This window comes from Pseudomonas promysalinigenes (assembly GCF_014269025.2).
GTDB classification, from domain to species: domain Bacteria; phylum Pseudomonadota; class Gammaproteobacteria; order Pseudomonadales; family Pseudomonadaceae; genus Aquipseudomonas; species Aquipseudomonas promysalinigenes.
In genome coordinates this window covers 4372501-4485718 of record NZ_CP077094.1, presented here as the reverse complement: position 1 = coordinate 4485718, position 113218 = coordinate 4372501, and the positions used below count along the sequence as shown (strand labels likewise).

Annotated in this window: 102 protein-coding genes and 2 pseudogenes (1 of these 104 cut by a window edge); 36 read left to right on the top strand and 68 right to left on the bottom strand. The window is 62.1% G+C overall.

Annotated elements, in window-relative coordinates:
* Positions 1–199, top strand: the end of a protein-coding gene (gene dnaB, locus HU725_RS20380) for a replicative DNA helicase (RefSeq protein WP_060477967.1). It extends 1199 nt beyond the left edge of the window; 199 of the gene's 1398 nt are visible here — the last part of the coding sequence; its start codon lies beyond the left edge, outside the window; the stop codon is at positions 197–199.
* Between the two features lie 107 nt (positions 200–306).
* On the top strand, positions 307–2610 hold the full coding sequence (locus tag HU725_RS20375; protein WP_186476390.1) for a YgiQ family radical SAM protein: 2304 nt from the start codon (positions 307–309) through the stop codon (positions 2608–2610).
* 114 nt (positions 2611–2724) lie between these two features.
* On the opposite strand, the gene HU725_RS20370 is transcribed toward HU725_RS20375, so the two are convergent.
* Positions 2725–3312, bottom strand: coding sequence for a cytokinin riboside 5'-monophosphate phosphoribohydrolase (locus HU725_RS20370; protein WP_186476391.1), 588 nt, complete (start codon positions 3310–3312; stop codon positions 2725–2727).
* 346 nt (positions 3313–3658) lie between these two features.
* Here HU725_RS20370 and azu point away from each other — a divergent pair, with 346 nt between their 5' ends.
* Entirely contained in the window at positions 3659–4105 is a 447-nt protein-coding gene (gene azu, locus HU725_RS20365) for an azurin (protein WP_186476469.1), read from the top strand.
* A gap of 44 nt (positions 4106–4149) precedes the next feature.
* Here azu and nadE read toward each other — a convergent pair whose 3' ends face one another.
* Complete coding sequence (nadE, locus tag HU725_RS20360; RefSeq protein WP_060477939.1) at positions 4150–4977, bottom strand: NAD(+) synthase; 828 nt, start codon at positions 4975–4977, stop codon at positions 4150–4152.
* Between the two features lie 3 nt (positions 4978–4980).
* Positions 4981–6186: a nicotinate phosphoribosyltransferase gene (pncB, locus tag HU725_RS20355; protein WP_186476392.1), complete on the bottom strand. Its 1206-nt coding sequence runs from the start codon at positions 6184–6186 to the stop codon at positions 4981–4983.
* Between the two features lie 467 nt (positions 6187–6653).
* Here pncB and HU725_RS20350 point away from each other — a divergent pair, with 467 nt between their 5' ends.
* The 6 genes from HU725_RS20350 (at position 6654) to HU725_RS20325 (ending at position 13111) form a co-directional block, all read left to right on the top strand.
* Entirely contained in the window at positions 6654–7790 is a 1137-nt protein-coding gene (locus HU725_RS20350; protein WP_060477937.1) for a branched-chain amino acid ABC transporter substrate-binding protein, read from the top strand.
* A gap of 154 nt (positions 7791–7944) precedes the next feature.
* Positions 7945–8859 carry an ABC transporter permease subunit gene (locus HU725_RS20345; protein ID WP_060477936.1) on the top strand — a complete coding sequence of 305 codons (915 nt, stop codon included), beginning with the start codon at positions 7945–7947 and terminating at the stop codon, positions 8857–8859.
* A 2-nt stretch (positions 8860–8861) separates the two neighbouring features.
* On the top strand, positions 8862–10163 hold the full coding sequence (livM, locus tag HU725_RS20340) for a high-affinity branched-chain amino acid ABC transporter permease LivM (protein WP_060477935.1): 1302 nt from the start codon (positions 8862–8864) through the stop codon (positions 10161–10163).
* Positions 10160–11035: an ATP-binding cassette domain-containing protein gene (locus tag HU725_RS20335; protein ID WP_186476393.1), complete on the top strand. Its 876-nt coding sequence runs from the start codon at positions 10160–10162 to the stop codon at positions 11033–11035. The genes livM and HU725_RS20335 overlap by 4 nt, the downstream gene beginning before the upstream one ends.
* Positions 11032–11748, top strand: coding sequence for an ABC transporter ATP-binding protein (locus HU725_RS20330; RefSeq protein ID WP_060477933.1), 717 nt, complete (start codon positions 11032–11034; stop codon positions 11746–11748). Before HU725_RS20335 ends, HU725_RS20330 begins: the two co-directional genes overlap by 4 nt.
* A 595-nt stretch (positions 11749–12343) precedes the next feature.
* Complete coding sequence (locus tag HU725_RS20325) at positions 12344–13111, top strand: SDR family oxidoreductase (RefSeq protein ID WP_060477932.1); 768 nt, start codon at positions 12344–12346, stop codon at positions 13109–13111.
* Between the two features lie 5 nt (positions 13112–13116).
* On the opposite strand, the gene HU725_RS20320 is transcribed toward HU725_RS20325, so the two are convergent.
* From HU725_RS20320 to HU725_RS20305, 4 genes are all read right to left on the bottom strand, one after another.
* Positions 13117–13371 carry a hypothetical protein gene (locus HU725_RS20320; protein WP_060477931.1) on the bottom strand — a complete coding sequence of 85 codons (255 nt, stop codon included), beginning with the start codon at positions 13369–13371 and terminating at the stop codon, positions 13117–13119.
* A 73-nt stretch (positions 13372–13444) separates the two neighbouring features.
* Positions 13445–14542 carry an AGE family epimerase/isomerase gene (locus tag HU725_RS20315; protein ID WP_225915500.1) on the bottom strand — a complete coding sequence of 366 codons (1098 nt, stop codon included), beginning with the start codon at positions 14540–14542 and terminating at the stop codon, positions 13445–13447.
* 43 nt (positions 14543–14585) lie between these two features.
* Positions 14586–15221, bottom strand: a complete 636-nt coding sequence (locus HU725_RS20310) for a TetR family transcriptional regulator (RefSeq protein ID WP_186476395.1) — start codon at positions 15219–15221, stop codon at positions 14586–14588.
* Positions 15222–15343: 122 nt separating this feature from the next.
* Complete coding sequence (locus HU725_RS20305; protein ID WP_186476396.1) at positions 15344–15751, bottom strand: phage infection protein; 408 nt, start codon at positions 15749–15751, stop codon at positions 15344–15346.
* Positions 15752–16088: 337 nt separating this feature from the next.
* Between HU725_RS20305 and HU725_RS20300 the strand changes: the two genes are divergently transcribed.
* Positions 16089–18155: an AsmA family protein gene (locus HU725_RS20300; protein WP_186476397.1), complete on the top strand. Its 2067-nt coding sequence runs from the start codon at positions 16089–16091 to the stop codon at positions 18153–18155.
* 267 nt (positions 18156–18422) lie between these two features.
* Here the strand turns inward: HU725_RS20300 and HU725_RS20295 are convergent, their stop codons facing one another.
* Positions 18423–18953, bottom strand: coding sequence for a ferritin-like domain-containing protein (locus HU725_RS20295; protein ID WP_186476398.1), 531 nt, complete (start codon positions 18951–18953; stop codon positions 18423–18425).
* Between the two features lie 48 nt (positions 18954–19001).
* Positions 19002–19343, bottom strand: coding sequence for an osmotically-inducible lipoprotein OsmE (gene osmE, locus HU725_RS20290; protein ID WP_060477925.1), 342 nt, complete (start codon positions 19341–19343; stop codon positions 19002–19004).
* A 124-nt stretch (positions 19344–19467) separates the two neighbouring features.
* Here osmE and HU725_RS20285 point away from each other — a divergent pair, with 124 nt between their 5' ends.
* The 3 genes from HU725_RS20285 to HU725_RS20275 all read left to right on the top strand — a co-directional run bounded on the left by HU725_RS20285 (position 19468) and on the right by HU725_RS20275 (position 21824).
* On the top strand, positions 19468–20358 hold the full coding sequence (locus tag HU725_RS20285) for an esterase/lipase family protein (RefSeq protein WP_186476399.1): 891 nt from the start codon (positions 19468–19470) through the stop codon (positions 20356–20358).
* A gap of 100 nt (positions 20359–20458) precedes the next feature.
* The gene (locus HU725_RS20280; protein ID WP_186476400.1) at positions 20459–20746 is read left to right on the top strand and encodes a PsiF family protein; all 288 of its coding nucleotides are present in this window, start codon (positions 20459–20461) and stop codon (positions 20744–20746) included.
* Positions 20747–20816: 70 nt separating this feature from the next.
* Positions 20817–21824, top strand: coding sequence for an AI-2E family transporter (locus HU725_RS20275; protein WP_060477922.1), 1008 nt, complete (start codon positions 20817–20819; stop codon positions 21822–21824).
* A gap of 36 nt (positions 21825–21860) precedes the next feature.
* Here HU725_RS20275 and HU725_RS20270 read toward each other — a convergent pair whose 3' ends face one another.
* Positions 21861–23132 carry an Hsp70 family protein gene (locus HU725_RS20270; protein WP_186476401.1) on the bottom strand — a complete coding sequence of 424 codons (1272 nt, stop codon included), beginning with the start codon at positions 23130–23132 and terminating at the stop codon, positions 21861–21863.
* A gap of 163 nt (positions 23133–23295) precedes the next feature.
* Here HU725_RS20270 and cbpA point away from each other — a divergent pair, with 163 nt between their 5' ends.
* From cbpA to HU725_RS20255, 3 genes are all read left to right on the top strand, one after another.
* Positions 23296–24264: a curved DNA-binding protein gene (cbpA, locus tag HU725_RS20265; protein ID WP_186476402.1), complete on the top strand. Its 969-nt coding sequence runs from the start codon at positions 23296–23298 to the stop codon at positions 24262–24264.
* A 2-nt stretch (positions 24265–24266) separates the two neighbouring features.
* Positions 24267–24572 (top strand): chaperone modulator CbpM, encoded by a 306-nt coding sequence (locus HU725_RS20260; protein WP_060477919.1) that lies wholly within the window; start codon positions 24267–24269, stop codon positions 24570–24572.
* An 86-nt stretch (positions 24573–24658) separates the two neighbouring features.
* Positions 24659–24991 carry a thioredoxin domain-containing protein gene (locus HU725_RS20255; protein WP_060477918.1) on the top strand — a complete coding sequence of 111 codons (333 nt, stop codon included), beginning with the start codon at positions 24659–24661 and terminating at the stop codon, positions 24989–24991.
* Positions 24992–24995: 4 nt separating this feature from the next.
* Here HU725_RS20255 and HU725_RS20250 read toward each other — a convergent pair whose 3' ends face one another.
* The 5 genes from HU725_RS20250 to urtB all read right to left on the bottom strand — a co-directional run bounded on the left by HU725_RS20250 (position 24996) and on the right by urtB (position 29793).
* Entirely contained in the window at positions 24996–25514 is a 519-nt protein-coding gene (locus HU725_RS20250) for a GNAT family N-acetyltransferase (protein WP_186476403.1), read from the bottom strand.
* Positions 25515–25545: 31 nt separating this feature from the next.
* A complete protein-coding gene (urtE, locus tag HU725_RS20245) occupies positions 25546–26244 on the bottom strand; it encodes an urea ABC transporter ATP-binding subunit UrtE (RefSeq protein ID WP_060477916.1) in 699 nt (232 codons plus the stop codon).
* Positions 26245–26366: 122 nt separating this feature from the next.
* Complete coding sequence (gene urtD, locus HU725_RS20240; protein WP_186476404.1) at positions 26367–27224, bottom strand: urea ABC transporter ATP-binding protein UrtD; 858 nt, start codon at positions 27222–27224, stop codon at positions 26367–26369.
* Positions 27221–28300 carry an urea ABC transporter permease subunit UrtC gene (gene urtC / locus HU725_RS20235; RefSeq protein WP_060477915.1) on the bottom strand — a complete coding sequence of 360 codons (1080 nt, stop codon included), beginning with the start codon at positions 28298–28300 and terminating at the stop codon, positions 27221–27223. The genes urtD and urtC overlap by 4 nt, the downstream gene beginning before the upstream one ends.
* Positions 28300–29793, bottom strand: a complete 1494-nt coding sequence (urtB, locus tag HU725_RS20230) for an urea ABC transporter permease subunit UrtB (RefSeq protein ID WP_186476405.1) — start codon at positions 29791–29793, stop codon at positions 28300–28302. The genes urtC and urtB overlap by 1 nt, the downstream gene beginning before the upstream one ends.
* Here urtB and HU725_RS22995 point away from each other — a divergent pair.
* A complete protein-coding gene (locus tag HU725_RS22995; protein WP_261744227.1) occupies positions 29792–29917 on the top strand; it encodes a hypothetical protein in 126 nt (41 codons plus the stop codon). The genes urtB and HU725_RS22995 overlap by 2 nt on opposite strands.
* 13 nt (positions 29918–29930) lie before the next feature.
* On the opposite strand, the gene urtA is transcribed toward HU725_RS22995, so the two are convergent.
* Positions 29931–31196: an urea ABC transporter substrate-binding protein gene (gene urtA / locus HU725_RS20225; RefSeq protein WP_186476406.1), complete on the bottom strand. Its 1266-nt coding sequence runs from the start codon at positions 31194–31196 to the stop codon at positions 29931–29933.
* A 320-nt stretch (positions 31197–31516) separates the two neighbouring features.
* Here urtA and HU725_RS20220 point away from each other — a divergent pair, with 320 nt between their 5' ends.
* Positions 31517–32962, top strand: coding sequence for a hypothetical protein (locus HU725_RS20220; protein ID WP_186476407.1), 1446 nt, complete (start codon positions 31517–31519; stop codon positions 32960–32962).
* 96 nt (positions 32963–33058) lie between these two features.
* Here the strand turns inward: HU725_RS20220 and cycA are convergent, their stop codons facing one another.
* The 12 genes and pseudogenes from cycA to cbiE all read right to left on the bottom strand — a co-directional run bounded on the left by cycA (position 33059) and on the right by cbiE (position 44549).
* On the bottom strand, positions 33059–34465 hold the full coding sequence (gene cycA, locus HU725_RS20215) for a D-serine/D-alanine/glycine transporter (protein ID WP_186476408.1): 1407 nt from the start codon (positions 34463–34465) through the stop codon (positions 33059–33061).
* A gap of 166 nt (positions 34466–34631) precedes the next feature.
* Positions 34632–35999: a PepSY-associated TM helix domain-containing protein gene (locus HU725_RS20210; protein ID WP_186476409.1), complete on the bottom strand. Its 1368-nt coding sequence runs from the start codon at positions 35997–35999 to the stop codon at positions 34632–34634.
* 58 nt (positions 36000–36057) lie between these two features.
* Entirely contained in the window at positions 36058–38115 is a 2058-nt protein-coding gene (locus tag HU725_RS20205; protein ID WP_186476410.1) for a TonB-dependent copper receptor, read from the bottom strand.
* Between the two features lie 66 nt (positions 38116–38181).
* Entirely contained in the window at positions 38182–38613 is a 432-nt protein-coding gene (locus HU725_RS20200; protein WP_186476411.1) for a DUF2946 domain-containing protein, read from the bottom strand.
* Positions 38614–38638: 25 nt separating this feature from the next.
* A complete protein-coding gene (locus HU725_RS20195) occupies positions 38639–39118 on the bottom strand; it encodes a copper chaperone PCu(A)C (protein WP_186476412.1) in 480 nt (159 codons plus the stop codon).
* A gap of 46 nt (positions 39119–39164) precedes the next feature.
* Positions 39165–39554 carry a DUF2946 domain-containing protein gene (locus tag HU725_RS20190; protein ID WP_186476413.1) on the bottom strand — a complete coding sequence of 130 codons (390 nt, stop codon included), beginning with the start codon at positions 39552–39554 and terminating at the stop codon, positions 39165–39167.
* A 112-nt stretch (positions 39555–39666) separates the two neighbouring features.
* Positions 39667–40521, bottom strand: coding sequence for an SPFH domain-containing protein (locus HU725_RS20185; RefSeq protein ID WP_060477907.1), 855 nt, complete (start codon positions 40519–40521; stop codon positions 39667–39669).
* 27 nt (positions 40522–40548) lie between these two features.
* Entirely contained in the window at positions 40549–40986 is a 438-nt protein-coding gene (locus tag HU725_RS20180) for an NfeD family protein (RefSeq protein ID WP_060477906.1), read from the bottom strand.
* A 122-nt stretch (positions 40987–41108) separates the two neighbouring features.
* Positions 41109–41405 (bottom strand): annotated as a pseudogene (gene vapC / locus HU725_RS20175) (tRNA(fMet)-specific endonuclease VapC); the annotation flags it as partial.
* Positions 41406–41519: 114 nt separating this feature from the next.
* On the bottom strand, positions 41520–42254 hold the full coding sequence (locus HU725_RS20170; protein WP_186476414.1) for a cobalt-precorrin-6A reductase: 735 nt from the start codon (positions 42252–42254) through the stop codon (positions 41520–41522).
* Positions 42251–43345 carry a cobalt-precorrin-5B (C(1))-methyltransferase gene (locus tag HU725_RS20165; protein ID WP_186476415.1) on the bottom strand — a complete coding sequence of 365 codons (1095 nt, stop codon included), beginning with the start codon at positions 43343–43345 and terminating at the stop codon, positions 42251–42253. The genes HU725_RS20170 and HU725_RS20165 overlap by 4 nt, the downstream gene beginning before the upstream one ends.
* Positions 43338–44549, bottom strand: coding sequence for a precorrin-6y C5,15-methyltransferase (decarboxylating) subunit CbiE (gene cbiE / locus HU725_RS20160; protein WP_186476416.1), 1212 nt, complete (start codon positions 44547–44549; stop codon positions 43338–43340). Before cbiE ends, HU725_RS20165 begins: the two co-directional genes overlap by 8 nt.
* Before the next feature lie 210 nt (positions 44550–44759).
* Between cbiE and cobG the strand changes: the two genes are divergently transcribed.
* The 4 genes from cobG to cobJ are packed head-to-tail and all read left to right on the top strand — an operon-like array spanning position 44760 to position 49135.
* A complete protein-coding gene (gene cobG / locus HU725_RS20155) occupies positions 44760–46091 on the top strand; it encodes a precorrin-3B synthase (RefSeq protein WP_186476417.1) in 1332 nt (443 codons plus the stop codon).
* Positions 46084–46710 (top strand): precorrin-8X methylmutase, encoded by a 627-nt coding sequence (locus tag HU725_RS20150; RefSeq protein ID WP_060477899.1) that lies wholly within the window; start codon positions 46084–46086, stop codon positions 46708–46710. Before cobG ends, HU725_RS20150 begins: the two co-directional genes overlap by 8 nt.
* On the top strand, positions 46707–47441 hold the full coding sequence (locus HU725_RS20145; RefSeq protein WP_060477898.1) for a precorrin-2 C(20)-methyltransferase: 735 nt from the start codon (positions 46707–46709) through the stop codon (positions 47439–47441). The genes HU725_RS20150 and HU725_RS20145 overlap by 4 nt, the downstream gene beginning before the upstream one ends.
* The gene (gene cobJ / locus HU725_RS20140) at positions 47429–49135 is read left to right on the top strand and encodes a precorrin-3B C(17)-methyltransferase (RefSeq protein ID WP_186476418.1); all 1707 of its coding nucleotides are present in this window, start codon (positions 47429–47431) and stop codon (positions 49133–49135) included. The genes HU725_RS20145 and cobJ overlap by 13 nt, the downstream gene beginning before the upstream one ends.
* A 9-nt stretch (positions 49136–49144) precedes the next feature.
* Here cobJ and HU725_RS20135 read toward each other — a convergent pair whose 3' ends face one another.
* The 13 genes from HU725_RS20135 to HU725_RS20075 form a co-directional block, all read right to left on the bottom strand.
* Positions 49145–49741 (bottom strand): MarC family protein, encoded by a 597-nt coding sequence (locus HU725_RS20135; protein WP_060477896.1) that lies wholly within the window; start codon positions 49739–49741, stop codon positions 49145–49147.
* A 51-nt stretch (positions 49742–49792) separates the two neighbouring features.
* Positions 49793–52561, bottom strand: a complete 2769-nt coding sequence (locus HU725_RS20130; RefSeq protein ID WP_186476419.1) for a hybrid sensor histidine kinase/response regulator — start codon at positions 52559–52561, stop codon at positions 49793–49795.
* A 144-nt stretch (positions 52562–52705) separates the two neighbouring features.
* Positions 52706–54001 carry a phosphoribosylamine--glycine ligase gene (gene purD / locus HU725_RS20125; RefSeq protein ID WP_186476420.1) on the bottom strand — a complete coding sequence of 432 codons (1296 nt, stop codon included), beginning with the start codon at positions 53999–54001 and terminating at the stop codon, positions 52706–52708.
* A gap of 182 nt (positions 54002–54183) precedes the next feature.
* Complete coding sequence (purH, locus tag HU725_RS20120; protein ID WP_186476421.1) at positions 54184–55791, bottom strand: bifunctional phosphoribosylaminoimidazolecarboxamide formyltransferase/IMP cyclohydrolase; 1608 nt, start codon at positions 55789–55791, stop codon at positions 54184–54186.
* 80 nt (positions 55792–55871) lie between these two features.
* Positions 55872–56192, bottom strand: coding sequence for a DNA-binding transcriptional regulator Fis (fis, locus tag HU725_RS20115; protein WP_008093076.1), 321 nt, complete (start codon positions 56190–56192; stop codon positions 55872–55874).
* On the bottom strand, positions 56189–57202 hold the full coding sequence (gene dusB / locus HU725_RS20110; RefSeq protein WP_186476422.1) for a tRNA dihydrouridine synthase DusB: 1014 nt from the start codon (positions 57200–57202) through the stop codon (positions 56189–56191). The genes fis and dusB overlap by 4 nt, the downstream gene beginning before the upstream one ends.
* 206 nt (positions 57203–57408) lie before the next feature.
* Entirely contained in the window at positions 57409–58701 is a 1293-nt protein-coding gene (locus tag HU725_RS20105; protein ID WP_186476423.1) for a DUF3426 domain-containing protein, read from the bottom strand.
* Positions 58702–58743: 42 nt separating this feature from the next.
* Entirely contained in the window at positions 58744–59622 is an 879-nt protein-coding gene (gene prmA, locus HU725_RS20100; protein ID WP_186476424.1) for a 50S ribosomal protein L11 methyltransferase, read from the bottom strand.
* 143 nt (positions 59623–59765) lie between these two features.
* Positions 59766–60827, bottom strand: coding sequence for a 2,3-butanediol dehydrogenase (locus HU725_RS20095; RefSeq protein ID WP_225915552.1), 1062 nt, complete (start codon positions 60825–60827; stop codon positions 59766–59768).
* Positions 60828–60882: 55 nt separating this feature from the next.
* A complete protein-coding gene (locus tag HU725_RS20090) occupies positions 60883–61989 on the bottom strand; it encodes an acetoin dehydrogenase dihydrolipoyllysine-residue acetyltransferase subunit (protein WP_186476425.1) in 1107 nt (368 codons plus the stop codon).
* Complete coding sequence (locus tag HU725_RS20085; RefSeq protein ID WP_186476426.1) at positions 61986–63008, bottom strand: alpha-ketoacid dehydrogenase subunit beta; 1023 nt, start codon at positions 63006–63008, stop codon at positions 61986–61988. Before HU725_RS20085 ends, HU725_RS20090 begins: the two co-directional genes overlap by 4 nt.
* 32 nt (positions 63009–63040) lie before the next feature.
* Positions 63041–64018 carry a thiamine pyrophosphate-dependent dehydrogenase E1 component subunit alpha gene (locus tag HU725_RS20080; RefSeq protein ID WP_186476427.1) on the bottom strand — a complete coding sequence of 326 codons (978 nt, stop codon included), beginning with the start codon at positions 64016–64018 and terminating at the stop codon, positions 63041–63043.
* 22 nt (positions 64019–64040) lie between these two features.
* Positions 64041–65096, bottom strand: coding sequence for an ATP-NAD kinase family protein (locus HU725_RS20075; RefSeq protein ID WP_186476428.1), 1056 nt, complete (start codon positions 65094–65096; stop codon positions 64041–64043).
* A 279-nt stretch (positions 65097–65375) separates the two neighbouring features.
* Between HU725_RS20075 and HU725_RS20070 the strand changes: the two genes are divergently transcribed.
* The gene (locus HU725_RS20070; RefSeq protein ID WP_186476429.1) at positions 65376–67229 is read left to right on the top strand and encodes a sigma-54-dependent Fis family transcriptional regulator; all 1854 of its coding nucleotides are present in this window, start codon (positions 65376–65378) and stop codon (positions 67227–67229) included.
* 348 nt (positions 67230–67577) lie between these two features.
* Here HU725_RS20070 and accC read toward each other — a convergent pair whose 3' ends face one another.
* From accC to HU725_RS20040, 6 genes are all read right to left on the bottom strand, one after another.
* Positions 67578–68933: an acetyl-CoA carboxylase biotin carboxylase subunit gene (gene accC / locus HU725_RS20065; protein ID WP_009685761.1), complete on the bottom strand. Its 1356-nt coding sequence runs from the start codon at positions 68931–68933 to the stop codon at positions 67578–67580.
* 17 nt (positions 68934–68950) lie between these two features.
* Positions 68951–69412 carry an acetyl-CoA carboxylase biotin carboxyl carrier protein gene (accB, locus tag HU725_RS20060; protein WP_060480536.1) on the bottom strand — a complete coding sequence of 154 codons (462 nt, stop codon included), beginning with the start codon at positions 69410–69412 and terminating at the stop codon, positions 68951–68953.
* Between the two features lie 101 nt (positions 69413–69513).
* Positions 69514–69966, bottom strand: coding sequence for a type II 3-dehydroquinate dehydratase (gene aroQ / locus HU725_RS20055; protein WP_027920816.1), 453 nt, complete (start codon positions 69964–69966; stop codon positions 69514–69516).
* A 179-nt stretch (positions 69967–70145) separates the two neighbouring features.
* A complete protein-coding gene (locus HU725_RS20050; RefSeq protein WP_186476430.1) occupies positions 70146–71921 on the bottom strand; it encodes a protein-disulfide reductase DsbD in 1776 nt (591 codons plus the stop codon).
* 182 nt (positions 71922–72103) lie between these two features.
* Positions 72104–72883: a methyl-accepting chemotaxis protein gene (locus HU725_RS23230; RefSeq protein ID WP_437180337.1), complete on the bottom strand. Its 780-nt coding sequence runs from the start codon at positions 72881–72883 to the stop codon at positions 72104–72106.
* A gap of 1280 nt (positions 72884–74163) precedes the next feature.
* Positions 74164–75543: a diguanylate cyclase gene (locus HU725_RS20040; protein WP_186476431.1), complete on the bottom strand. Its 1380-nt coding sequence runs from the start codon at positions 75541–75543 to the stop codon at positions 74164–74166.
* Between the two features lie 246 nt (positions 75544–75789).
* Here HU725_RS20040 and HU725_RS20035 point away from each other — a divergent pair, with 246 nt between their 5' ends.
* The 4 genes from HU725_RS20035 to speA all read left to right on the top strand — a co-directional run bounded on the left by HU725_RS20035 (position 75790) and on the right by speA (position 80095).
* On the top strand, positions 75790–76857 hold the full coding sequence (locus HU725_RS20035) for a DUF2333 family protein (protein ID WP_060480532.1): 1068 nt from the start codon (positions 75790–75792) through the stop codon (positions 76855–76857).
* 2 nt (positions 76858–76859) lie between these two features.
* Positions 76860–77396, top strand: a complete 537-nt coding sequence (locus tag HU725_RS20030) for an NUDIX hydrolase (RefSeq protein WP_186476432.1) — start codon at positions 76860–76862, stop codon at positions 77394–77396.
* Positions 77397–77658: 262 nt separating this feature from the next.
* The gene (locus HU725_RS20025; protein ID WP_060480530.1) at positions 77659–78030 is read left to right on the top strand and encodes a translation initiation factor Sui1; all 372 of its coding nucleotides are present in this window, start codon (positions 77659–77661) and stop codon (positions 78028–78030) included.
* A gap of 151 nt (positions 78031–78181) precedes the next feature.
* Positions 78182–80095 carry an arginine decarboxylase gene (speA, locus tag HU725_RS20020; RefSeq protein WP_060480529.1) on the top strand — a complete coding sequence of 638 codons (1914 nt, stop codon included), beginning with the start codon at positions 78182–78184 and terminating at the stop codon, positions 80093–80095.
* 42 nt (positions 80096–80137) lie between these two features.
* Here speA and HU725_RS20015 read toward each other — a convergent pair whose 3' ends face one another.
* A complete protein-coding gene (locus tag HU725_RS20015; protein ID WP_186476433.1) occupies positions 80138–81475 on the bottom strand; it encodes an MATE family efflux transporter in 1338 nt (445 codons plus the stop codon).
* A gap of 155 nt (positions 81476–81630) precedes the next feature.
* On the opposite strand from HU725_RS20015, the gene HU725_RS20010 reads away from it, so the two are divergent.
* Positions 81631–86532, top strand: coding sequence for an alpha-2-macroglobulin family protein (locus tag HU725_RS20010; RefSeq protein ID WP_186476434.1), 4902 nt, complete (start codon positions 81631–81633; stop codon positions 86530–86532).
* 58 nt (positions 86533–86590) lie between these two features.
* Here HU725_RS20010 and HU725_RS20005 read toward each other — a convergent pair whose 3' ends face one another.
* Positions 86591–86884, bottom strand: coding sequence for a hypothetical protein (locus tag HU725_RS20005; protein ID WP_054913171.1), 294 nt, complete (start codon positions 86882–86884; stop codon positions 86591–86593).
* 77 nt (positions 86885–86961) lie between these two features.
* Here HU725_RS20005 and pbpC point away from each other — a divergent pair, with 77 nt between their 5' ends.
* Positions 86962–89316, top strand: coding sequence for a peptidoglycan glycosyltransferase PbpC (gene pbpC, locus HU725_RS20000; RefSeq protein ID WP_186476435.1), 2355 nt, complete (start codon positions 86962–86964; stop codon positions 89314–89316).
* A 6-nt stretch (positions 89317–89322) separates the two neighbouring features.
* On the opposite strand, the gene HU725_RS19995 is transcribed toward pbpC, so the two are convergent.
* The 8 genes from HU725_RS19995 to HU725_RS19960 all read right to left on the bottom strand — a co-directional run bounded on the left by HU725_RS19995 (position 89323) and on the right by HU725_RS19960 (position 95392).
* Entirely contained in the window at positions 89323–90114 is a 792-nt protein-coding gene (locus HU725_RS19995; protein ID WP_186476436.1) for a response regulator transcription factor, read from the bottom strand.
* Positions 90115–90222: 108 nt separating this feature from the next.
* Positions 90223–90693 (bottom strand): A24 family peptidase, encoded by a 471-nt coding sequence (locus HU725_RS19990; protein ID WP_186476437.1) that lies wholly within the window; start codon positions 90691–90693, stop codon positions 90223–90225.
* A 130-nt stretch (positions 90694–90823) separates the two neighbouring features.
* Complete coding sequence (locus HU725_RS19985; RefSeq protein ID WP_186476438.1) at positions 90824–91393, bottom strand: DUF4136 domain-containing protein; 570 nt, start codon at positions 91391–91393, stop codon at positions 90824–90826.
* 19 nt (positions 91394–91412) lie between these two features.
* Positions 91413–92045: a DUF4136 domain-containing protein gene (locus HU725_RS19980; RefSeq protein WP_186476439.1), complete on the bottom strand. Its 633-nt coding sequence runs from the start codon at positions 92043–92045 to the stop codon at positions 91413–91415.
* A gap of 23 nt (positions 92046–92068) precedes the next feature.
* Entirely contained in the window at positions 92069–92818 is a 750-nt protein-coding gene (locus tag HU725_RS19975; protein ID WP_186476440.1) for a methyltransferase domain-containing protein, read from the bottom strand.
* Positions 92815–93120: a MazG-like family protein gene (locus tag HU725_RS19970; protein WP_186476441.1), complete on the bottom strand. Its 306-nt coding sequence runs from the start codon at positions 93118–93120 to the stop codon at positions 92815–92817. Before HU725_RS19970 ends, HU725_RS19975 begins: the two co-directional genes overlap by 4 nt.
* Positions 93121–93185: 65 nt before the next feature.
* Positions 93186–94037 (bottom strand): MaoC family dehydratase, encoded by an 852-nt coding sequence (locus HU725_RS19965; RefSeq protein WP_186476442.1) that lies wholly within the window; start codon positions 94035–94037, stop codon positions 93186–93188.
* A 2-nt stretch (positions 94038–94039) separates the two neighbouring features.
* Entirely contained in the window at positions 94040–95392 is a 1353-nt protein-coding gene (locus tag HU725_RS19960; protein WP_060479737.1) for a 3-oxoacyl-ACP reductase, read from the bottom strand.
* 118 nt (positions 95393–95510) lie between these two features.
* Here HU725_RS19960 and HU725_RS19955 point away from each other — a divergent pair, with 118 nt between their 5' ends.
* Positions 95511–96788, top strand: a complete 1278-nt coding sequence (locus HU725_RS19955) for an acetyl-CoA C-acetyltransferase (protein WP_186476443.1) — start codon at positions 95511–95513, stop codon at positions 96786–96788.
* A 52-nt stretch (positions 96789–96840) separates the two neighbouring features.
* Positions 96841–97620 carry an AraC family transcriptional regulator gene (locus HU725_RS19950; protein WP_186476444.1) on the top strand — a complete coding sequence of 260 codons (780 nt, stop codon included), beginning with the start codon at positions 96841–96843 and terminating at the stop codon, positions 97618–97620.
* Positions 97621–97678: 58 nt separating this feature from the next.
* Here HU725_RS19950 and HU725_RS23225 read toward each other — a convergent pair whose 3' ends face one another.
* The 5 genes and pseudogenes from HU725_RS23225 to HU725_RS19930 form a co-directional block, all read right to left on the bottom strand.
* A complete protein-coding gene (locus tag HU725_RS23225) occupies positions 97679–98407 on the bottom strand; it encodes a methyl-accepting chemotaxis protein (RefSeq protein WP_371326788.1) in 729 nt (242 codons plus the stop codon).
* Between the two features lie 129 nt (positions 98408–98536).
* Positions 98537–99466, bottom strand: a pseudogene (locus HU725_RS23220) (cache domain-containing sensor histidine kinase); the annotation flags it as partial.
* Between the two features lie 359 nt (positions 99467–99825).
* Positions 99826–100230, bottom strand: a complete 405-nt coding sequence (gene cueR, locus HU725_RS19940; RefSeq protein ID WP_186476445.1) for a Cu(I)-responsive transcriptional regulator — start codon at positions 100228–100230, stop codon at positions 99826–99828.
* On the bottom strand, positions 100227–102440 hold the full coding sequence (locus HU725_RS19935; RefSeq protein ID WP_225915499.1) for a heavy metal translocating P-type ATPase: 2214 nt from the start codon (positions 102438–102440) through the stop codon (positions 100227–100229). Before HU725_RS19935 ends, cueR begins: the two co-directional genes overlap by 4 nt.
* A gap of 56 nt (positions 102441–102496) precedes the next feature.
* Entirely contained in the window at positions 102497–102883 is a 387-nt protein-coding gene (locus HU725_RS19930; RefSeq protein ID WP_060479732.1) for a hypothetical protein, read from the bottom strand.
* A 145-nt stretch (positions 102884–103028) separates the two neighbouring features.
* On the opposite strand from HU725_RS19930, the gene HU725_RS19925 reads away from it, so the two are divergent.
* Positions 103029–103226 carry a heavy-metal-associated domain-containing protein gene (locus HU725_RS19925; protein WP_186476446.1) on the top strand — a complete coding sequence of 66 codons (198 nt, stop codon included), beginning with the start codon at positions 103029–103031 and terminating at the stop codon, positions 103224–103226.
* Positions 103227–103301: 75 nt separating this feature from the next.
* A complete protein-coding gene (locus HU725_RS19920; RefSeq protein WP_186476447.1) occupies positions 103302–104483 on the top strand; it encodes a multidrug effflux MFS transporter in 1182 nt (393 codons plus the stop codon).
* On the opposite strand, the gene HU725_RS22945 is transcribed toward HU725_RS19920, so the two are convergent.
* Entirely contained in the window at positions 104434–104631 is a 198-nt protein-coding gene (locus HU725_RS22945; protein WP_081016688.1) for a hypothetical protein, read from the bottom strand. The genes HU725_RS19920 and HU725_RS22945 overlap by 50 nt on opposite strands.
* A 464-nt stretch (positions 104632–105095) precedes the next feature.
* Between HU725_RS22945 and HU725_RS19915 the strand changes: the two genes are divergently transcribed.
* Complete coding sequence (locus tag HU725_RS19915; RefSeq protein ID WP_186476448.1) at positions 105096–105803, top strand: ArsR/SmtB family transcription factor; 708 nt, start codon at positions 105096–105098, stop codon at positions 105801–105803.
* A 5-nt stretch (positions 105804–105808) separates the two neighbouring features.
* Here the strand turns inward: HU725_RS19915 and HU725_RS19910 are convergent, their stop codons facing one another.
* From HU725_RS19910 to HU725_RS19890, 5 genes are all read right to left on the bottom strand, one after another.
* Positions 105809–106756, bottom strand: coding sequence for an adenosine deaminase (locus HU725_RS19910; RefSeq protein WP_186476449.1), 948 nt, complete (start codon positions 106754–106756; stop codon positions 105809–105811).
* A gap of 84 nt (positions 106757–106840) precedes the next feature.
* Positions 106841–107527 (bottom strand): SDR family oxidoreductase, encoded by a 687-nt coding sequence (locus HU725_RS19905; protein ID WP_186476450.1) that lies wholly within the window; start codon positions 107525–107527, stop codon positions 106841–106843.
* A 353-nt stretch (positions 107528–107880) separates the two neighbouring features.
* On the bottom strand, positions 107881–108465 hold the full coding sequence (locus tag HU725_RS19900) for an IMPACT family protein (RefSeq protein ID WP_186476451.1): 585 nt from the start codon (positions 108463–108465) through the stop codon (positions 107881–107883).
* A gap of 9 nt (positions 108466–108474) precedes the next feature.
* Positions 108475–109137 (bottom strand): TetR/AcrR family transcriptional regulator, encoded by a 663-nt coding sequence (locus HU725_RS19895; RefSeq protein ID WP_060479726.1) that lies wholly within the window; start codon positions 109135–109137, stop codon positions 108475–108477.
* A gap of 90 nt (positions 109138–109227) precedes the next feature.
* Positions 109228–110145 (bottom strand): LysR family transcriptional regulator, encoded by a 918-nt coding sequence (locus HU725_RS19890; RefSeq protein WP_060479725.1) that lies wholly within the window; start codon positions 110143–110145, stop codon positions 109228–109230.
* 119 nt (positions 110146–110264) lie between these two features.
* On the opposite strand from HU725_RS19890, the gene aptA reads away from it, so the two are divergent.
* Both aptA and HU725_RS19880 read left to right on the top strand, forming a co-directional pair.
* Positions 110265–111611: an omega-aminotransferase AptA gene (gene aptA / locus HU725_RS19885; protein WP_060479724.1), complete on the top strand. Its 1347-nt coding sequence runs from the start codon at positions 110265–110267 to the stop codon at positions 111609–111611.
* Between the two features lie 73 nt (positions 111612–111684).
* Positions 111685–113178 (top strand): CoA-acylating methylmalonate-semialdehyde dehydrogenase, encoded by a 1494-nt coding sequence (locus tag HU725_RS19880; RefSeq protein WP_186476452.1) that lies wholly within the window; start codon positions 111685–111687, stop codon positions 113176–113178.
* The last annotated feature ends 40 nt before the right edge of the window (positions 113179–113218 follow it).

Genomic DNA, 113218 nt, shown 5'->3' with positions numbered 1-113218 from the left:
GCAGGACGCCGACGTGATCATGTTCGTCTACCGCGACGAGGTGTACCACCCCGAAACCGAACACAAGGGCGTGGCGGAAATCATCATCGGCAAGCAGCGTAACGGCCCCATCGGCTTCGTGCGCCTGGCGTTCATCGGCAAGTACACCCGCTTCGAGAACCTTGCGCCGGGCATGTACAACTTCGACGACGACGAATAAGCCACTGGGCTGAACCCATGAATCCGACAACCACCGTCGGATTTGGTCAAAATTTGTGCTATATTCCGCGCCCGCGATTTCCCTGCACACCAGAACCGGTCACTGACATGCAAGCAGCCAAACCACTCTACGACTATCCCAAGTACTGGGCCGAATGCTTCGGGCCAGCACCTTTCCTGCCAATGAGCAGGGAGGAGATGGATCTGCTCGGCTGGGATTCCTGCGACATCATCATCGTGACCGGTGATGCCTACGTCGACCACCCGTCGTTCGGCATGGCCATCATTGGGCGCCTGCTGGAGGCCCAGGGCTTTCGCGTGGGCATCATCGCCCAGCCCAATTGGCAATCCAAAGACGACTTCATGAAGCTAGGCGAGCCGAACCTGTTCTTCGGGGTGGCCGCCGGCAACATGGATTCGATGATCAACCGCTACACCGCGGACAAAAAGGTTCGTTCCGACGACGCCTACACCCCCGGTGGCCTTGCCGGTAGCCGCCCGGATCGGGCTAGCCTGGTGTATAGCCAACGCTGCAAGGAAGCCTACAAGCATGTGCCGATCGTGCTCGGCGGCATCGAGGCTTCGCTGCGCCGCATTGCCCACTATGACTATTGGCAAGACAAGGTTCGCCACTCGATTCTGATCGACGCCAGCGCCGACATCCTGCTGTTCGGCAACGCTGAGCGCGCGGTCGTCGAAGTGGCCCAGCGCCTGTCCAATGGCGAGAAGATCGAAACCATCACCGACGTGCGCGGCACCGCATTCGTGCGCCGCGATACACCGCAAGGCTGGTTCGAGATCGACTCGACCCGTATCGATCGCCCAGGGCGCGTTGACAAGATCATCAACCCCTACGTGAACACCCAGGACACCCAAGCCTGTGCCATCGAGCAGGCCAAGGGCGAGCAGGACGACCCGAACGAAGCCAAGGTCGTACAAATTCTCGACAGCCCCAGCGTGACCCGAGAGAAGTCGGTAATTCGCCTGCCGTCGTTCGAGAAGGTGCGTAATGACCCGGTACTCTACGCCCACGCCAACCGCGTGCTGCACCTGGAGACCAACCCGGGTAATGCCCGCGCCCTGGTGCAGAAGCACGGCGAAGTGGATGTGTGGTTCAACCCGCCACCCATTCCGATGAGCACCGAAGAGATGGACTACGTGTTCGGCATGCCTTACGCGCGAGTGCCACACCCGGCCTACGGCAAGCAGCGCATCCCGGCTTACGAGATGATCCGCTTCTCGGTCAACATCATGCGCGGCTGCTTCGGTGGCTGCACCTTCTGTTCGATTACCGAGCATGAAGGCCGCATCATCCAGAACCGCTCCCACGAGTCGATCCTCAACGAGATCGAGGAGATGCGCGACAAGGTGCCGGGCTTCACCGGCGTGGTCTCCGACCTTGGCGGGCCAACCGCCAACATGTACCGCATCGCCTGCAAGAGCCACGACATCGAGAAGCACTGCCGTAAGCCATCGTGCGTGTTCCCGGGCATCTGTGAAAACCTCAACACCGACCACAGCTCGCTGATCGAGCTGTACCGCAAGGCCCGTGCCTTGCCGGGGGTGAAGAAGATCCTGATCGCTTCGGGCCTGCGTTACGACCTGGCCGTGGAGTCGCCGGAGTACGTCAAGGAACTGGTCACCCACCATGTTGGCGGTTACCTGAAGATTGCCCCGGAGCACACCGAGCGTGGTCCGTTGGACAAGATGATGAAGCCGGGCATCGGCACCTATGACCGCTTCAAGCGTATGTTCGAGAAGTTCTCCAAAGAGGCGGGCAAGGAGCAGTACCTGATCCCGTACTTCATCGCAGCGCACCCAGGCACTACCAATGAAGACATGATGAACCTGGCCCTGTGGCTCAAGGGCAATGGCTTCCGCGCCGATCAGGTGCAGGCGTTCTATCCGTCGCCGATGGCGTCTGCCACGGCCATGTACCACTCGGGCAAGAACCCGCTGCGCAAGGTCACTTACAAGAGCGAAGGCGTCGAGATCGTCAAGAGCGATGAGCAACGCCGCCTGCACAAGGCGTTTTTGCGCTATCACGACCCCAAGGGTTGGCCGATGCTGCGTGAGGCGCTGCAGCGCATGGGCCGTGCCGACTTGATCGGCCCGGGCAAGCACCAGCTGATCCCGCTGCACCAGCCGCAGACCGATAGCTACCAGAGCGCGCGCCGCAAGAACTCTACCCCAGCTGGCAGCCACAAGGTGGGCAAGGACCAGAAGATCCTGACCCAGCACACTGGCCTGCCGCCGCGTGGTAGCGATGGCAGCAAGCCGTGGGACAAGCGCGAGAAAGCCAAGGCCGAGGCGTTTGCCCGTAACCAGCAAGCGGCCAAGGAGCGCAAAGAAGCGGCCAAGGGTGGTGGCGGCAAGGGTAAGAAGCCACGGCAACCCGTGATACCACGCTAAGCTCCCAGGTGCTCCACAGAGCCTCCTGAGAGCGGCGGACCTGTTTTGCGGTTACGGCTTCTTCGTGGCTGAAGCCGCTTCAGCAGGGGCAAGTAGCCAGGATCGCCGTCGCGATCAATCTGGCTGCTTGTCGACCCACTTCGGCACTACGGGCGACTCGAAATGCGTCATGGCGTCCAGCAGTTGATCTGCTTGCTGCGCCAGCAGCAACATTGCCCGATGCGCAGGCCGCACGAAGCCTTCTTCGACGATGTGGTCGAGGAACCCGCCGAGCTTTTCATAGAAGCCGTTCACATCGAGCAGCCCCAGCGGCTTGGCGTGGTAGCCCAATTGCCCCCAGGTCCATACCTCGAACAGCTCCTCCAGTGTGCCCAAGCCACCCGGCAGAGCTATGAAGGCGTCGCTCAATTCAGCCATGCGCGCCTTGCGGGCGTGCATGCCGTCGACCACTTCCAATCGGCTCAGGCCTTTGTGGCCAATTTCAGCATTCATCAGGCTTTCGGGAATGATCCCGATCACTTCGCCACCGGCCGCCATGGCTGCATCAGCCACTGTACCCATCAAGCCTACCGCGCCACCGCCATAGACCAATGTCATGCCTCGCCGGGCAATCGCCTGGCCCAGTGCCACAGCGGCTTCACGGTAGGCGGGGTTGGTGCCGATGCTGGCACCACAGAAAACACAAATGGAACGTAAGGACATCCTGCTTCTCCAGTCAGATGGCCACAGGGTAATGCCAATGGTCCGATCCCTCCAATTGTGGATCTACTCCGGCCGCGAGAATTCGCAACTGGCCCCTGTGGCGCCCTGGGCGTAGGCGGCGAGCAAGCTGTTCATGAAACTTGAGAGGGACATAGCGATGGCTCCTAATTCAAATGTTGTCCCATCGTCTATTAAAAGTGCATGATGTGCCCTTAGATTGGTTGTATACAATCCATTGAACAATTCTACTGGCTGGCCACTTGACATGCCCTTGACCCACATCATGCAGGGCTGAAAGGGTTCAGGCAGTATCGCAATTGATAAAACCCTGCCAAGGAGATTCATGATGTTTGCGAAAGCTGTAGCGGTATCCCTGCTGACCCTCGCCAGCGCTTCTGTCTTCGCCGCCGAGTGCTCGGTGACCGTTGACTCGACCGACCAGATGTCGTTCAACACCAAGGACATCGTCGTCGATAAAAGCTGCAAAGAATTCACCGTCACCCTGACCCACTCCGGTAACCTGCCGAAGAACGTCATGGGGCACAACGTGGTGATCAGCAAGGAAGCTGACATGCAGGCAATCGCAACCGACGGTCTGTCCGCCGGGATCGAGAAAAGCTACCTCAAAGACGGTGATGAGCGAGTCATCGCCCACACCAAGATCATCGGTGCAGGCGAGACCGACAAGCTTACGTTCGATGTGTCCAAGCTTGCAGCTGATCAGAAGTACGGCTTCTTCTGCTCGTTCCCTGGCCACATCTCGATGATGAAAGGCACTGTAACGCTCAAGTAAGCGCGCAGATAAGGCCGGGGCCGCCATGCGGCCCCGGTTGTTTTTCACGGGGCGAACGGCAGTTCGCGCTTGTGCTGGGTCTTGCGGTAGGTGGCGACGATGATGTCGAACGCGGCCTGATCCACCGGCAGCCCATGCAGGAAGTCATCGATCTGCTGGTAGGTCACGCCATGGGAAGCCTCGTCGGGTTTACCGGGTTCGAGATCTTCGAGATCGGCCGTCGGCACCTTCTCCACCAGCGCCTCTGGCGCACCAAAGCTGCGCGCGATCGCTCGCACCTGGTTTTTCACCAAGCCGCTCAACGGCGCGAGGTCACAGGCGCCATCACCGAATTTGGTAAAGAAGCCCATCACCGCCTCGGCGGCATGGTCGGTACCGATCACCAGGCCTGCGCGGGCTCCAGCGATGGTGTACTGGGCCACCATGCGCGTGCGAGCCTTCACGTTGCCGACCACGAAGTCCACCAGGCTCGGTGAGCCATTCTTCAGCTCCACCACTTCTGCGGCGAGGGCTTTGACTGCAGGTGCGATGTCGACGGTGTGCACCTCATCGGCCTTGATCAGCTCCAGGCAGGCTTGGGCGTCATGCTCGTCATGCTGCACGTGGTAGGGCAGGCGCACTGCGATGAAGGTGTAGGCCTTGTCCCCGGTTTCTGCGCGCAGTTCGTTGATCGCGCGTTGGGCGAGCAGGGCTGCGGTCAATGAGTCGACCCCCCCACTAATGCCCAGCACCAAGGTCTTGAGCCGGGCATTGGCCAGGCAGTCCTTGATGAACGCCACGCGGCGGGCGACTTCGGCCTCGAGCGCAGCGGCATCGGCGAACGGCGGCTGCACTTTCAGCGCCTGGGCAATTTCTTGCTGAACCGCTTGCATGGGTTACTCCTTGCTGTGGACGTTGAAAACATGACGCATGTAAGCGACGAAGTTCTCGTCGCGGCACTGGGTCTTGGCGGCTTCGTCGGAGATTTTGGCAACCGGCGAGCCGTTGCAGTCGGTCATTTTAAGCACGATGTTCATCGGCGCCACCCCTGGGATGTCACAGGTCAGGTTGGTGCCTATGCCGAAACTGACATTGATGCGCCCGCGCAGCGCACGGAAAATTTCCAGCGAGCGGGTGAGGTTGAGGCCATCAGAGAACACCAGGGTTTTGGTCATTGGGTCTATACCCAGCTTCTGGTAGTGGACGATGGCTTTTTCCGCCCAGGCCAGCGGCTCACCAGAGTCATGGCGCAGGCCGTCGAACAGCTTGGCGAAGTACAAGTCGAAGTCGTTGAGAAAGGCATCCATGGTGATGCAATCGGTCAGTGCGATACCAAGCAGCCCACGGTACTCGCGGACCCAGCAATCCAACGCGGCAATCTGGCTATCGATCAGGCGCGGGCCGAGCTGTTGGTGGGCCATTATCCATTCATGGGCCATGGTGCCCAGCGGTTTGATATCCAGCTTCCATGCCAGGTCCACATTGCTGGTACCAACGAAGCGGCCAGGGAATTCATCGCGCAATACCCGCACCACCTCTTCTTGAACACGGCTGGAAAAGCGCCGGCGCGTGCCGAAATCAGCCACTTGCAGGCTTGCCAGCTCGTCGTCATTGGCATTGGCGCGCAGCCAGTCGAACTTGCGATAGAGCTGGTCCCGGGCTTCGGCCAGGCGCATGCGCGGGTGCAGGTGGCGGTTGCGCACTTCGCTGATGATGGCCAGTAGCGGTACTTCGAAAAGAATCACGTGCAGCCATGGGCCTTTGAGCCGCAGGGCCAATTGATCGTTCTCGATGCCAACGTGCACATAGCGCAGGTTGAACCGGAACAGGCGCAGAAAGCGTAGGAAGTCTGGCTTGAGGAAGCTGATGCGTTCGAGAAAACCCAGTTGGCCATCATCGAGCGTCAGGTCGCTTAGCAGTTCGAGCTGGTGGCGGATGTCAGCCAGGTAGGGGCGTAGATCCTCACCGTTGCGGCAGCGAAACTCCCACTCCACATCAGCATCCGGGTAGTTATGTAGCACGCCCTGCATCATGGTGAGCTTGTAGAAATCAGTGTCGAGCAGGTTGTGCACGATGCGCTCGGCGAATGCGCTCTCGCTCATCAAGGTGACTCCAGAAGCGGCGAATGCTGCACATTGTGCCAGTCTTTTGCCCGCCGTAGTGTCTGCGCCGGCCTTTATGGATGAGGCCCAAGTCGCCTTAAGTGCCTTTACTGCCAAACCAGGCGAGGTTTTCGTGCACAGGCGAGCCTTGAAACGGTGCTGGCTGTAGCACTTGCGCACCAGCGGTGTGCACTTCGGTGACGTCTACTGTTACAGCATGGTTGCACGTTAACACTTGGCATGGTTGCAATGATGGCACTGTTTGGTTGCGCCTTGTCTTTACGTGTGGTGGCGCCTTTGGCGTCGCAGACGGTTGCACGCTCAATAAAGAGACGCCCATCGGTCGCTCGCAGGCGACCTTGACCCTGTGATTTCCCGGAATACAAAACCGATGGCACGGCGCTTGCTCGGAGCAACAGGCTGAGAAGTTGTAGTGCCAACCAAAAAAACTCTAGGAGCACCGCCTCATGTCGCAGACGTTTTACAAGAAAGGTTTCCTGGCTCTGGCCGTCGCTACGGCACTGGGTGTTTCTTCGTATGTTCAGGCCGACGTCAAGATCGGCGTCGCGGGCCCCATGACCGGGGCTAACGCAGCGTTTGGCGAGCAGTACATGAAAGGCGCGCAGGCAGCGGCCGACAAGATCAATGCCGCTGGTGGCGTGAATGGCGAGAAGATCGTGCTGGTCAAAGGCGATGACGCCTGCGAGCCCAAGCAGGCCGTAGCCGTGGCCAACCGCTTGGTCGACCAGGACAAGGTGATCGGCGTAGTAGGGCACTTCTGTTCCTCGAACACCATCCCCGCTTCTGAGGTCTATGACGAAGCCGGCGTGATCGCCATCACCCCAGGCTCCACCAACCCACAGGTCACCGAGCGCGGTCTTGGCGCCATGTTCCGCATGTGCGGCCGTGACGATCAGCAGGGCATCGTCGCCGGTGATTACATCGTCGACGTACTCAAAGGCAAGAAAGTCGCCGTGCTGCACGACAAGGACACCTACGGCCAAGGCCTGGCCGATGCCACCAAGGCGCAGCTTGAGAAACGCGGCGTCAAGCCGGTGCTGTACGAAGGCCTGACCCGTGGCGAGAAAGACTTCAGCGCCGTGGTCACCAAGATCCGTGCTGCCGGTGCCGACGTGGTCTACTTCGGTGGCCTGCACCCTGAAGCCGGCCCGCTGGTGCGTCAACTGCGCGAGCAGGGTCTGAAGGACGTCAAGTTCATGTCCGATGATGGCATCGTCACCGACGAATTGGTGTCCACCGCCGGTGGTGCTCAGTACGTCGATGGCGTGTACATGACCTTCGGCGCCGACCCGCGCCTGCTGCCTGACAGCAAGGCTGTGGTGGAAGAGTTCCGCAAAGCAGGTACCGAGCCTGAAGGCTACACCCTCTACGCTTACGCCTCGCTGCAGGCGCTGGCCGCTGCGTTCAACGGTGCCAAGTCGAACAAAGGCGAAGACGCTGCCAAGTGGCTCAAGGCCAACCCAGTGCAAACCGTCATGGGCCAGAAGAAGTGGGATGAAAAGGGCGACCTGACCGTCTCCGATTACGTGGTCTACCAGTGGGATGCTCAAGGCAAGTACCACCAGCTGGAAAAACAAAAATAATAACGGCAGCCGGCCCGGACGCCCGTCCGGGCCATTGCCCCTGCGGTACCTGTCCTTATTCGGAGGCCTGCATCGTGCTGCGCTGCCAAGGCTGCCTCATCGGTAGCTCGTGGGCATCTGCGCGCGTGCAGCCTCGCTCAGGTGAGATTGCGTTATGGATGGTATTTTCCTGCAGCAACTGGTCAATGGCCTGACCCTAGGGTCGGTCTATGGCCTGATCGCCATCGGCTACACAATGGTCTATGGCATTATCGGCATGATCAACTTCGCGCACGGCGAGGTGTACATGATCTCCGCGTACCTCGCGGCGATCAGCCTGGCATTGCTGGCGTACTTCGGTATCGAATCGTTTCCTCTGCTGATGCTGGGCACGTTGTTGTTCACCATCGTCGTCACGGGCGTCTATGGCTTCACCATCGAGCGCATCGCCTACAAACCCCTGCGTAACTCCACCCGGCTGGCACCGCTGATCAGTGCCATCGGCATTTCGTTGATCCTGCAGAACTACGCGCAGATCAGCCAGGGCGCCCGCCAGCAAGGCGTGCCGACCCTGCTCGAAGGTGCCATGCGCATCGAGGTCGGCACCGGCTTCGTGCAACTGACCTACACCAAGATCTTCATCCTGGTAGCGGCGTTCCTTGGCATGGGGCTGCTGACCTACGTGATCAAGTACACCAAGCTCGGCCGCATGTGCCGCGCCACCCAGCAAGACCGCAAGATGGCCTCGATCCTTGGCATCAACACCGATCGGGTAATTTCCTATGTATTCGTCATCGGTGCGGTGATGGCGGCCCTTGCTGGCGTGTTGATCACCCTGAACTACGGCACCTTCGACTTCTACGCCGGCTTCATCATCGGTATCAAGGCCTTCACCGCCGCGGTATTGGGCGGCATCGGGTCGCTGCCTGGCGCCATGCTCGGCGGGATCATCCTGGGGATTTCCGAGTCGCTGTTCTCTGGCCTGATCAACTCCGATTACAAGGATGTGTTCAGTTTCTCCCTGCTGGTGATGATCCTTATCTTCCGCCCGCAAGGCCTGCTGGGCCGCCCGCTCGTGGCTAAGGTGTGAACATGTCGATTGCCAAAATTGCCTCTGCCTCCGAAACCAAAGGTTTCGATATCAAACGCAGCCTGCTCGAAACCATCGTCGCCGGTTTGCTGGCGCTGATCGTGTTCGGCCCGATCGTCGGCGTGGTGCTCGACGGTTACTCCTTCAATGCCGAGCCTCGCCGGGTAGCGTGGCTGGTTGGCGGGGTGATGCTCGGGCGCTTTCTGCTCAGCCTTTACGTCCAAACCGCTGCCGGTCGGCGTATGCTGGCAGGCTTCGAGAGCGGTGGTTCGGGCGTGCATGTGCGCGAGCCGGGCTACACCTCGCGGCTGCGCTACATCATCCCGGCGCTGGTGGTGATTGCCATCATCTTCCCGGTGTTCGCCAACAAATACCTGCTGACTGTGGTCATCCTCGGCCTGATCTACGTGTTGCTGGGCCTTGGCCTGAACATCGTGGTCGGCCTGGCCGGTTTGCTCGACCTTGGCTATGTGGCGTTCTATGCCATTGGTGCCTACGGTCTGGCGCTGGGTTACCAGTACCTGGGCCTGGGTTTCTGGAGCGTGCTACCGCTGGCGGCCATCGCTGCGGCGCTGGCCGGGTGCATTCTCGGCTTCCCGGTATTGCGAATGCACGGGGACTACCTGGCCATTGTGACGCTGGGCTTTGGCGAGATCATTCGCCTGGTACTGAACAACTGGTTGTCCTTCACCGGTGGCCCGAACGGTATGCCCGCGCCAGCGCCGACCTTCTTCGGCCTGGAGTTCGGCCGCAGGGCCAAGGATGGCGGTGTGCCGATCCACGAATTCCTTGGCATCGATTACAACGCCAACCTCAAGTTCGTGTTCATCTACGCCGTGTTGTTCCTGGTGGTGCTGGCGGTGCTTTACATCAAACACCGGCTCACCCGCATGCCGGTCGGCCGCGCTTGGGAGGCGCTGCGCGAAGACGAGATCGCCTGCCGCTCGATGGGCCTGAACCACGTGCTGGTGAAACTCTCGGCCTTCACCCTCGGTGCTTCTACTGCGGGCCTGGCAGGGGTGTTCTTCGCTACCTACCAAGGTTTCGTCAACCCGTCGTCTTTCACCTTCTTCGAGTCGGCGCTGATTCTTGCCATCGTTGTGCTTGGCGGCATGGGCTCGACCGTCGGCGTGGTGATCGCGGCGTTCGTGCTGACCGTTGCGCCAGAGCTGCTGCGCAGCTTCTCGGAATACCGCGTGCTGCTGTTTGGCGTGCTGATGGTGCTGATGATGATCTGGCGACCGCGAGGCTTGATCCGCATCAGCCGCAGCGGCGTGACCCCACGTAAAGGAGTGGCGCCATGAGCGACGAAATCATTCTCTCGGTCGATAACCTGATGATGCAGTTCGGTGGCATCAAGGCGCTCAGCGATGTCAGCCTGAAGGTCAAACGCAATCAGATCTTCGCTTTGATTGGCCCCAACGGTGCCGGCAAGACCACGGTGTTCAACTGCTTGACCGGTTTTTACAAGGCCAGTGGCGGGCGCATCGAGCTCAACGTGCGCGGCAGCCACACCAATGTCATCCAGTTGCTCGGCGAACGCTTCCAGGCCGCGGACTTCCTATCCCCAGCGCGCTTTGCCAGCCGCCTGTATTACAAGATGTTCGGCGGTACCCACCTGGTCAACCGTGCAGGCCTGGCGCGTACCTTCCAGAACATCCGGCTGTTCAAGGAAATGTCGGTGGTGGAAAACCTGTTGGTCGCCCAGCACATGTGGGTAAACCGCAACCTGCTGGCTGGGGTGCTCAATACCAAGGCATACCGCAAGGCCGAGAGCGATGCTCTGGATCATGCGTTTTACTGGCTGGAGGTGGTCGACCTGGTCGACTGCGCCAATCGCCTGGCTGGCGAGTTGTCCTATGGCCAGCAGCGCCGCCTGGAAATTGCCCGGGCCATGTGCACACGGCCGAAGATCATCTGCCTGGACGAACCGGCCGCCGGCCTCAACCCCCAGGAAACCGAAGCCCTGAGCGGCATGATCCGGGTGTTGCGTGACCAGCACGACATCACCGTGGTGCTGATCGAACACGATATGGGCATGGTGATGAGCATTTCCGACCATATTGTCGTGCTCGACCACGGCAATGTGATCGCCGAAGGCGCACCGCAGGAAATCCGCCACAACCCAACGGTGATCGCCGCCTACCTGGGTGCTGACGAAGAGGAGCTGGTATGACTGCACCCATTCTCGAACTCAAAGACCTGGACGTGTTCTACGGCCCCATCCAGGCCCTCAAGAAAGTTTCGATGCATATCAACGAGGGGGAGACGGTGAGCCTGATCGGGGCCAATGGCGCCGGCAAGTCGACATTGCTGATGTCGATCTTCGGGCAGCCCCGGGCAGCTTCGGGGCAGATCGTCTACCGTGGCACCGACATCACCCGCAAGACCTCGCACTACATCGCATCCAACGGCATCGCCCAGTCGCCGGAAGGGCGCCGTGTGTTCCCGGACATGACGGTCGAAGAAAACCTGATGATGGGCACCATCCCCATCGGCGACAAACATGCAGCCGAGGATATGCAGCGCATGTTCGAACTGTTTCCACGTTTGAAGGAGCGGCGTAACCAGCGTGCAATGACCATGTCTGGTGGCGAACAACAAATGCTCGCCATCGCCCGGGCGTTGATGAGCCGGCCGAAGCTATTGCTGCTGGATGAGCCGTCACTGGGGCTGGCGCCGATCGTGGTCAAGCAGATCTTCGCTACCCTGCGCGAGCTAGCCAAGACTGGCATGACCATTTTCCTGGTAGAGCAGAACGCCAACCACGCCCTGAAGCTGTCGGATCGAGCCTATGTGATGGTCAACGGGCAAATCCGCATGAGCGGCACGGGCCAGGAGCTGCTGGTAAACGAAGAGGTGCGCAACGCCTACCTCGGCGGCCACTGAGCCGCGCAAGATGGGCTGCGGTAGCAGCCCTGTTGCGATGTGGACAACTTGTCGCATGGATCTTGCCGACGATGCCGATCGCTGCATCCCAACCCCGTTTCCACAGGCTTGATGTTTTCCACGGATAATGTGGAACCGCCTGTGGAAAACATGGTGGCATCACGCTCAAGCCCTCTTGATCCGTGGCTTACAAGCTTCTGATCATAATTTGATCAGGCGCTGTTTTGGCATGGATTTGCAGGGCTTTTACAAGACACCGGCTACTTGCATCAGCGCTTGATTGCTTGTGGATAAGTCTGTGGGAAAGCCTTGGACAGACGGCTGTAGGCGGCATGGATGAAAGCTTTAAGCCATCACCTTGAAAGCAATCTCCAGATCTGGCCCGCAATTCACCGGGCCCGCCTGAGGTAACTTGCCCCCAATCAATGGGGAAAGCCCTGTGGATAACATGCGTATAGCTGGCTCCGGGCCTGCTGACACAAGGGTTTCGTGCACATGACCAAAAAATGACCAGTAGCTCTGCCGGCTTGCTGCCTGCACCTGGCGCGGGCATGCTGCGAAGCTGTCGATGACAATCTACCGTGAGGAACAGAGCATGACGTCCACCGTATTCATCACTGGCGCCACTTCCGGCTTTGGCGAGGCCACCGCCCGTCGCTTCGCTGAAGCTGGTTGGCAGCTGGTGCTCACCGGGCGCCGCAAGGAGCGCTTGGATGCCCTGTGCGCCGAACTTTCGGCCAAAACCCAAGTGCATGGTCTGGTGCTGGATGTACGTGACCGCAAGGCCATGGAGCAGGCCATCGCCGGCCTGCCGGCCGGCTTCGACAAATTGCGTGGTTTGGTCAATAACGCCGGGCTGGCGCTTGGCGTGGATGCAGCGCAGAACTGCAGCCTGGATGACTGGGACACCATGGTCGATACCAACATCAAAGGCCTGATGTACACCACACGCCTGCTGCTGCCGCGCCTGATTGCCCATGGCCGCGGGGCGTCGATCCTCAATGTGGGCTCGGTGGCGGGCAATTACCCGTATCCAGGCAGCAATGTGTACGGTGGCACCAAGGCCTTCGTCGGCCAGTTCTCCTTAAGCCTGCGCTGCGACCTGCGCGGCACTGGTGTGCGGGTGAGCAACATCGAACCTGGCCTGTGCGAAAGCGAATTCTCGCTGGTGCGCCATGGCGGCGATCAGGCCAAATACGATGCGACCTACGCCGGCGCAGAGCCCATCCAGCCGCAGGACATAGCCGAGACCATTTTCTGGATTCTCAACCAGCCTGCGCACATCAACATCAATAGCCTCGAGTTGATGCCAGTGCGTCAGGACTTCGCTGGGCTGTCGATCGATCGCTCAGCGAAAGCCTGAGCCGGCTACTTGGGGATCATTTTCAGATACGTGGATTTGGAATCGATCAAGCCAAGTGTCTGCAGCACATCGTTGACGGCATCATGCATCCCGAGGTCCTCTCGGGTCGCGGTGCCGTCCACCACGCGGCGAAGGCTGAGCAAAAAGCTCAGCTTGCCGAAGGCAATGTGATCGAGGTCGGCCTTCTGTTTGTCGAATATCTGCTTCGCGGCCCCATTGATCTGGGCTTCGAGGAAGTCTTTGAACGCTGATCTTTCCATGATGGGCACCTCGTTGATGGAGGTTCCAACCTAGCAGCGCCATGACGCGGCCGAAACTGGCAAAAATGCTAGGTCAGCCAGCGCTGAGAAGGCCGCTCAGACAAGTCGCCAGATGGTAGGGCGTGGTCGACGGCATATCATGCCGGCTCACCACGCCTTCACCGTTACGGCACTCATACCAGCCCCGAGCATGCAGAAACTGCTGCTCCATCGCCTTCAGCTGAACCAGCAGTTTTGCCTGATGCTCAGGGCGCAGCGCCAGTGCCCGCAGGTATTCGGCCTGGGCCCAGATCCGTTGGGTCGCATCCAGCACGTTGCCATCCACATCGAGCATGGCCAGTACGGCGGCGTTGTTTACCCCGCAAAGCTCGGCATAGCCGAAGGCCCGCAACAAGGAGGCATGCAACGGCGTGCCGTGTAGCAATGACGAAGTTTCCAGCAGGTAGAACCATTCGAACTGATGGCCTGGCTCGAACCAGTTATCCACAGACCCCAGCGGTTTTTCCAGCATCAGGCCATGCTGTGGCTCGATGAAGTGCTCCTGCAATGCCTGGCACAATTGCAGCAACGCCTGCTGAACCTGCGCGTCCTCGCGCACGGCCAGCACTTGCAGAAAAGCTTCGGCCAGGTGCATCTGCGGGTTCTGCAATGGGCCGCTGCCAAGATCTGCCCAATCTTCGCCAAGGCTGGCTTCGTATAGGCCGTCGTCCCGGGCAAATTGCTGACCCACCACTTCCAGCGCGGCGTTGAGGGTGGCTTCGACCAGCCCGTCACCGACCTTGCCCCAGTAATGGGCGCAGGCGAAGACGATGAAAGCGTGGGTGTAGAGGTCCTTGCGCCGGTCCAGTGGCTTGCCCTGGGCGTCGATGCTGTAAAACCAGCCGCCATGTTCGGGGTCGTGAAAGTGCTTTTGCAACGAGCGCAGCAGTGCCGCTGCTCGCTCGGCCGCGCCGGGTTGCTCGATGCGGCTGCTGAACAGGTATAACTGCCGAGCACAGGCCATGGCGCGGTAGCGCTGCACCGGCAGTGGCCGATGTTCGGCGTCGAGCGCCTCGTAGGGCAGGGCCATCTCGGCATTCCAGCCAGGGCCTTGCCACAGCGGCACGATGCAGTCGGCAAAATGCTGGTTGAATCGGGCCAATTCAGGCAGGGCAGGAAGGGGGCTGGGCATGTTGGCGCTCATCACTTTCGGGCAGGGCGCCATGGTAGCAGAACTAGGGATGCGGGTTGCTCAGCCCTTGCCAGTGGCGTGCGCCCACGAAGATGAAGCGCAATTGCTGAGTGATTTTCTCCTGGGCGCTCAGCGACTGTGGATAACCTGGCTGCGGGTTATCGATCAGCTCCGGCAGGGTCGCGAACACGGTTTTGACCACCAGGTCGGCCATCACCGCCAGCGCGGCGTTGTCCAGGTGCTGCCAGCGCGGCATTCGCGCAAGGTCCGTGGCCAAGTCGTCACTGATGTTCTGGCGCAGGCAGGCGATGGCCTGACGGACGGCGTGCGAGCCACCGTACTGCTCACGGGCCAGAAACAGAAACTGCGCGCGGTGGGCGTTGACCACGTCGAGGAAGATGCGCACGGATGCATCGGTGATACCGCCCAGTTCGAATTCGTTATGCCGCACCAGGCGGATGGTCTGGCGGAACGTGGCGTCGATCTCGGCGACCAGTGCCAGGCCCAGCGCGTCCATGTCGCAGAAGTGCCGATAAAAACCGGTAGGGACGATGCCCGCAGCCTTGGCCACTTCGCGCAGGCTAACGCTGCCAAAGCCCCGGCCACTCTCCATCAGCTGGCAAGCAGCATCCAGCAGGGCCTGGCGGGTCTGTAGCTTCTGTTCGGCGCGCGGCAGCATTGGGCTGGTTTCTGTGAAGGTGAGGCTGGGCACTCTAGATAAAAAAACGAAGCCCGGTCAATGGACCGGGCTGGGAGGGGAGCAAACGGTGTGACAGCGGTTGTTGTTTTCGGTCATGGTGATCAGCTCACGTGGCTGATGGCAACCAGACGATCGGAACCACCCTCAGCCATGCGGCCGCTACGCTCGATCAGACGGTCGGAGCCACCTTCGGCAACCCGGCCACTGCGCTCGATCAGACGGTCAGAGCCACCTTCGGCAACCCGGCCACTGCGCTCGATCAGACGGTCAGAGCCACCTTCGGCAACTCGGCCGCTACGCTCGATCAGACGGTCAGAGCCACCTTCGGCAACTCGGCCACTGCGCTCGATCAGGCGGTCGGAGCCACCTTCGGCGACGGTTTTGAGCGGTTGGGCAATTTCTGCGGCGCTGGAGCGCGACTCGGCAGTCAGGTGCTGGTCTGCAGCAGGAAGGGCGAACGCGTTGGCAGCAAGTATGGACAGGGTCAGGGTCAGCAGAGTGCGTTTCATGATTCGGTGCTCTTCTCGGGGGCTAGAAAGTGGGTACGAAGCCAATGCTACGCTCGGTGACGCCAGAGAGAAGTTCATACGGGTAATGGTAACAATCGATGCGATTGATAGCGGATGCGATGGCTCTATTGCGGCAGTTTCCGGGTGTGAAACGAGCGCTTGCCAGTACCGGAAGAGGTAACAGTGGGGGATGGCCGACGCCAAAAGCTGGGCACGAAAGCTGAAAAAACTCGCTAGCATGGACAGGCCGATTAAACCCGACGGGTTTTCATCAGTCCGAAATAATGAATGCCATCGCTACGCCTGCTTTGTGCCTTGCCATCAGGAGACTCACGCAATGACGCGCCCCGCCAGAATCATCGTCTGGACCCTTTCCACTCTGCTGACCCTGTTGGCGATCCTGGTGATCATCATTGCCACCTTCGACTGGAACCGCGTCAAGCCACTGATCAACGAAAAAGTGTCCGAAGCGCTGCATCGGCCATTCGCGATCAACGGCAACCTCGCTGTGCATTGGCGTACCGAACCGGACCAGGGAGGCTGGCGAGCCTGGGTGCCATGGCCGCACTTCATCGCAGAAGACCTGACCTTGGGCAACCCCGACTGGCTCAAGGAGCCCCAGATGGTTGGGCTTGAGCGGGTGGAATTTCGTCTGGCGCCATTGCCGCTGTTGTACCAGCAGATCAGCATCCCGCGCATCGACCTCACCAAGCCCAATGCGAGCCTTACGCGCCTGGCCGATGGCCGCGCCAATTGGACGTTTGACTTCGGGCCCAAAGACGAAGACCAAACACCGTCCAAATGGGAGTTGGATATCGGTGCCATTGGCTTTGACCAAGGCAACGTCAGCTTCGACGATCAGACGTTGAAAACCAGCATGAAGGTGCAGATCGATCCGCTCGGCAAACCGATCCCCTTCAGTGAGATCGTCGGCAAGGCCAACGCTGAGAAGGCGGGCGGGGCTCAAGACTATGCATTTGGTCTCAAAGCTCAAGGTCGCTACAAGGGCCAGCCAGTATCAGGCACCGGCAAAATCGGCGGGCTGCTCGCCTTGCAGGATGCCAGCCAGCCATTCCCGCTGCAGGCCGACGTGCGTATCGCCGATACCCACGTCGTGTTGGCTGGCACCCTGACTGATCCTCGCAATCTTGGCGCTCTGGACCTGCGTCTGCGTTTGTCTGGGGCCAGCCTGGGCAATCTGTATCCATTGACCGGGGTAACGTTGCCCGATACGCCGGCTTACTCCACCGATGGTCGGCTTAGCGTCAACCTGCACGCACCTGAAGGTGCCAATTTCAACTACCAGAATTTCAACGGCAAAATCGGCAACAGTGACATCCATGGCGACCTGAGCTTCGTCGCCAGCAAGCCGCGGCCGAAGCTGGCCGGCAAGCTGGTGTCCAATCAACTGTTGTTCAAGGACCTGGCGCCGCTGATCGGTGCCGATTCCAATGCCGAGCAGAAGGCACGCGGCGGTGCGAGCAAGCAACCCGCCGACAAGGTGCTGCCTGTGGAGGAGTTCCGCACCGAGCGCTGGGGCGCCATGGATGCCGACGTAAGCTTCGCCGGCAAGCGCATCGTGCACAGTGAACAGCTGCCATTGAGCGACTTGTCGGCCCACGTAATCCTCGAAGATGGGCTGCTGCGCCTTGAACCGCTGCGCTTTGGCGTGGCGGGAGGGAACCTGGCAGCCAACATCCGCCTGGACGGCCGAAACGTGCCGCTCCAAGGCCACGCTCAACTCACGGCCCGCGGTTTCAAACTCAAGCAGCTGTTCCCAACCTTTGCACCGATGCAAACCAGCTTCGGCGAGCTCAACGGCGATGCCGACATCACTGGCCGCGGCAATTCGGTGGCTGCCTTGCTGGGCACGGCCAATGGCAACCTTCGCATGCTGATCAACGATGGCGCCATCAGCCGCAGCCTGATGGAGATCGCCGGGCTTAATGTCGGTAACTACGTGGTTGGCAAGCTGTTCGGCGACGAGGACGTGCAGATCAACTGCGCCGCAGCGGACGTTGACATCAAGGACGGCTTGGCAAGCACGCGTCTGTTCATCTTCGATACCGAGAACGCGATCATCTATGTCAATGGGACGGCCAACTTCGCCACTGAGCAGTTGGACTTGAAGATCAATCCGGAGTCCAAGGGCGTGCGGTTGTTCTCGCTGCGCTCGCCGCTGTATGTACGCGGGGCCTTCGCCAAGCCAAGTGCTGGGGTCCAGGCAGTGCCGCTGGCATTGCGAGGTGCGGGGATGGTAGCGCTGGGTGTGGTAGCGGGCCCTGCTGCAGGGTTGCTGGCGTTGGTAGCGCCTAGTAGCGGCGATGAGCCCAACCAATGCACGCCATTGCTGCAGCAAATGAGAGCTGGCAAAGCGCCTGCTGCGGTGAAGGCGAAAAAATAAAGGGCGCAGTGCCCTGATGCCAGTGAGGTTCGCCTGTCAGGGCTGCTTTGCAGCCTTTCGCGGTAAATCCGCTGCGACTGGTTTGTTTGTGGAGTCACTTTACGCGCAATGTATGTGAGGGTGTTCTGACTGCGCTTGCCGCTGTATACGCTGTAGCTGCGGCAAACTAAAGCCGGCACGAGGCCGGCTTAGGGAAGGGCAGATTGGGGCTGTGCGCCAATGCTATTGGGGCTGCAAAACAGCCCCAATAGCAAGCTGGAAACTCAATTACAGCCCTTCGAGCAGATCGGACATGTCGTCCGCGTGCTCTTCTTCCTGGGCCAGAATGTCCTCGAACAGGCGGCGAGTGGTTGGGTCTTTATCGCCGATGTACTGGATGATTTCGCGGTAGCTATCGATGGCGATACGCTCCGCCACCAAGTCTTCCAGCACCATTTCCTTCAGCGTGCTGCCTTCGACGTACTGGGCATGGGAATTCTTGCTCAGGTTGTCCGGATTGAAGTCCGGCTCGCCACCAAGTTGCACGATGCGCTCGGCCAGTTTGTCGGCATGCTCGGCTTCTTGAGTGGCATGCTCGAGGAACTCGCTCGCCGCAACACTGGCTTTGATGCCGCTAGCCATGAAGTAGTGGCGCTTGTAGCGCAGGACACATACCAATTCGGTAGCCAGCGACTCATTCAGCAAGCGCAGGACTTCCTGACGGTCGGCGTCGTAACCCTCAGTCACTGCACCTTGTTCGACGTGCTCGCGAGCACGTTTGCGCAAGGTTTGTACATCGGTCAGTTCAACATTGCTCATGATGCTCTCCAATCAGCTGAAAACGGATGGTCTGGATAGGCGTAAGGCTCAGGCGCCGTTGGCGGCCTTGCGGTCTTCTTCTCGTTGTTTGCAGGTTTTGAAGCCCTTGGCATCGACGTGGCCGGTGGCATCGAAGCGCACGTAGTACGGCTGTTGGTGGCCGTCACGGTTAAGAATGTAGTCGTTGCAGGTGCCACCGTTTGGCAGGTCGATGACATTCGACGGGCTGCCGCCAATGGCGATAACTTTCTGCATGGTCATACCGTTCTCCACCTGCTTGACCAGCGGCTCGTTTCGGTAAGTCACGTAGTCCACAGGGTTTTCCGGGCGGTTGCTGCACGCTGCCAGCGTGGCGCTGGCCAGAAGTATAGCCAGGGTCTGTTTGTACATAGGTCCCGCTCCTTGCTAAGGGTCTGTTTGGTTTGGAACCTCGCGGCGCGCCGGGAGTTCGATTGCGATGGTCATTCAAGCTTCTGTAGTGTTGGCGAGATCGTCTAGGCAGAGGGGCCATGCAATGGCGCAGGATCTGGCAACGCGGTACCCACTGGTGTTGGTGCCAGGCATGCTCGGTTTCGTCCGCGTGCTGCTTTACCCCTACTGGTTCGGCATCGTCCGGGCGCTGCGCAACGGGGGCGCCCAGGTATTTGCCGTGCAGGTTTCGCCATTGCACTCCAGCGAGGTGCGCGGTGAACAACTGCTGGCAATCATCGAGGACATCTGCCGGCGCACCGGAGCGGCCAAGGTCAACCTCATCGGCCACAGCCAAGGGGCGCTGAGTGCACGTTACGCCGCTGCCCGCCGCCCTGACCGAGTGGCTTCGGTCACTTCCGTGGCTGGCCCTAACCATGGCTCGGAGCTGGCTGACCACCTGGAGCGCACAGCCCCCGGAGATTCGCCCCAAGGCCGCGTTCTCAAGGCCATCTTGCATGGCTTGGCGATTATGCTGGTATGGCTGGAAACGGGCTGGCGCCGTCAGCCACTGCCAATAGACGTGCACGCTTCCCATCAATCGCTGACCAGCGCCGGCGTGGCGCTGTTCAATCAGGCCTATCCTCAAGGGCTGCCCGAAACGTGGGGCGGGGAGGGCGCCTACGAAGTCAACGGCGTGCGCTACTACTCCTGGTCCGGCACCTTGCAGCCCGGCCTGACTGACAAAGGCCGCAACCGGTTTGACGGCAGCAACCGTTTCTGCCGCCTGTTCGCACGCAGTTTCGTCAAGGAAAAAGGCCATTGCGACGGCATGGTCGGGCGTTTCAGCTCGCACCTGGGGCAGGTGATTGGCGATGACTTTCCCCTCGACCACCTGGATATCGTCAACCATTCGCTGGGCGCCGTTGGTAAGGGCGCCGAACCACTAAGGTTGTTCACTGAGCACGCGGCGCGGCTCAAGGCTGCCGGGCTTTAGTGGCCGCCTGGCCTGAAGCCTGCGCGGATGCGTGTAAAAATTCTTGTCTACACTCAGGCCCATGTCCGTGCATCGGGCGCGGAGACAAGGAGACCTCTCCATGAAATTGCTGCACATGCCACTGCTGGCGTTGGCGCTTCTGTTCAGCGCGCAAGGCTTTGCCGCCAACACGGCGCAACAGGAAAAAATGAAAACGTGCAACGCCGACGCCACCGCCAAATCACTCAAGGGTGATGAGCGCAAAGCGTTCATGAGCACCTGCCTGAAAAAAGACATGCCTCAGACCCAGCAGCAGAAGATGAAAACCTGCAATGCCGACGCTACCAGTCAAGCGTTGAAGGGGGATGCGCGCAAAGCGTTCATGAGCGACTGCTTAAAGAAGAAGTGACCTGCGCCTATGCCTATGTCGTGAAGGCTGGCAGACTGCGGGCATTCCCGCCGTCTGCCTTCGAGGCTGTATGACTTTCACCCCCCGTCAGATCACCCTGGCAAGCCTGGTCATCGTCATGGCCGGGCTGCTATTGGCCTTGCCCCTGAAATTACTGCCCAGCCTGCTGGCCGGGCTGCTGGTGTTCGAGTTGGTCAACATGCTCACCCCACGGCTGCAGCCGCTGATCGCCGGGCAGCGTGCGCGCTGGCTGGCGGTGGCGCTGCTCGGCACATTGGTGGTCAGTGCACTGACCCTGTTGATCGCCGGCGCCTTCAGTTTTCTGTTGCACGAAGCCGAGAACCCTGGCGCATCGCTGGACAAGTTCATGGTGCTGGTCGAGCGCGCCCGCAGCCAGTTACCACCGTTCATCGAGGCCTACCTGCCGGCCAGTGCGGCGGAGTTCAAGGTGGCCATCGGCGACTGGATCAAGAGCCACCTGAGCGACCTGCAACTGGTGGGCAAGGGCATGGCGCACATGTTCGTGACGCTTTTGATCGGCATGATCCTGGGGGCAATCATCGCCTTGCAGCGCATCCCTGACATCTCACGGCGCAAGCCTCTGGCCGCGGCGTTGTTCGAGCGTTTGAGCCTGCTGGTGCAGGCATTTCGCAACATTGTCTTCGCGCAGATCAAGATTTCGCTGCTCAACACCACCTTCACCGGCATCTTCCTCGCCGTGGTGCTGCCATTGTTCGGCGTACACTTGCCGCTGACCAAGACGCTGATCGTGCTGACCTTCCTGCTGGGGTTGCTGCCGGTAATCGGCAACCTGATGTCCAACACCCTGATCACCATCGTCGGCATGTCGCTGTCGATCTGGGTGGCGGCTGCTGCGCTGGGTTATCTGATCGTGATCCACAAGGTCGAATACTTCCTCAACGCCAAGATCGTCGGTGGCCAGATCAGGGCCAAGGCATGGGAACTGCTGCTGGCGATGCTGGTGTTCGAGGCAGCGTTCGGCTTACCTGGTGTGGTAGCGGGCCCGGTGTATTACGCGTACCTGAAAAGTGAGTTGAGGCGGGCCGAGCTGGTTTGATCGAAGGCTGGGGCCGCTTGGCGGCCCCCCTTGCAATCAGGCCGCTCCGTAGCGCTTGCGTGCCTCGATCGCCAGGCCGCTACCGATACTGCCGAAGATGTTGCCTTCCACGTGCTGCGCATTGGGCAGCATGGCTGCCACGCTGTTGCGCAAGGCTGGGATCCCGCTTGAGCCGCCTGTGAAGAATACTGTGTCGACCTGGCTGGCATTCACCCCGGCCTTGGCCAGCAACTCGGTCACGCTGCCGCGCACGCGTTCTAGCAGCCCCTCGATGGCCTCCTCGAACAGCGCTCGGGTCAGGTCCACACCCAGTTCGCGTTCCACGCGGCTGAGGTCGATGCGGCGGCTGAGCTGTTCGGTCAGCTCGATCTTGCTGGTTTCCACCTCCATTGCCAGCCAGTGCCCAGCTCGCTCTTCGATCAGCTTGAACAGGCGATCGATGCCCAAGGTGTCCTCGATGTCATAACGCATGCTGCCCAGTGCCAGCTGCGATTTCTGCGAGTACAGGGCATTGATGGTGTGCCAGGTGGCCAGGTTCAGGTGGTAGCTGGTGGGCATCAGGGCGCCGCTTTTCATCCGGCTGCCGTAGCCGAACAGCGGCATTACGCCCTGCAGGCTCAACTGCTTGTCGAAGTCGGTGCCGCCAATGTGCACACCACCGGTGGCGAGAATATCGCTCTGACGCTCGGCCACCAGGTGCCGTTCGGGTGACAGGCGGATGAGGGTAAAGTCGGACGTACCGCCGCCGATATCGACAATCAGCACCAGCTCTTCACGGCTGATGCCGGACTCGTAGTCGAACGCTGCGGCAATCGGTTCGTACTGGAACGATACGTCCTTGAAGCCGATCTTGCGGGCGACCTCTGCCAGGGTGTCTTCGGCCTCCTGGTCGGCAGCCGGGTCTTCGTCGACGAAGAATACCGGGCGGCCCAGTACCACTTGGTCGAATTCACGACCGGCGGCGGCTTCGGCGCGCTTTTTCAGTTCGCCGATGAACATGCCCAGCAGGTCCTTGAACGGCAGCGCGCTGCCCAGCACGCTGGTGTCATGCTTGATGAGCTTGGAGCCCAGCAGGCTTTTGAGCGAGCGCATCAGGCGGCCTTCGTAGCCCTCCAGGTACTCGTGCAGCGCCAGGCGGCCATACACGGGGCGACGTTCCTCGATATTGAAGAACACCACCGATGGCAGGGTGATCTTGCCATCTTCCAGGGCGATCAGCGTTTCGACGCCTGGGCGGTGCCAGCCGACCGTGGAGTTGGAGGTGCCAAAGTCGATACCCAGCGCGCGGGCCGGCGATACGTCAGACATGGGAAAAAGCTTCCGGAGGCAAAACGGCCGCGCAGTTTATGCCAGTTGGCTACAGAATCAAGACCGATCGTCTGCCTTGAAGCAACCCCAAGCGAACCTTGAAAGGCTATGCTTGACCCCTATCTACAGCTGCAATACGAAAATTCACATTGGTGATCCAACGATGGACTTCAAAGACTATTACAAGATACTCGGCGTAGAGCCCACGGCGGACGAGAAGGCGATCAAGGCCGCTTACCGCAAGCTGGCGCGCAAGTATCACCCTGACGTCAGCAAGGAGCGTGACGCCGAGGATAAATTCAAAGAGGCCAACGAGGCCTACGAGGTGTTGGGCGACGCGCAGAAACGCGCCGAATTCGATGAAATCCGCAAGTATGGCGGCCAGCATGGCCGGCCGTTCCAGGCGCCGCCTGGGTGGCAGAGCCGCGGTGGTGATGGCGGGCCTGGCGGGGGCTTCGAAAGCGGCGACTTCTCCGACTTCTTCAGTTCGATCTTCGGTGCTCGCGGCGGTAACCCGTTCGGTGGCGGCGGCCGGCAACAACAACGCAGTGCCGGCAGGCGAGGGCAGGACGTGGAATTGGAACTGGCGATCTTCCTGGAAGAAACCCTGAGCAAGGAATCCAAGCAGATCAGCTTCCAGGTTCCACAAACCAATGCGGCCGGCCAACGCACCGGGTTCACCACCAAGACCCTGAACGTGAAGATCCCGGCCGGGGTCACCGATGGCGAGCGTATTCGCCTCAAAGGCCAGGGGGCGCCGGGCGTTGGTGGCGGTGCCAATGGCGACCTGTTCCTGACCGTGCGCATGGCGCCGCACCCGCTGTTCGATGTCGAAGGCCACGACCTGATCATCACCGTGCCGCTGGCACCGTGGGAGGCAGCCTTGGGCACCAAGGTGGCCGTGCCGACCCTGACCGGCAAGATCAACCTGACCATTCGCCCCGACAGCCAGAGCGGCCAGCGCCTGCGCGTGCCGGGCATGGGCCTGGCCAACAAGAACGGTGAGCGTGGCAACCTTTACGCTCAGCTCAAAGTGGTGATGCCACCGGCTTCAGACCCTGCAACCCGTGAACTGTGGACCCAGCTTTCCGAGAAGGCTGCGTTCGACCCGAGGACACAATGGAGTAAGTGATCATGAGCAGCACCCTGATCGTTCAACTGGACATGCGTACCTTGTGTCAGGAAGCCGATATCACGGCTGACTACGTGATCGAAATCGTCGAGCACGGCATTGTCGAGCCCTCCGGGCAAACCCCGGAAGACTGGTTGTTCGACGATCAGGCGCCGCTGTTGGCCAGGCGTGCAGCGAAGCTGCATCGGGAGCTGGAACTGGAGTGGGAAGGCGTAGCGCTGGCGTTGGAGCTGCTGCAGGAAGTGCAGCAACTGCGTAGCGAGAACACAATGCTCAGGCAGCGGTTGGGGCGTTTCGTGCAGGGTTGACCTGTTAATTCTGCCAGTAGACGAGCCCCGGCCCGACTCCATATTTTGAACGCGTCGTGTTTAATCCTTCCAAGAGGGCTTTACAGATGAGCGTTCAAGTTGCTGGTACCCAGCAAGATTATCGAGCGGCTATCAATCGCAAAGGGATCGTTGTAGTCGAGGTCTTTCGCGAGGGTAGCTCGGCGAGCAGGGCGGTGACCGAGTATGTTGAAAAGTGGGCCGTCGAGGAGCAGAAAGTCGCATTTCTGCGAGTGCCGCTGGCGCTGGTGAAGGACGATCCCACAACATTCAACCACGTCGCCAGTGCACCCACTATTTGCTATTTCAAGGATGGCAAGTGTGTGCTTGAGGTATTAGGCAACTATTCCACCAGCAACTGGTTCAAGGACAAACTGCGCGACGTTGACGCCCAGGCTTAAGCATTCAGGTCGTAGGCTGGCTATCATCTTGGAGCATCAGCTGCATGAACGTCAGATCCAGCCAGCGGCCAAACTTCACCCCGACCTGAGGCATCTGCCCGGTCACCACGAAGCCCAGCCGCTCATGCATGCGCACCGAGGCAGCATTGCCGCTTTCGATGGCGGCAACCATCACATGCTTGCCACATGCCCGCGCCCGCTCGATCAGGGTGGCCATCAGCGCCGGGCCCAGGCCTTTCCCGCGTTGGTCACCACGGATGTACACCGAGTGTTCCACGGTCAGGCGAAACCCTTCGAACGGGCGCCAGTCGCCAAATGATGCGTACCCCAGCACCCCGGTCTGATCCACGGCCACCAGTATCGGGTAACCTTGCTGACCCCTTGCTTCGAACCACGCCTGTCGGTTGCCCAGGTCTACCGGGGTTTCGTTCCAGATCGCCGTGGTGTTGCGCACGGCATCGTTGTAGATGTCGAGGATGCCCGGCACATCGGTGAACAGGGCGTCGCGTATGTGGTAACTCATGGCAGCGTCTCGCAAAGTCGATGGCTGCAGATTAAATGGTTACCAGCCCGCGCACACCTTCGGCCTGCATGTTTTCACCTCGCCCGCGCTGGATGATCTCGCCGCGGGCCATGACCAGGTATTGGTCGGCCAGCGCTTCGGCGAAGTCGTAGAATTGCTCGACCAGCAGGATCGCCATATCGCCACGTTCTGCCAGGCGCCGGATCACCGCGCCGATTTCCTTGATCACCGAGGGTTGGATGCCTTCGGTCGGCTCATCGAGGATCAGCAAGCGGGGCCGGCTGGCCAGTGCCCGGCCGATGGCAAGTTGTTGCTGCTGGCCACCGGACAGGTCGCCCCCACGGCGTTGTTTCATCTGTTCCAGCACCGGGAACAGCTCATAGATGAACGCGGGCACTTCTCGCGCTGCACGGGCCGGGAAACGCGATAGGCCCATCAGCAGGTTTTCCTCGACCGTCAGGCGCGGGAAAATCTCGCGGCCCTGGGGCACATAGGCGATACCTGCGTGGACGCGTTGCTGAGGCTTGAGTGTGGTGATCGGTTTGCCTTCCCACTCGACGCTGCCCTCGCGGGCCGGCACCAAGCCCATCAGGCAGCGCAACAAAGTGGTCTTGCCCACGCCATTGCGCCCGAGCAAGCAGGTGACTTCACCGACCTTGGCTTCGAAGGACAGGCCGCGCAGGATGTGGCTGCCGCCGTAGTACTGGTGCAGGGTGTCGATTTTCAGCATGTGCAACTCCAGGGAAATCTGCTTTGCCTGTAGCGGCCCCTTCGCGGCCAAAGCCGCTCCCCCATGTTGCAGCTCATCTCAAGGCCTTGGGGAGCGGGTTCACCCGCGAAGGGGCCTGGTGTCTAACGGCCCAGGTACACCTCGACCACCCGCTCATCCGCCTGCACCTGCTCCAGCGAGCCCTGCGCAAGCACGCTGCCCTGGTGCAGCACGGTCACATGGTCGGCAATGCTGCCGACGAAGCCCATGTCGTGCTCCACCACCATCAGCGAATGCTTGCCGGCCAGGCCCTTGAACAGCTCGGCGGTGAATTCGGTTTCGGCATCGGTCATACCCGCCACTGGCTCGTCGAGCAGCAGTAGTTGCGGCTCCTGCACCAGCAGCATGCCGATCTCCAGGAACTGCTTCTGTCCGTGCGAGAGCAGGCCGGCTTGGCGCTGGGCCAAGGGCAGCAGGCGCAGTGTCGTCAGCACTTGCTCGATGCGTTGACGCTGTTCATCACAAAGGCGCGCGGTCAGGCTGGCCCATACCGATTTGTCGGTCTTCAAGGCCAGCTCGAGGTTCTCGAACACCGTCAATGCTTCGAACACCGTGGGCTTCTGGAATTTGCGGCCGATACCTGCCTGGGCGATCTGGTATTCACTCATGCGGGTCAAATCGAGGGTATCGCCAAAGAAGGCGCTGCCGGTGTCGGGCCGGGTCTTGCCGGTGATCACGTCCATCATCGTGGTCTTGCCGGCGCCGTTGGGGCCAATGATGCAGCGCAGCTCGCCCACACCGATGTACAGGTTCAGGGCATTGAGGGCTTTGAAACCGTCGAAGCTGACACTGATGTCCTCAAGGCTCAGCACCGTGCCATGACGGGTATCGAGCCCGGTCTTGCGGGTTTGGCCCAGGCCTATCGCCTCGCGGCCGCTGCCAAGTTGGTCGAAAACCGGTTCGAGCATGAATTCGGGGTGTACCGGGGGCACGCCTCTCATGGCTGGCTCCTTTTTTTCAGCAGGCCGACTACGCCTTTAGGCAGGTACAACGTGACCAGGATGAACAACGCCCCGAGAAAGAACAGCCAGAACTCTGGGAATGCCACGGTGAACCAGCTCTTCATGCCATTGACCAGGCCGGCGCCCAGCAGTGGGCCGATCAAGGTGCCACGCCCGCCCAGGGCTACCCATACGGCGGCCTCGATGGAGTTGGTCGGTGACATCTCGCTGGGGTTGATGATGCCCACCTGCGGCACGTACAACGCGCCTGCCAAGCCGCACAACACGGCGCTGAGCACCCACACCAGCAGTTTGAAACCGCGCGGGTCGTAGCCACAGAACATCAGGCGGTTTTCTGCATCGCGCACGGCGGTGAGCAGACGGCCGAACTTGCTTTGAGTCAGGCGCCAGCACAGGTACAGGCTGGCCAACAACAGGCCGACGGTGCACAGGAACAGCACCGCGCGAGTGCCTTGTGCGGCGATGTCGTAGCCAAGGATCGTTCGAAAGCTAGTGAAGCCGTTGTTGCCGCCAAAGCCTGTCTCATTGCGAAAGAACAACAGCATCCCGGCGAAGGTCAGGGCCTGGGTCATGATCGAGAAGTACACGCCCTTGATCCGCGAGCGGAAGGCGAACCAGCCGAACACCAGGGCCAGCAGGCCGGGCGCCAGCACCACCAGGCACAAGGCCCAGGCGAAATGCTCGGTGCCCACCCAGTACCAGGGCAGTTCGCTCCAGGACAGGAACGTCATGAACCCCGGCAGCCCATCACCGGCCGCCTGGCGCATCAAGTACATGCCCATGGCGTAGCCGCCGAGGGCGAAGAACAGGCCATGGCCCAGCGATAGTAGCCCGGCGTAACCCCATACCAAGTCCAGCGCCAGGGCGACGATGGCGTAGCACAGGATCTTGCCGACCAACGTCAGGATGTAGGCTGAAACGTGCAGTGGATGATCAGCCGGCAGCAGCGACAGCAACGCCAGGGCCACCAGCAGCGGCACGACGACCGCCCCAATGGCCAGTGACAAGCGTGGGCCAGCTTTTTGCGAAGCGGTGACAAGCAGTGGCTGGTTCATCAGTCGATTACCCGTCCCTTGAGGGCGAACAAGCCTTGCGGGCGCTTCTGAATGAACAGAATGATCAACGCAAGGATGAGGATCTTGCCGAGTACCGCACCGATCTGCGGTTCCAGCAGCTTGTTGGCGATACCCAAGCCAAATGCGGCCCAAAGGCTGCCGGCCAGTTGCCCGACGCCACCGAGTACCACGACCAGGAACGAGTCGATGATGTAGCTCTGGCCCAGGTCCGGGCCGACATTGCCCACCTGGCTCAGCGCCACACCACCCAGCCCGGCGATGCCAGAGCCCAGGCCGAAGGCGAGCATATCGACCCGGCCGGTGGAGACGCCGCAGCAGGCTGCCATGTTGCGGTTCTGGGTCACGGCGCGCACGTTCAGGCCCAGCCGTGTGCGGTTGAGCAGCAGCCAGGTAAGCAGCACCACTGCCAGGGCGAAGCCGATGATCACCAAGCGGTTGTAGGGCAGTACCAGGTTGGGCAGCAGCTGGACGCCGCCGGAGAGCCACGCTGGGTTGCTGACCTCGACGTTCTGCGCACCGAACAGCAGGCGAATGGCCTGGATCAGAATCAGGCTGATGCCCCAGGTTGCCAGCAGGGTCTCCAGTGGGCGGCCATACAGGTGGCGAATCACCGTGCGCTCCAGGGCCATGCCGACCCCGGCGCTGACCGCGAAGGCTACCGGCAAGGCGATCAATGGATAGAACTCGATGGCGCCAGGGGCATAGCGCTGCAGCAACACCTGGACCATGTAGGTGCTGTAGGCGCCCAGCATCAGCATCTCGCCATGGGCCATGTTGATCACCCCAAGCAAACCGAAGGTGATCGCCAGGCCCAGTGCTGCCAGTAGCAGGATCGAACCCAACGACAGGCCACTGAAGGCTTGGCCCAGCAGCTCGCCTATCAGCAGCTTGCGCTTGACTTGGGCCAGGCTGGTTTCGGCAGCGGTGCGCACCCCAGGGTCGCTTTCGGCATCCGCTTGCAGCAAGGCTTCGAGGCGGGTACGCGCCAACGGGTCGCCGGTCTCGCCAAGCAGGCGTACGGCAGCCAAGCGCACCGCTGGCTCACTGGCGCCCAGTTGCAGGTTGGCTAAAGCCAGGCCAAGGGCCGCATGCACCGCGGCATCCGGCTCACTGGCAAAGCGCCGGTCGAGGAAAGCCATCTGTGCCGGCTGCGCACTCTTTTGCAGCTGCTGAGCGGCGGCCAGCCGGGTGGCGCTGCTCTGGCCGAGCAGTTGGTGGCTGGCCAGCGCATTGTCGATCAGGCCGCGCAGGCGGTTGTTCAGGCGCACCTTGCGCGTGTCATCGGGCCCGATGCGGCCCTGGCGAAGGTTTTCCAGCAACGGCAAACGCGCTGCATCGGGTTGTGCCGCCCAGCTTTCCAGCAGCCGGGCCTGCTCGGCGGGCTTGGCGGACAGGAAAAATTCGCCCTCGCTGGCCTGAGTGGCCAAGGGTAATAGCAAGAGCAAAAGCACAGTGAACAGGAGTCTGAGCATGCGAGCAATCCTGGCTATCGACGGTGGATTCTTCGTGGGTGAACCCACGCCCACAGGTAAGAAGCAAGGGCTGAACCCTGAAACGTCCCTGTGGCAGCGGGCTTACCTGCGAATGGGCCGCTAGGCGGCCCCGCGCATCAGTTGCCTTTCACAGCGTAATCAGGGCGCTTGTCGTTGCCCGGAATGAACGGGCTCCATGGCTGTGCCCGCAGTGGTTGCTCGGTCTCCCAGACCACGCTGAACTGCCCGTCATCCTGGATCTCGCCGATCATCACCGGCTTGTGCAGGTGGTGGTTGGTCTTGTCCATGGTCAGGGTGAAGCCCGACGGCGCCTTGAAGGTCTGCCCGGCCAACGCCTCGCGTACCTTGTCGACATCGGTCGACTTAGCTTTTTCAGCAGCCTGGGCCCACATATGGATGCCCACGTAAGTGGCTTCCATCGGGTCGTTGGTTACCGCTTTGTCGGCGCCGGGCAGGCCTTTGGCCTTGGCGTAGGCTTTCCAGTCGGCGACGAACTTCTGATTGACAGGGTTATCCACCGACTCGAAGTAGTTCCAGGCTGCCAGATGCCCAACCAGCGGTTTTGTGTCGATGCCTCGCAGCTCTTCTTCACCAACCGAGAACGCCACCACCGGCACATCGGTGGCCTTCAGGCCCTGGTTGGCCAGCTCTTTGTAGAACGGCACGTTGGAGTCGCCGTTGACCGTGGAGATCACTGCCGTCTTGCCGCCTGCGGAGAACTTCTTGATGTTGGCGACGATGGTCTGGTAATCGGCGTGGCCGAACGGGGTGTAAACCTCTTCGATGTCCTTGTCGGCCACGCCCTTGCTGTGCAGGAAGGCGCGCAGGATCTTGTTGGTGGTGCGCGGGTAGACGTAGTCGGTGCCCAGCAGGAAGAAGCGCTTGGCGCTGCCGCCGTCTTCGCTCATCAGGTACTCGACCGCTGGAATGGCCTGCTGGTTGGGCGCTGCCCCGGTGTAGAACACGTTCGGCGACATCTCTTCGCCTTCGTACTGCACGGGGTAGAACAACAGGCCGTTGAGCTCCTCGAACACCGGCAGCACGGACTTGCGCGAGACCGAGGTCCAGCAGCCGAACACCACCGCGACCTTATCCTGGGTCAGCAGTTGGCGACTCTTCTCAGCGAACAGTGGCCAGTTGGAGGCCGGGTCGACCACCACCGGCTCCAACATCTTGCCGTTCACACCACCCTTGGCATTGATCTGGTCGATGGTCATCAACGCCATGTCCTTGAGCGAGGTTTCAGAAATCGCCATGGTCCCGGACAGCGAATGCAGGATGCCGACCTTGATGGTCTCGGCGGCCTGGATACTCCAGCTCAAGCCCATCGCCGCAATCGATGCGCTGAGGGTGAATGCCTTGATCAGACTGCGACGCTTCATGTGCTCTCTCCGCTAGGTTTCTTATGTGTTGGGCAAGCGGGAAGGGGCTTTGCAAGGGGTGTGCCGAGTGGCGGAAGTTGCATGGCAGACGGGTTGTGCGAGGTGGTGGGGCGTTTTGGCGGCCCAGCATGGTGCCTGCTGCAATCGTTCGCACAATAGTGGGGCTTGCTGCCTGAAGAGTTGTACCCGCGAACTATCTAAGCTAAATGCAGCATGAGTTTGTCGCGACGGATAGACCTGACATTTTTGCCAGTAGCCAATGGGTATAGCAGCCTCCTATCGTGTTACGCACAATCCCTTCAATACAAGGAGTGGGCGCAATGGGTAGGCCATCGGTAATTCTCACAGCGGTATCCATTGTTGCGGCGGCGGGTTGCGCACAGTATGTACAAAGCGCTGAGTCGTCTCTGAGTGGTGTTGTAGCTAGCGCAATCGATGCGCAGACATTAGGTGATCATGTCTTCACCCGCGTTAACCTGGAGCAGACTACTCAGGGTTACCTGATCGAGAGTGGCAACCTTTCTATTGCAGGTGAGAAGGTTGATGGATCGCTTGTGGCAGTCAAAGGCCTCGATGGCGCCGTGACGGCCATTGTCGACCGGCCTGGCAAGCGCGGTATCTTACTTATTGATAAAGCCGGCAAGCAGCGTTTTTTACCTGAGTCTGCTTATGATTATTTGAAGTCTGATACTGTGGTGGGCGCGGTGGTTCCGCACACCGATGTAAAGACGCCCAGTAATAATGACGTTATAGATGTGGTGACGCAGTTTTCTGTAAAAGCGGTAACAGTGCTTTTGAGTGATCCTGTCGCATTTTCACTCGCGCAGCTGGAGACGGCTAATCTGGGCTTGCGTAATTCAGAGGTGGAAGGGGTTCGTTTGAATTTGGCAGGTATTCGTTTCAGCCCGAATGATTACCCTGTCGATGGCCCTGGCCTCAACGACTTGAGGGACGAAGTGCGCCCTTTACGTGGCCTTTATCACAATGACATTTTCGTGGGTTACTCCGATAATGCACCTTATGCGGGTATGGCGTACGCGCCAGGAGATGTAAGTATCAACGGGATTCATTATCCGCTTGCTTTCCGGCACGAAGTTGGGCACAACGCAGGCGGTGATCACTGCAACGACGCCGGTAAAGATAACTACAAATTCGGCTACGACAACGGCTCGGGAAGCAATACATTCCTATGCGGTAACAACGTTCCTTATTACTCCAACACCCGTGTGCGTATTGACGGCAAACCGTTAGGTGACGCGCGCACGGCGGATATGGCCAGGCTCTGGCGGGAGCAGTCGGGAAGAATGAGTGGGTATCAACCTGCGTTCGATGGGTATCGCTTGGTCTATGCCGACTTCCAGTCAGCCGATCTGCTTATAGACACCACTGGGTCTGGCAGGACGCACATAGGTGTTGTCGCGCTGTCAAACGATGAAGGGCCGACTACCCTGGTTGATGGTGGTGAGGGTGAAACTCTGCTCACGGCGACTTTGAAAGACGCCGAAGGTCGCGAACATGCGGTGAAGTTCCGGGCAACCCGGCAAGTGATTGGCTGTACAGCGAGCACTTTCATGAATAGTTATAGGCTCTGTGGTAACGATGATGCAGGATCGATCACGCTGAAACTTCACCGTATTTACAAGGACAATGGCTCACTGCCCAGAGGTGTGTACAACGGCACCTTGCAGCTGAAGGTACTGGATCATGATGATCCAACTTGGTCGAGGGACATTCTGGTCAGCTTGGCTGTGAACAAGCTTCTTTAACTTGAGTCACTCACCTGTTGTGCGAAGGCGCTTTAGCGCCTTGCACCAATAGGTGAGTGAGTTATGTTGCGTAAGGGCAGCAAGTACCCGGCTTGATCAGCCGTTACGCACCGTGCTACGAGGGGAGCGTTTGCCACGAAGGAACTGGTAAGTCACCGCCAGCAACAGGAACCATAACGGCGTGACCACCAACGCCGAGCGGGTATCGGCCTCCAGGCTCAGCAGCACCAGAATGAATGCGAAGAACGCCAGGCACACGTAGCACATCAAGCGCCCGCCCGGCATCTTGTAGGTCGAGGCCTGGTGCAGCGCGTCGCGATGCTTGCGGTACTTCAGATACGACAGCAGGATCAGCGTCCAGACGAACATGAACAGCACCGCTGACACCGTGGTCACCAAGGTGAACGCCTCGATCACATTCGGCACCAGGTAGATCAGCACCGCGCCCAGCAACAGGCAGATGCAGGAGAAGTAAAGGCCGTTAGCTGGCACCGAGCGGCTTGAAAGTTTCTCGAATGCCTTTGGCGCATCGCCTTCCTGGGACAAACCGTAGAGCATGCGGCTGGTGGAGAACACGCCGCTGTTGGCCGAGGAGGCGGCCGAGGTCAGTACCACGAAATTGATGATGCTCGCCGCCGCGGGCAGGCCGGCCAACACGAACAGCTCCACGAACGGGCTCTTGCCCGGCACCACGTCGCGCCATGGGGTTACCGCCATGATCGCGACCAGTGCCAGCACGTAGAACACGATGATTCGCACCGGGATCGAGTTGATCGCCCGTGGCAGGGTGCGCTCAGGGTTCTTCGCTTCAGCAGCCGTGGTGCCTACCAATTCGATGCCGACGAAGGCGAACACGGCGATCTGGAAGCCTGCGAAGAAGCCCATCAGGCCATTGGGGAACATGCCGCCGTCGTTCCACAGGTTGGCCAGTTGTGCTGTGCGCCCGCTTGGCGAAGTGAACCCGGTAATGACCATGTACAGGCCGGTAGCCACAAGGCCGAGAATGGCGACGATCTTGATCAGGGCGAACCAGAACTCCAGTTCGCCAAACATTTTCACCGTCACCAGGTTCAGCGACAGCAGCACGGCGACGCAGGTCAGCGCCGGTATCCACTGCGGCAGGTCGGGGAACCAGAATTGCGTGTAGGCGGCGATGGCCACCACGTCGGCGATGCCGGTCACCACCCAGCAGAACCAATAGGTCCAGCCGGTGAAATAGCCGGCCCAAGGGCCGAGCAGGTCGGCGGAGAAGTCGATGAACGATTTGTAGTTGAGGTTCGACAGCAGCAGTTCGCCCATGGCGCGCATGACGAAGAACAGCATGAAGCCGATGATCATGTAGACGAAAATGATCGACGGCCCGGCCAGGCTGATGGTCTTGCCCGAACCCATGAACAGGCCAGTACCGATGGCGCCGCCGATGGCGATCAGTTGAATGTGTCGATTGGTCAGGTTGCGCTGCAGATGCTGGTCATCTGGCGTGGTTGGTGAGGTTTGCGTCATCAAGCGGCATTCCCTTGGAAGGACAGTCTTCTTGTCAGAGGTAGCCGGCTAGGCTAACACGCTCGTGCCAGATTGGTGCGCGACAGATCGACTCGACTTTTGCGTAGCAGGCATGCCTGCTGTACTGGCCTGTTCGCGGGTGAACCCACGAACAGGCCGGACTGCCTCAGGCGCTGACCAGCGCTCGGCGGCGCTTCACCGCCAGGCTGTCCAACACCCACATCACCATCATTGACACGCCCACCAGGGGGAACATCACCCCCAGCACCAGCATTACCCCCACCGCCGCTTTCCAGCGCGGCAGGTCATGGCGCAGCGGCGGTACGCCCAGCCCACCCTGTGGCCGGCGCTTCCACCACATCACCAATCCGCTCACCGAGCCCAGCAGGATCATCAGGCAAACCAGCAGGATGATGACCTGGTTCAGCGGCCCGAACATCTTGCCTTCGTGCAGCATCACGCCCAGTTCGGTAGCTCGGGCTACCGGGCTATAGTCGTGCCAGCGCACATCGGCCAAAACCTTGCCGGTGTACTGGTCCACATGCAGGGTGGCGTCGTTGCGCGGGTCGTCGGCGAATACGGCGATCGTATACACCCCCTGCGCCGTGGTCGGCGCGGTGATGCTGTAGCCCGGCGTTACCTGGCGTGCCGTGGCGATGTCCTGCACTTGCTGCAGGCTCACCTGGGGTGCAGCCGGTCCACTGTCCATCATGTGATGCCCGGCATGTTCGGCATGGGCGCCGGACTGCGGCATCGGCGTGTTTTCCATCGCCCACGGCACGGTCTGGCGGTGCGCGCTGTTCAGCTCGCGGGCCTGTTGGTCGGATTTGGGCACGTCATTCCACATGGCTGCCGGGAAGCGATTCCACAGGTCGGCGTACTGTTTGCCCCACAGGCCGGTCCAGGTCATGCCGCTGATCAGCATCAGCAACAACAGGGCGGAGCCCCAGAACCCCGTGACCGCATGCAGGTCACGCCAGAACAGACGGCCCTTGGCAGCCAGGCGTGGCCATAGCACGCCTGCGCCACTGCGCCCGCGGGGCCACCACAAGTACAGCCCCGACACCACCAGCACGATGCCCCAGCCAGCGGCCAGCTCCACCAGGCGGTCACCGACCGTACCGACCATCAGCTCGCCGTGCAGGGCGCGGGCGATGGCTTGCAGGTTCTGCTTGGCGTCCTGTTCGCCCAGGAGCTTGCCGCTGTAGGGGTCGATGAACACGTTCAGCTCTCGGCCTGCATCGTGTACCACGAACTGAGCGCTGCGCTTGGCATCGATCGGCGGCAGGTACTGGCCGACATGGCCATTGGGGTAGGCTTGGCGGACTTCGGCAAGCAAAGCGTCGGCGCTTTGTTGGTGGTGGCCCTGTTCGACCACCATCAGGTCACGGTACATCAGCGGGTCCAGCTGCGGCTTGAACAGGTAGATGATCCCGGTGATCGCCAGCAGAATCATGAAGGGGGCCACGAACAGCCCTGCATAAAAATGCCATCGCCAGGCCAGGTTGTAGAAAGTGATGCGCGTTCCTCTCATGGGAACCTCCTGTTTGACCAGCATGTGGGCGCAACCGATGCTGCGCCCGTCGTTGTTGTCAGAAGCTGAAATCGACCTTGGTCCAGAAGGTCCTGCCCGGCTCGTTGACCGGCTGTGGGTCACTGGCCGGGTAGCCAAACCCGGCATTCCCGGCCAGGTTCAGATGCTCGGCGTAGGTTTTGTCGAACAGATTGTCGACCCCCGCGCTGAGCTTGAGGTTGTGATTGACCTTGTAGGCGCCGTTGAGCGAGAACACGCCGAAGCCTGCGCTTTTGTCGTAGTCCTTGCCTACCACGTTGCCCTGGTTCTGGGCGATGCGGTTCTGCGCCGCCGCCAGGCGCCACAAGGCACCGGCGCTCCAGCTGTCGCGGCTGTAGGTCAGCCCCAGGCGACTTTCCAGCGGCGGCATTTGCGGCAATGCCTTGCCGTCGCTGCTGTTCTTGCCCCAGGCATAGGCCACAGTGGCATCGGCCTTCCAGCGATCACTGAGTTTGTAGGCCGCGCCCAGCTCGCCGCCCATGATGCGGGCGTCGACATTCTGCGCCTGGGTGCTGCTCATGCCCATCATCGCGCTGCGGTAGTCGAACAGGATGTAGTCACGAATCTGGCCGACGTAGCCCGATGCCCAGGCTTCCAGGCGCTCGCCGCGGTACTGGATACCGAAGTCGAGCTGGGTGGTCTTCTCTGGCTTGATGCTGTCGAAGGCATTGACCGCGCCTGCCGGGCCTTGATCGGGAGAGAACAGCTCCCAATAGTCGGGGAAGCGCTGGGCGTGGCCCAGGCCAATGTACGTGGTCGCCGCCAGGGCTGCCAGGTCATGCTCATAGCGCACGAAGCCACTGGGCAAGGTATCGGCACGGGTGTTGCCGTTGGTGGCGCTGTCGTCACGAAAGTCCCGCGCCGTGGCACGGTCCAGGCGGGCGCCGGTGATCAGCCGATCGTCACCGGTGGCGTACCAGGTCAGCTCGGCAAAGGCACCGTAATTGTGGAAGTCGGCGTCCTTGGTCCATGGCTCGCTCCTGTAGGTGTCGACACCCATGGCGCTGCGCGCACGGTGCTCATTGGTCTGCGCGTCGATGCCGCTGATCAGCTGCACGTCAGCCCAGCGCCAGGTGGCCTTGATACGTGCGCCCAAGGTGCGGCGATCCACTGCAGCGGCCATGGGGCCTGCCATCATGCCGGTACCTGAGGGGGTACGCAGGCTGTAGTTGTCCATCACATGGTCGGCGTAGTTGTAGTAGACCTGCGCCTCGACCTTGTCGAGCACCTCGCCGATGTTGGACTTCTCAAAGCGCAGGCCCAGGCTTTCGCGCTTGAATTGCGCGCCGTCCATGCCCCGCCCGGCATAACGCGCCTCGCCGTCACCCTTACCGGCGGTGAGTTCGAGCAAGGTGTCCTGGTCGGGCGTCCAGCCCAGGGTGACGTCGCCGTTCCACTTTTCCCAGCGCGACGGCACGGTGTCGCCATTGCCGTCTTGGTAATCGTCCGAGCGCGACTGGTTGCCAATCAAGCGTGCGTAGCCCTGGCTATTGCCGGCGGCAGCGTCGAGCACCTTGTCGAAGCGGCCATTGGACCCGGCCAGCAAGCTGGCATTGACCCGGCTGCCAAGGGTGCCGAACTTCTCCGGCTCACGCTCAAAGAGCACCGTGCCGGCCGAGCCCCCCGGCCCCCAGATCACGCTTTGCGGGCCTTTGATCACAGTCAGGCGGTCGTAGGTTTCCGGGGCGATGTAGGAGGTGGGGGCATCCATACGGTTGGGGCAGGCGCCGAGCATTACACCGCCGTTGGTGAGAATGTTCAGGCGTGAGCCGAACATGCCACGCAGTACCGGGTCGCCATTGGTGCCACCGGCGCGGATCGCTGAAAAGCCTGGGATGGTTTTCAGGTAATCGGCGCCATCGCTGGCCGGCACCGGCTGGCGCGGATCTTTGGGGTTGGTGACCACGGTCAGTGGCGAGCTTGGCGCGATGGCAGTGATCACCGTAGGGCTCAGCTCGGCTTCGTTGGCCTCGGGGCCAAGGTCGCTGGCCAGGGCCATGGGGGCAAGCAGCGAGCCGCATAACGCGGCGAACGTACCGCGCAGGGCGGGTGGAAAGACACGGGTGCAGCCAGACATAGTGATTCCAGTCGATCAGTCATGAGGGGGGCCGAAGCCTTGTGGCTCCGCGCGATAGCAATGGATTCAGACGCTGATCGAAAGGGGCGGCGCGCGGCTACGCGCACCGGGGAAAATCGCCTGCCGGGCATGCCCCAAACGCGTGGTAGTCAGGGTATGCGTGGCAGGGACTGCGCTGGCCACGCCCAGTGGGCTGAGGGCCTGCGGCAGGGCGGGGCAGTTGAACAGCAGGCTGCAATAGCCGCACTTCTCCCACGTCACATGCAACTGGCCATCGTTGCCGTGGCCGTGATGGCCGTCGCTGCCATGGGCGTGGGCCGCAGGCATGGCCATGTCCATCGGCATGCTCATGTCGGCGTGGTGGTCCATCGGCATCGCCTGGGAAATAAGCGGGCCGATGAAAATCATCCACATGGCGAACAGGCTCAGCCAGCCGCCACCGACGCGCCTGCTAGCAGGGCGGGTGGTACGGCTGCGGCTGTTACGCGGCAGGCTCATGTGGGTCAGTGCCTGTGAGCGGGTGTCAGTGCGTGTGTTCGTGGGCCTGGTCCGCTGGCGCCTGCTTCTGTACGGCTACCTCCACGGTAATGTCGCCAGCCTTCTGGAAGTGCAGGGTCAGCGGGAAGCGCTTGCCGTCGCTGAGCAGGCTGCGGTCCTTGGGCTGCATGAGCATCACGTGGTAGGCGCTTGGGGCGAAGACCAGATCCTTGCCGGCGGGCACCACCACGCTGCTGACCTGTTGCATCTTCATGGCGCCGCTGGCGCTCATGGCATGTTCGTGCAGTTGCGCGTCATCGCTGATCGGGCTGTCGACGCTCAGCAAGCGGTCATCGGCTTTGCCGTTGTTGTGCACGACAAAGTAGGCGGCGACGTTGGGCGCGTTCGGCGGCAGTTGCAGCGACCAGGGGTGAGCGATGTGCAGGTCGCCAACGGTGTATTCATGGGCATTGGCGTAGACGCCCGGCAGCAGCAGGGCAGCCAGTACGAGAGCTTGCTTGAGCATGGTGGTTCTCCGATCTGTTCAGGTTCAGGCACACAGCATGATGAACTCAGACCAGGGGAGAGGCACGGGGATTGAGCGCAGGCCAGAGCTGGCGAGGCGTGGGCCGGTAGTCGCGCAGTGTCGGCGCAAGCCTGCTCAGCGAACTGGGCGGGTTGTGCAGTTGTGGCGGATAACCCGGCAGGGCCAACAGCGGGGCGGCGCCTGAGCAGCACCAGCAGTGCTGCATGTTGGAGTGCTGATCGCCTTGGCTACCGAGGTCGATCTTGGCCAGGGCCTGGACATCGACCTTGGCCTTGCCGGCCATGCTGGAACAGAAAGCCCCCCACAGCAGTTGCTCTGCCGGGCCCTTGGGCGCAGCAGCAGACAACGGCATGGCCAGCAGGTTGAACAGCACTGCAAGGCAGGCGATCCAGGCAATGTGCCGACGTGGGGGCATGGAGAGATCCGGTCAGGAATCGTGGCGGCTATTGTACGGCGCAGTATAGGTAAAAAAGCCGGGGTGCGGTGAAGTGACGCAGCCGGGGGCTGCAAAGCCGCCCCCGCCTGGCTCAGGCCTTGGTGCGGCCCATCAAGCCCCGCACCGTCTCTTGCAAATCCGCTGGCAATACCACCAGCTTCGCATTGTTGCTGCTGGCCAGGTTCTCCATGGCCCCAACATAGCGCTCGCCAAGCAGGTACATGGCCGGTACGGTTTCGTTGCCTACCGCTTCCTTGACCAGCGAGATCGCACGGGCCGAGGCTTCTGCCAGGTTGATCTGCGCTTCGGCATCCAGTTTGGCCGACTGCAGCCGCGCCTCGGCCTCAAGGATCGCCGCCTGCTTGGCACCCTCAGCCCGGGTCACGTCGGCCTTACGCTCACGCTCGGCGGCGGCCTGGCGCTCCATGGCCAACTGCATGTTCTGGGACGGTTTGATGTCTTGAATTTCCACCGAGCGCACGGTCACACCCCAGTCTTCGGTCTGCTCGGACATCGCTTCACGCAACCGGGCCTTGATCTGCTCACGGCTGGAGAGCGCTTCGTCCAGGTCCATCGCACCGACGATCGCGCGCAGCGAAGTCATGGTCAGGCTGGTGACGGCGAACGAGAAGTCCTGCACGCCATAGGAGGCTTTCTGCGGGTCGACCACCTTGGCGAAACACAGGGCGTTGGCGACGATGACTGCATTGTCACGGGTGATGATTTCCTGCTCCTGCACGTCGAGGATGATGTCCTTGGTCGGCAGACGATAGGCGACGACGTCCATGTACGGGATGACGATGTTCAGCCCAGGCTTGAGGGTGTTGTGGTAGCGGCCAAGGCGTTCGACGATCCATTCCTCGCCCTGGGGGACGATCCGCACCCCTTTGAACACGGTGATCAGGACGAACACGGCGAGGGCGCCGACGACGATGAGACTGGTCATGATGAAAACTTCCTGTTGTTTGCCAATTCAGGCCCGGATCACCCGGGCAATGTTGCCTTCGATGGCGACGAGCCGTACACGCTCGCCGGCTGCGATGTCGCTGTCGGCGACGCAGGTCCATTCCTCGTTGCCCAGCAGTGGCTTCTGGAAACGCACGCGGCCTTTCTGGAAAGGGGAGACACTGCCGGTCAGCAGCCCGACTTCACCGATCACGCTGTCGGCAGTCCAGCGCACGTCCGGTTGCTTGCGCTTGAACAGTTTGAACCAAAGGTAGGTTGTGACCGAGGAGAGCAGCACCCACAGCAACCCTTGCATGTCCAGCTGCAAGCCTGGAGCGGCCAGGGCGATGAGCGATACCAGCACCGCGCCGATGCCGAACCAGAGGATGAAGAACGTGGGCAGGACCAGTTCGAGCAGGATCAGGCCGATGCCGAAGACCAGCCAGATCCACCATTGCATTTCCATATGAGGGGCGCCTTCCATAGAGGAGGACAGAGTCTAAATCGCTCAGTGGGCGAATGGCCACCCGAAGGTTCTTGATTGTATTGTTGTCGATTAGGGCGTGATCAGTAGGAAATTTCGCTGCGTTAGGCCTGGCCTGTAGGACTCACCAGCCAGTCTTCATTACGCAAACCAGGAACGCGTTGAAATTCACGCACGTTGTTGGTTACGAGCACCAACCCCCGAGCGCGGGCATGCCCCGCTATCAGCTAGTCGAATGGACCGATCGGTGTACCAGCCCGCGCCAGTTCTGCACGTAATTGCCCGCTGTGCTCCGCGGCTTGGCTGTCGTAATCGAGCACTTCCAGGCGGGCTGCGAAGCCTTCCATTATCGAAAGGTTGTGCTCTGGTTGGGTTGACTTCTCTGCGCCGTATATCAGTTCTGGCTGCGGTTACTTTTGAAGACTGCACCTTGCTCCATGATGGGCCTTCTTGGAAGCAGCGAACTGTGACTGAAGTTAAAACGCAGAGCGTATATGTCAAAGGGATATACGCTCTCATGGCATTTCAAGCATCTCTTTGATCTTGGCCTGCAGCAGGCTCGCATGGGTGAACTCAAGGTCTACCTTTGCTAACGAGGGGCGTTTCAGGATCAGCACTGGCACTCCATGCTCCCTGGCCACCTCAAGCTTCGGCTCGGTCGCCACGCTGCCGCTGTTCTTGCTCACCAGCACATCGATGCGCCGCCTTTGGAACAGTGCCCGCTCGTCTTCGATCTGAAACGGCCCGCGCGCGCCGATCACCTCGCAGCGCTCATTGCCAGGGCAGGCTTCCAGCGCCCGCAGAGTCCAGAACTGCTCCGGCGGAATCTCCTCAAGATGCTGCAGCGGCTCGCGCCCGAGGGTGAACAGTGGCCGCCGAAACGGCTTGAGCGCCTCGATCAGCCCGGCCCAGTCATCCACCTCGCGCCAGTCGTCCCCTGGCTGTGCCTGCCAGGCCGAGCGGCGCAAGGCCCAACACGGGATGCCAACGGCTTGCGCGGCGCTGGCCGCGTTATGGCTGATCTGCGCGGCATAAGGGTGCGTGGCATCGATCAACAAGGTGATACCCGCTTCACGCAGGTAAGTGGCCAGGCCTTGTGCGCCACCATAGCCACCAACCCTTACCTGGCACGTAAGGTCCTGGGGCACACGCCCGACACCGGCCAGGCTATAGATGTGCTCGGGGCCGAGCTGGCGGGCGATGGCCAACGCTTCTGTGACGCCGCCGAGCAGTAGGATGCGCTGGCTCATTGCACACCAGCCTTGCCGACCACGCCGCCCTGGCGATCGATGGCGAACACTTCCACTTGCACCTGTGCCGGCACCACGCTGCGAGCGAAGGTCAGCGCGTGATCGCACACCGCATCGCCCAGGGCAATGCCGGCGGTGTGTGCCAGGGCCAAGGCTTGCTGGCTGGTGTTGGCCGAAATGATGGCTGCCTGCAGCTCTGCGTCGGCGCCGATGTCTGCAGCCCAGCCGGCCAGCTGCGGCAGGTCGATGCTCGAATGACGGCTGTGCAGGTCCATGTGGCCTGCCGCCAGCTTGCTGATTTTGCCAAAGCCTCCACACAGGGTGAGGCGTGGCACGGGTACTTTGCGTAAGTGTTTGAGCACGGCGCCGACGAAGTCGCCCATCTCGATCAAGGCGATTTCGGGCAGTTGGTAGATTCGGCGCATGGTGTCTTCACTGGCATTGCCGGTGCAGGCAGCGATATGGGTGTAGCCGTTGGTATGGGCGACATCGATGCCTTGGTGGATGGAGGCGATATACGCCGAGCAGGAGAACGGCCGGACGATGCCGCTGGTACCCAGAATCGACAGGCCGCCAAGAATGCCCAGGCGCGGGTTCATGGTCTTGAGCGCCAGTGCCTCGCCCCCTTGTACGTTGACGGTAACCTCGAAACCGCCCTGGTAGCCGCACTCCTCGGCCAACTGCTGCAAGTGCTCGCTGATCATCCGCCGCGGCACAGGGTTGATGGCAGGCTCCCCCACCGCTAGCACCAGGCCTGGGCGGGTGACGGTCCCGACGCCTTCTCCGGCCATGAAGCGTATGCCAGGTCGCGTCTGCAAGCGGATCTGGCTGTAGAGCAGGGCGCCGTGGGTGACGTCAGGGTCATCGCCGGCATCCTTTAGCGTGCCCGCTTCGGCGCGCTCCCCTAACAGCCGGCAGAACTCCAAGCGCATCTGTACCACCTTGCCCTTGGGCAACGTGATGCTGACTGCATCGTGGCTTTGCCCGGTCAGCAGCAGCCTGGCCGCCGCCAGGCTGGTGGCAGTGGCGCAGCTGCCGGTGGTCAGGCCGCTGCGCAACGGGGCGGGCTGTTCGCGGGTTTCTTCACGCATCGAGGGGCTTCACCACGTCGAGCAAGGTGATCGGCAAAGCCTGGCGCCAGGTGTCGAAGTTGCCCAACGGTTGCGCCTGGGCGATGTGGATACGGGTCAGCTCACCGCCGTGCCGTTCACGAAAATGCGCCAAGGCCAGTTCGCTTTGCAGGGTGACCGCATTGGCCACCAGCCGCCCGCCAGGGCGCAGACGTTCCCAGCACAACGCCAGTACGCCGTCGCGGGTGACGCCGCCGCCAATGAAGATGGCATCCGGGCGTTCCAGCTCGGCAAGGGCTTCGGGGGCCTTACCACGGACCAATTGCAACCCAGGCACTCCCAACGCATCACGGTTGTATTCAATGAAGCCCTGGCGCCCCTCATCGGCTTCGATGGCCAGGGCCCTGCAGGCTGGGTGGGCACGCATCCATTCGATGCCGATCGAACCGCAGCCGGCGCCGACGTCCCACAGCAGCTCGCCCGGCTGTGGCCCCAGGCGTGCCAAGGTGATGGCGCGTACGTCACGCTTGGTCAGTTGGCCATCGTGGCGAAAGGCACTGTCCGCCAGCCCGGCCACACGGGGCAGGCGCATGGCAGCGGGGCTGGCCAGGCATTCGATGGCTACCAGGTTGAGCGCGGCCACTTCGCTGCCCGGCCAGTCATCGGCGGTGCCGTGCAGGTGGCGCTCGGCCTCGCCACCCAAGTGCTCCAGCACGTGCAGGCGACTAGGCCCGAAACCGCGCTCACGCAACTGCGCGGCGATGGCCGCTGGGCTGCTGCCATCATTGCTCAATACCAACAGACGCTGGCCGCTGTGCAGGTGGGCATTGAGCGCTGCCAGGGGGCGTGCCACCACCGACACCACCTGAACGTCCTGCAATGGCCAGCCCAGGCGCGCTGCGGCCAGCGCACAGGAAGAGGGCATGGACAGCACCTGCATCTGCGCAGCCGGCACCTGCCGCGCCAGGCTGGCGCCAACGCCGAAGAACATCGGGTCGCCGCTGGCCAGCACGCAAACTGGCTCACCGCGTAGGGCCAGCACTGGGGCCAGAGAGAAGGGTGTGGGCCAGTCCTGCCGTTGTGCGCTGATGCAGCGCGGCAGGAGGGCCAGCTGGCGTGGACTGCCGATGATCCGCGAGGCGCCCATCAGGGCGCGCCGGGCTTGTTTGCCCAGGCCGCTGAAGCCGTCTTCGCCGATACCTACTACTGTCAGCCAGGGGGTCATGTGTCTCATTCCGCCATTTTTTGGGGCCGCTGCGTGCCTCGCTGTGGGTGAACCCGCCTCTGCAGGTGCAAACGTGTTAACCCGCGAATAAGGCGGTGCGGTCCTGATTTTCTGCTCGATCGCAGTTGAAGCTCGACCACCGGCTTTTCATGCCGCCGGACAAAGCAGGCATAATACCGCGCCTTCTACACTCAAGCGCATTTTCAGCGATTGCCGGACGCCCCATTGACGCCAGCCAACACCCCTCCAGCATCACTACGTCCCTCGGCCTGCCCGGGGTTGTGGCGCATCGTCAGCGCCCGTGACGGCGGCATCTGCCGAATTAAGCTGCCCGGGGGCCTGTTGCTGGCCGATCAGGCCGAGGCGGTTGCGCTGGCAGCCGAGCGCTTCGCGGGAGGGGTGATCGAGGCGACCAACCGTGCCAACCTGCAGATCCGCGGCATAGGCAGCGACCATGCCGGGCTGATCGAAAGCCTGCTGGCGGCGGGCCTCGGGCCACGGGAGGCGGCCGGCGATGATGTGCGCAACCTGATGCTCAGCCCCTTGGCAGGGCTTGATCCGGCGATGTTGATGGATGTGCGCCCGTTGGCCGGGCAGATCCTTGATCTGCTACAGGGTACGCCGCGCTTGCACCAGTTGTCTGCCAAGTTCGCCCTACAACTGGACGGTGGTGAAGGTGTGGCGATGCTGGAGCACCCTCATGATCTGTGGCTGTCGTCAATGCCCCTGGAGCAGCGCGGCTGGTTGGCATTTGGCCTGGCCAGTTGCCCGGCTGATGGCCACGTAGTGGGTGCGGTGCCGGTGGAACAGGGGCTGGCGCTGGTGCGCGCCGTGCTTGAGCGCTTCCTTGAACTGGCCAGCCCCGAGCAATCGCGTATGCGCCAGTTACTGCAAACCTGCCCGGTGGATGCCTTCATCGATGGCCTGGCGCTGCCGGTGCGCCGCGATGCCCCGGTGCTTGAGTGGCAGCGTGAGCACGTCTCAAGCCCATGGCTGGGGGCCGTGCGACAACAGCACGGTATGGCCTTGGGCGCGGCACCGCCGTTGGGCCGGCTATCGGTTGCCATGCTGCGAGGTGCTGGCGCTGTGGCTCGCCGATGGGGGGACGGCAGCCTGCGCCTGACCCCTTGGCAAAGCCTCATGCTTACCAACATCGACCCTGCCGGGCTTGACCAAGCCATGGATGAACTGGCGGCGCTGGGCCTGCTGTGCAGCCCCACCCAGCCCCTGGTGCGTATGGTCGCCTGCACCGGCAGCCGTGGCTGTGCCAAGGGCCAGGCTGACACCAAAGCCGATGCCGCGCAGTTGGCGGCCCTGATCGGCAGTGGCGCGCCGGGCAGTGTGCACCTGTCCGGTTGCCCGCGCTCTTGCGCCTTGGCCCACGTTGCACCGGCCACGTTGCTGGCCCGCTCACCGGGCCGTTATGACCTGTATCTGCGTGACGCGCACCTGCCGGGCCTGGGTGCCCTGCGCGCCACCGACCTTACCTTGAATGAAGCAGGCGCCATGCTCGCCCTGCCGACGGAGCACCTTGATGATTGACTACATCCGCGATGGTCAGGAGATCTATCGCAACTCCTTCCGGATCATCCGTGAGGAAGCACGGCTCGAGCGGATTCCCGCAGACCTGGAAAAGCTCGCCGTGCGCGTGATCCATGCCTGCGGCATGGTCGATGCCATCGATGGTCTGCAGTTCTCTGAGGGCGCCGGTCGCGCCGGGCGTGAAGCGCTGGCCAACGGCGCACCGATCCTCTGCGATGCGCACATGGTGGCCGAGGGCATCACCCGCGCACGCCTGCCCGCCAACAACCCAGTGATTTGCACCCTGCGCGACCCCAGCGTACCAGCGCTGGCCAAAGACGCCGGCAACACGCGTTCGGCGGTGGCCCTGGAGCTGTGGCGCCCGTACCTGGAAGGAAGTGTCGTGGTGATCGGCAATGCGCCGACGGCGCTGTTCTACCTGCTCGAGATGATCGATGCTGGCGCTCCCAAGCCTGCCCTGATCCTCGGCTTTCCAGTCGGTTTCGTCGGCGCTGCCGAGTCCAAGGCGATGCTGGCCGCCGACAGCCGTGGCGTGCCGTTCGTGATCATGCAGGGCCGCCTGGGGGGCAGCGCCATGGCCGCTGCAGCAGTCAACGCCCTGGCCACGGAGGTGGAATGATGGCGCCGCGCGGACGTTTGCTAGGCCTGGGCGTTGGCCCTGGAGACCCTGAGTTGATCACCGTCAAGGCGCTGCGCTTATTGCGCGAAGCGCCGGTGGTGGCGTACTTCGTGGCCAAGGGCAAGCGCGGTAATGCCTTCGGCATCATCGAGGCACACTTGCAGCCCGAGCAGACTTTACTGGCGCTGGTGTACCCGGTGACCACTGAGTTGCTGCCGGCGCCGCTGTCCTATGAACAGGTGATCAGCGACTTCTACGACGAGGCGGCGGTGCAGGTGGCCGAACACCTGGATGCAGGCCGTGATGTGGCGGTTATCTGCGAGGGCGACCCGTTCTTCTACGGCTCCTACATGTACCTGCACGACCGCCTTGCCCAGCAGCATGCTGCCGAAGTGGTGCCAGGTGTCTGCTCGATGCTCGGTGGCGCCTCGGTATTGGGCGCACCGCTGGTGTATCGCAACCAGAGCCTGTCAGTGCTGTCCGGTGTGCTGCCTGCCGAAGAGCTCAAGCGCCGCCTGGCAGATGCCGATGCCGCGGTGATCATGAAACTGGGCCGCAACTTCCCCAAAGTACGCCAGGTGCTCGGCGAACTGGGCCTGGACCGGCGCGCGCTGTATGTGGAACGGGCGACCATGGCCAACCAGAAGATCGTGCCGTTGGATGAGGTCGACCCGCAGTCGTCGCCGTATTTCTCGCTGATTATCGTGCCGGGGGAAAAATGGCAGGGCTGAACAGGCAGCAGGCACCGGCCATCGTCATTCTTGGGCCGGGCAGTCTGGCCACGGCGCAGCGTATCCAACTGCGTTATCCACAAGCGACGATTCATGGCCTGCGTGGCAGGGTCGAGGGTGCCGATCAGTACTACGACAGCTTCGGCGACAGCTTGCGAGCGTTGTACCAACAGGCGGTACCAATCATTGCGCTATGCGCCGCTGGCATTGTCATCCGCAGCCTGGCCAGCCTGCTGGATGAGAAAGGCGCAGAACCACCGGTGCTGGCGGTGGCCGAGAACGGCAGCGCGGTAGTGCCGTTGCTGGGCGGCCTGAGCGGGGTCAACGTGATGGCGCGCGAGTTGGGTGAGGCGCTGGGTGTGACAGCGGCGATCACCACCAGTGGCGAACTGCGCTTTGGCACCTGCCTGCTCAACCCTCCTGAGGGCTATACCTTGGCGGATATCGAGCAAGGCAAGCGCTTCGTTTCTGACCTGCTGGCCGGTGAAGGCGTGCGTATCGAAGGCGACGCGCCCTGGCTTGCGCATGTTCAACTGCCGACCAGTGACGCAGCCCGGCGCACCATCCATGTAGGCTGTGAGGCCCGCCAGGCCAGCCGCGACGAGTTGCTGATCCACCCGCGGGCTGTGGTGGTGGCAGTGGCAGCTGCCAGGGCTGGGCTGGCCGAGCACGTGCGTGGCGCCCTGAGTGCGGCCGGGATTGCCGAGCGTTCACTGGCGTGTCTGCTGGTGGCCGAGCAAGCCATGGCCGAACCTGCTTTGCACCAGGCCGCTACTGAACTCGGCGTCGAGCTGCGCTTCGCGCCCCTGCAGGGCACGTTGGCCAGCATGGTGGCTGATGTATTGCCCGATGCGCAGCTGATCGAACAGCCTGACATGGTCATCGCCAGGGCGCGGCAGCCGGTCGACCCCGCGCGCCTGGGCCGCAAGCGTGGTCGCCTGGCGGTGATTGGCCTGGGCCCTGGCGCTGCCGAGCTGATGGTGCCAGCGGTCAAGGCCGAACTGTCCCGAGCCCAGGACATCCTTGGCTACGAGACCTACGTGCGCATGGCCGGGCCGTTTCGTGACGATCAAGTGCAGCACTGCACCGACAATCGCGAAGAAATGCAGCGTGCACGGCATGCCTTCGAACTGGCAGCCCAGGGCCGTTCGGTAGTGGTGGTATCTTCCGGCGACCCGGGGGTGTTCGCGATGGCTGCAGCAGTGCTCGAGGCGCTGCATGCTTCCAGCGACCCTGCCTGGCAGCGCGTCGACCTGCAAATCCTGCCGGGGGTTTCGGCTTCGCTGGCCACCGCGGCGCAAGCGGGCGCACCGCTGGGCCACGACTTCTGCGTAATGTCCCTGTCGGACAACCTCAAGCCTTGGTCGATCATCGAAAAGCGCCTGGACCTGGCGGCACAGGCCGACCTGGTGCTGGCCTTCTACAACCCCATCTCCAAGTCCCGGCCGCATCAGCTGGGCAAGGCCCTGGAGGTGGTGCGCTGGCACCGCAGCGGGCAGACACCGGTGGTGCTGGGGCGTGACATCGGCCGGCCAGGGCAGACGCTCAGGGTGGTGACCCTGGCCGAGCTGACTCCAGAGATGGTCGACATGCGTACCATGGTGCTGATCGGTTCATCCACCACCTGTACCTTCGACCGCGCAGACGGCAGCCAATGGGTCTACACCCCGCGTTGGTATCCAGAGGCGCCGTGAAGCCGGGGGCTAGCCGACCAGGTAGCCCTTGATCCCGGTGAAGATGATCTGCGCTGCCAGGGCGCAGACGAACAGGCCCATCAAACGGCTGACGATCTGCAGGCCCTGGTCACCGAGCAGCCTTTCGATGCCATGGGAGAGGTACAGCACCAGGCCGACCGTAAAGCTGGCCATCGCGATACTGACGATGGCCAGCAGCTTGTCGTCCCAGTGGGGTTGGCCGACGCCCATGACCAGCAGCGCACCAATGGTGCCCGGGCCTACGGTAAGAGGGATGGTCAGCGGCACGATGGTCACGTCCTGCTGCACGTTGTCGGCCTGCACGGCCGGTTTGCCCTGGGCCATGCTCAGCGCCGAGATGAACAGCACGCTGCCGGCACCGATGCGAAAGGCATCGGCAGTGATGCCGAAAATACCGAAGATCGCTCGCCCGAACAGATAGAGCAATACGCTGGCCACCAGTGCGGCGAACGCCACCTTCCAGGCCAGTTGCTTGCGCTCTTTGCTGGAGTGACCACGGGTGAGGCTGATGAAGCACGACAAGACGAAGAACGGGCTATAGAGCACCAGCATCTTCAGGTAGACACTGAACAACGCGTGGAGCATGGGAGGGTCCTTGCGGGTGAGGGCCGCTCCGTCACACAGCGACCAGTCGGATTAGGAAGTAGGCGCCGTGTCAGCTTTGGCTTCGCGCTGGTGGGCCCAGTACTGGATCAATTCGCGCAATTGCGACAGCTCTACAGGCTTGGCCATGTGCCCGTCCATGCCGGCCAGCCGTGCGCGCTCCTTGTGCTCTGCCAGTATATGCGCGGTGAGCGCCACCACGGGGGTACGCGGGCGTTGCTGGGTGGATTCCCAGGCTCGCAACTGTTGGGTCGCGGAAAACCCATCCAACACGGGCATTTCGCAGTCCATCAGTACCAGGTCGTAACGCTGTGCCTTCATCGCCTGCAACGCCTCTTCGCCGTTGCTGGCGGTATCGGGCTCCAGGTTGAGCTTGCTAAGCATGCCGCGGATGACCTTGGTCGAGATAGTGTTGTCTTCGGCCACCAATATCCGAAAATCGCTCGGCAGCTCCAGCGCGACGGGTGTGCCCGGCGGCGGCGGGGCTGCCTGCTCACGGCCACGCTGGGCTAATTCTTCGGCCAGGGTGGTCTTGAGGGTGTAGCCGGCCACTGGCTTGGCGAGTATCCGTTTGACCCCGGCATTGCGCGCGATGACCTTGCTGGGCGCATTGCTGATGCCCGTGAGCATCACCACCAGGATGTCGTGGTTCAGGCTCGGGTCTTCCTTGATCTTGGCCGCCAGCTGCATACCTGTCATGCCGGGCATGTTCTGGTCCAGCAGTACGGCGTCGAAATAGTCGCGCAGGTGCGCTTTGGTACGCAGCAAGGCCAATGCCTCCTTGCCCGAGGCCACCGCGCTGACATTCATCCCCCAGGCGCTGCACTGTTGCACCAGGACTTTGCGACAGGTGTCATTGTCGTCCACCACCAGTACCCGGGCATCGCGCAACGGCCCGTCGAGGTCCGCCGGAGGTTGCTCAAGGCGTGATGGGTCGAGCGGCAGGGTCAACCATAGGGTATTACCCGTGGTGGTGCTGCTCTTGATACCGAATTCGCCCTGCATCAGGCCGATCAGTTGCTTGGCGATTACCAGCCCCAGGTGGCCGCCTAGCTTGTTGCTGGATAAGAAGTGATGGCTGTGCAACTCGGCCTGCAAAAGCGCTTCACGCTCGGCGGGAGGCAGCGGCTCGCCGCTGTCCTGCACGGCAATGCGCAAGCGCGGGATTTCGCCGCGCTGGTCCAGGGCGACTACCAGCAGGATCTCCCCCTCGAGGGTATTCTTCAGCGCATTTTCCAACAGGCTCGAAAGCGCCTGACGCAGACGCGTGGGGTCGCCACTGATTACCCGAGGCACCTGGGGCTGAGTGAAGCTGATGAGCTCGATGTTCTGCTGTTCGGCCTTGGCGCGGAAGATGTTCAGGCAATCTTCGATCAGGGCATTGAGATCGAACTGCACGTCATCCAGCTCGATCTGGCGGGATTCGAGTTTGGAGATGTCGAGGATTTCGTTGATCAGTGTCAGCAGCTCGTTGCCGGCGCTGTGAATGGTCTGCACATAGTCGCGCTGCTTGACCGACAACGGTGTGCCGAGCAGCAGTTCGGTCATGCCCAGCACGCCGTTCATGGGGGTGCGTATTTCATGGCTGATCTTGGCCAGAAACTCGGCCTTGGCGTTGATTTCCGCATCGCTGGCTGCCAGCGCACGGCTGGCGCTGAAGCGTTCTTCGTTCATCCGCCGTAGGCGTTCACTGACCGCCAGGTTGAGCAGCAGGCCACTGGCCACGGTCAAGCCCAGGAGGATGCACAGCAACCAGGGTGTGGTGGTGCGGGTCAAGCCGAGCAAGGCCGGCAGCAGCACCAAACCACCCACGTTGAACACCAGCATGGCGATGCAGAATAGCCGAGCCGGTGCATAGCCCTTGTACCATTGGTAGCTGCTGACCAGCAGCATGGTGACGCTGCCCAAGGCCAGCAGGGCGTAGGTCATCAGGTTCAGCGGCAGGGTGTCGACGAACAGCAGGATCAGCCCGCTGACCGCCGCCGCCAGCATTTCGCCGTGCAGCAGCCGGTTGAGCCGTGGCGAGTTGCATGGGCTGAAGAAATGCTGGGTGAAGTACAGCCCCGCCAGCCCCGCCAGCACCAGGGTCAGGTAGGCAGCTGGGGTTTGAGCGCTGTGCCACAGGTGCCACCAGGGGCCGCTGAGGTTGAGCAGGATCAAGCCGCTGAGCATCATCAAGCCATGGTACAAGGCCAGGTACAGGGTGGTGCTGGAGCGGGTGTACAGGAAGCGGATCAGGTTGTGCAGGATCAGCATCACCAGGCCGCCGAAAAGCATGCCGAACAGCAGCGGCTGGGCCTGGTTGGATGCCGCGATACCGGCCGGCACCAGGCTGATGGCCGGGCGCAGTTGGTGTTCGGAAACCAGGCGCAGGTAGATGTCCAGTACGTGCTGGCTGTTGGGCAAGGGTAATACGTGATCGCTGCCGCGCAGGGTAGGGCTGGCATTGCCGGCTTGACGCCCATGGTGCATCTGGCGCAGCAGTTGGTCGCCGTCCAGGGCGTAGAGGTCCAGGCGGGACAGGTCGGGGGCGAAGATGCGCAGCAGTTGCTCCTGCTCGCCAGGTTCCAGGCGATAGTGCAACCACAAGGCCTGGCCGGCCGGTGCGGCATCGAGCTCGTCGAGGGTGGTTGGGCTGAATTGGGTGCGGTAGCGATCGGAGCGCACATCGCTCAATTGCAGGCTGGCCTGTTCATCGAGCAATGCAGTCCATCCTGCGCCCTGTTCGGCCGCAGCCGGGAGCACGCAGAGCAAGGTCAGCAAGCTGACGATAAGAGCTGTGGCAATCCGAAGCCGACGCACTACGAGATCCCTTCCTAGCCGATGTGCCAGATGCTAACTATGCGCGGCGCGCCAAGCCGAAGGCAAGGCCCGCGAGGGCCCTGCCGACGAGCCGGATGCCGCAGGCGCACAGTGCTAGAGCGTGCTGCGGCAAGCCGGTACAACTTACTGCTGGTGCTCACCGCGCTCGCGGGCGATGGCCCGGTAGCCGATGTCGGTACGATAGAAGCTGGCGTTCCAGCTCACTTCCTTGGCCAGGCGGTAGGCCTGCTGCTGGGCATCGGCAACGCTGGCGCCCATGGCGGTTGCGCAGAGCACACGCCCGCCATTGGTGACGACCTGGCCGTCTTTGAGCGAGGTACCGGCATGGAACACCTTGCCTTCGATCTTGGCCGCAGCTTCCAGGCCGTTGATCACCTCACCCTTGGCGTAGTCGCCGGGATAACCGCCGGCAGCCAGCACCACACCCAGGCTTGGGCGGGGGTCCCACTGGGCCTCGACCTTGTCCAGGGCCTTGGCGAACGCGGCCTCGACCAGCAATACCAGGCTCGACTCCAGGCGCAGCATGACCGGCTGAGTCTCTGGGTCGCCAAAGCGGCAGTTGAATTCGATGACCTTAGGGTTGCCCGCCTTGTCGATCATCAGGCCGGCATACAGGAAGCCCGTATACACGTTGCCTTCCTCGGCCATGCCACGCACGGTCGGCCAGATCACTTGATCCATCACGCGCTGGTGAACGTCGGCGGTGACCACCGGTGCAGGCGAGTAGGCGCCCATGCCGCCGGTGTTGGGGCCGGTATCCTGGTCGCCAACGCGCTTGTGGTCCTGGCTGGTGGCCATGGGCAGCACGTTGTGGCCGTCGACCATGACGATGAAGCTGGCTTCTTCGCCATCGAGGAACTCTTCGATGACCACGCGGGAACCTGCATCACCGAAAGCGTTGCCGGCCAGCATGTCACGCACGGCGGCTTCGGCTTCTTCCAAGGTCATGGCGACGATTACGCCTTTACCTGCAGCCAGGCCGTCGGCCTTGATCACGATCGGTGCGCCTTTTTCCTGCAGGTAGGCCAGGGCCGGCTCGATTTCGGTGAAGTTCTGGTAGTCGGCGGTCGGGATCTTGTGACGGGCCAGGAAATCCTTGGTGAAAGCCTTGGAGCCTTCCAGCTGAGCCGCGCCCTTGGTTGGGCCGAAGCAGTCCAGGCCACGGCTGCGGAACAGGTCGACCACGCCGATCACCAGAGGCGCTTCAGGGCCGACGATGGTCATGTCGACGTTCTTTTCGGCAAAGTCTGCCAGTTGCTCCAGGGCGCAGACGTCGATGGCGACGTTCTCGCACTTGGCCTCGGTGGCGGTGCCGGCGTTGCCTGGGGCAACGAACACCTTCTCCACGCGCGGGTCTTGAGCGACTTTCCAAGCCAGGGCGTGCTCACGGCCGCCGCTGCCGATGATCAAAACTTTCATGTCATAACCTCGAATTCTTTCGGACGGGAGGCTAGGCCTCACACTGTACGCGGTCGCACTGAAGCCGGGAGCTGCAAGGCGGGGCCGGTTCCGATGAGCGCGGATGCCTGCTGGCAATGAGCATCAGCGGAACCGGCCCTACCTCAGCAGATGCCTGCTTCAGTGCGGCCGATTGCCATAAATCAGTGGCGGAAGTGGCGCATACCGGTGAAGACCATGGCGATGCCGGCTTCATCAGCGGCAGCGATCACCTCGGCGTCACGCATCGAACCACCTGGCTGGATAACGGCGCTGATACCCACTTTAGCCGCGTTGTCGATGCCATCACGGAACGGGAAGAACGCATCCGAGGCCATGACCGCGCCCTGTACCTGCAAGCCAGCATGCTCGGCCTTGATGGCGGCGATGCGGGCGGAGTTGACGCGGCTCATCTGGCCGGCGCCAACACCGATGGTCTGGCGCTGCTTGGCATAGACGATGGCATTGGACTTGACGAACTTGGCCACTTTCCAGGCGAACACCAGGTCGTGGATCTCTTGCTCGGTCGGGGCACGTTTGGTGACGATCTTCAGGTCATCGGCGGTGATCATGCCGATATCGCGGCTTTGCACCAGCAAACCGCCGTTGACGCGCTTGAAGTCCCAACCGGCAGCGCGCTCGGCTGGCCACTCACCGCATTCGAGCAGGCGCACGTTCTGCTTGGCCGAGACCACGTCGCGGGCAGCCTGGGAAATTTTCGGCGCGATGATCACTTCGACGAACTGGCGGTCGACGATGGCCTGAGCGGTTTCGCCATCCAGTTCGCGGTTGAAGGCGATGATGCCGCCGAACGCCGACTCGGTGTCGGTGGCATAGGCCAGGTCGTAGGCCTTGCGGATGCCGCCTTCGTTTTCAGGCACCACGGCCACGCCGCACGGGTTGGCGTGCTTGACGATGACGCAGGCCGGCTTGACGAAGCTCTTGACGCACTCCAGTGCAGCGTCGGTATCGGCCACGTTGTTGAACGACAGTTCCTTGCCTTGCAGCTGCACGGCGGTGGAGATGCTGGCTTCGCCCTTTTTCGCTTCGACGTAGAACGCCGCGCTCTGGTGTGGGTTCTCGCCGTAGCGCATTTCCTGCGCCTTGACGAACTGGCTGTTGAACGTGCGTGGGAATTCGCTGCGCGCTTCTGTGCTCAGGGTTTCTTTGGCCTGATCGATGGTGCCCATGTAGTTGGCGATCATGCCGTCGTAGGCAGCCGTGTGCTCGAATGCCTTGAGCATCAGGTCGAAGCGCTGGGCGTAGGTCAGACCACCGGCCTTCAGGCCCTGCAGAACGCCGGCATAATCGCTGGCGTTGACCACGATGGCGACGTCCTTGTGGTTCTTGGCAGCTGAGCGGACCATGGTCGGGCCGCCGATGTCGATGTTCTCGATGGCGGTCGGCAGGTCACAGCCGGGTTTGGAAATGGTGGCTTCGAAGGGGTACAGGTTCACTGCAACCAGGTCGATCGGCTTGATGCCGTGCTCGTTCATGATGGCATCGTCAGTGCCGCGGCGGCCGAGGATGCCACCGTGGATCTTCGGGTGCAGGGTCTTGACCCGGCCATCCATCATTTCGGCGAAGCCAGTGTAGTCGGCCACTTCCACCGCGTTCACACCGTTGTCCTTGAGCAGCTTGTAGGTGCCGCCAGTGGACAGGATCTCGACACCGAGCTGTTGCAGCTCACGGGCGAATTCGAGGATACCGGTCTTGTCGGAGACGCTGATCAGGGCGCGGCGGACTGGCAGGCGGGTAGTCTGGTCGGTCATTTCGGGTTCCAATAACGCGGTGGAGTCAGCAAAAAAGGCGTCTCTTTGCAGAGGCCGCCTTTTCTGATTGGGATTCTGGCTTACAACAAATCGTACTGCTTGAGCTTCTTGCGCAGGGTGCCACGGTTGAGCCCGAGCATCTCGCTGGCCTTGGTCTGGTTGCCCTTCACGTAGTTCATCACGCTTTCGAGCAGGGGCGCCTCGACTTCGGAGAGCACCAGGTTGTACACGTCGGTGACCGTCGCGCCCTCCAGGTGTGCGAAGTAGTTGTGCAGCGCCTTCTCGACGCTGTCGCGAAGGGTCTGGCCCTCTTCGCTCGGCGTGTTGAGGTGCTGTTTGAGGTTGGCGTTGTCGCTCACGGGCGTTGTTCCACTCACTAATGTCTCAGTCATCATCGTCATGCGGCCACCCCTTGTCCGTCCTCTGTCTCAAGGCTCTGTCGACGTTCGCTGAAATACTCGCGAACGTTGGCGCACTGCGCTTGTGTGTCTTCCAAAGCGTTGAACCGGGCGCGAAACTCCTTGCCGCCGGGTCGTGTTGCCAGGTACCAGCCCACGTGCTTACGGGCGATACGTACGCCCATCACATCGCCATAGAAGGCATGCAGCGCGGCCAGGTGCTCCAGCAGGATGCGTTCCACTTCGTCCAACTGCGGGGCCGGCAAATGCTGGCCAGTCCCAAGAAAATGTTCGATCTCGCGAAAGATCCAGGGCCGGCCCTGGGCAGCCCGGCCGATCAGCAAGCCGTCGACGCCGGTGGCATCGAGCACTGCCCGGGCCTTTTCCGGCGAAGTGATATCGCCATTGGCGAAAACCGGGATCGACACTGCCTGCTTGATGGCCGCGATGGTGTCGTACTCGGCATCGCCTTTGTACAGGTCGGCGCGTGTACGGCCATGCACCGCCAGCGCCTGAATGCCGGCCTGTTCGGCGATCTTCGCCACGTTCAGGCCGTTCTTGTTCGCCCGGTCCCAGCCCGTGCGGATTTTCAGGGTCACTGGTACGTCCACCGCGCCGACTACGGCGTGGAGGATTTCAGCGACCAGAGCTTCATCTCTCAATAAAGCAGAGCCTGCAGCTTTGTTGCAGACTTTTTTCGCCGGGCAGCCCATGTTGATGTCGATGATCTGGGCGCCTGCCTGGACATTGGCCCGGGCGGCCGCTGCCATCATCTGCGCATCACCGCCGGCGATCTGCACCGAGCGTGGCTCGGGATCACCTTCGTGGATGCGGCGCAGGCTGGACTTGCGGCTGTTCCACAGGCTCATGTCGCTGCTGATCATCTCCGACACCACCATGCCGGCGCCCAGGCGCTTGCAAAGTGTTCGGAAAGGCTGGTCCGTGACCCCGGCCATGGGCGCGAGGATCAGGTTGTTGCGTAGTGTGTAAGGGCCGATGCGTACCGCCGACATAGGTGTTCCCTGTTGTGGGGCCGAATCATTGGAGTTCGAAAAAGGGTTGGCATGATACCCGCTCTCGATGACCGGATAAAGAAGGATTTGGATAAATTCTGAACAGCTGCGACCGGTAGCAGGGCGCCTGATGCAGCAAGCCTCAGGCCCCAGCAGCAACCTGGCCGCTTAGCGGCTCGCAGGTTGCCAACATTGCCGCTTGTCGGCTAATCCGGGGAGCGGAAGCTGAGGCTGTAGTTCACCGCCTTGGGGCCTGGGTCGAGAATGTCCAGGGCGATATGGATGGGTGTCTGGCTCGGCATTTCACCGCGCCCGGCAAGCTCACCCGACAGGTACTCGCTGGGCTTGAAGCGCCGGCTGGCGATCAACTGGCCGTTGAGGTCGGCGAAGCGCAACTCCAGCAAAGGAAACGGCTGGGCGAACGGAGCGCGGTTGTAGATGATCGCATCGACGATCAGCGCGCCTTTGAAGTCCGGGTGGCTGCGCACGACCAGGTTACTGCTTTTGATGCGGGCGATATCGACACGGGTCGGCACCTGGCAGCCGAACGTCGGGCACAGTTGCTGGAAGATTGGCCGGTACTGGTCCTGGCGGGCCAGTTCGTCGAAGTGGAACCACACGTACTGAAATGCCAGCAGGCCGGCGGCCAGCAGGCTGAGCATGCCCCAAAGCAAGCGCTTGCCCCAGTTGGGCTGTGGTTTTTCCCAACCCAGTTGCAGCGGGTCATCGACCACCTCGACCAGCGGTTCCTTGCGCGCCGGGCGTTCGGGCCTGGCGGCTAAACCAGGCTCCAGGCGTTCGCCGGCAACTGGCTCGAGCGGGTCGCTATCGTCGTCGTCACGGGCACTGAGGCCCGTGGCGTGTACCACCTCGTCGGGCTCGCCCACGCGCTCTACAGGCTCGGGCTCGATGCTGAGTCGGGTGTGCGCCTGGTCATCGAAGTCCAGGTCCAGGCTGCGACCCAGGGTGGGTTCGGAACGCGCGTTCGGTTCCGCTTCCAATGGCTGCTCGTCCAGCAGTATCGGCATGGGCTCATGGGCTTGGTCAGGCTCATGGTGGTCGTCTGTTGCGGTGCCGAAGGGTACGTCGTCATGGGCTTGGGCAACCGGTTCGTCGCGGCGAGCCTGCAGGGCATCGGCCTTGGCGTCAAAACCCGGTTCGGCAGGTTCGCCACGGCGCTCCAGGCGCGCTAGCTCCTGGTCCAGGTCGAGCTCCTCCAACGCCTGGGCAGTGGCGGCCCAATCCTCTTTCTCGGGCACAGACGGCGCATTGCTGGCCACTGGCTCGGCTGCAGCGACCGGCTCCTGCTGCGCAGGCGGTGGCTCAACAGGGGCAGCGCCGGCTGTGGCGCGGTGTTGTTCCAGCAGCTGCTTGGCCGCATTGAACACCTGCAGGCAATGGCCGCAGCGGACGACGCCGCGAGCCACGCTCAACTGGTGATGGGTGACGCGAAAGCTGGTCTGGCAATGCGGGCACTGGGTGACGAAACTGTCGGTCATGCGGCGATCCGGGAGCTGTGCAGAGGAATAGTCTAGGCCCGCTTAGCGGCGCCGACCACTGATGCGCACCCAACCGTCGCGCACGACGATCGGGTCCAGGTCGAAATCGGCGGCGTAGGCTGCAGCCACTTCCTCACCCTGCTCGGCGAGAATGCCCGACAGCGCCAGCAGGCCACCTGGGCGAACCAGGCCAGAAAGCTGCGGCGCCAGCGAAACCAGCGGGCCTGCCAGGATGTTGGCGACCAAAACGTCTGCCTGCATGGCCGGCATGTGCTCGGGCAGGTAAAGCGCGAACTTGTGGTCGTCGATGCCATTGCGCTGGGCGTTGTCGCGCGAGGCTTCGATGGCTTGCACGTCGATGTCGGTACCGACCGCTTCACGAGCCCCCAGCAGCAGGGCACCGATGGCAAGAATGCCGGAACCACAGCCGAAGTCCAGCACCTGGGTGTCTTGCAGTTGCTGGCCGTCGAGCCACTCCAGGCACAGCGCAGTGGTCGGGTGGGTGCCGGTGCCGAAGGCAAGGCCCGGGTCCAGCAGCAGGTTGACGGCGTCTTTCTCCGGTGCATCGTGCCAGCTTGGCACGATCCACAGGCGCTGGCCGAAGCGCATTGGCTGGAAACCGTCCATCCAGCTGCGCTCCCAGTCCTGATCCTCGATCACCTCGGCCTGATGCTCGGGCAGCTCGGCGCCGGTGAGCAATTTCAGGTGGGCGAACACCGCCTCAGGCTCAGCATCTGCTTCGAACAGGGCCAGCAAATGGGTGTGCGACCACAGCGGGGTGGTGTTGAGGTCGGGTTCGAAGATCGGCTGGTCTTCGGCATCCATGAACGTGACCGATACGGCGCCTACTTCGAGCAGAGCGTCTTCGTAGGTTTCGGCTTGTTCCGGGCTGATGGCCAGGCGTACTTGCAGCCAAGGCATGGCGGGCACCTTTGGTAAATCTGACAGGGGCAGCCCAGGGCTGCGTAAAGGCTGGCAGTTTACGCGAGTGCACAGGCTTTGTGGTACAGCAACGAAAGCCGCCGGGCCTTGGCGCCCGACGGCCTGTTGCGTGCAGCAAAACCCTAGCCGCCAGGGGATACGATGATCTTGACGTTGTGCTCTTTGTTGTTGACCAGCTCCTCGAAGCCCAGCTCGACAATCTGTTCCAGCCCAATCCGCCCTGTCACCAGTGGTCGAATGTCGAGGCGGCCATCGGCGATGAAGGCGATGACATCAGCGAATTCGCCGTTGTACGCCAAGGCGCCCATTACCTGTTTTTCGGTGGACACCAGTTCGAAGAAGTTGAACTCGCTGGGCTCTTCGAAAATGCCTACCAACACACACTTGCCGGCTTTGCGAACGGTGTCGATGGCCAACTTGGCGGTGTTTTTGTTGCCGATGCATTCGAAGCTCACATCCGCACCAAGCCCACCTGTCAGTGCGCGAATCTCGGCCAGGGCGTCGCACTGGCTTGGGTCCAGCACCCAGTTGGCGCCGACCTCCTTGGCCTTGGCCTTGCGTGCCGAGGACATCTCCAGGGCGATTACCTGAGCGGCGCCAGCAGCCTTGGCGCACATGATGGTACATAGGCCAATGGTGCCCGCGCCTATGACCACGACGCTCTGGCCCAGCAGGCTGCCGGCCTTTTTCACCGCGTGCATGCCCACCGCTAGCGGCTCGATCAACGCCCCCGCCTCGCGGGGGAAACCTTCTGGCAGGCGATAGAGCAGATTGGCAGGCACATTCACCCGCTCGGCGAAGGCGCCGTTGTTCATCAAGCCAGTGAACGCCAGGCGTTCGCAGATGTTGTACAGGCCATGGGTGCAGTAGTAACAGGTGCCGCAGTGCTGACAAGCATCTGCAGCGACCGGGTCGCCCACCGCATAGCCCTCGACGCCATCGCCGAGTTTGGCGATTTCGCCACAGAATTCGTGGCCGAGGATGCACTGCCCTTGAATGCCGGTGAGCGGGTGTGGTGCTTCAACGGGGATGAACACAGGGCCTGCGACGTATTCATGCAGGTCGGAGCCGCAGATGCCGCACCAGTCCACCTTGATCTGCACCCAGCCGGGCGGCGGGTCGCCAGGCAAGGGCACCTGTTCGACGCGGATGTCGTGGCGGCCGTGCCAGACGGCTGCGCGCATGTGGGTATGGCTGAGGTCATTCATGCTGATTGTCTCCAGGCTCATGGGAAGGGGCTCAGTGCTTGCGCAAAAAGGCCAAGAGTTGTTCGTTGACCTGTTCGGCCGCCTCCATCTGCACCATGTGGCCAACCGCAGGCACGAGTAGGGTTTGAGCATCCAGGCCCTGGGCATGGCTGGCGGGGATGATCGCGTCAGCGGCTCCCCACACCACCAGCGTCGGCTGCTGGTGCACAACGCAGCGCAGTTGCAGGCGCTGGTGGTCGCCGTCGGCCAGGGAAGCAGCGAGCTGCTGCAAGGCGGTGTCGACCCCTTCCAGGCGCTTGAACTTGAGCATGTCTTCGAGCATCTGCCGGGTGACCAGGCTGGGGTCGGCGAACAATTGCGTCAGCTGTGGCTTGAGTGCATTGCGGTTGGCAGCCGCGACGAAGCCCTTCAAGTAGCCGCCGTTGATCGCCTCGCCCAACCCGGCACTGGCGATCAGGGTCAGGCTAGCCACCCTGTGCGGCTGCAAGCGCGCCAGGTTCAGACATACGGCACCCCCCATGGAATGCCCAGCCAGGTGAGCGCGCTGGATATCCAGGTGCTCGAGCAGTGCCAGCACAGCCTCGCTGAGCTCGTCCAGATCGCCGCGCTGCAGCGTCTTGGCGGACTCGCCGTGGCCGGGCAGGTCCAAAGCGATCACGCGGCGTTCAGTGGCCAGCGCAGGGTGATTGAAGAGCCAGTTGTTGAGGTCGCCGCCAAACCCATGTACCAGTACCAGTGGCGTTCCCCCTTCACCCAGCTCGAACCAGCGCAGCAGGCGGCCGCCCACCTCGGCCTTCTGCGGGGCAGGGCCTTGGGCCTGCTCGGCGCTGCCTTGAGCGGTGAAGTCGGCTTGAAAACGTTGCACAACGGCATCGATTTCGGCTTCGTCTGCTTCGCCTTCCACCACAACGCCGAGCAATGCGCCCACCGGCAGTGTCTCGTCCGGCTGGGCGACAAGGCGGCGCAACACGCCACTGAAGGGGGCTTCGACGCTGCTGCTGATCTTGTCGGTCTCAACGTCCAGGACTTCATCACCTTTGGCGATTGGGTCGCCTTCGTGCTTGAGCCAGGCATCGACCCGGCCTTCGGTCATCGACAGACCCCACTTGGGCATGGTCAAGGTATGGATCTGGCTCATGCGGCACTCCTTGTGGCTTCGATCACTTTGCGCACGGCAGCTTCGATTTTCCCCGCGTCGGGGATGTACAGGTCTTCCAGGGCGTCCGAGAACGGGACCGGAGTGTGCGGTGCTGTGACCATCTCGATGGGGCCCTTGAGCGCAGCAAATGCCTTTTGCGCAACCAGCGCGCTGATGTCGGTGGCCATGGAACAGCGCGGGTTGGCCTCATCGATCACGACCAACCTGCCGGTTTTCTCCACACTCTCGAGGACGCTGTCCTCGTCCAGTGGGCTGGTGGTGCGCAAGTCCAGCACTTCGCAATCGATGCCCTGACGTGCCAGGTTGTTGGCGGCCTCTAGCGCCACATGCACCATGCGGCCATAGGTCACCAGGGTCACGTCGTCGCCATCGCGCAGGAAGTTGGCTTCGCCAAAGGGTACGGTGTACACCTCCTCCGGCACCTCGCCTTGCATGCCATAAAGCAGTTTGTGCTCACAGAAGATGACCGGATCGTTGTCGCGAATCGCTTGGATCAGCAGGCCCTTGGCGTCGTAGGGTGAGGAGGGGCAGACCACCTTCAAGCCCGGAATGTGAGTCCACAGCGAGGTAAGCATCTGCGAGTGCTGGGCCGCGGCCCGCAACCCGGCACCGTACATGGTGCGCATCACCAGCGGTGTGACGGCCTTGCCGCCGAACATGTAGCGAAACTTCGCCGCCTGGTTGAGGATCTGGTCCAGGCAGCAGCCGGCGAAGTCGACGAACATCAGTTCGCACACCGGGCGCAGGCCCTGAGTGGCAGCGCCGACCGCTGCGCCGACGTAGCCGATTTCCGACAGTGGGGCGTCCAGTACCCGTCCGGGAAATTGATGGTAAAGGCCCTTGGTCACACCCAGCACACCGCCCCAGGCATCATCTTCGCCAGGTGCCCCGGCGCCACCGGCGACGTCTTCGCCGATGATGAACACGGTATTGTCGCGGCGCATTTCCTGGGCCAGGGCTTCGTTGATAGCCTGCTGATAGCTGATTTTTCTAGCCATGGTGGTTCTCCTGTTGTTCTTGTTGTCTGGGCTCAGGGGTAGGCGACGTACACGTCGGTGAGCAGGTCGGCGGGCTGTGGCTTGGGGTCGGACTTGGCACGACGTACCGCGTCTTCTATCTGGTCTTGGACGCGGGCATCCACGGCGTCCAGGTCGGCGGCTTGCACTAGCCCGGCGCGAGTCACTCTGCTGCGAAACTGCAGCAGGCAGTCACGGCTTTCCCGCAGGTTCTTCACCTCGTCCGGGGCGCGGTAGGTTTGTGCGTCGCCTTCGAAATGGCCGTAGTAACGGCTGAGCTTGACCTCGATCAGCGACGGGCCTTGGCCTGAACGTGCTCGCTCGATGGCTGCACCTGCAGCCTCATGCACTGCGAAGAAGTCGAAGCCATCGATGGTGACCCCTGGCATGCCGAAGCCTGCGGCGCGGTCGGCGATGTGGTCGCAGGCCACGGACCAGTTCGAGGCAGTGGCTTCGGCGTACCCATTGTTCTCGGCCACGAAGATGCACGGCAGGTTCATGATCGAAGCCAGGTTCATGGCCTCGAAGACTGCGCCTTCGTTGGAGGCGCCGTCGCCGAAGAACGCCACGGCGACGTCGTCGCGGCCTTTGAGTTTGGCGGCCAATGCAGCGCCCGCCACCAGCGGCGCGCCTGCGCCAACGATGCCATTGGCGCCGAGCATGCCTTTCTCAAGGTCGGCAATGTGCATCGAGCCGCCTTTGCCGCCGCATACGCCGGTCTTCTTGCCATAGATCTCGGCCATCATGCCGTACACATCGACGCCCTTGGCGATGCAATGGCCATGACCACGGTGGGTCGAGGCAATACAGTCGCTGTCGCGCAGGTGTGCCATGACCCCGGCCGCTGAGGCTTCTTCACCGGCGTACAAGTGGACGAAACCGGGAATTTCGCCCGTGGCGAACTCTACGTGCAGGCGTTCTTCGAAAGCACGGATGGTGCGCATGACTTCATAGGCATGCAGCAGTTGCGCGGAACTGAGGTGAGTGGACATCTTGTTGTTCTCCAGGGTTGTCTCAACACAGGGTTGCAGGGTGCAGCCGATGGCCGCGGGAAACGGCCAACAAGTGATGCTGGGCGGCGTGTGCCAGCACGGCCTCGACGTCGACGGTCAATGGGCCTTGCAGGTCGAGGGTGATGGTTGGGGTGTCGTGTTCGGCAAACTCGATCTCCCGCTCGCCATCCAGGGCCAGGGTGCCGGCGGCCAAGCTAAGGCGGTGCGGCACGCCGGGTTCGAGTGAGCCGCTGGCGCTGATGCCACAGGCTTGCAGCAAGCCTGGAGCCAGCGGGGCGAGCAGTGCATGTTCGGCGCCAGGGTTAAGGCGCACCCAACTGCCATAAGGCGCGTGCCGAGTGACGGGGCGCCACAGCCCGCACAGGGCAGACAGGCCAATGGCGTGGGGTTCGGCGAAGCAGGCGAACACTTCACTCAGGTCCTCGCTGCGGCTCAGTGCACGGGCACCGACAAACCGCTGTGGGGAAACCGCCACTTCGACCAGTGCCCACTCGCAAAGCCCCTGTTGTGGCACATTCACCATCAGGCGTTTGTTGCGCCGCAGGCCGATGCTCGCCGGCACCCGGCCACAGGCGACCAGGCCCCCGGCCAGGCCGGCAGTGGTGGCTTCGCGCAGTTCCGGGAACGCGTTGTTGGTGCCGGTAGACAAGGTCAGCATGGGCGTGTCGCCAACCTCGGCGGCGACAGCCTTGTGTGTACCGTCACCCCCCAGTACGGCAATCATCGACGCACCGCGCGTGACCATTTGCTGGGCGGCCAGCCGGGTATCGCTGACCGTTTGGGTCAGGGGCAGGTCGAGCACTTGCAGGGCTGGCCAACGCAGGTCCCGTGCCACTGGCCCCTGGCTGGCTTTGAGTACGGCGGCGGCGATCCCGGTCATGTCGGTGGGCAGCAGCACCGTGGCAACGCCCGTGGCGCCGAAGGCTGCGAGCAGGCGCTGGATGGCAGAGGCCTTGTCGGTGCTGGAATAGAGCCCGGCATTGCTGGTCAGGCGACGTAGGTCGCGCCCAGAGGCAGGGTTGGCAATGATCCCGATGATTGGGGCGGGCTGCGGCATGGCACACCTCGTGTTCTTGTTTGCCAAGGCTTGAGCAAGGCAGATGCCAGCTTTGTGCGGCGCAGCGCTAATGGCTGTTGCAGAGCGCCCCGGTGGCTATCAGAGGCCTCGGGGCGGGCCGCTTCCCGAGACGCTGCGTGCCAGCATGGGTAGGATCCGGCGCTCGGGCTGAGACGCTGCGTCTCAAGCCAACCGGTAATCACGCAGTGCTTGTCCAGCCATGCCGGCAGGCGCTTAATGGGCGCACAACGACAAGAACAAACAGTAACCGGAGGCCTCATGCTTGCCGCGAACTCCCGAGCCCATGTCGATTGCGTCAGCCGGGTAGTGAAGAACGCCGACCGGCTGCCTCAGGCGCCGGTGCCAGCGCTGATCCTCGACTCGTGGCGCCGTTCCATGGAGCTGTACCGTCTCGATCCTGGGTCGCAGCAGGGGCCGCGCATCCTTTCCCAAAGCCTGCTCAACGAATGCCGAGAACGTGCCGAGCTGTTCCTGCGCATTGCCAGCGATGCCGTTGCCCGCTTGCATGGTCGGGTGCGTGGCGCCGATTACTGTGTACTGCTGACAGATGCTTCGGGGCACACCATCGATTACCGGGTCGAATCGGCCATCCGAAGTGATTGCCGCAAAGCGGGCTTGTACCTGGGCACCTGCTGGTCCGAAGGTGAGGAGGGGACCTGTGGCGTGGCGGCGGTGCTGACTAGCAAGGCTGCGGTCACGGTGCACAAGCGCGACCATTTTCGTGCTGCCTTCATAGGCCTGACCTGTACTGCAGCGCCGGTTTTCGACCCGCAAGGCCAGTTGCTCGGCGTGGTGGATGTATCGGCCCTGCAATCGCCGGACGACCGTCGCAGCCAGCACCTGATCCTGCAGTTGGTGGAGCAGACGGCGCGAGAGATCGAAAACGCTTTCTTCATGCAAAGCGCTCAGGGCCACTGGGTGATGCGTGCCCACGGCACGCCAGGTTATGTGGATAGCCAGCCCGATTATCTGCTGGCCTGGGATGCCGATGGCCGGTTGCAGGCAATCAACAGCCTGGCCCGCGAGCGCTTGCTTGCGCGCCATGGACGTATGCCTGAGCACATCGGCGAGCTGTTCGACATGGACCAATTGCGCCGCGCCAATGAGGGTTCGGCCCAGCGCCTGCCGGGTTGGGGTGGGCTGTACGGGCGAGTCAGCGCACCTGGGCAGCGAAGCCGAGCGCAATCATTGCAGCAGGTGCAGGACCCACGCATCGAGCAGCACCTGCGCTTGGCCACACGGGTCAAGGACTGCAATCTGGCGGTGCTGGTGCTGGGTGAGACGGGTGCCGGCAAGGAAGTGTTTGCACGCCAGTTGCACCAGCAGAGCCAGCGCCGGGATGGGCCGTTCGTCACGTTGAACTGCGCGGCCATACCCGAAAGCCTGATCGAAAGTGAGTTGTTCGGCTATGTCGCTGGCGCGTTCACTGGCGCATCGAGCAAAGGGATGCAGGGCCTGTTGCAGCAGGCCGATGGCGGGACTTTGTTTCTCGACGAGATCGGTGACATGCCGTTGAACCTGCAAACTCGGCTGCTGCGAGTGTTGGCTGAAGGTGAAGTTGCGCCGTTGGGCGCCGCGCGTCGGCAGCAGGTGGATATCCAGGTGATTTGTGCGACGCACCGCGACCTGGCGGCGATGGTGAGTGAAGGGCGCTTCCGTGAAGACCTGTTTTTCCGCCTGGCCAATGCCCGTTTCGAGTTGCCGCCGCTAAGGGAGCGGGAAGACCGATTAGGTCTGATTCATCAACTGCTGGCTGAGGAAGCCGAGGCATGCGGGGTTGAGGTGATGCTGGGCGACGATGCGCTGCAGGCGCTGCTGGTGTACCGCTGGCCGGGGAATTTGCGCCAGCTTCGGCAGGTGCTGCGTTATGCCTGTGCCGTCAGTGAGGGTGGGCAGGTGTGCCTGGAAAGCCTGCCACAGGAGGTGCGGGGTGATGTCGTGCCTGCGGCTGTTGTGGGCGCTTCGAGCCCGGCGCGGCAACTGCTGCTCGATGCTTTGATACGTCACCGCTGGAAGCCAGCGGAAGCGGCACGGGCGTTGGGGATATCGCGGGCGACTTTATATCGGCGGGTGCATGAGCATCGGATCGAAATGCCGCGAATGAAGGGCTAGCGTCGGGGCTGGCAGGTGTTCGCCGCAACATTTTAGCGCCTGTGAGATCGAGCGCCGCCCGCGCGGCGCATCGCGAGCTGCGCTCGCTCCTACGTTTGTTTCGGGCCAGTGACGCCTGTGACAGGCGCGCGCGACCGCCTTGTTTGAACGACGCGATATCGTGCCATGCGCCAAAGCGTTCGCGCGCAAATCCCGCAGGATTGATTGGCCCGAAATAAACGTAGGAGCGAGCGCAGCTCGCGATGCGCCGCGCGGGCGGCGCTCGATCCCACAGGCGCCAAACCCCTAAAGCCAGGCCATAAAAAACCCCGGAACAGGTCCGGGGTTTTGTTCATCACGCTAACGCGATCACTCCTGGTTGGCCAGTTTGTGCTCGAGGTAGTGGATATTGACGCCGCCTTTGCAGAAACCTTCATCACGCACCAGGTCACGGTGCAATGGGATGTTGGTCTTGATGCCGTCGACGACGATCTCGTCCAGGGCATTGCGCATGCGCGCCATGGCTTCGTCGCGGTCCTTGCCGTAGGTGATCAGCTTGCCGATCAGCGAGTCATAGTTCGGCGGAACCGAATAGCCGCTGTACAGGTGCGAATCGACGCGCACGCCGTTGCCACCTGGGGCATGGAAGTGCTTGACCTTGCCTGGGCTTGGAATGAACTTCTTCGGGTCCTCGGCGTTGATCCGGCACTCCAGCGAGTGGCCACGGATCACCACGTCTTCCTGGCGGAACGACAGCTTGTTGCCAGCGGCGATGCTCAGCATCTCCTTGACGATGTCGATACCGGTGACCATTTCCGACACTGGGTGCTCAACCTGCACCCGGGTGTTCATTTCGATGAAGTAGAAACGGCCGTTTTCGTACAGGAATTCGAAGGTACCGGCACCGCGGTAGCCGATTTCGATGCACGCGTCGACGCAACGCTTGAAGACTTCCTGACGGGCCTTCTCGTCGATGCCTGGGGCCGGGGCTTCTTCCAGCACTTTCTGGTGACGGCGCTGCAGCGAGCAGTCACGGTCGCCCAGGTGAATGGCGTTGCCCTGGCCGTCGGACAGTACCTGAACTTCCACGTGACGTGGGTTGGTCAGGAACTTCTCCAGGTAGACCATCGGGTTGCCGAAGGCAGCACCGGCTTCGGTACGGGTCAGCTTGGCCGAGGCGATCAGGTCCTCTTCCTTGTGCACCACGCGCATGCCGCGGCCACCACCGCCACCTGCGGCCTTGATGATCACCGGGTAGCCGACGTCACGGGCGATCGCCAGGGCGACCTCTTCGTCTTCCGGCAGCGGGCCATCGGAGCCCGGCACGGTCGGTACGCCCGACTTGATCATCGCGTCCTTGGCCGAAACCTTGTCGCCCATCAGGCGAATGGTGTCAGCTTTCGGGCCGATGAAGGCGAAGCCGGACTTTTCCACCTGCTCGGCGAAATCGGCGTTTTCCGCGAGGAAGCCGTAACCCGGGTGAATCGCGGTGGCGCCGGTGACTTCGGCGGCAGCGATGATCGCCGGGATGTGCAGGTAGGAATCCTTGGACGATGCAGGGCCGATGCAGACCGACTCGTCTGCCAGGCCCAGGTGCATCAGTTCACGGTCGGCCGTGGAGTGCACGGCGACGGTCTTGATGCCCAGTTCTTTGCAGGCACGCAGGATGCGCAGGGCAATTTCCCCACGGTTGGCGATCAGGACTTTTTCGAGCTTCCCAGACATCGTTGGCTCTCCGCGATTCAAACGATGGTGAACAGCGGCTGGTCGAACTCAACCGGCTGGCCGTCTTCAACCAGGATGGCGTCGATGACACCGCCAACATCGGCTTCGATGTGGTTCATCATCTTCATGGCTTCGACGATGCACAGGGTGTCGCCCTTCTTCACGCTCTGGCCAACTTCAGCGAAGTTCGGCGAGGTCGGCGAAGGCTTGCGGTAGAAGGTACCGACCATCGGCGAACGGATCACGGTGCCTTTGAGCGCTGGTGCGGCAGCGGCGGCTTCGGCGGCAGGGGCAGCAGCAGCGGCAACCGGGGCAGCAGCAGGAGCGGCGACCGGAGCCGGTGCGAAGTACTGCTGCGCAGCAGGGGTTTTGCTGTGGCGGCTGATACGAACCGACTCTTCGCCTTCCTTGATCTCCAGCTCGTCGATGCCAGACTCTTCCAGCAGCTCGATCAGTTTCTTGACTTTACGGATATCCATTAATCATCAACTCCCAAAGGTTCGGTCAGGGGGCGAAATATAAAAAACGTATCTGAACGTTTCTCTATAACCCCGGCCTGCTCAGGCCGGGGTTTTCGTTATCAGGGCTGTGCGTTGGCAGCCAGCTGTTCCAGCGCGGACTCCAGGGCCAGACGATAACCGCTGGCGCCCAGGCCGCAGATCACCCCTACGGCGACATCTGAAAAGTAGGAGTGGTGACGGAACGGTTCGCGTTTGTGCACGTTGGACAGGTGCACTTCGATGAATGGGATGCTCACCGCGAGCAATGCGTCACGTAATGCGACGCTTGTGTGGGTGAAAGCAGCCGGATTGATCAGGATGAAGTCCACACCCTCGTTGCGTGCGGCATGAATACGCTCGATCAGTTCGTACTCGGCATTGCTCTGCAGGTATTGCAAATGGTGGCCAGCGGCACGGGCACGCTGCTCCAGGTCCTGGTTGATCTGGGCCAGGGTCACGGCGCCGTAGTGGCCCGGTTCGCGAGTCCCGAGCAGGTTCAGGTTGGGGCCGTGAAGCACCAGTAGGGTTGCCATCTGCGGTTTCCTTGGATTTGTAGGGCAATTCGACACAGCGCGGCGAGTGTGCCGCAAAGCGACGGCAAGTGTCCAGTTCCCGGCAATAGCCAGCACGTTGCCCGAGTTTCGCGCGAAGTATGTGACCAAATAATCCAATCTGGTCACTCAGTGGGGGAAACTTCCCGGCACCCGGGAAGTTATAGACTCAGTTTGCCGCGCACGCGCGCCAGAATTTTTGCGAATTCGCCGGCGTTGATCTCGCCTATCACCCGATCGGTGGTCATTTCGCTGCCGTTCGCCGCAAAGAAAAGCAGCGCCGGAGGCCCGAACAACTGATAGCGATCGAGTAACGCGCGCTGTTCGTCGTTGCTTTGGGTGATATCGAAACGCAGCAGTTTGAAGGCGGCCAGTTGCCCTTGCACCTGCGGTGCATTGAGCACTTCATGTTCGATCACCTTGCAGCTGATGCACCAATCGGCGTACCAGTCCAGCAGCACTGGCTGGCCCGCGGCCTTGGCTTGGGCCAGGGCATTGTCCAGGGCGGCTGGGGCAGTCACCGTTTGCCATGCGCTCGTAGTGGTCGCGACCGTGCTGTTGTTGCCAGCGGAGGCTGGCAACGGGCGCAAAGGATCGCCTTGGCCACTCAGGGCGCCGTACCAGCAAGCCAGGGCATAGACCAGCAACGCCAGGCCCAGCAGTTGCGCCAGCCGCTGACGCGGTGTTTTGACCACCAACTCCAAGGCGCCGAGGAACAGCGCCACGCCAGCTGCCAGCAACCCCACCAGCAACAAGGTGGCTGGGCCCGGCAGCACCCGGCTGAGCAGGCCGATGGCCAGGCCCAGCAGCAACACCCCGATGGCGTTTTTCACGGTGTTCAGCCAGGGCCCGCTTTTGGGTAGCCAAGCTGCTCCGCCCGTGGCGATCAGCAGCAAAGGTGCCCCCATGCCCAGCCCAAGGGCGAACAGTTTCAGTGCGCCACCCAGCGCATCGCCGCTGGCGCTGATATAAAGCAAAGCCCCAGCCAGGGGCGCCGACACGCAGGGTGAAACCAACAGGCTGGAAAGCACACCGAGCACCGCTGCGCCAAGCAGCGACCCGCCTTGCGTGCGGTTGGCGACGTTGTCCAGGCGCTGGCTCAAGGCATGCGGCAGCCTCAGCTCGAAAAGGCCGAACATGGCCAGGGCGAACACCACGAAGAACAGCGCGAATGGCCCCAGCACCCAGGCCGATTGCAGGCGAGCCTGCAGATTGAGGCCGGCACCGAAAAGGCCCATCAGCGCGCCCAGCACGGCGAAACTTGCGGCCATCGGCAGCACATAGGCCAGCGACAATGCAAGGCCACGCATGCCACCGACCTGGCCACGCAGGACCACGCCAGCAAGAATCGGCAGCATCGGCAGGACGCAGGGGGTGAAGGTCAGGCCTACGCCGGCGAGCAGAAACAGCAGCAGCGACTTCCAGGACCAGCCCGGTTCGCTGCCTGCCTGCGCCGCAGTGGTTGGCGCAGGCCCCTGCCCATCGATATTCAGGCGTTCGGTTTGCGGCGGGTAGCACAAGCCCTTGTCGGCGCAGCCTTGGTAGCCGACCAGCAGCGTGAAGGCGCGGTCATCGGTGCGAGGGATTTCGATGTCGAGCACACCGTGGTAAACCTCCACATCGCCGAAGAATTCGTCGTGCTTGGCCTCACCTTTTGGGATGTTCGGTGCGCCCAGGGCGATATCGGCCGGCTCCGTCTGGAAGTGGAAGCGGTGGCGGTACAGGTAGTAACCATCGGTGGCGACGAAGCGTAGCTTGAGGGTTTTTTCGCCGGCCTCGACCAAGCTGAGTTTGAAGGCTTCGTGTACCGGCAAGAAGTCGGCATTGTTGGACAGCGAAGCGGCGCCGAGGGTGGCGCTGGGGCGGTTGTCGAGCAGGCCCGACGCGAAAACAGGGCTGGCCAGCAGCAGGAGCAGAACGAAAAACAGGCGGCGCATGGCGGACTCGCGAGGTGGAACGTGGCCGCATGATAACGGAGTTGGCGAAGGTTGGCAGTGCAGTGGATGGCAGGGCGACACATGGCCGCTGGTGAATTCATCGCCCGTTCCGGCCTCTTCGCGGCTGAAGCCGCCCTCACGCAGTGGGCAACCTCTGGGGCTTTAGCCGCGAGGAGGCAACCTCATACCCTGAAAGCGCGCACCGCCTTGTTCAGCTCACCACCCAGGCTCAGCAACTGCTCACCTTGCTCGCGCCCTTCAGCAATTTGTTGCAAGTTGTCTTCGCCCAATGTGTGGATGCGCTCACTGTGATCTCGAATCTCGCTCACCGCGTCACTTTGCTGTGCCGTGACATCAGCGATGCGCACTGCGGTATCGGCGATCGTGCGGATGGCATTGACGATCTCATCCAGTGCGCCATCTGCTGCCTGGGCCTGGTCGGCGGTAGCCTCGGCGTGTTGCAGTTGGGCGCGCATGCCCGCCACCGACTCTCGCGCCGCCAATTGCAGGCGGTCGATCAACGCCTGGATCTCACCTGTCGCGCCAGTGGTGCGCTGGGCCAGTGAGCGCACCTCGTCGGCCACCACCGCAAAGCCACGGCCCATCTCGCCCGCACGTGCAGCCTCGATGGCAGCATTGAGTGCCAGCAGGTTGGTCTGCTCGGCGATCGAGCGAATCACCGTCAGCACGCTGCCGATGGTGGCGGATTCTTCGGCCAGCTGCTCGATCATCCGCGCGTTGCCCTGCACTTCGTCGACCAGCGCTCGCAGCCCCGAAAGGCTCTGGCCGATCACTGCCTGCCCCTGCTCCACGGCGCGCCCGGCATCGCGGCTGGCGTCGGCGGCAGAGCTGGCGTCGCCTGCCACCTGCCCAATGGTCGCTTCCAGCTCCCCCAGTGCGTCGCGAATCTGCCCAGTATCGCCGGCCTGGCGCTCGGCACCCCGGTGCAGCGCGGCGCTCATGCCCGCCAGGGCATGGCTGCTGCCAGCGACCTGCTCGGCGTTGTGGCGGATGGTGCCGACCAGCGCCACCAGGTACTGGCGTAAGCGGTTGAGCGATTCCTGAATGTCATGCAGCTCGCGGTTGGTCTTGCCCAATGCGATGGGCGCCGCGAAGTCGCCTTCTGCCCAGAGCGACAGTGCCGGGGCCAGGCTGGTCAAGGTGCGGGCCAAGCGCCGTTGCAGGCTGTCGATGAGCAAGGCGATCAGCAGGATCAGACCAATCATCGCAGCCTGAATCATGCGTACTTCACTGGCAATCTTGCCGTGTTGGGCGCGCACTTGGGGCTCTAGGCTGGCAATGGCCTGTTGCACGGCAGCCAGGTGCTGGGTGGTGCTGTCGGCCAATGCCGTGCGGCGCTCGATTTGCTGGCGGGTACGCTGCAGTTCGGCGGGGTAGCGGTTCAGCAGGCTCTGCAGCTCACGCTTGAGGCCGACCGCCACGTCTTCCTGCTGCTCGCTGGCCTGGGATTGCAAGCCCATCATGGCAGCGAAGTCGTCGCTGCCTGACTCGGCGCTGCGGGTTACCCCCAGCAGTGGCAGGCCTTCGATGACGCTGGCCTGGCTGCGGATCAGCTGCAGTTCGCGCTCGACCTCTTCAGCCAGCTCGGCGCGGCCGCTGCTGACCAGTTTGTCCCGGGCCAGCGACAAGCGGCCCAGGTGCACGCTGGCGTCGAGCACTGGCAGCAGATAGCGCGCGGCATCGCTGCTGGCGCTGTCGCGGGCATAGGCGGCTAGCTGTTCGAGGTTGGCGCCCAGTTCGCGTTCGGCCTGCAGCAGCAGCGCTTGTGGGTCGCCGGCCAGTTTGCCGGCGGCGAGCAACTCGTTGGCGGTGAAGGCTTGCAGGGTGCTCAGGCTAGGTCGCAACTGGTCGGCAAGCGCTGGTGGCCATTGGGCCAATGCGGCTTTAAGTTGGGTATTGGCCTCGACCGCCGCTGCGTGTCGCAAGGCATCGCCACTGGCAAGGTACGCCTGAACATTGCGTACGCTCTGGTTTTGGAACTGCTGAGAAAGCAACAGGTAGCGCTCCATCAACTGGTAAGGGCGCTCCAGGGCACGTTGCGACCACCACAACGTTGCCCCCAGGGCAATGCAAACGGTTACCAGCAAAAGGGTGTTGAAATTGGTCAGCCACTTCAGGCGCATAGCCACGAACTTCCTGCAGGGAGTCGAGAGATAGGTGCTTGAATTTATGGCGAATTTGTTACCGGGTGATGACGATGATGGCCTTGCGCTACTGCCGCCTAAGGTTCAACCCGCACTACGCAGTTGCGCCCTGCATGCTTGGCCCGATACAACGCCTCATCGGCAGTACTGGCCATGCTCAGTGCGTCCAGGTCAGCGTCCAGTTGCACCACCCCAGCGCTGAAGGTGCATTGCAGATCCTTGGGCTGCGCGGGGTACAGAATCTCGGCGAAGCGCCGGCGAATCTCGTCCAGCACTTTGTGCGCGTCCTTGAGCGAGGTATTGGGCATGACGATGGCGAATTCCTCACCACCGTACCGGCCGATGAAATCGGTTTTGCGCAAGCGTTGTTTGAGAAACAGCGCCAGGCTTTTGATCACCCGATCACCCATGGGGTGGCCGTGGCGGTCGTTGATCTTCTTGAAATGGTCGATATCGAGCATGGCGAAGCTTAGCGGGCGCCCTTCGCGGCGGGCGCGGTAGGTGCAGTCTTCGAGCAGTTGCAGAATATGCGTGTGGTTGTACAGCCCGGTCAGGCTATCGCGAACCATGCGCGCCTTCAGGTGGCGGGCACGGGCTGCACGGTTGCGCACGGTGGTGATCAGGTGGCGCGAGCGGAACGGCTTGGTAAGAAAATCGTCGCCACCTTCGCTCATGGCGTCCAGCTGCTTGTCCAGATCATCTTCGGCAGACAAGTAGATGATCGGTACGCTGACGTACCGGTCGTTGTGGCGGATCACCTTGGCCAGTTCAGGGCCTGAACAGGTCGGCATGTAAAGGTCGAGAATGATCAGGTCGGGTTGAAAGTCGGCAAGCTCTGCCATGGCGCCAATCGGGTCGTTCAAAGTGCGGGTCAGCATCCCGGCACCTGTCAGTACCCGTTCTGTGTGCAAGGCCTGCGTACGTGAGTCATCGACGATCAGCACGCGCAACGGATCTTGCTGGGCGTGACTGGTGATGGCTTCGAGTTTTTCCAGCAGACTGGAGGCCTCCAGCGTACCGGTCAAAAACGCTTGGCCGCCGGCCCGCACCGCAGCAAGGCGGGTGGGTGTGTCCGCTTCGTGCAGGCTGAAGAACAATAACGGTATGGGTGCCTCTTGCCCTAGTTGAGCCCGCGCGGCCAGCTCCAGGCCAGTGCCGGGGCCTGCGTAATCGACATCCATGACGATCGCCGCAGGCGGTTGTTCGGCCAGGGATGCCAGAAAGGCATCGGCGCACGTCAGCGGTTGGGCGCTCAGGCCAAAAAATTCCAGTTGCTGAGCCAGGCGCTCGGCGCGTTCATGGTCATGCAGCAACAGATAGACGGGTTTGCGCACAGGCAGCAGGTCCAGCCGATCAGGCTGATCGCCGTGGCGTAGGCGGGTGCGCGACAGGCGCTGCAATAGCTGTTCGAGCTCCCGTGGGAGGCGGTCCTTGCTCGGCTCGGCTGCTTGGGTCATGTCCTGACTACTTATTAGAGGGCTATGCAGGGGCGATGATGGCTCCATGCTAGCACTCCTTTTTGCTCTTGCACGTGCTCCGGGTCAACAAAGCTTCAAGAATCAATATTCAGTTATTGACCGATTGGTCGCTTATGCGTAAGGCAGTGTCTGCTTTATAGTGCTGCAATGCGGGCTTGCCGTGGCACCCTGGCACAGGCCTGTGGTCAAAGCCCCTAACCGTCGTGACTGATTAAGGACAAAGCCATGCTGGACTGGAAAAACCGCGAGGCCAAAGCCGAGCCCCGTGAGCGTGTGGATGGCCGTAGCGCTGCAGCCCGTAGCTACTTCGGTGGCCTCTGGAGCCGCGCCCTTGGCACGTTGATCGGCCTGTATCTGCTGGTCTGCATTGGCCTGGGCTGGTATTGGAGCGAGGAGCCGGCGTTGTTCCCGGTGCAGCAGAATGCCCAGGCTGCCGCCGAGCGCAACGGCCAGCAGATGGTGATCGGTTACACCACCGTGGAAACCCTCAAGACCGTCGCCAGTACGCTGCTGGACAAACCGGGCGGCTACATTTCCAACGACCGCTTCCCGCCTGGCCTGTGGATGGACAACATGCCGAGCTGGGAATACGGCGTGCTGGTGCAGGTGCGCGACCTGTCCCGTGCCCTGCGCAAGGATTTCGCCCGCTCGCAGTCGCAGTCCACCGAAGACGCCGACTTGGCCAAGGCCGAGCCACGCTTTAACTTCGACAATAAAAGCTGGATTCTGCCTTCGAGCGAATCGGAGTTCGAAGAGGGCATCAAGTCGCTGTCGCGCTACCAGGCCCGCTTGGCTGCTGGTGACAAGGGGGCGATTTTCTATACCCGTGCCGACAACCTGAACAACTGGCTGGGCGATGTCGCCACGCGCCTGGGCTCGCTGTCGCAGCGCCTTTCGGCCAGTGTTGGCCGTGTCAAACTCAACACCAACCTCAAGACCGAATCGGTGGTCGCAGGCCAAGCGCCGCAGGTCGATGAAGAGGTGGTGGAAACGCCGTGGCTGCAGATCGATAACGTGTTCTACGAAGCCCGAGGCCAGGCGTGGGCGCTGTCGCATCTGCTGCGCGCCATCGAGGTCGATTTCGCCGACGTGTTGGCCAAGAAGAACGCGACTGTCAGCGTGCGTCAGATCATTCGCGAGCTGGAAGCGTCCCAGGAACCGCTGTGGAGCCCGATGGTGCTCAACGGCAGTGGGTTTGGCATGTGGGCAAACCACTCGCTGGTCATGGCCAACTACATTTCCAGGGCCAACGCTGCGGTAATCGACCTGCGCCAACTGCTTTCGCAGGGTTGAGCATGGCCATCGGCGCCAACGAGGTCGCCCACCGGGCGGCCTCCGACCGCGAACTGGTGACTTGGGTGGATGCACAAGACCAGGTGCTTGGCGCTTTGCCCAGGGCCGAGCTGCGTGAGCGCGGTTTGATCGGCCGTTGCACGTTCATCCTGCTATTCAACGGTGCCGGTGAGTTGTGCGTGCACCGGCGTACCTTGAGCAAGGCGCTGTACCCTGGGTATTGGGACGTGGCGGCCGGCGGCATGGTCGCAGCAGGTGAGGCCTATGCCGAATCGGCGGCCCGTGAGCTGGCGGAAGAATTAGGCATCGAGGGTGCCGAACTGCGCTTTCACGAGCGCTTCTATTTCAACCAGCCCGACAACCACCTGTGGTGTGCGGTGTATTCGGCCGTTTCGGATGCGCCGCTGCGGTTGCAGCCCGAAGAAGTGAGCGAGGCGAAATTCATCAGCCTTGAGCGTGCCGAGCAGGAGAGCCTGACCAAGCCCTATTGCCCGGACTCGCTGGCGGCCTTGCAGCGCTACAAAGCCAGCCTTTGTTGACGGCTAAAGCCCATACCTGGGGTGTGCGCAGCCCCAGTAAGCGCGGCTTTTCAGCCCAATACCGGCGCTGGCGATGCCATACATCGCATCGCTTGATTGGCAGGTCTAGCCACTTCTACACAACAGCCTGATTTATCGTTACACTGCGCGCCCTTTTCGGGCTGTCGCAGGATCTTGCGACAGTAGCGCCGCCCCTGCCAGAGTGGGGCTTCGCGGTCGGCACCCGCCGACCAGTTTTTGTCCTCAGCACAGAGGAACAAAAGTGGCCAAGAAAGCTTCTTCCTTCGCCGCCCTTGGCGGTCTCGTTTTCTCCACCGATGCCGGTCGGCACTGCCCTGACTGCAGCCAGCCCGTGGACGCCTGCACCTGCAAGCAGCAGGTCATCCCCGAGGGGGACGGCATCGCCCGCGTGCGCCGTGAAAGCAAAGGCCGTGGTGGCAAGACCGTGACGACCGTCACCGGGGTGCCGCTGCCGCTCGACCAGCTCAAGGAATTGGCCAGCACCCTCAAGCGCCGCTGCGGTACCGGCGGCGCACTCAAGGAGGGTGTGATCGAGATCCAGGGCGACCACGTCGAGCTGCTGATTGCCGAGCTGATCAAGCAGGGTTTCAAGGCGAAAAAGTCCGGCGGCTGACCAGCCCACGCTTTTTTGCCCAACGCTTTCTAAACTCGTTGTCGTGACCAGGGTCTACCCCGGGGGCACGGACTAATCGTCATTTTTGGCTTTTACACTGCGCCCGCCTGCTTGTGGGGCAGTGTCTTGCACTTATCTATAGGGGACTTGAATGTCCGTACGACGCACACGCAAAGACGATGGTAGCCAGTGGACTGTGGCCGACAGCCGCAGTGTATATGGCATTCGCCACTGGGGCGCAGGGTATTTCGCCATCAATGAGGCCGGGCGCGTCGAAGTGCGCCCCAATGGCCCAGACAGCTCGCCGATCGACCTGTACGAACAGGTCGATGAGTTGCGCAAGAGCGGTTTGTCGCTGCCATTGCTGGTGCGCTTCCCCGACATTCTGCAAGACCGTGTACGCCAGCTGACCGGCGCGTTCGACGCCAACATCGCGCGCCTGGACTACCAGAGCCAGTACACCGCGCTGTACCCGATCAAGGTCAACCAGCAAGAAGCCGTGGTGGAAAACATCATTGCCACGCAGAACGTCTCGATTGGCCTGGAGGCCGGTTCCAAGCCCGAATTGCTGGCGGTGTTGGCCCTGGCACCCAAGGGCGGCACCATCGTCTGCAATGGCTACAAGGACCGTGAATTCATCCGCCTGGCGCTGATGGGGCAAAAGCTCGGCCACAACGTGTTCATCGTTATCGAAAAAGAGTCGGAAGTTGCCCTGGTGATCGATGAGGCAGCCGAGCTCAAGGTCAAGCCGCAGGTCGGCCTGCGCGTGCGCTTGTCGTCGCTGGCCTCTAGCAAATGGGCCGATACCGGTGGTGAGAAGTCCAAGTTCGGCTTGTCCGCCGCTCAGCTGATTTCGGTGGTGCAGCGCTTCCGCGATGCTGGTCTGGACCAAGGTATCCGCTTGCTGCACTTCCACATGGGGTCGCAGATCGCCAACCTGGCCGACTACCAGCACGGCTTCAAGGAAGCCATCCGCTACTATGGCGAACTGCGCGCATTGGGCTTGCCGGTCGACCATATCGACGTGGGCGGTGGCCTGGGCGTCGACTACGACGGTACCCATTCGCGCAATGCCAGTTCGATCAACTACGACATGGACGACTACGCAGGCGTGGTGGTCGGCATGCTCAAGGAATTCTGCGACGCGCAGGGCCTGCCGCACCCGCACATCTTCTCCGAGAGCGGCCGCTCGCTGACTGCACACCACGCCATGCTGGTGATTCAGGTCACTGATGTCGAGCGGCACAACGATGAAGTGCCAACCATCGAGAACAAAGAAGCCTTGCCCGAAACCGTGCAATGGCTGGTGGACCTGCTGGGCCCGACCGACATCGAGATGGTCACCGAAACCTACTGGCGCGCGACCCACTACATGGGTGACGTAGCGGCGCAGTATGCCGATGGTAAGATCAGCCTGGCTGAGAAGGCCCTGGCAGAGCAGTGCTACTTTGCCGTGTGCCGTCGCCTGCACAACTCGCTCAAAGCCCGCCAGCGCTCGCACCGCCAGGTGCTTGACGAGCTCAACGACAAGTTGGCCGACAAGTACATCTGTAACTTCTCGGTGTTCCAGAGCCTGCCGGATACCTGGGCCATCGGCCAGGTGCTGCCGATCATCCCGTTGCACCGCCTGGACGAGGAGCCGATGCGCCGTGCAGTGCTGCAGGACCTGACCTGCGACTCCGATGGCAAGATCAACCAGTACGTCGACGAACAGAGCATCGAAACCAGCATGCCGGTGCATGCGCTCAACGAAGGCGAGGACTATCTGCTGGGCGTATTCCTGGTGGGCGCCTACCAGGAAATTCTGGGTGACATGCACAACCTGTTCGGTGATACCGACTCGGTGAACATCTACCAGAATGCCGACGGTAGTGTTTACCACGCGGGCATCGAAACCCACGACACCATCGAAGACATGCTGCGCTACGTGCACCTGTCTCCTGAGGAATTGATGACCCACTACCGCGACAAGGTAGCCAGCGCCAAGATCAGCCCGCGGGAGCGAACCCAGTTTCTGGATGCGCTGCGTTTGGGGTTGACCCGGTCCTCTTACCTTTCTTCGTGATTGGGGGTGTCCGGCGCTGCATGACTTTCGCCATACCCCCGCTCAACCAACCCACAGATCACGGCGCCACAACCGCCACCCAATCCACCCCAACGTCACTGCCCGCAACGCCATGAACCCGAGGAACGCCAACCACAACCCATGGTTGCCAAACCCACTCATGACCACCGCAAAGGGCAGCGCAATCAGTACCGACAGCACCATCGCATTGCGCATCTCCCGCGCCCGGGTTGCGCCTATGAACAGCCCGTCGAGCAAGTAACTCCATACCGCAATTAACGGCAACACCGCCAGATACGGCAGGTACGGGTAGGCCGCTGAACGGACGCTATCGATGTCAGTCTGCAGCTCGATGAACAGGTGCCCACCCAGCAAGAACACTCCAGCAAAGACCGCGCTGGTGATCAGCGACCAGCCGCAGGCCACCACCAGTGAACGGCGCAGGGTTTGGCGATCCTGCGCACCGATGGCGTGCCCGCACAGCGCCTCCACTGCGTGGGCCAGGCCATCCAGGGCATAGGCGGTAAGCAGCAGCCCGTTGAGCAACAGGGCATTGGCGGCCACCGTAGCCTCGCCCAGGCGCGCGCCCTGCACGGTAATCAGCAGGAACACCAATTGCAGCGCGAGGCTGCGCAGGAAGATATCGCGGTTCACCGCCAGCAGCGGCCGCCAGGCCTGCCAGCGCTTGAGCGCAACCCAGGCGATTTGCCCGGGGTAGGCCCGCAGGGCTGGGCGGGTGAGGGCCAGGCCGAGCAGGGCGGCGCACCACTCAGCAATCACCGAGGCACGTGCCGAACCCAGCACGCCCCAGTCCAAACCCAGCACGAACCACAGGTTCAAAGCGATATTCAACAGGTTGGTGGCCAACAGAATAGCCAGTGGCGCCCTCGCATTCTGGGTGCCGAGGAACCAGCCGACCAGCGCGTAGCTGGCCAGCGCCGCCGGAAGGCCTAGCAGCCGGGTGTGAAAAAAAGCCTCGGTAGACTGCTGTAATGCCTCGCTCGGCTGCATGGCGTGTAGCGCCAATTGACTGAAGGGCAGCGCAACCAGGCCGATCAGCAAGGCGAGGACGGCAGCCAGTAGCAGGCCTTGCACCAGCACTTGGCGCAGCGCCGCGCCGTCGGCACGCCCGGCGGCCTGGGCGGCGAAGCCCGTGGCGCCCATGCGCAAAAAGCCCAACAGGCCGACCATGAAAGTGTACAGCGTGGCACCCACGGCCACGGCGCCGAGCTGATGAGCGTGGGGCAGATGGCCGATTACCGTGCTGTCGACCAGAGCCACCAGTGGCACCGAAATGTTGGAAAGGATCATCGGCGCGGCCAGCGCCCAGACCTTGCGGTGGGTCGGCCGGTGCTGCCAGTCGGTGGTCAGTGGCGACATTACGATTCCTGCGCATGAGGGGCCGGAGCATTGTAACGACCGGCAACCAATCTGCGCGAACACGGTCTCACTTGCCGCATCGGTGAACGTGCCATGACCGCCGTTGCGCTATAGTTGCTGACCTTACGTACACGCTGCCGAAGAGTTCCCACTCCATGTTCAACAAAGGATTGTTGCTGGCCTGCGCGCTGGCTTTGCTCAGTGCCTGTGATTCCTCGACGCCGGGGCAGCCCGCGCCGGCCGACAAGCCGGCAGCGAGCACTGCGGTAGAGCCTTCTGCGCCCAAGCGCGAGGACCCTGCGATACTCGCCAAACGCTACGAGGGGCGCCAGCTCAGCGTGCTGGATGTCTCCGAAGTGCAGCTCGACGGAGCCAGCACGCTGTCGGTCAGCTTCTCAGCGCCGCTGGACGCCAGACAGGATTTCGCCGCCAAGGTGCATTTGGTCGACACCGTCAAAGGCAAGGTCGACGGCGCTTGGGAACTCTCGGACAACCAGATGGAGCTGCGCATGCGCCACCTGGAGCCGCAGCGCAAACTGGTGTTGACGATCGACAAGGGATTGCTGGCGGTCAATGGCAACCGGCTTGATAGTGACTCGGTCAGCCGCCTGGAAACTCGCGATATGCAGCCTACCGTTGGCTTCGCCAGTCGCGGCTCGTTACTGCCCACGCGCCTGGCCGAAGGCCTGCCGGTGATCGCCCTGAACGTGCCCAAGGTCGATGTCGAATTCTTCCGGGTCAAGCCACAGATGCTGTCGCCGTTCCTGGCCAACTGGGGGCGCAACAGCAGCCTTTACGCTTACCAGTCCAAAGAGCTGCTCGACATGGCCGAGCTGGTCTATGGCGGCCGCTTCGACCTCAACCCGGCGCGCAATACCCGCGAAACGGTGCTATTGCCCATCGCCGGGATCAAGCCACTGCAGGAGCCGGGTGTCTATCTGGCCGTGATGCGGGCTTCGGGTACCTATGATTACTCGCAGCCGGCCACGCTGTTCACCTTGAGCGACATCGGTGTCTCCGCTCACCGTTATCGTGATCGCATCGACGTCTTTGCCCAGGCCCTGGAGGGCGGCAAGGCGCTCAAGGACGTCAACCTCGAACTGCACGACGACAAAGGCGCGCTGCTGGCCCAGGCCAAGACCGACGGTGCCGGCCATGCCCAGCTGCCGATCACGGCCAAGGCCGACACGCTGATCGCCACCCAGGGTGCGCACACCACCTTGTTACGCCTGAACACCGCCGCCCTGGACCTGGCCGAATTCGACATCACCGGCCCTCAGGCCAATCCGCTGCAATTCTTCATCTTCGGGCCGCGCGACCTCTATCGGCCGGGTGAAACGGTGCTGCTCAATGGCTTGCTGCGCGATCAGGATGGCAAGCCGGTCAAGGCCCAACCGGTCAATGTAGAAGTGCGCCGCCCGGACGAGCAGGTCAGCCGCAAGTTCGTCTGGGAGGCCGACGCCAATGGCCTTTACCAGTACCAGTTGCAACTGGCAACGGAGGCGCCGACCGGGCGCTGGCAGCTGCTGTTGGATCTGGGCGGCGGTCGCAAGCAGGTGTACGAATTTTTGGTCGAAGATTTCCTGCCAGAGCGCCTGGCCCTTGAACTCAAGGGCAGCGATACACCGCTGTCTCCCGAAGAGGATGCGCGCATCCAGGTCACCGGGCGTTACCTCTACGGTGCGCCAGCTGCCGGCAATCGCCTCAGCGGCCAGGCCTATGTACGGCCTTTGCGTGAAGCGGTGCCGGCGCTGCCTGGCTACCAGTTCGGCTCGGTGACCGAGACTGAACTGAATCAGGACCTGGAGCTGGACGAGGTGACCCTCGATCAAGCCGGTAAAGCCGTGCTCGATATTCAAAGCCGCTGGGCCGAAGCCCGTTCGCCGCTGCAATTGACCGTGCAGGCCAGCTTGCAGGAGTCCGGCGGCCGGCCGATCACTCGCCGCCTCGAACAGCCCATCTGGCCAGCCGAGCGCTTGCCTGGCCTGCGCGGCCTGTTCGATGGGGAGCAAACCGATAGCGATGGCCCGGTTGAGTTCGAGTTCCTGGTGGCTGACCGCGCCGGCCACAAGCTTGCCGCCAGCGAGCTGACAGTTCGCCTGATCCGCGAGCGCCGCGATTACTACTGGAACTACTCGCAGAGCGATGGCTGGAGCTACAACTACAACGAAAAATTCCTTACCCAGAGCGAGCAAACCGTCGACATCAAGGCAGGGTCCACAACCAAGTTGAGCTTCCAGGTGGAGTGGGGCCCGTACCGTGTCGAGGTGCAAGACCCCGAAACCGGGATTGTCTCCAGCGAACGCTTCTGGGCTGGCTATCGTGCCCAGGACAACGCTGAAGGCGGTGCCGTGCGGCCCGACCAGGTGAAGCTGGCGCTGGACAAACCCGCCTATGCCGATGGCGAGACCGCCAAGGTCACCGTGACCCCGCCTGCCGGCGGCAGCGGCTATCTGATGATCGAGTCTAGCGATGGCCCGCTGTGGTGGCAGGAGATCGACGTGCCTGCCGAGGGCAAAACCTTCGACGTGCAACTGGACAAACAGTGGGCGCGCCACGACTTGTACATCAGCGCGCTGGTGATCCGCCCGGGTGAGCGCAAAGCCAATGCCACGCCCAAACGCGCCGTGGGTGTGCTGCACCTGCCGCTGGCGCGGGCTGAGCGCAAGCTGGCCGTCAGCCTGCAGGCGCCGGAGAAAATGCGCCCCAAGCAACCCCTGACCGTGAAGATCAAAGCCACCAATGCCGATGGCAGTGTGCCCAAACAGGCCCATGTGCTGGTCTCGGCGGTGGACGTAGGTATCCTCAACATCACTGACTTCAAAACCCCGGACCCTTTCGCCAGCCTGTTCGGGCGCAAGGCCTACGGCGCCGATCAGCTGGACATCTACGGGCAGTTGATCGAAGCCGGCCAGGGCCGTCTGGCCAGCCTGGCATTCGGCGGGGATGCGGCATTGGCCAAAGGCGGCAAGCGCCCCAATACCACCGTCACCATCGTTGCCCAGCAAAGCCTGCCAGTGACCCTCAACGACCAGGGTGAAGGGGAGGCCACGCTAGACATTCCCGACTTCAACGGCGAGTTGCGGCTGATGGCCCAGGCCTGGACCGATGAGCATTTCGGCATGGCCGAAAGCAAGACCGTGGTGGCCGCGCCGCTGATTGCCGAACTGTCGGCTCCGCGCTTTCTGGCTGGCGGTGACCGCACCAGCCTGGCGCTCGACCTGGCCAACCTGTCGGGCCGTGCCCAGCAATTGCATGTGCAGATCAGCACCGAAGGCCAACTGACCCTGACGGCCAGTGCCGAACAGGATATCGCGCTGGCCGAGGGCCAGCGCCGTACGCTGCTGATTCCGGTACAGGCCGAGGGTGGCCTGGGGCAGGGCAAGGTGCGGGTGCAGGTCAACGGCCTGCAACTGGCGCAGGAACCGGTGAATACCTTCGAGCGAGAATGGACCCTGGGTGTGCGGCCGGCGTACCCGGCAATCCTCAAACATTACCGCGTAGCGCTCAAGGACCAGCCTTGGACGCTGCCCGAAGGTGATCTGGCCGCCTTCGAGCCTGCTGGCCTTGAAGCCAGCCTTGCGCTGTCGAGCCGCCCGCCGCTGAACCTGGCCGAGCAGATCCGTGCCCTCGAAGCCTACCCCTATGGATGCCTGGAGCAGACCACCAGCGGTTTGTATCCCTCGCTGTATGCCGATGCGCAAAGCCTCAAACGGCTGGGCATCAAAGGCGAACCGGCCGCGGTGCGCAAGCGCAAGATCGAGATGGGTATCGAGCACCTGTTGGGCATGCAGCGTTACAACGGCAGCTTCGGTTTATGGAGCTCCGATGGCGAGGAAGAATACTGGCTGACCGCTTATGTCACAGACTTCCTCCTGCGGGCCCGTGACCAAGGCTATGGCGTGCCGGCCGAGGCGTTGAAGAAGGCTAACGAACGGCTGCTGCGCTACCTGCAGGAGCGTAACCTGATCGAAGTGGACTACAGCGAAAACGCCGAGCACACACGTTTTGCCGTGCAAGCCTACGCCGCACTGGTCCTCTCGCGCAGCCAGCAGGCGCCGCTGGGAGCCTTGCGCAGCCTGTTCGAGCGCCGCGCTGATGCACGCTCCGGCCTGCCGCTGGTGCAACTGGCGGTGGCGCTCAATGGCATGGGCGACCAGCCGCGCGCCGAGCAGGCGTTGCAGGCAGGCTTGGGTATCAGCCGCAGCAAAGGCTGGCTGGCCGACTACGGCAGCAAACTGCGCGACCAAGCGCTGATCCTGGCGCTGCTGCAGGAAAGCAAATTGGCCAGTAATCAGGTCGATCAGCGGCTGTTCGCGCTGTCTGACGAACTGGCTGCCAACCGCTGGTTGTCGACCCAGGAACGTAATGCTCTGTTCCTGGCCGGCCGTGGCCTGCTGGGCAAACCCCAAGCGCCGTGGAAGGCGCGCCTGGACAGTGCTGGTGAAGTGCGCGAGTTCAATGAGACCGACTCGGGCATCAAGCTTGAAGGGCCGTTGCTTGCTTCACCGCTGACCGTGCAGAACGAAGGCAGTGAAACGCTCTACCAGCAACTGACCCTTTCCGGTTATCCGCGCCAGGCGAGCGCTGCGACCAGCAACGGCATGGAGATTCGCAGAGAGTATCTGGGCATGAATGGCCAGGCGCTGGACCTGCGCAACCTGCGCAGCGGCGACCTGGTTCTGGTGCACTTGGCCCTCAAGGCCAGCGAACGGGTGCCCGATGCTCTGGTGGTCGACCTGCTGCCTGCTGGGCTAGAGCTCGAGAACCAGAACCTTGCGCAAAGCGCTGCCAGCCTGGACAACGCCAGCAGTGCGGTGAAGCAATGGCGCGAGTCAATGCAGAACGCCAGCGTGGTGCATCAGGAGTACCGTGATGATCGTTACGTCGCCGCGCTCAAACTCGATGGCTATGGCACCACGCACCTGCTGTACCTGGCGCGGGCTGTGACTCCAGGCACCTACCGGGTGCCGCCGCCGCAGGTCGAGTCGATGTACCGGCCTAACCTGCAGGCGCTGGGGGACGCGCAAGCAGAGATGACGGTTAAGGCGCGTTGAGCATCCTGCACCGACCTTGAGGGCGCCCCTCAAGGTCGGTGCAGCGCAGCCAGAGCAATCAGTGAATGACCCAGCTCATCACCCAGAGCCCCAGCACCAGCCAGATGATGCCGAGAATGATCGAGGCACGCATGAAGGCGCGGATGGCCGAATACAGCAGCATCAGGCCGACGATCAGGGCGAGGATGCTGACAAGTGAAGTATCCATGCCCAGCGTGCGTGCCAGGCCGTCGATGAAATTGCCCCCGGCGTTTGCCAGCAGGTTGAACAGGCCGCTCAAGGCGTCGACGATGAAGCGGATCAACGACCCCAGTGCCTGGCCGAGCCACTCGAAAAAACCTTCTACATGCATAGTTGCTTCCTGATGAACGAATTGGCCCTGTTGCCACTTCCAAACCTTTGGCCATCAGCTGGCCAGGTCGGTTCCCGATGCCAAGCTTAGCGCGGCCAGCTACGCAAGCGCGGCGGCTTTTGCGTGTAGCTGTGGTCAGCTTATTGCTGCTGGCCGGCCTGTTATGGCTGGCTGATCGCATCTGGCCATTGCCAATGCCGGGCAACGACCTGGCACGGGTAGTGCTGGCAGAGGACGGCACGCCGCTATGGCGGTTCGCTGATGCCGATGGCGTGTGGCGCTACCCAGTCAGCCCTGAGGAGGTTTCGCCGCTGTATCTGCAGGCTTTGCTGACCTACGAAGACCGCTGGTTCTACCAGCATCCGGGGGTCAACCCGCTGGCTCTGGCGCGGGCGGCCTGGCTTAACCTGCGCGGCGGCCGTGTGGTATCTGGCGGCAGTACGCTGTCGATGCAAGTGGCACGCCTGCTCGACCCACACGACCGCACCTTAGGGGGTAAGCTGCGCCAGCTATGGCGTACCGCGCAGTTGGAGTGGCACTTGTCCAAGCGCGAGATACTGCAGCTCTACCTTAACCGCGCCCCATTCGGTGGGACCTTGCAAGGTGTTGCCGCAGCCAGTTGGGCTTACTTGGGCAAGTCCCCGCAACACCTCACGCCGGCTGAGGCCGCGTTGCTGGCCGTATTGCCGCAGGCTCCAAGTCGCTTGCGGCCTGACCGTCATCCGGCTCGAGCCCAGCGTGCCCGCGACAAGGTGCTGCAGCGCCTGGATGAATATAGGGTCTGGCCGTCACGACAGATTCAGGAAGCTGCCGAGGAGCCACTACTGTTAGCCCCGCGTCAGGAGCCTGCACTGGCGCCTTTGCTGGCGCGCAGGCTGAACGGCCCGCACAGCCCGACGCTGATTCGCACAACCCTGGACGCCTCGCTGCAGCGGCGCCTGGAAGACCTTCTGCTGGGTTGGCGCGCGCGGCTGCCGGAGCGTACCTCTGCCGCCATTGTGGTGGTCGAAGCGCAGACCATGGCGGTGCGCGCGTACTTGGGCTCGGTCGATCTGAGCGACGCACGCCGTTATGGCCATGTCGATATGGTTCGCGCGTTGCGCTCGCCAGGTTCGACACTCAAGCCGTTTCTCTATGGCCTGGCCCTGGATGATGGCCTGATCCACTCCGAATCACTGCTGCAGGATGTGCCGCGGCGTTACGGCGATTACCGCCCCGGCAATTTCTCGATGGGTTTCAGTGGCCCGGTGTCGGCAAGCTCGGCACTGGCGCTGTCGCTCAACCTGCCGGCGGTGCAGCTGCTCGAAGCCTACGGGCCCAAGCGCTTCGCCGCACGGTTGCGCATGGCTGGGGTGCCCCTGACGCTGCCGCCGCTGGCTGAGCCCAACCTGGCATTGATTCTGGGTGGTGCAGGCAGCCGGCTGGAGGATTTGGTGGGCGGTTATGCAGCGCTGGCCCGTGGGGGCAACAGCGCGCAGATTCGCCTACAACCGCAGGCCCCACTGTTGGAGCGGCGGTTGATGTCACCTGGGGCAGCCTGGATCATCCGGCGCATCCTCAGTGGCCAGGCGAGGCCTGACCGCGACCCCCATGCCGAGCTGGTGCAGCGCCCGCAACTGGCCTGGAAGACCGGCACCAGCTACGGCTTTCGCGATGCCTGGTCGATTGGCGTAGGGCCGCGTTACCTGATTGGCGTGTGGATCGGCCGCCCCGATGGCACGCCGGTGCCTGGGCAGTTCGGCCTGGCTTCGGCGGCCCCACTGATGCTGCAGGTGCATGATTTGCTGAGCAACCGCGATAGCCAACGAGGCATACGCGTACCGGTGGAGCGTGTGCCCGCCAGTGTCGGGGTGGCGGCAATCTGCTGGCCGCTGGGCCAGCCCATGAACCGACAAGATCCTAATTGCCGCCGGCAACGCTTTGCCTGGACCCTCGATGGCACCACCCCGCCGACCTTGCAGGCAGCCGATCAGCCGCTAGGGCTTGGGCTGCGCGAGCGGATATGGGTCAATCCCCAAGGCTTGCGGGTGGATGTGAGTTGCCAAGGCGCCAGCACACTGGACATCGCGTTGTGGCCTGCGCCGCTCGAGCCATGGTTGCCACGGGTTGAACGGCGTACGGCTCGCTTGCCGGCGGTGGACCCTAGCTGCCCACCTCAGGTGCCGGCCAGCGCGCCGCCGCTTTCCATCGTCGGCGTGCGCCCCGGTGATAACCTGCGCCGCCCTGCCACCAGCAGCGAGCCCCTGCAGTTACATGTGTCTGCCCTGGGCGGCGGTGGCCGGCGCTGGTGGTTCCTCAATGGCCAACCGCTAGGGCAGAGCGAAGGGCAGGACAGCATGCTGGTACGCTTCGACCAGGCCGGGCAGTTCGAGCTCAGCGCGTTGGACGAGAGCGGAGAAACTGCCCGGGTGGCGTTCCAGGTCACCGAGTGAGCTGCCCTAGTGGGTTGTGAAGCGCTGATGTACAGGCGAGGAACTTGGCGTCAACGCCAATGCCAATTGGGTGCGGTTGTGCATATGGGTCAAACGTAGCACCTGGGACACATAGAGCTTCACGGTGTTTTCGGTAATCCCCAGTTCACAGGCAATCTGGTAATTGGTTTTGCCCTTGCTGACCAGCCTGGCAACTTCCAGTTGCCGTGGCGAGAGTTTCTCGAACGCCGCTGGGAGCTCGCCGTCGGACTCATCGACAGCATCCGTGGCGCGGCGGTGCACGCCCTGGCCACGCGCCTTTTCCAGGTCCTGGTAGAGCTCGTCGATGGAGCCGGCCAGATCTTGCAAGCGTTGGTTCAAAGTGCCCAGGTCCTGAAGGTTGGCCTTGCGTTCGAGCAGCATGCGCTCCAGGCGCCGCACACCTTCGAGCAACTCGTCCAAGTCCATGGGCTTTTGGTAGTAATCGGCAAAGCCTTCGCGCAGGGCGCGGATAACGTCCTGCTTTTCGGCACGCCCGGTGAGCATGATGGCCTCGAAAATACGCTGGCGTCCGCCTATGTCTTTCAAGGTATGAACCAGCTCGATGCCATCGCGATCCGGCATGTGCAGGTCGCACAACACCAGGCCAATGGCTTCATCGGCAGTGAAGCGCACGATGGCCTCATCGGTCGAATGGGCCGTTACGCAGTGGTAACCCTGAACCTCGAGAAACTCGCGCAACTGTTCAACGATTAGTGGCTGGTCATCGACAACTAAAACTTTTACCTCACTGAATGACTTGGTCACGATCAACTCCATGTTCGTGGGCGGCCCTGATCCCGGGCCTAGCGCTTTGGCAGGTTAAAAAATAGACGCTGCCAGCGATTCTGTACAAGGCTTGTACAAGTTATCGGACAACAGGCTGGATTATTGGATCCATATAGCGGTCAGCATGAAACCTGTCAGGACATACGGCACGAAGGCTTGCCTGTCGCCCATTTCTTCAGTGAGGGCGGTCAAGCGTCTTTTTACCTTGGGATTGAGCAGTGCCCATAGACGTTTGCGGGTCAATAGCCATAGGACCACGCTGACACCAGCTCCGATGAACGTGCCGAGCACGTATTGCGGGCTGGTTGCCACAGCCAGCGCGCCCATCAGCTTGACGTCGTCGGCGCCGAACCGGCCCAGCATGTAGCCAGGCAGGGTCAACAGCATGACGATAGCCAGTGCCCAGCCTGCATCGCTGGCTTCGGAGCCGATCCAGGTGTGGCCGGTCGCGAACAGCCAGACCAGGGCACCTGTGGCGAAACCTAAGGTCAGCACGTTGGCGATCTGGCGCTCGCGGATATCTTGTTCAGTGCACAAGGCAAGCCACATCAGAAGAACAATGCTTTGCATCGGCAGGCGCCTTCCCGTTCGTTGAACACTTCTACCCGTTCAGTCAGGTTTCCTAGACAGGGTAGACGCGATCTGACGAACGGGCAGGGTGGGCAGGCAAAAAGTGCGAAGGCACAGCAGGGCGGCTGGCTTACCTGACACGACCAGGTGGGTAGTTGCCAAGCACTTGAGCGACGGTCTTCTGGATCGCGTTGTTGCGCTCTTCGGGGCCAGGTGGGTAGTTGTTCATGATCTGTTCTGCGCTGCCACGCCAGACCAGCTTGCCGTCGCGGCCATCGAACAGGTCGATTTGGATGGTCGCGACCTTGTAATCGACGCTGCGGGTTTCGTTGTACATCGGGCCGCCCCAGTAGCCATTCCAGTAGCCTCCCCAGCCGCCGCCATAGTTGGTGGTGATCTGCTGCTGGCGCTGCTCGACGATCAGGTAGGCGCGTACGGTGAGGTCGGCCTTGGCGGTGCCTTGGGCAGGGCGCAGGCCACGCTGGTCAAGCTGGTCGGCAACGGCTGTGCGGATGCGTTGCTCGGTCAGGTCACTCTTGATGCGTGGGTCGTCAGGGCGGTATTGCAGGCCCGGCTCCTGCCAGGCCCAGCTGCGGTAGGCAGCGAAATCGCGGCTGGCGTCGAAATCCTGCAGAACATTGTTGCTTGAGCAGGCGGCGAGCACCAACGCGAACGACAGTAGAACCAAGCGGCGCAACATGATGGTTCTCCGTTAGGCGTTAACTGGGAGGATAGCCGCTGAGCGCTTTACGAACCGACTCGCGAAGGGCTGCCTCGCGATCGCGCGGCGAGCTTCTGTCGCTGCCACTTTCGGCGCTGGCGCTCCACACTGGCTGGCCATTGCGGGCATCGAACAAGTCGATACGCACCACCATCACTTCCACCTCGTAGGTACGTACGATCGGCACGCTGCCGTAGGCGCCGTAGCCGTTGCGGTAACCGCCAAAGCCAGCGCCGCCGTAGGGGTACGGGCCGTAATAAGGGTCGTAATAGTCGTCACGGACTTGGCGCAGGCGCCGCTCCAGGCGCAAGTCAGCACTGACCAGCAAATCGCCGGTAGCGCCGCGGGCGGGGCGAAGGCCCTGCTGATCGAGGGCTGTGCTGATGGCGTCGGCTATTTGCGCAGGGTCTGCCTGAGCAGTGCCGTTGGGCAACTGACCATTACGCCAGCTCCAGCTGCGATAGCGCCCGTAGTCGCGCGGCGCCGCCGGATAGGCGCTGGCATCGAAGGTGCTGGCCGCCTGTGCAGGTGCAGGGGGCAGCGGGCGGCTGCTGGCCACGTAGGGGTTAGTGCCCTGGCAGCCAGCCAGGGCTAGGGGCAGCAGGGCCAGGCACAACAGACGGTACGGCATGTATCCCTCCGGCAGGGGTGCAGTCAGCAGGGCCGGCACATCCAGTGCAGGTAGCGGCCAAGGCCGGCGAAGCTGGGGTGACGGCGGTGAGCCAGTTCCATTTCCAGCAGATCGGGCAATGGGGCTTTTTCCTGAAATTCTCTAGGCATGTAGTCGTGGAAAACACGCACGCCACTTTCGGTTTCAATGCGCCACATGCCTTCAAGTTGCGCCTTGAGCTCGCGCGGATCAAGCGGTTTTTGCGGGGTCAGGCTCTGCTTTTCACCTTCCAGGCGGTTGCTGCGCAATTTGCGCAGGTGGCCCTTGAGCAAGTTGCGATAGACCAATGCATCGCGGTTGTAGAAGGCCAGCGACAGCCAGCCTGCCGGGGCGGTTAGCTGATGCAGCACCGGCAGGATGCTTTGCGGTTCGGCCAGCCATTCCAGGACGGCGTGGCACAGCACCAGGTCATACGGCTGGTGCAGTTGGTCAGGCAGCGCTTGCCAGGGTGCCTGGATGAAGGTGGCGGGCTGGCCCGCCTCGGCGAAACGTTCCCTGGCCCCTTCGAGCATCGGTGTGGCGGGCTCGGCGAGCGTTACATGGTGCCCACGCTGGGCCAGCCACAAGGCCATGTGGCCCAGCCCCGCGCCAACGTCCAGAACCCGCAGCGGCCGATCGGGCAGCGCCTCGGCCAGGTCCGCTTGCAGCACCGCCAGGCGTATCGCGCCCTTGTTGCCGCCGTAGATTTTCTGGGCAAAGCGCGTGGCCAGTTCATCGAAGTGACGGTCATTCATCGGGCAAAGCGCCTTTCGCTGTCGGCAAGCTTGGCCTGCACCACCTGCTCCATATCCAGCCCCAGCTCACTGCACAACAGCAACAGATAGAGCACCACGTCGCCCACTTCCTGGCCTGCGTGGGCCAGCTGGTCGGCAGGCAATTGCCGGGATTGCTCCTCGCTAAGCCACTGGAAGATTTCCACCAGTTCTGCCATTTCAACGCTGGCGGCCATGGCCAGGTTCTTCGGGCTATGAAAGCCGCGCCAGTCGTTGTTGTCGCGAATCCGGTGCAGGCGTTGGGTCAGTTCTTGCAAATTCATCGGTGCTCTCCTAAGGCTGCATAGCTTCTGCCCAGGCCCGATGCAAAGCAAGTACGAACAAGGCGTTACAGCACGGCCCAGCGCCCGACCATGTGCAGCAATCCACCCTGACCGTCCAGCCGCAACTCCCCTGCGGGCCCCGCCTCGCTGGCACTGAGGATGACTTCCGAAGGCAGGCGCACCGGCTTGCGGAACGCTACTTCGAAGCGGTAACCGCTGGTGGGGATGTGCGTGCGCAAGGCTGCCAATGCCATGGCGCTGCTCCACATACCGTGAGCGATGGCCTTGGGGAAGCCAAACAGCCGTGCGCTGATGGCGCTCAGATGGATCGGGTTGTAGTCACCACAGACCATGGCGTAGCGCCGGCCTATATCGGTGTCGGCGTACCAACGGGTCATCTGGGGCAGGGCGCTTGGGGCATGCTCCTGGCTATCTTCTGCCTGGCCATCGAGCTTCAGGCCGCGCACCAACATGCGGCTGGTCTCGCGCCACAGCAGCCCGAGGCCATCCTCGGCCTCGGTGACAAGGTCGAAGGTGCCGCCCTTGGCGTGGGCCTGTAGGTTATCGGCATACACCGCAAAACGCAGCTCGTCGATGCCACCCAGCGGGCGCAGCACGTCGATACGGTTGTGCAAATGGACAAGCCCGAGCAAAGGGAAAGGGAAGTCGTGGCTGGTGAGCAATTGCAATTGCAGGGTGAACGCCATCACGTGGGGGTAGGTGGCAGGCAAACGGCCTTCATCGGTGAAGTGGCAGAGCCTGCGGTAGGCTTCAAGGTTGCCGGGCTGTACGTGGATCAGGCTGCGCAGGCCGCCAGTGGGCAGGGCATGGCCACTGATCTTGCGTTTGCTGGCCGCGCGCAGGTAGAGGCTGGCGCGTGAGTCTGGGCTGTGCAGGTCCTGCCATTGCCGGCTCATGTTCAAGCCCCCATCAAAGCTTGGCCGCAAACGCGCAGCACTTGGCCGTTGACCGCGCCGGAGCCTGGCTGGCTGAGCCAGGCGATGGCTTCGGCGACGTCCTGCGGGCGCCCACCCTGGCCCAGTGAGCTCAGGCGCCGCCCGGCCTCGCGCAGGCCAATGGGCATGGCTGCGGTCATGTGGGTTTCGATGAAACCCGGCGCCACGGCATTGATACTGCTGCCGTGCTCGGCGAGCTTGGCGGCCCAGGCTTGCGCAAAACCGATCAGGCCGGCCTTGCTCGCGGCATAGTTTGCCTGGCCGCGGTTGCCGGCGATGCCGCTGACCGACGCCAGCAGGGTGATCCGCGCGTTATCGCCCAACGCGCCTGCGTCATGCAAAGCCTTGGTTAGCAGTTGCGGGGCCTTGAGGTTAACCGCCATCACCGCATCCCAGTACTCCGGGGTCATGTTGGCGAGGGTCTTGTCGCGGGTGATGCCAGCATTGTGCACCACGATATCGATGCCCTCGGGCAGCGCTTCGAGCAGCCTGGCAGGCGCATCGCTGGCGCAGATGTCCAGCCCCAGGGCCTTGCCGCCAAGGCGAGCGGCCAGTGCATCGAGTTCCTGCTGTGCTTGCGGCACATCCAGCAGCATTACCTGAGCACCATCACGTGCCAGGGTTTGCGCGATGGCGGCGCCGATGCCCCGTGCCGCGCCAGTGACCAGGGCGCGGCGGCCACCGAGGGGGCGGGTCCAGTCTTCGACCTGGGCAGTGCAGGCCTGCAGGTGCAACACCTGGCCCGAAATGAAAGCACTTTTGGGCGACAGGAAGAAGCGCAGCGCACCCTCCAGTTGCTCATCCGCGCCTTCGTCCACATACAACAATTGCGCGGTGGCGCCGTTGCGCAGTTCTTTGGCCAGCGAGCGGCTGAACCCCTCGAGGGCACGCTGCGCGACACTGGCAAGCGGGTCGTCGAGGGTCTGTGGAGCGCGCCCGAGAATTACCACATGAGCACAAGCGGCAAGGCTGCGCAGCAATGGCTGGAAGAACTCGCGCAACTGCTTGAGCTGGTCGCTGTCGGACAAATGGCTGGCGTCGAACACCACGGCCTTGAGCTTGGGCCCAAGCCCGGCGACCCATTGCGGTGACTGCAGGCCTTGGCCATTGAAGCTGTAGAGGGTGTCGGTCAGTCGCGGGGCAATGGCTTCGACTTGCTTTGCCAAGGGGCCGCCACCTAGCACCAGCGCGCCTTCAACCGGGCGCAGGCGGCCTGCCTGCCAGCGCTCCAGCGGCGCCGGGCTCGGCAGGCCAAGGGCATCTACCAGGCGACGCCCGAGGTTGGAGTTGGCAAAGCCGAGATAGCGATCGCTCATGTGCGGGTCTCCCTGAAGGCAAGCTTGCAAGTGTGGACCAACTTTATGCCAAGGTCGTTCGAATGCGGCAAAAACACCTAGGCTGTACGGATCGAATGGTTAACGGAGGACTATACGCATGAGCTCAACTCGTCGGGTCGCGATCCTGGGCGGCAATCGTATTCCCTTCGCCCGCTCCAATGGCGTTTACGCCAACGCCAGCAACCAGGCGATGCTGACTGCGGCCCTGGAGGGCCTGATCGAGCGTTATCGCTTGCACGGGCTGCAATTGGGGGAAGTGGTGGCGGGGGCTGTGCTCAAGCATTCGCGGGATATGAACTTGACCCGCGAATGCGTACTCGGCTCCCGTCTGTCGGCGCAGACGCCTGCCTACGATCTCCAGCAAGCCTGCGGTACTGGCCTGGAGGCTGCGCTGCTGGTGGCCAACAAGATTGCCCTCGGGCAGATCGACAGTGGCATTGCCGGCGGCGTGGATACCACGTCCGATGCACCGATCGGGGTCAATGAAGGGCTTCGGCGTATCCTCTTGCAGGCTAACCGTGGCAAAACCTTGGCCGAGCGACTCAAGCCGTTTCTGCAAATACGGGCGAGCCATCTCAAACCTGAGCTGCCGCGTAACGGCGAGCCGCGCACCGGGCTGTCGATGGGCGAGCACTGCGAGCGCATGGCGCAAACCTGGGGCATCGACCGCGCCGAGCAGGACGCACTGACGTTGCACAGCCATCGGCACCTGGCGGCCTCCTACAACGAAGGTTGGCAAGATGACCTGCTGACGCCTTTTTTGGGCTTGGCCCGTGACAACAATCTGCGTACCGATCTGACCCTTGAGCAACTGGCCAGGCTCAAGCCATCCTTCGACCGCAGCGGCCTGGGCACATTGACGCCCGGCAACTCCACGCCACTGACCGATGGTGCTTCGATGGTGCTGCTGGGTAGCGAGCAGTGGGCTCAAGAGCAGGGCCTGCCAGTGCTGGCGTATCTGGTCGATGGCCAAACCGCTGCCGTGGATTTCGTCACAGGCCAAGAGGGGCTGCTGATGGCGCCGGTGTACGCGGTGCCGCGGCTGCTGGCGCGTAATGGCCTGACCTTGCAGGACTTCGATTACTACGAAATCCATGAAGCCTTCGCCGCTCAGGTGCTATGCACCCTCAAAGCCTGGGAGGATGCCCAATACTGCCGTGACCGGTTAGGGCTGGATGCGCCCTTGGGGCGCATCGATCGCAGCAAGCTCAACGTCAAGGGCAGTTCATTGGCGGCAGGGCACCCCTTCGCAGCGACTGGCGGGCGGATTCTGGCCAACCTGGCGAAGTTGCTGGCCAAGGCCGGTAAAGGCCGCGGGCTGATTTCCATTTGTGCAGCGGGCGGGCAGGGGGTGACGGTTATCGTCGAGCGGTGAGGCGAAGGCGATCTCTGATAGGCTTGGCTGCTCGGCACTACAAGAATTGGCTATGCAGTTGATCGGACATCCTCGCGCTATTCCAGCCTTGGGACACTTGCCCCGGCCTGTCTATGCGCGTGTCGAAAGCCTTCACGCCGGTTCCTATGCGACGCGACACAGCCATGATTGGGTCCAGTTCTGTTATGCGATCAGCGGCGTACTGGGGGTTTATACCAACGGTGGCAATTATTTCGCTCCGCCGCAGTGGGGCGTCTGGATACCCGCTGGTGTGGAGCACGATGTGGTGGCATCCGGGCAGGCTGAGATGCGTAGTTTGTACATCCGTCGTGATGCGTGCCAATGGGCGCCGGGGCACTGTCGGGTACTGGAAGTGACGCCCTTGGCCCGTGAGCTGATCAAGCAGTTCTGCCTGATGCCGGTCGAGTACCCTGAAGGCGATAGCGCCGAAGGGCGCCTGGTCAGCGTATTGCTGGACCAGCTGCGCACGTTACCGGAGGTTGGGTTCTCTGTGCCTTTGCCGAGCCATCCAGGCCTGCAGGCGTTGTGTAACAGCCTGATCGCCGAGCCGGACAAGGCGCATACCTTGCAACGATGGGCGGCGAAATTAGGGTGCTCGGAAAAGACCTTGATGCGTTTGTTTCAGCGCCAAACCGGCCTGAGTTTTCGCAACTGGCGCCAGCGGATGCGTTTGTTGTCATCGCTTGCGTTGCTGGAGGCGGGGCAAAGCGTGACCGACGCGGCGCTGGGCTGTGGCTATGATTCGACCTCTGCCTACATCGCGGCCTTCAAGCAATTGTTTGGAGCGACGCCGGGAGAACTGAAGTTTTGATGTAGACCGCCCCGGCCCTTTCGCGGGTAAACCCGCGAAAGGGCCGGGGCATCGGTACTCAGGTGCGGAAGCGGCGTACCAGGGCATCCAGTTCATTGGACAGCCCGGCAAGGCTCTCGGAGTCCTGGCGCGCTGCCTGGGCCAACTCAGCTACCAACTGCGCGTCGCCATGAATCTGGCTGATGTGCCGGTTGATGTCCTCGGCCACCTGGTGCTGTTCTTCGGCTGCCGTAGCGATCTGCGTGTTCATGTCGCGGATGATGTCTACCGACTCGCGAATTTGCCCGAAGCTGTCACGGGCCATACCGATGCGGCTGACCGACTGCTGCGACACCTCCAGGCTGGCATGCATCTGCCCAGCCACTTCTGCCGTGCGGCTGGCCAGGTTGCCCAACAAGCCATCGATTTCGGCGGTCGAGTCAGCGGTGCGTTTGGCCAGCGCCCTAACTTCATCGGCCACCACGGCAAAACCACGGCCCTGTTCACCCGCGCGGGCCGCCTCGATGGCGGCGTTCAGCGCCAGCAGGTTGGTTTGCTCGGCAATCGAGCGAATGGTGCCGAGGATGGACTGAATGGCGTTACTGTCGCGCTCCAGTTGCTGGATCGACTGGGCCGACTGCTCGATCTCTTGGCTGAGGCGGTCCACGCTGCTGACTGCCGCGTCAATCTGTTGCTGCCCTTCACGGGCCTGCTGCTGACCGCTATCGGCCGATTGCGCAGCCTGGCTGCACGAACGGGCCACTTCGTTGGCGGTTGCGACCATCTCGTGGAATGCAGTGGAGACCATGTCCACGGCTTCTCGCTGGCGCCCAGCGGCCTCGGCCATGTCGCTGGAAACCTGGGTCGAGCTGGTGGAGGTGCTGAGGATCTTGCTGGCGGCTGAGCCGATGTGCTGGATCAGGCTACGGATGGCGCCAAGGAACTGGTTGAACCAGTTCGCCAGTTGCGCAGTTTCGTCGCGCCCACGCACGTCGAGGTTGCGGGTCAGGTCGCCTTCGCCTTGGGCAATGTCTTCCAGGCCGCTGGTGACGCTGTTGATCGGGCGCACGATCAGTTTGGCGAACGCCGCGCCCAGCACGGCGAACACGGCTGCCAGCACCAGCGCGATAGCCCCGATCAGCCAGGTCAGGCGTGTGGTGGTCTGCATCACTTCGCTTTGCTGGATCAGGCCGATGAAGGTCCAGCCCAGTTTCTCGTCCGGGTAGACGTTGGCCATGTAGCGCTCACCGTTGATCTGCACCTCGACCAGACCTTTGCCGGCCTTGGCCAGCTCGGCATAGCCATCACCGAAGCTGCCCAGCTGCTTGAAGTTGTGGCTGGCATCGCGGGGGTCGACCATGACATTGCCGTTGCTTTCCACCAGCATCAGGTACCCGCTTTCACCCAGCTTGATCTGTTTCACGATCTCGGTCAGGCCCTTGAGCGAAACATCGATGTTGACCACCCCGCCTGGGTTGCCCAGCTGGTTGGGTACGGCGCGTACGGTGCTGATCAGCACTGCATCGTCGGCAGCCCAGTAGTAGGCGCCAGTACGTACGGTCTTGCCGGGGTTGGCCATGGCCTGCTGATACCACGGGCGCTGGCGCGGGTCGTAGTTGACGAACTTCTGCCCGGCTGGCCAGCACACATAGCCGCCGTCACTCACGCCGTAGGAAACATAGGCATAGCCTGGGTGAGACTCTGCCAGACGGGTGAAGAAGTCCATGAGCTGCTGATCCTGTTCACCCAGTTCGTTGGACGGGGTGGCGCTCATGTACTTGTTCAGGTTGGTGCCGGTGGCCGCCACCATCGGCTGCGAGGCCAGGTAGGCGACATTCTGGTCGATGCCCTGGAAGAAAATGTTCATCGCATTGCTGACCTGACGGATTTCCCGGCTGCTGCTGTCGAGGAAACCGTCGCGGGCTTCGCCGCGCAGGTTGAGGACCACCAGGGTGGCTACGAGGACGATGGGCAAGCCCGCGATCACCGCGAAGGCCCAAGTCAGTTTTTGTTTGATGTTCATCGACGCTCCCGGGGTTTTGTTTTTTGCACGCGAGGCAGGTAGCAACTACATCGGCAGCACCCAGGGAAAAATTAGGCCAGACGCCCGTATTTATTGGGCGAAGTCGCATTTGACGACGATTCGGTCGGCGGCAGGCTAATATGGCATACCAAACAATTATGACGCTGTCGCCTCTCCATGCCGTGAAGTGCGAACCAAGCTCCTCAATGGCAGCAGCCCGCGTTTTTGGCCAGGTCCTTGAGAATGGGGCAATCCGGTCGATCGTCTCCCTGGCAGTGGGCAACCAGGTCCCCCAGCGTGTCACGCAGACTCTCCAGCTCCTCGATGCGCCGGTTCAGCTCATCGATGTGACGCATTGCCAGAGCCTTGACATCGGCACTGGCGCGCCCGCGGTCCTGCCACAGAGTCAGCAACTTGCCCACTTCATCCAAAGAAAACCCCAGGTCGCGGGAGCGCTTGATGAACGCCAGGCTATGCAGGTCTTCGGCGTGGTAAACGCGGTAGCCGCTGTCACTGCGCGTGGCCGGTTTGAGTAAACCAATGGCCTCGTAATAGCGGATCATCTTAGTGCTGAGCCCGCTGCGGCGGGCCGCCTGGCCAATGTTCATTGGGCCTCCTCGGCTCTGCTGGTGGGTGCCCAGGTTTTCAACCACAGGGCATTGCTGACCACGCTGACGCTGGACAGCGCCATCGCAGCCCCGGCCATGACCGGGTTGAGGTAACCCAGTGCGGCCAAGGGGATGCCGATCAGGTTGTAGATGAAGGCCCAGAATAGGTTCTGACGGATTTTCGCGTAGGTCTTGCGGCTGATTTCCAGCGCAGCAGGGACCAGCCGCGGGTCACCCCGCATCAGCGTGATGCCCGCAGCCTGCATGGCCACGTCAGTACCACCGCCCATGGCGATGCCGATGTCGGCAGCGGCCAGGGCCGGGGCATCGTTGATACCGTCGCCGACCATGGCCACCACCCCGTCCTTTTTCAGCGCAGCTACGGTGGCGGTCTTATCGGCCGGTAGCATTTGGGCGTGCACATCATCGATACCGAGGGCGTCAGCCACCGCCTTGGCGCTGCCGTGGTTGTCGCCGGTCAACAAGTGGCTGCTGATATGGCGGGCGTGCAGTGCAGCGATGGCTTGCTCGGCGCCGGGCTTGAGGCTGTCGCCGAACGCCAGCAGGCCGAGTACGCGTGGCGCCTCACCCTGCTCAATCAGCCAGGACAGCGTGCGCCCCTCGGCTTCCCAGGCTTGTGCCTTGCTCGCCAACTCGCCAGGTTGTAGGCCGCTTTCATCGAGCAGGCGGCGGTTGCCAAGCGCCAACGCGTGGCCCCGTACGAAACCGGCAATGCCGCGGCCGGAGAGTGAGAGGCTATCGCTCACTTCAGGCACGTCCAGGCCCTGCTCGGTGCAAACAGCCAGCACCGCCTTGGCCAGGGGGTGTTCGCTGCCCCGCTGCAGGGCGCCGGCCAGGCGCATGAATTCGGCGTGGTCGATCCCCTGCGCCTGGCTGTGAACGACCCGCGGGCTGCCGGAGGTGAGAGTCCCGGTCTTGTCGAACACCACGCGGTTGACTGCATGGGCGCGTTCCAGCGCTTCGGCATCCTTGATCAGAATGCCGTGGCGCGCCGCGACGCCCGTTCCGGCCATGATCGCAGCCGGCGTGGCCAGGCCCAGGGCACAGGGGCAAGCGATCACCAGTACGGCGACAGCATTGATCAACGCCGTCTCCACCGGCGCGCCGGCCAGCCACCAGCCGATTAAGGTGATTACTGCCAGCACCAGCACCGCAGGGACGAACACTTGGCTGACCCGGTCGACCAGCTTCTGGATCGGTGCTTTGGCCGCTTGTGCGTCTTCAACCAGGCGGATGATGCGGGCCAGCACGGTCTGCGCGCCTAGCGCCTCGGTGCGAATCAGCAGCCGGCCTTCGCCGTTGATGGCTCCGCCAGTGACGCGGTCGCCGGGTTGTTTGGCCACCGGTAGGCTCTCGCCACTGATCAGCGCTTCGTCAGCGTGGCTGCTGCCTTCTTCGACGGTACCGTCGACCGGGAAGCGCTCGCCGGGTTTGACCAGCACCCGATCGTCCAGGCGCAGCGCGCTGATCGCAACTTCCTCTTCGTGGCCATCAACCACCCGCAAGGCGCGTTCCGGGCGCAATGCCTCCAGCGCGCGGATGGCACTGGCGGTCTGGCGCTTGGCGCGGCTTTCAAGGTACTTGCCCAGCAATACCAGGGCTATCACCACCGCCGACGCTTCGAAATACAGGTGCGGGGCCGTGCCGACCGGGGCCGTGGCCCACTGGTATAGGCTCAGGCCGTAACCTGCGCTGGTGCCTAAGGCCACTAGCAGATCCATGTTGCCAGCACCGGCGCGCACAGCTTTATAGGCGGCCTGGTAAAAGCGTGCGCCGAGTATGAATTGCACGGGTGTGGCCAGGGCCAATTGCGCCCAGGCAGGTAGCATCCAGTGCAGGCCGAACGGCTGCACCAGCATGGGTAAGACCAACGGCAGTGCCAGCAGCAAGGCGGCCACGACGGCCAGGCGCTCGGTGCGCAGCCGCCACTGGATGTCTTGCCGGGCACTTTCCGTGGCTTGTGGCAGGCTGGCGCTGTAGCCGGCTTTTTCGACGGCGCTGATCAACAGTGCATCGTCGACTGCCTGCTGCACTTGCAGATGAGCCCGTTCATTGGCCAGGTTGACGCTAACTTGTTCGACCCCTGGTAGCTTGCCCAATGTTCGCTCGACCCGGCCGACGCAGCTGGCGCAGGTCATACCGGTGATCTGTAGTTCCACGGTTCGGCTTGGCAGTGTGGTGGCGGGCATGGCTTTGCTCCTCGGCAGGGCTTGGGCACAGCATCAACCTTGCCACGCAGGGAAGGTCAATAGCCCAGGCTGGCTCGTCGCAACTCAAGGCCATTGTGGCCCATGGCAATACGGTATTTGTTGATCTGCCCCGCTTGCAGGTTGAGCCGTGTGCTGCGTTGGTCCTCGATACCGGCAGCGCAGCCGGGCATTTGCCCAGGCAGCAGGCGCAGGCGCACGTCCACCGGGCCAGGCGGCAGGTTGAAGGATGTGGACTGCTCTTGGAATACCCGACCGGAAAGCTGGTCATTGAGGTACACGCCGATCTCGCAACTGGTCGCCACCTCCAGGCGTTCCCGGGAAATGATCAGTACGCTGTAGTCCGAGTTGCTCTCGGCGCTGGCCGGGGGCACTGCGGCTAGTGCGGCCAGTAGCCCGACTGCGCCCACTGCTGTCCTGAACATGAAAAACCTCCTGCATGCGCGATCGTCAAAGGCGCAGCTTGGCTGAGGTGCGCGCGGATTTCCAGCCCGGCCGCGCAACGCAGAACTTGACCTTGACCCGATGGCAAGCTTGAAACTGGACAAAACCCCGAAGGAGGCATTCCCCATGCAAGTGTTCAATGTACAAGGCATGACCTGTGGCCATTGTGTGAAAGCTGTGACGCAAGCAGTGCAGGCGCTGGATGCACAAGCCAAGGTTGACGTGGATCTGGCCGGCAAAAAAGTCAACGTGCAGAGCACACTGACGGCTGAGCAGGTGCTGGCGGCCATTCGTGAAGAAGGCTACCAGGCCGAGTTGACATAACCGCAGCCTGATCGCGACACACAGGGCCCGACGCAGGTAGACTTAGCAGCTTGCTTAGCATGCTATGGATTTCTGATGAACCTGCGAATGGTGCTGATTCTGGGCGCACTCAGTGCGTTCGGGCCCTTGGCGATCGACTTCTACCTGCCCGCCTTCCCGGCCATGGCGCAGGCGTTCGCCACCGATGAAAAACACGTACAGGCCACTCTTGCGGCCTATTTCCTTGGCTTGTCGATCGGTCAGCTGGCCTATGGGCCTGTGGCAGATCGGTTTGGTCGGCGCAAGCCTTTGGTATTCGGGGTGGCTTTGTTCACCCTTGCCTCACTGGCCTGCGCCTATGCGCCCAACCTCGACACGTTGATCATCGCTCGCTTTGTCCAGGCGCTGGGCGGTTGCGCCGGCATGGTCCTGTCGCGGGCCATCGTCAGCGACAAGTGCGACCCGGTGGCGTCTGCCAAGGTGTTCTCGCAGTTGATGCTGGTGATGGGCTTGGCTCCGATCCTGGCACCGATGCTGGGTGGGGTGCTGGTGAACTTCGCCGGTTGGCAGTCGATCTTCCTGGCGCTAAGCCTGTTCAGTGCAGCCAGCTTATTGGCCGTAACCCTTGGCCTGCCGGAAAGCTTGCCGGCGCATATGCCGCGCCAGCCACTGTCGGGTGCCTTGCGCCAATACCTGCGTCTGTTGGCCGACCGTGTGTTCCTCGGCCACGCGTTGACGGGGGGGATCGCCATTGCCGGTATGTTTGCCTACATCGCTGGTTCACCTTTCGTCTTCATAAATCTCTACGGCGTACCTGCTGAACATTATGGGTGGCTGTTCGGCACCAATGCTGCTGGCTTCATCCTGGTCGCGCAAGTCAATGCGCGCCTTCTGGTCAAGCGAGGCCCGGCATTTCTGCTGAGCCGTGCGGTCTGGGTGTACCTCGCGGCGGGCCTCTCGCTGTTGGCTGTTGCGGCCCTGCAACCCGCTGCACTGTGGCCATTGCTGGTGCCGCTGTTCGTCTGCATCGCCAGCCTAGGGTGCATCATTCCAAACGCGGCCGCCTGTGCCATGAGCGGCCAGGGCGCTCGGGCGGGCAGCGCGTCGGCATTGATGGGCTGCCTGCAGTTCAGCGTCGCTGCCGCTGCAGCAGCGCTGGTCGGTGTGCTTCATGACGGGAGTGCAATACCCATGAGCCTGGTAATCAGTTTATGCGGGGTGCTGGTGGTCAGTGTCGCATTGCTGACCCGGCGCTTTCAGGCAGCGCGCCCTGCATGAGCGAGTGAGGGGCCTGCAGGCGATTTTGTAGGGTAGCGACGAAGGCGCGGGCCTCGGCTTCGCTGCGAAAACTCACTACATGCTGGTCGAGCCTGACCTGCCAGGGGCAGTTGGGGTTGCGGGTCGACGTACTGACGACAATTTTCATCGCGGCATACCTCCGATTGGCAAGAGGGGCGCAGATAGTGTAGCGCTGCGCACAACCGTTGCCATGGCCCGAGCGGGTGTTCGGACTGGCGGTCGGGGCGTTGTCTCAAGGGTTTGTCTGAAGTTTCCATAGGCTTCGGCTGAATTGAAGTAGAAGCTTCGCTTTGAGTTGCGCTACTTGAGGAAGGGTACTGTCGGCAGAGTCGCAGCACGCTCTGGGCCATCCTTCCTTATGCCCAGTATTTTCCCTCCTGCTCTGGTTTGTAGAGCTTTGCCCGCCACATCGACCGATTCGAGGGTCACCCTACCCAGCGTCATTCGGGCTTACCTGCACAGGTTCCGAGCTGCCGGATGCGGCTTTTCTGCGGCTTATACTGGCGGTCGAGCACTTTGCCTTGGGGGCGATTAGCGTAGCCAAGGCTGGCCTCTGGAAACCAGACGTGATCACGCGGGAGAGATAGGGATATGAATGCAGTCAGCAGTATCAGTCAGATTGCCGGCCTGATGGCCGACCCCAAGCGCAGCGCGATGTTATGGGCGCTGATCGATGGCACCCCGAGGCCGACCGATGAACTGGCGATGATGACCGGGCTGACCTCGTCTTCTGCCTGTGCGCATTTGGCGCTGCTGTCTTCGGCAGGCCTGCTCAGGCTCGAGGCGCGGGGCCGCAAGCGCTACTTCAGGCTCGCCACTCCCCAGGTCGGGGTCGCCGTCGAAGCGTTGGCCAGTGTGCAGTTGGTTGCGCAAAACAGGCGGCATACCGAGGTACTTCAATTGCCAATGGCGATGCGCAGGGCGCGCCGCTGTGGTGACCACTTGGGCGGCGAACTGGCGGCTGAACTGTACCATCGGCTGGTAGTGGCTGGTTGGCTGGTGGGCAGTGAGCGGGAGCTCACGGTGAGCGATGAGGGGCGGGCTCAACTGGCGGCCATCGGGGTCTACATCGACGCGCTGGCATCACGACGCCAAGGCGGCTGTTCGGTCTGCCACAACAATGAGTTGAGCGACCAAGGGCCGCACTTGGGCGGCAGCCTTGGCCAGGCATTGCTCAAACTGTTTCTTCAGTCTGGCTGGATACGCGAACCTGAAGGCACGCGGGTGCTGCAGATTTCTGCCGAAGGTGTGCAGCAGATCAACCGCATCGCCCGCGTGGCGACTTTGCAGGTGGGGTGACGGCTTCAGATCAGGCGAGCATCCAGGCTGTTCTGCGCCAGCTTGCGAGCCTGGTCTTCGGTCATGCCCAGGTGGGTGTGCAGGGCGTGGAAGTTCTCGGTGACATAACCGCCGAAGTAGGCCGGGTCGTCCGAGTTGACTGTCACCTTGACGCCACGCTCGAGCATATCGAGGATGTTGTGTTGGCTCATATCGTCGAACACGCAAAGCTTGGTATTGGACAAGGGGCAAACAGTGAGCGGGATCTGCTCGTCGATGATGCGCTGCATCAGGCGCTCGTCTTCGATGGCGCGTACGCCGTGGTCGATCCGCTTGATCTTCAGAAGGTCCAACGCTTCCCAGATGTACTCGGGCGGGCCCTCCTCACCGGCGTGGGCGACAGCCACGAAACCTTCGCTGCGGGCGCGGTCGAACACGCGCTGGAACTTGCTTGGCGGGTGGCCCATCTCCGAACTGTCCAGACCGACAGCGATGAACGCGTCGCGGAACGGCATGGCCTGGTCTAGGGTCTTTTGCGCTTGCTCTTCGCTGAGGTGACGCAGGAAGCTCAGGATCAGGCCGCTGCTGATGCCCAGTTGCTCGCGGCCATCCTTGAGTGCCTGGTTGATGCCATTGAGCACCACTTCGAACGCGATGCCGCGGTCAGTGTGGGTCTGCGGGTCGAAGAACGGTTCGGTATGAATCACGTTCTGTGCCTTGCAGCGTTGCAGGTAGGCCCAGGTCAGGTCATAGAAATCCTGCTCGGTGCGAAGTACGTCCGCGCCGCGATAGTACAAGTCGAGAAACTCTTGCAGGTTATTGAACGCATAGGCGCTGCGCAGGGTTTCTACGTCATTCCATGGCAGGGCAATCTTGTTGCGCTCGGCCAGTGCGAAGAGCAGTTCGGGCTCCAGCGAACCTTCGAGGTGCAGGTGTAGTTCTGCCTTGGGCAGGGCATTGAGCCAATCATACATAGGGGGAATGTCTCGAATCAGGAACGGTTGCCGACATTCTACAGGGCTCGGCCGGGTATTGCGCCCGGCCGGTCGGTATTCATCTCACCACGTCAGCGGCTCGCCTTTGTAGTTGATGAAGCGTAAGCCACCCTTGCCGCTTTGCGCCTTGATCTGTTCCAGCATGCCCCGAGTGCTGGTGAGCACGTCAATTTCCGCGTTTTCACCGCCCATGTCGGTCTTCACCCAGCCGGGGTGCATGGCCAGTACGCACAGGTCCGGGCGCTGCAGTTCGACCACAAAGCTGTTGATCATCGAGTTGAGCGCCGCTTTGCTGGCTTTGTACAGGCACAGCTCGCCGCCGTCGGGGATGGTTACGCTGCCCAGGATCGAGCTCATGAACGCCAGCACGCCAGTGTTCTCGCGCAGCTGGCCTGCCAGGCGGCGGGCGACACGGATCGGGGCCACGGCATTGGTCATGAACAACTCGCCAACGGCCTGGCTGCTTACCGATTCGAGGTCCTGCGGCAGAGGGCCCATGACGCCAGCGTTGACGAACACCAGGTCGAATACCTCGCCTTGCAGGCGTTGCTTGAGGCCGTCGAGTTGAGCGGCGTCATTGATTTCCAGTTGTTCAATGCGCACGCCCGGGACATCGGCCAGGGCGCCGGGCTGCTGGGGATTGCGCACGGTGGCGGTGATGCTCCAGCCATCTTCCTGCAGGCGCTGGACCAAACCCAGGCCTAGGCCGCGGGATGCGCCGATGATGAGGGCAGTTCTCGAAGTTGCCATTGGAAGATTCCTTTATGGGAGTCGGAAAACAATTGAGCATACTGCAGTGCCGTCAGGTGTGCCTGCCTAGCGTCTGGCTAAAAAATGTACAGCTACGCCCGGCCCTGAGTGAGCCGGGCACTGAACGGTTGGCTCACGGGTTATCCACAGGCTGATCCACAGTAATTGTGCGCAAGCCTGCCCGCGATCTGTCGTTCGCACTGGGGATAACTCACCACAGTTCAGGCACTTGGTGCTGTCATCAAACGCTGATCAAAATATGCTCAATGCTCCGCAGGCCTTTGCTGGCATGGGATGCAGCGGAGTGCCCCAAGCTTATCCACAGGCCGGCCCACAGTTGATGTGGGCAAGTCTCAGCGGTCCTGCAAGATGATTCGGCCGCGGCTCAGATCGGCCAACTGCTGTTGCAAGGTGCCCAGGTGCTCTTCACCCAGCGCGATTTCAAGGTCGACGCCATTGGCGGTGAACTGCTCGTCCAGCACCAGACCGTCGACCTCTGCCAGGCGCAGTTTCACCAGCGCCAGTTCGCTGAACGTACAACTGCAAACGAATTCGCTGCGCTTTACCAGCAGCCGTTTGGGCGCCTGTTGCAGGCATTTGTTGGCGCCACCCCCATAGGCGCGGGCTAGCCCCCCGGTGCCCAATTGAATGCCGCCGTACCAGCGGATTACCAGCACCACGACCTGGTCGCAATCCTGTGCTTCGATGGCCGCCAGGATTGGCCGCCCGGCGGTTCCGCCTGGTTCACCATCGTCATTGCTGCGGTACTGCCCGCCGATCTTCCATGCCCAGCAGTTGTGGGTGGCGGCCACGTCGCTGTGGCGTTCGATGAAGCTCATGGCTTCGGCCGCACTGGTGATCGGGGCGGCAAGGGTGATGAAGCGGCTCTTGCGGATTTCCTCGCGAAATTCGCAGAGCTCGAGCAAGGTAGAAGGCATAAATGAACGTCAGGCGCTCGGCGTGATGCCGCAGCCTTTGAGAATGATGTGGATAAGGTTATTGCTGGCATCTTCCATATCTTGCTTGGTCAGCCGGCTCCGGCCGGTGACCTGGCAGATCTGGGTAGCGAAGTCGGCATAGTGTTGGGTGCTGCCCCACAGCAGGAAGATCAGGTGCACCGGGTCCACCGGGTCCATTTTTCCGGCTTCGATCCAGGCTTGGAATACAGCAGCCCGGCCGCGGAACCACTCCCGGTAGTCGGCGCTGAAGTACTCGGTGAGGCAACTGCCGCCGCTGATCACTTCCATTGCGAAGATCCGCGAGGCCTGAGGGTTGCGCCGGGAGAACTCCATTTTGGTACGTATGTAATGGCTCAGCGCGGTGCCCGGGTCGTCGTCGACGCTCAAGGCGTTGAAGGTGCTGTCCCACAATTCGATGATGTTACTCAGCACGGCGATGTACAGGCCGAGTTTGTTGGTGAAGTAGTAATGCAGGTTGGCCTTGGGCAAGCCGGCTTTCAGCGCGATGGTGTTCATGCTGGTGCCTTTGAAACCATGACGGGCGAATTCGTCTTCGGCGGCTTGGATGATGGCCTGTTCGTTCTTCTGGCGGATACGGCCGGCGGGCTTGCCCGAGGCGGGGAGGCGATGCGCTGGGACTTCTAGGGTCATGGACGATTCCGGACAGGTCTGTGGCAACGAATGTCGGACAAGATTACCTGCCTGTGCTGGCCTGACAAGCCTTAGCGTCAGAAGCGGGCATCAGCGTGTCGCAGCCAGGCTTTCGAGGAAGCTTTCCAATACCAGATTTGGCCGACGGCCCTTGCGGGTCACCCAGCTCAGGCTCAGGTCGTAGAACCGTTGCGCCGGTTTGAGCGCGCGCAGGCGGCCCTGCTGGACCCAGAAGGTCGCGTAATGGTCCGGAAGATAGCCGATGTAGCGCCCAGTCAGGATCAGAAAAGCCATGCCTTCGCGGTCTGAGGCACTGGCGGTGCAATTGAGGGCCTGGTAATGCGCCTGAATCTCTGCAGGCAGGCGGAAGGTAGGGGCGATGGCCTCCTGGCTGTTCAGGCGCTCATCGTCTATCTGCTGGTTGTCGGCGTAGAACAACGGGTGGCCAACCGCGCAATAAAGCTGTGAACGCTCGCTGTACAGCGATTGATATTCCAGGCCTGAAAGTGGGCTGGTCTGCGGCACCACACCGACGTGCAGACTGCCGTCCAGCACGCCTTGCTCGACCTGGCTGGGGGAAATCATGCGGATCTGGATACGCACTTCGGGGCCGCGGTCCTTGAGTTCGGCCAGGGCATGAGTGATGCGCATGTGTGGCAGGGTAACCAGGTTATCGGTCAGGCCGATGTTGAGCTCGCCGCGCAAATGCTGGTGCAGGCCATTGACCTCGGTGCGGAAAGTTTCAAGCGCACTGAGCAATTGCAGTGCCGAGTGGTACACCTCGCGGCCTTCCTCGGTCAGCGAGAAGCCAGCGCGGCCGCGCTGACACAAACGTAAGCCCAGGCGTTGTTCGAGATCGTTCATCTGCTGACTGATGGCCGAGCGGCCTATGCCCAGCACGTTCTCCGCAGCGGAGAACCCTCCGCATTCAACGACGCTTCGGTAAATTTTCAGCAAGCGGATATCGAAATCACTTACCTGGGCGAGAGGGTCGGGGCGTCGGCTCATAAGTTTAGTCTTGCGCTAACTGAAGATTAGAAATGTAGGCTTTTTCAGACTTTATCGCCGTGCCAATTTAGCTGCAACAACATCCATCGTTGCCTAACAGTCTTTCAAGGACCCCGCCGATGAACATGCCCGAAGCCGTCACTCCAGGTATCGCCAGCCAGCTGAAGCTCGATGCCCACTGGATGCCTTACACCGCCAACCGTAACTTCCAGCGCGACCCGCGCTTGATCGTCGCGGCCGATGGCAATCACCTGGTAGACGACAAGGGCCGGCGAATCTTCGATGCCCTCTCAGGTCTGTGGACCTGTGGTGCCGGGCATACCCGCAAGGAAATCACCGAGGCAGTCGCACGTCAGCTGGGTACTCTCGATTACTCCCCGGCATTCCAGTTCGGCCACCCGCTTTCGTTCCAGCTCGCCGAGAAGATCGCTGAACTGACGCCCGGCGACCTGAACCATGTCTTCTATACCAACTCGGGCTCCGAGTGCTGCGACACCGCGTTGAAAATGGTGCGTGCCTACTGGCGCCTAAAAGGCCAGGCCACCAAGACCAAGATCATTGGCCGTGCGCGTGGCTACCACGGGGTTAACATCGCGGGTACCAGCTTGGGTGGCGTCAATGGCAACCGCAAGATGTTCGGCCAATTGCTGGACGTCGACCACCTGCCCCACACCGTGCTGCCGGTGAATGCCTTCTCCAAAGGCCTGCCGGAGGAGGGTGGTATCGCCTTGGCAGATGAAATGCTCAAGCTGATCGAGCTGCACGATGCGTCGAACATTGCAGCCGTGATTGTCGAGCCGCTGGCAGGTTCCGCCGGTGTGCTGCCGCCGCCCAAGGGCTACCTCAAGCGGTTGCGTGAGATCTGTACGCAGCACAACATCCTGCTGATCTTCGACGAGGTCATCACAGGTTTCGGCCGTATGGGTGCCATGACTGGGTCCGAGGCTTTCGGTGTCACCCCAGACCTGATGTGCATCGCCAAGCAGGTCACCAACGGTGCCATTCCGATGGGGGCAGTGATCGCCTCCAGCGAGATCTACCAGACGTTCATGAACCAACCGACTCCGGAATACGCCGTCGAATTTCCTCACGGCTACACCTACTCGGCGCACCCTGTTGCCTGCGCCGCCGGTATTGCTGCGCTCGACCTTCTGCAAAAAGAGAACTTGGTGCAGTCGGCTGCAGAGTTGGCGCCGCACTTCGAGAACCTATTGCACGGCATCAAAGGCACCAAGAATGTCGTCGACATCCGTAACTATGGCCTGGCAGGCGCGATTCAAATCGCTGCCCGCGACGGTGATGCCATCGTGCGGCCTTACGAAACGGCCATGAAGCTGTGGCAGGCCGGCTTCTATGTTCGCTTTGGCGGCGACACTTTGCAGTTCGGGCCAACCTTCAATACTCAGCCGCAGGAGCTGGACCGTCTGTTCGACGCGGTCGGTGAAGCCCTGAACAAGATCGACTGATCATCACGCTTTCGACGCAGAGCGCGTGAGCCGATCACGCGCCTGACTCAACCTTCTTTATCTGGAGTTTTGCATGAGCATTGTTCAGCACCTGATTCACGGCGAGCTGGTTACCAAGGGCGAGCGTACCGCCGATGTCTTCAATCCATCTACCGGACAAGCGGTGCGTAAGGTCGAGTTGGCCAGCCGCGCGACCGTTCAGCAGGCCATCGACTCTGCCAAGGCCGCGTTCCCGGCTTGGCGCAATACCCCCCCGGCCAAGCGCGCTCAGGTGATGTTCCGCTTCAAACAACTGCTGGAGCAGAATGAAGCACGCATCTCGCAGATGATCAGCGAAGAGCACGGCAAGACCCTGGAAGACGCCGCTGGTGAACTCAAGCGTGGCATCGAGAACGTCGAGTTTGCCTGCGCGGCGCCAGAGGTGCTTAAAGGTGAATACAGCCGCAATGTTGGCCCTAACATCGATGCCTGGTCCGACTTCCAGCCGCTGGGCGTAGTTGCTGGCATCACCCCGTTCAACTTCCCAGCCATGGTGCCGCTGTGGATGTACCCGTTGGCCATCGCCTGCGGCAACGCCTTCATCCTCAAGCCATCCGAGCGCGATCCCAGCTCGACGCTATTCATTGCGCAGTTGTTGCTGGAGGCTGGCCTGCCGAAAGGTATCCTCAACGTGGTGCACGGCGATAAAGAAGCCGTCGATGCGCTCATCGAAGCACCGGAGGTCAAAGCACTGAGCTTCGTTGGTTCGACGCCAATCGCCGAGTACATCTACGCCGAAGGTACCAAGCGCGGCAAGCGCGTCCAGGCTCTGGGCGGTGCGAAGAACCACGCAGTGTTGATGCCCGACGCTGATCTGGACAACGCGGTCAGTGCGCTGATGGGTGCGGCATACGGTTCGTGCGGTGAGCGCTGTATGGCTATTTCGGTGGCTGTGTGCGTCGGTGATCAGGTTGCCGATGCACTGATCGCCAAGCTGGAGCCGCAGATCAAGGCGTTGAAGATCGGTGCCGGTACTTCCTGTGGTCTTGACATGGGGCCCCTGGTGACCGCTGCTGCCCGTGACAAGGTAGTCGGCTATATAGACGATGGCCTGGCCGCTGGCGCCAAACTGGTGGTCGATGGTCGTGGTTTGCGTGTATCGGGTAATGAAGACGGCTACTTCGTCGGCGGTACCCTGTTCGATCACGTGACCCCAGAAATGCGCATCTATAAAGAAGAGATCTTCGGCCCGGTGCTGTGCGTGGTGCGCGTGAACAGCCTGGAACAAGCCATGCAATTGATCAATGACCATGAGTATGGCAACGGCACTTGCATCTTTACCCGTGACGGTGAAGCCGCGCGCCTGTTCTGCGACGAAATCGAGGTAGGCATGGTGGGGGTCAACGTACCGCTCCCAGTTCCTGTCGCTTACCACAGCTTTGGTGGCTGGAAGCGTTCGCTCTTCGGTGATCTGCACGCCTATGGGCCGGATGGCGTGCGCTTCTATACCCGCCGTAAGGCGATCACCCAGCGCTGGCCGCAACGCTCCAGCCATGAAGCGTCGCAGTTTGCATTCCCTAGCTTGTAAGCGCTGAGCGTAAGCGGGGGAGGCCGCAAGCCTCCCCCGC

What these genes read in the sequence shown, in the direction of transcription:
- accB (WP_060480536.1), bottom strand. Translation starts at nt 69,412, where the DNA reads ATGGATATCCGTAAAGTCAAGAAACTGATCGAGCTGCTGGAAGAGTCT.
- HU725_RS19935 (WP_225915499.1), bottom strand. Translation starts at nt 102,440, where the DNA reads ATGCCCGCCACCACACTGCCAAGCCGAACCGTGGAACTACAGATCACC.
- HU725_RS19895 (WP_060479726.1), bottom strand. Translation starts at nt 109,137, where the DNA reads ATGACCCTAGAAGTCCCAGCGCATCGCCTCCCCGCCTCGGGCAAGCCC.
- HU725_RS23225 (WP_371326788.1), bottom strand. Translation starts at nt 98,407, where the DNA reads ATGGTCTCCACTGCATTCCACGAGATGGTCGCAACCGCCAACGAAGTG.
- livM (WP_060477935.1), top strand. Translation starts at nt 8,862, where the DNA reads ATGTCGATTGCCAAAATTGCCTCTGCCTCCGAAACCAAAGGTTTCGAT.
- urtE (WP_060477916.1), bottom strand. Translation starts at nt 26,244, where the DNA reads ATGCTGAAAATCGACACCCTGCACCAGTACTACGGCGGCAGCCACATC.
- HU725_RS19990 (WP_186476437.1), bottom strand. Translation starts at nt 90,693, where the DNA reads ATGCAAAGCATTGTTCTTCTGATGTGGCTTGCCTTGTGCACTGAACAA.
- HU725_RS19920 (WP_186476447.1), top strand. Translation starts at nt 103,302, where the DNA reads ATGAACCTGCGAATGGTGCTGATTCTGGGCGCACTCAGTGCGTTCGGG.
- HU725_RS20075 (WP_186476428.1), bottom strand. Translation starts at nt 65,096, where the DNA reads ATGCCGCAGCCCGCCCCAATCATCGGGATCATTGCCAACCCTGCCTCT.
- HU725_RS20170 (WP_186476414.1), bottom strand. Translation starts at nt 42,254, where the DNA reads ATGAGCCAGCGCATCCTACTGCTCGGCGGCGTCACAGAAGCGTTGGCC.
- azu (WP_186476469.1), top strand. Translation starts at nt 3,659, where the DNA reads ATGTTTGCGAAAGCTGTAGCGGTATCCCTGCTGACCCTCGCCAGCGCT.
- purD (WP_186476420.1), bottom strand. Translation starts at nt 54,001, where the DNA reads ATGAAAGTTTTGATCATCGGCAGCGGCGGCCGTGAGCACGCCCTGGCT.
- HU725_RS20030 (WP_186476432.1), top strand. Translation starts at nt 76,860, where the DNA reads ATGGCCATCGGCGCCAACGAGGTCGCCCACCGGGCGGCCTCCGACCGC.
- HU725_RS20255 (WP_060477918.1), top strand. Translation starts at nt 24,659, where the DNA reads ATGAGCGTTCAAGTTGCTGGTACCCAGCAAGATTATCGAGCGGCTATC.
- HU725_RS20325 (WP_060477932.1), top strand. Translation starts at nt 12,344, where the DNA reads ATGACGTCCACCGTATTCATCACTGGCGCCACTTCCGGCTTTGGCGAG.
- HU725_RS20300 (WP_186476397.1), top strand. Translation starts at nt 16,089, where the DNA reads ATGACGCGCCCCGCCAGAATCATCGTCTGGACCCTTTCCACTCTGCTG.
- HU725_RS20185 (WP_060477907.1), bottom strand. Translation starts at nt 40,521, where the DNA reads ATGACCAGTCTCATCGTCGTCGGCGCCCTCGCCGTGTTCGTCCTGATC.
- cobJ (WP_186476418.1), top strand. Translation starts at nt 47,429, where the DNA reads ATGGCAGGGCTGAACAGGCAGCAGGCACCGGCCATCGTCATTCTTGGG.
- accC (WP_009685761.1), bottom strand. Translation starts at nt 68,933, where the DNA reads ATGTCTGGGAAGCTCGAAAAAGTCCTGATCGCCAACCGTGGGGAAATT.
- HU725_RS22945 (WP_081016688.1), bottom strand. Translation starts at nt 104,631, where the DNA reads ATGAAAATTGTCGTCAGTACGTCGACCCGCAACCCCAACTGCCCCTGG.
- HU725_RS20085 (WP_186476426.1), bottom strand. Translation starts at nt 63,008, where the DNA reads ATGGCTAGAAAAATCAGCTATCAGCAGGCTATCAACGAAGCCCTGGCC.
- HU725_RS19965 (WP_186476442.1), bottom strand. Translation starts at nt 94,037, where the DNA reads ATGAGCCGGCAATGGCAGGACCTGCACAGCCCAGACTCACGCGCCAGC.
- HU725_RS19970 (WP_186476441.1), bottom strand. Translation starts at nt 93,120, where the DNA reads ATGAATTTGCAAGAACTGACCCAACGCCTGCACCGGATTCGCGACAAC.
- HU725_RS20310 (WP_186476395.1), bottom strand. Translation starts at nt 15,221, where the DNA reads ATGCTGCCGCGCGCCGAACAGAAGCTACAGACCCGCCAGGCCCTGCTG.
- HU725_RS20135 (WP_060477896.1), bottom strand. Translation starts at nt 49,741, where the DNA reads ATGCTCCACGCGTTGTTCAGTGTCTACCTGAAGATGCTGGTGCTCTAT.
- HU725_RS20050 (WP_186476430.1), bottom strand. Translation starts at nt 71,921, where the DNA reads ATGCGCCGCCTGTTTTTCGTTCTGCTCCTGCTGCTGGCCAGCCCTGTT.
- HU725_RS23230 (WP_437180337.1), bottom strand. Translation starts at nt 72,883, where the DNA reads ATGAGCGCCGCGCTGCACCGGGGTGCCGAGCGCCAGGCCGGCGATACT.
- HU725_RS20180 (WP_060477906.1), bottom strand. Translation starts at nt 40,986, where the DNA reads ATGGAAATGCAATGGTGGATCTGGCTGGTCTTCGGCATCGGCCTGATC.
- HU725_RS19980 (WP_186476439.1), bottom strand. Translation starts at nt 92,045, where the DNA reads ATGCCGTACCGTCTGTTGTGCCTGGCCCTGCTGCCCCTAGCCCTGGCT.
- HU725_RS20195 (WP_186476412.1), bottom strand. Translation starts at nt 39,118, where the DNA reads ATGCTCAAGCAAGCTCTCGTACTGGCTGCCCTGCTGCTGCCGGGCGTC.
- urtD (WP_186476404.1), bottom strand. Translation starts at nt 27,224, where the DNA reads ATGAGAGGCGTGCCCCCGGTACACCCCGAATTCATGCTCGAACCGGTT.
- HU725_RS20260 (WP_060477919.1), top strand. Translation starts at nt 24,267, where the DNA reads ATGAGCAGCACCCTGATCGTTCAACTGGACATGCGTACCTTGTGTCAG.
- HU725_RS20370 (WP_186476391.1), bottom strand. Translation starts at nt 3,312, where the DNA reads ATGTCCTTACGTTCCATTTGTGTTTTCTGTGGTGCCAGCATCGGCACC.
- HU725_RS20200 (WP_186476411.1), bottom strand. Translation starts at nt 38,613, where the DNA reads ATGAGCCTGCCGCGTAACAGCCGCAGCCGTACCACCCGCCCTGCTAGC.
- dusB (WP_186476422.1), bottom strand. Translation starts at nt 57,202, where the DNA reads ATGTCGGCGGTACGCATCGGCCCTTACACACTACGCAACAACCTGATC.
- HU725_RS20250 (WP_186476403.1), bottom strand. Translation starts at nt 25,514, where the DNA reads ATGAGTTACCACATACGCGACGCCCTGTTCACCGATGTGCCGGGCATC.
- HU725_RS20285 (WP_186476399.1), top strand. Translation starts at nt 19,468, where the DNA reads ATGGCGCAGGATCTGGCAACGCGGTACCCACTGGTGTTGGTGCCAGGC.
- cycA (WP_186476408.1), bottom strand. Translation starts at nt 34,465, where the DNA reads ATGACGCAAACCTCACCAACCACGCCAGATGACCAGCATCTGCAGCGC.
- HU725_RS20005 (WP_054913171.1), bottom strand. Translation starts at nt 86,884, where the DNA reads ATGCATGTAGAAGGTTTTTTCGAGTGGCTCGGCCAGGCACTGGGGTCG.
- HU725_RS19930 (WP_060479732.1), bottom strand. Translation starts at nt 102,883, where the DNA reads ATGTTCAGGACAGCAGTGGGCGCAGTCGGGCTACTGGCCGCACTAGCC.
- HU725_RS20320 (WP_060477931.1), bottom strand. Translation starts at nt 13,371, where the DNA reads ATGGAAAGATCAGCGTTCAAAGACTTCCTCGAAGCCCAGATCAATGGG.
- prmA (WP_186476424.1), bottom strand. Translation starts at nt 59,622, where the DNA reads ATGCCTTGGCTGCAAGTACGCCTGGCCATCAGCCCGGAACAAGCCGAA.
- HU725_RS20040 (WP_186476431.1), bottom strand. Translation starts at nt 75,543, where the DNA reads ATGACCCAAGCAGCCGAGCCGAGCAAGGACCGCCTCCCACGGGAGCTC.
- HU725_RS20220 (WP_186476407.1), top strand. Translation starts at nt 31,517, where the DNA reads ATGGGTAGGCCATCGGTAATTCTCACAGCGGTATCCATTGTTGCGGCG.
- HU725_RS19960 (WP_060479737.1), bottom strand. Translation starts at nt 95,392, where the DNA reads ATGAGCGATCGCTATCTCGGCTTTGCCAACTCCAACCTCGGGCGTCGC.
- pbpC (WP_186476435.1), top strand. Translation starts at nt 86,962, where the DNA reads ATGCCAAGCTTAGCGCGGCCAGCTACGCAAGCGCGGCGGCTTTTGCGT.
- HU725_RS20330 (WP_060477933.1), top strand. Translation starts at nt 11,032, where the DNA reads ATGACTGCACCCATTCTCGAACTCAAAGACCTGGACGTGTTCTACGGC.
- urtB (WP_186476405.1), bottom strand. Translation starts at nt 29,793, where the DNA reads ATGCTCAGACTCCTGTTCACTGTGCTTTTGCTCTTGCTATTACCCTTG.
- HU725_RS20275 (WP_060477922.1), top strand. Translation starts at nt 20,817, where the DNA reads ATGACTTTCACCCCCCGTCAGATCACCCTGGCAAGCCTGGTCATCGTC.
- HU725_RS19995 (WP_186476436.1), bottom strand. Translation starts at nt 90,114, where the DNA reads ATGGAGTTGATCGTGACCAAGTCATTCAGTGAGGTAAAAGTTTTAGTT.
- HU725_RS20190 (WP_186476413.1), bottom strand. Translation starts at nt 39,554, where the DNA reads ATGCCCCCACGTCGGCACATTGCCTGGATCGCCTGCCTTGCAGTGCTG.
- HU725_RS20090 (WP_186476425.1), bottom strand. Translation starts at nt 61,989, where the DNA reads ATGAGCCAGATCCATACCTTGACCATGCCCAAGTGGGGTCTGTCGATG.
- HU725_RS20095 (WP_225915552.1), bottom strand. Translation starts at nt 60,827, where the DNA reads ATGCGCGCAGCCGTCTGGCACGGCCGCCACGACATCCGCGTCGAACAG.
- HU725_RS19950 (WP_186476444.1), top strand. Translation starts at nt 96,841, where the DNA reads ATGCAGTTGATCGGACATCCTCGCGCTATTCCAGCCTTGGGACACTTG.
- HU725_RS22995 (WP_261744227.1), top strand. Translation starts at nt 29,792, where the DNA reads ATGCGAGCAATCCTGGCTATCGACGGTGGATTCTTCGTGGGTGAACCC.
- cbiE (WP_186476416.1), bottom strand. Translation starts at nt 44,549, where the DNA reads ATGACCCCCTGGCTGACAGTAGTAGGTATCGGCGAAGACGGCTTCAGC.
- aroQ (WP_027920816.1), bottom strand. Translation starts at nt 69,966, where the DNA reads ATGGCAACCCTACTGGTGCTTCACGGCCCCAACCTGAACCTGCTCGGG.
- HU725_RS20315 (WP_225915500.1), bottom strand. Translation starts at nt 14,542, where the DNA reads ATGCCCAGCCCCCTTCCTGCCCTGCCTGAATTGGCCCGATTCAACCAG.
- HU725_RS20305 (WP_186476396.1), bottom strand. Translation starts at nt 15,751, where the DNA reads ATGAAACGCACTCTGCTGACCCTGACCCTGTCCATACTTGCTGCCAAC.
- HU725_RS20015 (WP_186476433.1), bottom strand. Translation starts at nt 81,475, where the DNA reads ATGTCGCCACTGACCACCGACTGGCAGCACCGGCCGACCCACCGCAAG.
- HU725_RS20335 (WP_186476393.1), top strand. Translation starts at nt 10,160, where the DNA reads ATGAGCGACGAAATCATTCTCTCGGTCGATAACCTGATGATGCAGTTC.
- fis (WP_008093076.1), bottom strand. Translation starts at nt 56,192, where the DNA reads ATGACGATGATGACTGAGACATTAGTGAGTGGAACAACGCCCGTGAGC.
- HU725_RS20010 (WP_186476434.1), top strand. Translation starts at nt 81,631, where the DNA reads ATGTTCAACAAAGGATTGTTGCTGGCCTGCGCGCTGGCTTTGCTCAGT.
- HU725_RS20295 (WP_186476398.1), bottom strand. Translation starts at nt 18,953, where the DNA reads ATGAGCAATGTTGAACTGACCGATGTACAAACCTTGCGCAAACGTGCT.
- HU725_RS19975 (WP_186476440.1), bottom strand. Translation starts at nt 92,818, where the DNA reads ATGAATGACCGTCACTTCGATGAACTGGCCACGCGCTTTGCCCAGAAA.
- purH (WP_186476421.1), bottom strand. Translation starts at nt 55,791, where the DNA reads ATGACCGACCAGACTACCCGCCTGCCAGTCCGCCGCGCCCTGATCAGC.
- aptA (WP_060479724.1), top strand. Translation starts at nt 110,265, where the DNA reads ATGAACATGCCCGAAGCCGTCACTCCAGGTATCGCCAGCCAGCTGAAG.
- HU725_RS19915 (WP_186476448.1), top strand. Translation starts at nt 105,096, where the DNA reads ATGAATGCAGTCAGCAGTATCAGTCAGATTGCCGGCCTGATGGCCGAC.
- HU725_RS20080 (WP_186476427.1), bottom strand. Translation starts at nt 64,018, where the DNA reads ATGTCCACTCACCTCAGTTCCGCGCAACTGCTGCATGCCTATGAAGTC.
- HU725_RS19890 (WP_060479725.1), bottom strand. Translation starts at nt 110,145, where the DNA reads ATGAGCCGACGCCCCGACCCTCTCGCCCAGGTAAGTGATTTCGATATC.
- HU725_RS20105 (WP_186476423.1), bottom strand. Translation starts at nt 58,701, where the DNA reads ATGACCGACAGTTTCGTCACCCAGTGCCCGCATTGCCAGACCAGCTTT.
- HU725_RS19905 (WP_186476450.1), bottom strand. Translation starts at nt 107,527, where the DNA reads ATGGCAACTTCGAGAACTGCCCTCATCATCGGCGCATCCCGCGGCCTA.
- HU725_RS20035 (WP_060480532.1), top strand. Translation starts at nt 75,790, where the DNA reads ATGCTGGACTGGAAAAACCGCGAGGCCAAAGCCGAGCCCCGTGAGCGT.
- HU725_RS19925 (WP_186476446.1), top strand. Translation starts at nt 103,029, where the DNA reads ATGCAAGTGTTCAATGTACAAGGCATGACCTGTGGCCATTGTGTGAAA.
- HU725_RS20345 (WP_060477936.1), top strand. Translation starts at nt 7,945, where the DNA reads ATGGATGGTATTTTCCTGCAGCAACTGGTCAATGGCCTGACCCTAGGG.
- osmE (WP_060477925.1), bottom strand. Translation starts at nt 19,343, where the DNA reads ATGTACAAACAGACCCTGGCTATACTTCTGGCCAGCGCCACGCTGGCA.
- urtA (WP_186476406.1), bottom strand. Translation starts at nt 31,196, where the DNA reads ATGAAGCGTCGCAGTCTGATCAAGGCATTCACCCTCAGCGCATCGATT.
- HU725_RS20145 (WP_060477898.1), top strand. Translation starts at nt 46,707, where the DNA reads ATGATGGCGCCGCGCGGACGTTTGCTAGGCCTGGGCGTTGGCCCTGGA.
- HU725_RS20205 (WP_186476410.1), bottom strand. Translation starts at nt 38,115, where the DNA reads ATGTCTGGCTGCACCCGTGTCTTTCCACCCGCCCTGCGCGGTACGTTC.
- urtC (WP_060477915.1), bottom strand. Translation starts at nt 28,300, where the DNA reads ATGAACCAGCCACTGCTTGTCACCGCTTCGCAAAAAGCTGGCCCACGC.
- HU725_RS20375 (WP_186476390.1), top strand. Translation starts at nt 307, where the DNA reads ATGCAAGCAGCCAAACCACTCTACGACTATCCCAAGTACTGGGCCGAA.
- HU725_RS20270 (WP_186476401.1), bottom strand. Translation starts at nt 23,132, where the DNA reads ATGTCTGACGTATCGCCGGCCCGCGCGCTGGGTATCGACTTTGGCACC.
- speA (WP_060480529.1), top strand. Translation starts at nt 78,182, where the DNA reads ATGTCCGTACGACGCACACGCAAAGACGATGGTAGCCAGTGGACTGTG.
- HU725_RS20165 (WP_186476415.1), bottom strand. Translation starts at nt 43,345, where the DNA reads ATGCGTGAAGAAACCCGCGAACAGCCCGCCCCGTTGCGCAGCGGCCTG.
- HU725_RS20280 (WP_186476400.1), top strand. Translation starts at nt 20,459, where the DNA reads ATGAAATTGCTGCACATGCCACTGCTGGCGTTGGCGCTTCTGTTCAGC.
- cueR (WP_186476445.1), bottom strand. Translation starts at nt 100,230, where the DNA reads ATGAACATTGGCCAGGCGGCCCGCCGCAGCGGGCTCAGCACTAAGATG.
- HU725_RS19900 (WP_186476451.1), bottom strand. Translation starts at nt 108,465, where the DNA reads ATGCCTTCTACCTTGCTCGAGCTCTGCGAATTTCGCGAGGAAATCCGC.
- cbpA (WP_186476402.1), top strand. Translation starts at nt 23,296, where the DNA reads ATGGACTTCAAAGACTATTACAAGATACTCGGCGTAGAGCCCACGGCG.
- HU725_RS20350 (WP_060477937.1), top strand. Translation starts at nt 6,654, where the DNA reads ATGTCGCAGACGTTTTACAAGAAAGGTTTCCTGGCTCTGGCCGTCGCT.
- HU725_RS19985 (WP_186476438.1), bottom strand. Translation starts at nt 91,393, where the DNA reads ATGTTGCGCCGCTTGGTTCTACTGTCGTTCGCGTTGGTGCTCGCCGCC.
- HU725_RS20150 (WP_060477899.1), top strand. Translation starts at nt 46,084, where the DNA reads ATGATTGACTACATCCGCGATGGTCAGGAGATCTATCGCAACTCCTTC.
- HU725_RS19910 (WP_186476449.1), bottom strand. Translation starts at nt 106,756, where the DNA reads ATGTATGATTGGCTCAATGCCCTGCCCAAGGCAGAACTACACCTGCAC.
- HU725_RS20210 (WP_186476409.1), bottom strand. Translation starts at nt 35,999, where the DNA reads ATGAGAGGAACGCGCATCACTTTCTACAACCTGGCCTGGCGATGGCAT.
- nadE (WP_060477939.1), bottom strand. Translation starts at nt 4,977, where the DNA reads ATGCAAGCGGTTCAGCAAGAAATTGCCCAGGCGCTGAAAGTGCAGCCG.
- pncB (WP_186476392.1), bottom strand. Translation starts at nt 6,186, where the DNA reads ATGAGCGAGAGCGCATTCGCCGAGCGCATCGTGCACAACCTGCTCGAC.
- HU725_RS20070 (WP_186476429.1), top strand. Translation starts at nt 65,376, where the DNA reads ATGCTTGCCGCGAACTCCCGAGCCCATGTCGATTGCGTCAGCCGGGTA.
- HU725_RS19955 (WP_186476443.1), top strand. Translation starts at nt 95,511, where the DNA reads ATGAGCTCAACTCGTCGGGTCGCGATCCTGGGCGGCAATCGTATTCCC.
- HU725_RS19880 (WP_186476452.1), top strand. Translation starts at nt 111,685, where the DNA reads ATGAGCATTGTTCAGCACCTGATTCACGGCGAGCTGGTTACCAAGGGC.